A 108,923-nucleotide genomic window follows, 5' to 3' on the forward strand; every position below is an offset into this window, starting at 1 on the left:
ACTGACCCTGGGCGCCAGGAAAAACCGCTTGGCGGCTGAATCCCGACTGATCAGCGCGTAGCTGAGTACCACCACCACCAGGGTGTTGGTCAGCACCGTGAAGAAACTGAAAAAGTTGATCAACCCGCCCAGCAGGCTGGCGCCCGCCGTCCAGCGCGAATCGAAAATCAGGTATTGCTGAATCGCCAACCCTGCCCAGCCGGCCAGTGCCGCAGCCGCGATGAAACGCTTCATGGGCTCAGTCCAGTGGGCGTTTGGTACGCATCAGCTTCACGTACAACCCTTCGACTTTTTCCCGCGCCCATGGGGTTTTGCGCAGGAACGTCAGGCTCGACTTGATGCTCGGATCGCTCTTGAAGCAGCGCACATCAATGCGTTCGGCCAGGCCTGCCCATTCGTAGTGTTCCACCAGAGTGGTGAGGACGTGTTGCAGGGTCACACCGTGGAGCGGGTCGTTGCTTGTCGCGGTCATGCCGGGCCTTTTGCAATAAGAGGAAACACAGCCGCGCACCTTAGCCGACGGGGCGTACAGGTGGAAGCACTGCATTGAATATAGACGTCGGAGAAAAGTTCCCCTTTTCAGCGAAAAAAGAGATGTTATATTGTAACTATAAATATCAAAAGTAACTGACCCGATACCGTTTCAGCCTTCTCTTTTTTGTGCCGTTTTGCCAAGGAATGTTCGATGTCCCTCTCTTCTCTCTGGCGCTTGACCCCGCTTGCCGCCGCTCTGCTGATCTGCTCCGAAGCCCATGCCCTGGAACTGCAACCCCAAGTCATCACCGGCAATCCATTGGGCAGCGAACAGCTCGCCTCACCGACCACCGTGCTGGAAGGTGATGACCTGACCCTGCAACAAAAAGGCAGCCTCGGCGAAACCCTGAACAAGCAGCCGGGCGTGTCCTCGTCCTACTTCGGTCCGGGTGCCAGCCGGCCGATCATTCGTGGCCAGGATGGCGACCGCATTCGCCTCCTGCGCAACGGCGTGGGCGCGCTGGATGCCTCGTCACTGTCCTACGACCACGCCGTGCCGCTGGACCCGGTCAACGTCGAGCGCATTGAAATCGTACGCGGCCCGGCCGCCCTGCTGTACGGCGGCAGCGCCATTGGCGGCGTGGTCAACACCTTCGACAACCGCATCCCCACCGAAGCCATCGAAGGCATCCACGGTGCCGGTGAGTTGCGCTACGGCGGCGCCGACACCACCCGCAGCAGCGCCGGCAAACTGGAGGCCGGCAACGGCACCTTCGCCTTGCACCTGGACGCGAACGCGCGGGAATTCAACGACCTGAAAATTCCCGGTTTTGCGCGCAGCCGCCACGCCCCTGAAACCGAAGATGGCCCCGGCAAAAACGGCCGCCTGGGCAACAGCGACGGGCGCCAGGACGGTGGCGCGGCGGGCGGTTCCTACACCTGGGACGACGGTTACGCCGGCCTGTCCTACAGCAACTACGATGCAAACTACGGCTCACCTGCCGAGCAGGACGTGCGCATCCGCATGAAGCAGGATCACTACGCCTTTGCCTCCGAGATCCGTAACCTGCAGGGCCCGTTCACCTCGGTGAAACTCGACGCGGGCTACACCGACTACCAACACCGCGAAATCGAAGGAGGCGAAACCGGCACGGTGTTCAAGAACAAGGGTTACGAGGCGCGCGTAGAAGCTCGCCATCAGCCGATTGGCCCATTCAATGGCGTGGTCGGCGCGCAGGTGACCCGCAACGAATTCTCGGCCCTGGGCGAAGAGGCCTTCGTGCCGCAGACCGACACCAACGCCGGCGCCCTGTTTATCCTCGAAGAAATGCAGGCCACCGAGCGCCTCAAACTCAGCCTCGGCGCTCGCCTGGAACACACCAGCGTCGACCCGGACGCCAAGGGCAATGCGCGCTTCACCAATGCCGACCAAACCAATGACTTCACCGCCGGCAGCCTGTCGTCCGGCGCGGTGTACAGCCTCACGCCGGTCTGGTCCCTGGCCGCGACCCTGGGCTACACCGAGCGCGCGCCGACCTTCTACGAGCTGTACGCCAACGGTGCCCACGTCGCCACCGGCACTTATGAGTTGGGCGATGCCAACCTGAAGAAAGAAAAAGCCGTGTCCAGCGACTTGGCATTGCGTTTCGACAATGGCACCCACAAGGGCAGCTTCGGGGTGTTCTACAGCCGCTTCTCCAATTACATCGGGTTGTTGGGCACCGGTCGTACGCTGAACGATGACGGCGACGAGGACGCGGGCGGCATCCCTGAGTACAGGTACTCGGGTGTGCGTGCACGTTTCGCCGGCTTCGAAGCCCAGGATCACTGGAAACTCGGCGAAGGTGCCTACGGCAAGTTTGCGCTGGAGCTGTCGGGCGATTACACCCGCGCAACCAACCTGGACACCGGCGAGGCCTTGCCGCGCATCGCGCCGCTGCGCGTGAACAGCGGTTTGCTGTGGGAACTGGACCGCTGGCAGGCGCGAATCGACGTCGAACATGCGGCGGGCCAGGGGCGTGTGCCGAGTAACGAGCGCGGCACCGATGGCTACACCACCCTGGGCGCGAGTGCGGGTTATCACTTCAACGTCGGCGCCAGCCAGTGGCTGGCGTTCGTCAATGGCGAAAACTTGACCAACCAGACCGTGCGGTATGCCAGCTCGATCCTGCGCGATATCGCGCCGGCACCGGGGCGCAGTGTGCAATTGGGTGTGCGTACCACCTTCTAACGCCCCCCTTGGAATCAGTTTTTTGTAGCAAAAGTACTTCCTGTGGCGAGCGGGCTTGCCCCGCGTTGGGCCGCGAAGCGGCCCTAAAATCAGTCAATGAGCTGTACCTGATACACCGCATTTCTCATTGATCAGGGCCGCTTCGCGCCCCAACGCGGGGCAAGCCCGCTCACCCCAACAAACCAGCTCGCCACCACACCCTCAATCCAACCTGGAATCGGGTTCCCACAGACATTTTTGCAGCGACGTTCTGTCACTGTTACCAGAACTGAAATGATGCATCTCTCGATTTAGTCTTTCTCAATACGAGAAGGCGCTTTATCCTTGCCGCAACAAACTGAAACGTTTCATGCCTGCGGTCGATCCCACCTTGCCAAACTTACCCCTCTTCAGAGACAGCGCTGTCTTCTACCTACCTGCGCACGGGAATAAATCGCCCGCCTGTGGATAACCCTCTTATCCCCAGAAAAACCGAATTAACGCTGAACCAAGCCCGCGCCGAATCGTCATCTACAGTGAAGCACGGGGTTACATAATTCCAACGTCACGGAGAAACACACTATGAGCACTGATGGTGCTTCAAGCTCAAGCCGCCTGCTGCCCAGGTTGCTGGGGATCTTGCTGCTGATCATGGGGCTGGCCTTGCTGGCCGGCGGCGTCAAGCTGAGCATGCTCGGCGGGTCGCTGTACTACCTGCTGGCCGGTATTGGCATCGCCCTCACCGGCGTTTTGCTGCTGGCCACCCGCCGCGCCGCGCTGGGTCTGTACGCACTGGTGCTGTTCGCCAGCACCGTGTGGGCACTGTGGGAAGTCGGCCTGGATTGGTGGCAGCTGGTGCCGCGCCTGGCCCTGCTGTTCGCCTTGGGCATCGTCTTGCTGCTGCCGTGGTTTCGCCGTCCGTTATTGCGTGGCCAGCCTGCGCCGCTGGGCACTGGCGCGCTGAGCGTGGCCGTGGTGCTGGCGGGCGCTGCCGCCCTGGCCAGCCAATTCACCAACCCAGGTGAAATGGTCAAGACCGGTCAGCTCGACCGCGACGCCGTGCCTGGCATGGCCAGCGCTGCACCGGCCCAGGCCGATGGCGACTGGAACTCCTACGGTCGTTCGGCCTTCGGTGATCGTTACTCGCCACTGGCGCAGATCACTCCGGAAAACGCCCACAAGCTGGTACCGGCGTGGACCTTCCGCACCGGCGACATTCCTGGCCCAGGCGATCCCGGTGAAACCACCGCGGAAAACACCCCGCTGAAAGTCAACGGCATGCTCTACGTGTGCACGCCGCACAGCCAAGTAATTGCCCTGGACCCGGACACCGGCAAGGAAATCTGGCGTTTCGACCCGAAGATCAGCACCGAAGGTGCGGCGAACTTCAAAGGTTGGGCGCACATGACCTGCCGTGGCGTGTCGTATCACGATGACGCGGTGTACGCTTCCGAGCAAAGCCCTACCGGCAGTGCCAGCACTGCTCCGGTCAGCGCCGTCTGCCCGAAACGCATTTTCGTACCGACTGCCGACACCCGTCTGATCGCCCTGGATGCCGACACCGGCAAAATGTGTGAAGACTTCGGTGACAAAGGCCAGGTCGACCTGCGTGCCAATATCGGCAGCTTCGCCCCAGGCGGCTACTACTCCACCTCGCCACCGGCCGTGACCAAGAACCTGGTCGTGATCGGCGGTCACGTGACCGACAACGTTTCCACCGACGAGCCTAGCGGCGTGATCCGCGCGTTCGACGTGCACACCGGCAAGCTGGTGTGGAACTGGGACAGCGGCAACCCGGACGACACCACCCCGTTGGCCGAGGGCAAGACCTACACCCGCAACTCGCCGAACATGTGGTCCATGTTCAGCGTCGATGAAAAACTCGGCATGCTCTACCTGCCGATGGGCAACCAGATGCCTGACCAATACGGCGGCGACCGTACCGAAGATTCGGAAAAATACAGCGCCGGCCTGACTGCTCTGGACATCGACAGCGGCCACGTGAAGTGGACCTTCCAGTTCACTCACCACGACCTGTGGGACATGGACGTGGGCGGCCAGCCTAGCCTGATCGACATCAAGACCGCACAGGGCGTCAAGCAAGCGGTGATGGCGTCGACCAAGCAAGGCAGCATCTACGTGCTGGACCGCACCAACGGTCAGCCTGTGGTGCCGATCAACGAAATCCCTGTACCGCAAGGCGCAGTGGCCGGTGATCACACCTCCCCTACCCAACCCAAATCCGACCTGAACTTCATGCCGCCGCCGTTGAAAGAACGCGACATGTGGGGCGTGACACCGTTTGACCAGATGCTGTGCCGGATCGATTTCAAATCCATGCGCTACGACGGCCCGTTCACCCCGCCATCGCTGCAAGGTTCGATCGTTTACCCAGGTAACTTCGGCGTGTTCGACTGGGGCGGCATTTCCGTCGACCCGGTTCGCCAGATTGCCTTCGTGAACCCGAGCTACATGGCGTTCAAATCGAAACTGATCCCGGCGGCCGACATTGCCAAGCAAGGTCCGCGCGTCAGCGAAACCGAAGGCGTACAGCCAAACAAAGGCGCGCCGTACGGCGTGATCCTTGAAGCGCTGCTGTCGCCTCTGGGCCTCCCGTGCCAGGCGCCGGCGTGGGGTTATGTGGCGGCGGTCGACCTGACCAACCACCAGACCATCTGGATGCACAAGAACGGCACCGTGCGCGACAGCTCGCCGGTTCCGGTCCCGCTGACCATGGGCGTGCCTAGCCTGGGCGGGACATTCACCACCGCCGGTGGCGTGTCCTTCCTCAGCGGCACCCTCGACCAGTACCTGCGTGCCTATGACGTGAAAAACGGCAAGCAGCTGTGGGAAGGCCGCCTGCCAGCAGGCGCGCAAACCACACCGATGACCTACACCGGCAAGGACGGCAAGCAGTACGTGCTGGTCATGGCTGGCGGTCACGGCTCGCTGGGCACCAAGCAGGGTGACTATGTGATGGCGTTCAAACTGCCGGACTAAGTGTTAACCGGCGGTAAAACAAAGGCGGCTACCTGATGGGTAGCCGCCTTTTTTTGTGCCATGTTCACTCAATGTGGGAGCTGGCTTGCCTGCGAGGGCGGTGCAACAGAAACAGATTCTTTGACGGCCACACGGCCATCGCGGGCAAGCCCGCTCCCACAGGGTTTAGCGGTGTTCAGGCGAGAGGGTTTACAGGGCAACCCGCGCGCGGTGCATCCACATCTCAAACGCCATGGCGTTCAACGGCCGGCTGATCAGGTGACCCTGCGCCGTGTCGCACTTCCATTGCCTGAGCAACTTCAGGCTGGGCTCGAACTCCACACCCTCAGCCACCACCTTGAGCCCCAGGTTGTGGCTCATTTCGATGGTCGAACGCACAATCACGCCGTCTCCACTGGCGCTGTCGAGGTTGCGAATGAACGACTGGTCGATCTTCAATTCCTGCACCGGCAAACGCTGCAACTGCGCCAGGGATGAATAGCCGGTGCCGAAGTCGTCCACCGACAGGCTGATGCCACAGCCGCGCAATTGCTCCAGCACGCTGAGCGCCTGTTGCGGGTTGTGCATGATCGCGCTCTCGGTGATCTCGAAGGTCAGTTGCTGCGCCGCGACAGCGTATTGCATCAGCAAGGCGGTGACGCGAATGGCCAGGTCGTCATCGGCCAGGTCGTCCACCGAAATGTTGACCGACAGTTGAATGTGCAAACCGCGCCCTGCCCACTCGGCGATCTGCCGGATCGCCTCCTCGATCACCCACAGCGTCATGCTGCGCATGCTGCCGGTGCGTTCGGCCAAGGGAATGAATTCGGCGGGCGACACCTGGCCCAGCGTCGGATGCTGCCAACGCAGCAAGGCTTCCGCCTGGCGTACGTGGCCATGCATGAGGTCGAGTTTGGGCTGGTAGCACAGGAACAATTCGCCTTCGACGACCGCGCGGCGCAGGTCGCGAATCAACGTGATCTGGCGCTGGTGCGCGAGGTCGCGGTCTTGCTGGTAGATCTGCAGGTGCCCAGGCAGGCTCGCCGCATCATGCCGGGCGATGGCGGCGCGGCTGATCAGTTCTTCGACCTGCTGGCCGTCGGCCGGGTAGGCGGCAATGCCGATGCTGACTTCATGCCGCACTTCGTCGTTGCCGATGCGCTGGGGCTCGGTGAGCAGCCCATACAGGCGGTCGGCGCGGGCTACCGCGCGGTCGATCTCGGTGTTTTCCAGCAACAGCAAAAACTCGCTGCCGGCGATACGCGCAGCGGTGTCACTGGCCAACAGGCACATGGACAGGCACCGGCTGGCTTCACGCAACATTTCTTCGACGCCCTGTGGCCCGAAGCCTTCGTTGATCACCCGGTAGTTTTCGATCCCCAGGTACAGCAACACCACCGGGCGCTGCGCACTGATCGCACTGCCCAGGCGTTCCATGGCCAACGCGCGATTGGGCAAGCCGGTGAGCGGATCATGCAACGCGTTATGGGCCAGCTGCCGCTCGCGCACGGCGATGCCGCTTTGCATTGCATTAAAGGCCCGGGCCAGCAAGCCGAATTCATCGTGGCTGCGCACCCGCACCGGGGTTCGATAATCACCGGCCCCGATCCGCTCGGCCGCCTCCACCAGGGCGTTGAGCGGGCGTGACACGCGGCGCGCCAGCAACAACGCGGCGGCCAGCGACACCAACAACACCGCCAGGGCGATCCCGAGGAACTGCCGGTCCAGCGGCGCAAAAGACTCAAGCGCATGGTCCAGCGGGCTTTGCAGCAACACGCGCACTTCATTACCCTCGCCGGTGTTGGCCAGCGGCAGCACCTGGCTGAGCACGCGTTGCCCGTAGAACAGGTTGATCTGCGCATCAGGGTTGAGTTGCGCCTGGTGCAGCGTATCAATGATGGTGGCCCGATAGGCTTCAGGCTGGGTGCTGAACAACTCGCCGACCTGGCCGTTCTGCACGCTGAGGAACGACACTTCAAGGTTGCTCATGGAACGCAGTTCGTTGGCGAACTGCCTGTCCATGGGGAAGCCCATCACCACGCGGGCAATGGGCTGCGGGTCGAGGACGACATCCTGCACAAGCAGATAGGGCAGGCTGTCCATCGCGACGATAAGCATCTGCAGCCCGCTGCGTCGCGCATGCCGCAAGGCCTCGTCGTACGGGAAGGGCTGGCCGTGTGTCAGTACCGGCAAGGTACTGACCATCACCTTGCCATCCAGGCCCAGCACGAACACTTCACTGGAACGCAGGCCGGTGCCATGCCGTCGCAGCGCGGCCATTACCGTTTCGGGGTTGCCCTCGGCCACCGCCTGTTTGAAGGGGCCGTCGGCGGTGAGCCAATCCAACCCGTATTGCAGACGACGCCCGCGCAGGTCGAGCAAACGTTCGAACACTTGGCTGCCGGTGCTGAGCTGAACCTGGGCCTGTTTCTCCACGGCGCGGGTGGTGGCGGCCTTGACGGCGAAGTAAGTCGCGGCCACCACCACCAGCAGCAATAGCGCCAACACCCCGGCAATGCGGGTCTGAAATGTGTGGCGCCACTTCATTGCCGTGGCCTCTGGCAGCACGCGCCTCTCTGTGCCGATCCGTCCCTTTGTCATACGCATTCCTGGCGGCTGCTGACCTGGCGTCAAAAAAACATTCGTTTTTAACGAATGGTTGGTTCAACCAGATTAGCTGGGGGCTGGGATATGTACACCCAATAGGGACGGGGATGTGTCTGTCAGTTTATTGGCGGCAAACGCTTGGCTCGGAGGGCTGGTGGGGCATAGCCCCAAGCTGGGTAACGGGGACGTACGCAATCACACGCGCGCGCGCATGAAATCCCCCCACCGCCGCACCAGATAATTGTGCTCATCCATCACCGAGTTCCACACCGCAATGTGGCCCATGCGCTGCTCATAGGAGCCACCATCACGCACCTCGCCGACATCGATCAACGGCAAGCCATCACTGCCGAGCAGCTCTTCACGGGCGGGCTTGCCGGCATACCAGTAATCCCACTCGGCGCTGCTCAAATGATCGCGGGTGCGCGCCGGGTTACCGATGTAATAGCCCTGACGCGCCATCACCGCCCCCGGCCAGCCGGATAACCACCAATTCAGATAAGCATAAGCCGCATCCAGCACCGGCCCCTGGGCATGGCGCGACAGCGACAACCCACCAAACCATCCACGGTACCCTTCACGGGGCACCGCCAGCCGATACTTCACGCCTGCCCGGTGCAAGCGCATCAGGGTCGGCGACCACAGACTCTGGATATCGATGCTGGGGCTCAGCATCAACTGCGCGGCCTCTTCATCATCCGACCAGAACGCCGCAAAGTGCCCCTCCTTCTGCTTGCGCACCAGAATGTCAGCCAGTACATCGATCTCTTCGATGCTCATATTGCCGATGTCTTTGAACTGCGCCAGCCCCGCGCCCTGCACCGCCAACGCGGCATCCAGCGCGCCTATCGCGGCATCGCTTTGCAGCGCAGTGCGCGCGCTCCAGGCCGGGTCGAGCAGCCAGCCCCAGCTTTCATTGCCGTGGCTGAAGCCTTCGGGCAAACGCTCCGGGCGGTAGGCAAAACTGTCGGCGTTATGGGTCAACGGCAGCATGCTGATGCGCTCGGTGACGCTGCTGCCAAGGCTGCCGTCGTGCTGCACGAACAGCCGCTCACTGGGCACGCTGCCGCCACCCAACCGGTCGTTGGCCGACAAGCGACCACGCTTGGGCAAATCATTGATCTCGTGCCACAAGGCGATGCGCCGTGTGTCGATGGGCTGGATCGCCCGCGCCGGCCAGACGAAATCAACGTTGTGAAACCATTGGTCGTAGAGGTCGTAGCTGTCGGGCTGCATCACGGCGATGCGCTGGGCCTGCGCCACGTCGTGCACCTGATAGACCAGGCGAATACCCAACTCTTTTTCGGCGCGAACGCGCAAGCATTCCAGCAGGGTCACGGACGTACCGAGCACACGTAATGTGATCATGCTGCGAAGCGCCGTGAGAACACCTCGAAGGAGCGCCGCAACAGCGCCGGATCGAGGCCGCGCAGGATAAACACCAGGCGCGACTGGCGGTCGGTGCCGGGCCACGCGGGCAAATGCACCGGGGCATGCAGGCAGTGCTGCACGCCATGAATGACGATGGGGGCCGAGCTTGCGTTCACGTTGAGCAGTCCTTTGACGCGAAGGATTCGTTCGCCGTGGCATCTTAACAGCATCGACAACCAGACCCCGAAGCCGACCCAGTCCAGCGGTTGGTCGAAGCTCAGGCAGCATACTTGCGCGGCGCCGTGGGTGGCGGTGGTGGTCTGATGCAGTTGCCAGCGGCTGACTTCAACGGCCGGTTCGGCGCTGCGCACGCCTTCGCCAAGCAGCAACTGATCGCCGCTGTGAACCTCATGGGTATCGAGAATCGGCGTCCCCGCATTGAGTGCCCGCAAGTGCGCGCGCAGCGCTTCACAGTCGCCGACCAAGTCGGTCTTGCTCAGCAGCAAGCGGTCGGCCGCCGCAACCTGGGCCAGCCATTCCGGGTGCAGGCGCTCTTGCAACGTGGCGTGACTGGCATCGACCAGCGTGATCACCAGGCCGATATGAAAACGCCCGCGCAGTTGCACATCGTTGTTCAGCGTGGCCAGGATCGGCGCCGGATCGGCCAGCCCGGTGGTCTCCAGGATCACCCGCTTGAACGCCGGAACTTCACCGCGCTCGCGCCGTTGCAACAGGCCGAGCAACGCCTCCTTGAGCTCGCCGCGAATCGAACAGCACACGCAACCGCTGGGCAGCAGCACGGTGTCCGGCGCAACTTCTTCGACCAGCAGATGATCGATGCCGACATCGCCGAACTCATTGATCAGCAACGCCGTGTCACCCAGGCTTTCACCTTGCAGCAGGCGCGTGAGCAAGGTGGTTTTGCCGCTGCCGAGGAAACCGGTGATGACGTTGAGGGCAATGCTCATGATGACTCCAAGTGATCAAGCAAGCGGGGGTCCAGCGGATCCAGCGGGCGACCGAGCATGTTTTCAGCCGCTTGCCAGAGTTGATCCAGGCCACTTGCCAGGGCCTGTTTGCCGGTGGCGCCCAACAACAGGTAGGACGCGCCCTGGAAGTCTTCGACCTTGAGCCGGAACACCGCCAGCACCTGGTTGATCGCGGCGATCCGGCGCAGGCGTTCGCGGCGCCGGGGCAGCTCATCGCCCAAGGGGTCGCTCCAGTGCAGGTCTTCGCCGAGTAATCCGCAGAGTCCGCACATGGTTACACCTCACTCATGGCATGACATCGCCGGAGTTCGGGCCCAGCGTCTGGCCGACAAACAGGTTGCCACCCGGCTCACTGGCCAGCAGCACGGCGGTGGGCGCGACTTCATCGGCCAGGCCGAAACGGCCCAGGGGCAATTCGGCGGCCTTGGCGCGCTTCCAGTCGTCGCTGATGCCGCCCACCAGCGGCGTTTCGATAGGGCCCGGCGCGATAGCGTTGACCAGCACATTGTCCTTGGCCACTTCCAGCGCCAGGGATTTGGTGAAACCGATCACGCCAGCCTTGGCGGCGGCGTAATGGGTCAGCTCGGCGCCGCCCTTGATGCCCAATTGCGAGGCCACATTGATGATGCGCCCCCAACGTTGCGCCAGCATGTGCGGCAAAGCGCGCTGGCTGGCGACAAACACGCTGGTGAGGTCAACGCGCAACATGTCGTTCCACATGTCGATGGAGAGGTCGACGCAGCGGGCCTGGGTGAGCATGCCGGCATTGTTGACCAGAATGTCGATGCCGCCGAAGTGCTCGACGCAGCGGTCGACACTGGCCTGGGCGCCTTCGACAGTGCCGACGTCAGCCAGGCATTCAAACACTTCGGCGCCGAGGTTGCGGCAGGTGATGGCGGTTTCGGCAAGGCTGGCAGCATTGCGGTCAGCCAGCAGCAGCCGCGCCCCCTCGGCGGCGTAGGCGCGGGCAATGGCGGCACCGATGCCGCTGCCGGCGCCGGTGATGACGGCGCGGCGGTTATTCAGTTGAGGCATACAAAATCTCCTAAAAAAACACGGTCCCTGTGGGAGCTGGCTTGCCTGCGATAGCGGTGGATCAGTCAGTACATGTGGGGCTGAAACTCCGCTATCGCAGGCAAGCCAGCTCCCACATTTTTTAGACCACGTGCGGTCAGTCAGGCCAGCGCACGGTCAAGCCGCCGTCGATGACGATGCTCTGCCCAGTCAGATAACTCGACGCCTCACTGGTCAAAAACTGCACCAACGAGGCCACCTCATCCGCCCGCCCTACCCGGCCCAGCGGAATCGTCCGCGCCGCCTTCGCCAACCCTTCAGGCCCCAGCGAGTTCTTCGCATCCAGCGACTGCGGCGTCTCGATCAAGCCCGGAATCACCGCGTTGCAACGGATGCCCAAGGGCGCCAACTCCACCGCCAGCGACCGGCACAACCCCGGCACGCCGGCCTTGGCCGCCGCGTAATGGCTGTGCTCCTGCCAGCCATACACGCCGCCGGCAATCGACGAAATCGCTACCAGCGCGCCGCCCTCGCCCATATGCCGGGTGGCCGCGCGGAAGGTGCGCATCACCCCCGTCAGGTCGACATTGAGCATCTCGTTCCACAACGCATCGGTCATTTCCAACAACGGTGCGCGACGCAGCAAACCGGCATTGGCCACTGCGTAATCCAGGCGGCCGAAATGCTGCACGGCCTGCGCGGCCAGCGCGTCCACCGAGGCGGTGTCGCCCACGTCCAGCGGTAGCATCAGGCACTCACCACCGGCTTCTTCCACCAGCGCCACGGTGGTGTGCGGGTCGTGCGGATCGGCCGGGTAATACCCGCCCACCACCGCCACGCCATTGCGCGCATAGGCCACGGCCAGGGCTTGGCCGATGCCGCTGGCGGCACCGGTAATCAGGGCAACTTTACGGCTCATCTCACACTCCTCACTGAACGGTTTCCGGGCGCACATGGCGAGCGGCAAACATCAGCGCACCGGACAAAAAGCATGGCAGCGCGCCGAACCACAGCGCGGCGGTCTGCCAGTCGCTGCCGGCGGACAACACTTGGGTGGCGCCAAAACCGGCCACCACCGCCCCAATCGGGCCCATGGCATGAATGATCGCGCCACCGGTGGCGCGGATGCTGGTGGGGAAACTCTCGCTGATAAAAAACAGCGCCGCCGAGTACGGCCCGATCAGGAAGAACAGGCCCAGGCTGTAGAGCCCCACCACCATCGCCATATTGCTTGGCCCAAACAGCATCCCGGCAAACGCCAGGCCGCCGAGCATCCAGCCCAGACCGATGACATTGCGACGGCCGATTTTGTCGCCCATCCAGCCATGAGTCAGGTAACCGCAGTACCCCACCAGGTTCGATAGCACGAGGATGATCAGCGAATTCTCGAACGAGATATGGTGCACGCTGACGATCACCGAAGTCCCCAGCACGCTGAACACCTGGATGGCCGCCCAGTTGAGCAACAGCGCGGCGCCGATCACCAGCGTGGCGCGGCGGGCCGGGCCACGGAAGGCGGCTTTGAGGCCGGCCTTGCTGTGTTCGTCATAGTCCACGCCGTAGGTCACGGCGACGTTCTGCGCCTCTTTCACCGCGCCACTTTTACGCAGTTCGCTGATGCGCTGGTGAATCTGGAACTGCGGGCTCTCCTTGAGCTTGCGCGCCATGATCGCAATCACGATGGCCGGGATTGCGGCAAAGATGAAGCAACCCTGCCAGCCGATGACCGGCAACAGCAGCGCGGTCAACCCGGCGGCGATCAACGCACCGACCGGCCAGCCGCCCTGCACCAGGCTGTAGATAAACCCGCGCCGCTTGGTCAGGCGCGGGTCTTCAGAGGCGCCATACAGCTCGCTCAGATACGTGGCGTTGACAGTTTCCTCGGCGTAGCCCAGGCCACCCAACGAGCGGATCAGAATCAGCGGCGACTTGCCCCACGCCCCGCCAATCGCAGTGAGTGCCGAGCACAGCGCGGAGCCGGCCACGGTAAAAATAATGCCTTTGCGCCGTCCCAATTTATCCACGACCGGGCCAATGGCAAAGGCAACCACTGCCGTGCCCACCGCCACCCAGGTCGCGATTTCAGCTTGCTCCACTTCTCCCCAGCCAAAGTGCCGGCCGATCTCCGGCAGCAAGGTGCCAAAGAGGATGAAGTCATACACCGCAAACACCCAGGCGAAAAACGCGATCCAGGTGGCGAAGCGCACTTCCTGGGACGTCAGTTGCCGGGGTTTCCAGCCAGTCAGGTCAAGCTTGTTGTAGATGGACATAAATCGCGCCTCGGGGGGGTTGGCTAAGGGTCAGGAACGCGGTTGGCGGCGGATAAAGTCGTCGGCGATTTCGTCGAAGGTGACGAAGCGCACGCCGGCATGGCTCTGGATGTGTTCGATCAGGCGCTCAAGCATCAGCAGCACTTGCGGGCGACCGGACACGTCGGGGTGAATGGTCATGGTGAACACCGCGTGTTCGTGTTCGCGGTAAACCCAGTCGAACTGGTCGCGCCACATTTCTTCCAGGTGGCGCGGGTTGACGAAGCCGTGGCTGTTGGGGGCTTTTTTGATGAACATCATTGGCGGCAGGTCGTCGAGGTACCAGTTGGCCGGGATCTCCACCAGGTCGGTTTCCTCGCCGCGCACCAGCGGTTTCATCCAGGTGTCGGGGTGCTGGCTGTAGTCGATCTTGGTCCAGCTGTCGCCCTTGCGTACGTAGTAGGGGTGGAAGTCGTTGTGCATCAGGCTGTGGTCATACTTGATGCCTTTTTTCAGCAGCAGCTCGTTGGTGACCTTGCTGAATTCCCACCACGGCGCGACGTAGCCGGTCGGACGTTTGCCGGTGACCTGGGTGATCAGCTCGATGGATTTATCCAGGACGATTTCTTCCTGTTCGGCCGTCATCGCAATCGGGTTTTCATGGCTGTAGCCGTGCACGCCAATTTCGTGACCGGCGTCGGCCACCGCCTTCATCTGCTCGGGGAAGGTTTCCATTGAGTGGCCGGGAATAAACCAGGTGGTGCGCAGGCCATAGCGTTCGAACAATTTGAGCAAGCGCGGCGCGCCGATTTCACCGGCGAACAGGCCGCGCGAGATGTCGTCCGGCGAGTCTTCACCGCCGTAGGAGCCGAGCCAGCCGGCGACGGCGTCAACGTCGACGCCAAATGCACAGAGAATGTCTTTAGCCATGATGTGTCTCCTTAAATAGTCATTACGGATTCGACGGACAACGCCACGCGTAACAGGCGTGCGTCTTCCCCCGACGGGGCGCTGAGCAGCAGCCCGGTGGGCAGGCCCAGGGCATCGCGGCCGCTGGGCAGGCTGACGCCTGGCATGTCGAGCAGACTGCCGGGCATGGTCAGGCGCAGGGTGGCGAGGTTGGTTTTCACGAACAGCTCGTCGTCGGCCTCCAACGGGGCCAACGGGGGTGCAACATGGGCAACGGTCGGGGTAATCAGCACGGCGCCGTCGAGCTCGTCGACCAGTTGGCACTGCAGGCGACGGCGTGCGTCGATCAGGTGCAGCAACTGACTGGCGGGCAACGAACGTGCAGCTTCCAGGCGGCGGCGTACGCGCGGGTCGAGCAGGTCGGCGTCGCGGCTGTCGAGCAAGGCCTCGTGCAGCGCGAAGGCTTCGAATGAGCCGAGCCAGCCGTCCTGCTTGATCAGGTTGAGCGTGGCCTGGAAGGTGGCAGACGGGCGCACCTCGATCAGCGCGCCTGAGGCCTTGATGAGGTCCATGGCGCGTAGCAGGTTATTGCGTACGGCCGGTTCGATGTCTTCCAGCGCGCCTTGCTCGAGCACAAAGCGTTGCCCCTTGAGGCTGCGGGCAACATGGGTTTGCGTGCGGCCATTGAGCAGGTCGTCGATCACCAGGGCATCGCGCACGCTGCGGGTCAGCGGGCCGAGGCTGTCGAGGGTGTGCGCCAGCGGGAATACCCCGTCGCGGCTGTAGCGTCGGCTGCTGCTGCGGTAGCCCACCACACCGTTGAGCGCGGCCGGAATGCGGATCGAGCCGGCGGTGTCGGTGCCCATGGCGATTGGCACAATGCCGCCGGCCACGGCGACGGCCGAGCCGGATGACGAGCCACCGGGAATACGCGGTTGATCGCTGCCGTTCGGGTTATACGGCGTGCCGAAATGCGGGTTCAGGCCCAAGCCGGAATAGGCCAGTTCGCTGAGGTTGGTCTTGCCGAGACTGACCATCCCGGCGCGGCACAGCAGGCCCACGCTCGGCGCATCGAGCAACGCCGCTGGCGCCTCGCGACGGTAAGCGGCGCCGGCGGTCGTGATGCTGCCGGCGACATCAAACAGGTCCTTCCAGGCCAGCGGCACACCATCGAACACGCTCAACGGTTGCCCGGCACGCCAACGGGCTGCGGCGGCTTCGGCTTCGCGACGGGCGCGCTCGGCCGTCAGGGAAATAAACACGGTGGGCGCCATGCTCGCGTGCAGCAGCGCCTGTTCGAGGACTTGCACCGGGTCGCTGCGACCGCTGGCGAACGCTTCGGCCATTGATGTGGCGTCTGACATCAAGATCCACCTCATAAAACGTACATATTAATAAAATGTACATTTTACAAAGGCAGCTTTCGTGCCAGTCTCTGGTATCGCCATTTTTGCACGAGCGCGTTTCTGCCCTTGAGCTACGGGCTAGATGGTTTTGTAGGAAACAAAAAGATTGGCAAAGGCGTGGGCACAGGCCTTGAATGAAATAATGTATCTTTTATTAATAAGTACATTTTGGTGCAGAAAAGTAACAGGGTGACGGCCAAGGCCCCAAAAAAGTGCCAGCAGCGTGGCGCAGAGTGACAGGGTAACTATGAGAGAATCCCCGACCACTTTCCTACAAGCCCTTCAACTCTTTACCTAGAGAAGCAGATGAAAGCAGTGTCCGCCTCGGCCTCCCGTTACGCGATGATTCACACGCTGTTGCGTGATGCGATCGTCAACGGCACCGCCCGCCACGGGCTGGTCTTGCTGGAAGCGCCGCTGGCCGAGTTGTTCGGCACCAGCCGCGTGCCGGTGCGCAAGGCGCTGGATCTGCTGCACGACGAAGGCCTGATCTGCCGCTTCAATGGCCGCGGGTACCTGATCAACCCCGAAGGCCTGGCCATGGAGCCGCTGCGTCTGCCCTTGAGCCCTGCGCACCTGGGCCTCAACGGCGATGACGAGTTGGTAGACACCCGCCCGCTCGGCGAGCGGATCGTCGAGGAAATCGGCGCGGCGTTGTCCACCTGCATTGCCTTCGGCCATTACCGCCTGGATGAGCAAGCCGCCGCCGACCATTACGGCGTCAGCCGCGCCGTGGTGCGTGAAGCACTGATGCGCTTGCGCGACCGTGGCCTGGTGGAAAAAGAGCCCTATTCCCAATGGCTGGCCGGGCCGCTGACCGCGCGCGAGGTGACCGAAGACTACGAACTGCGGGCCTGCCTGGAACCCGAAGCCCTGCGCCAGAGCGCGCCGAACCTCGACCGCGACATGCTCGAAGCCATGTTGCAGCGCGTGCTGGCGGCTCAAGAAAGCCCACAGTGCAGCCTGCAAGCCATTGAACAGATCGAAGAGGACTTGCACCAGCGCTGCCTTGCCGGCCTGCAAAACCGCAAGATCGCCGCGCTGATTCGCCAGGGCCAGAGCCCGATGATCATCAGCCGGATTTTCTACCGTTTACTGGGGATCGGCGCCGATCCCGCCATGCTCGCCGAACACCGCTTGATTCTGGAGCTGCTGCTGCACGGTGCATATGACGCGGCGGCGCTGAATTTGCGTGAGCATTTGCAGCGGGCACGCCAGCGGATGCTGCAGCGCTTGAAGGTGTTGTCGGTGCTGCCGGAACAGCCATTGCCGGCTTATCTTCACAAAATCAGCTGACGGCGCTCGGTACACAATGCTGGCTTGCCTGCGATAGCGGTGTGTCAGTTGATACATCAGGCAGCTGGGCCACCGCTATCGCAGGCAAGCCAGCTCCCACAGGGGGAAAGCGGTGTTTCGAAAATATTATGCAATTTGTTGCTAACTGCGCCCCGCCATTGAAACCACCGCTGCCCCGCCCCATCTAAGCTGCATACTTCCTTATGCAGGTGCCCCATGAGCGACCAGCAAGAATTCCCGGACATCGACCTGAACGATTACGCCGACCCCGAAAACGCTGAACACCAAGCTTCGTCCAACACCGGCCTGGCCCTGCCTGGGCAAAACCTGCCGGACAAGGTCTACATCATCCCGATCCACAATCGGCCGTTCTTCCCGGCGCAAGTGCTGCCGGTCATCGTCAACGAAGAACCGTGGGCCGAGACCCTGGAGCTGGTGAGCAAATCCGACCACCACTCCCTTGCGCTGTTTTTCATGGACACCCCGCCAGAAGACCCGCGCCATTTCGATACCTCCAGCCTGCCGCTGTACGGCACGCTGGTGAAGGTGCACCACGCCAGCCGCGAAAACGGCAAGCTGCAATTTGTCGCCCAGGGTCTGACCCGCGTGCGCATCAAAACCTGGCTCAAGCACCACCGCCCGCCGTACCTGGTGGAAGTCGAATACCCGCACCAGCCGACCGAGCCGACCGACGAGGTCAAGGCCTACGGCATGGCGCTGATCAATGCGATCAAGGAACTGCTGCCGCTCAACCCGCTGTACAGCGAGGAGTTGAAGAACTACCTCAACCGCTTCAGCCCCAACGACCCGTCGCCGCTCACCGACTTCGCCGCCGCGTTGACCTCGGCCACCGGCAACGAGCTGCAGGAAGTGCTGGACTGTGTGCCCATGCTCAAGCGCATGGAAAAAGTCCTGCCGATGCTGCGCAAGGAAGTTGAAGTCGCGCGCCTGCAAAAGGAAATCTCCGCCGAGGTGAACCGCAAGATCGGCGAGCACCAGCGCGAGTTCTTCCTCAAGGAACAGCTCAAGGTCATCCAGCAGGAGCTGGGTCTGACCAAGGACGACCGCAGCGCGGATGTCGAGCAGTTCGAACAACGCCTGGTGGGCAAAGTACTGCCGACCCAGGCGCAAAAACGCATCAGCGAAGAAATGAACAAACTGTCGATCCTGGAAACGGGTTCGCCGGAATACGCCGTTACGCGCAACTACCTGGACTGGGCCACCTCGGTGCCGTGGGGCGTGTACGGCGAAGACAAGCTCGACCTGAAACACGCCCGCAAGGTGCTGGACAAGCACCATGCGGGCCTGGATGACATCAAGAGCCGCATCCTCGAGTTCCTCGCGGTGGGCGCCTATAAAGGTGAAGTCGCCGGTTCCATCGTGCTGCTGGTCGGCCCGCCGGGCGTGGGCAAGACCAGCGTGGGTAAATCCATCGCCGAGTCCCTGGGCCGGCCGTTCTATCGCTTCAGTGTCGGCGGCATGCGCGACGAGGCCGAGATCAAGGGCCATCGCCGTACCTACATCGGCGCCCTGCCGGGCAAGCTGGTGCAGGCGCTCAAAGATGTGGAGGTGATGAACCCGGTGATCATGCTCGATGAGATCGACAAGATGGGCCAGAGCTTCCAGGGCGACCCGGCGTCGGCCTTGCTGGAAACCCTCGACCCGGAACAGAACGTCGAATTCCTCGATCACTACCTGGACCTGCGCCTGGACCTGTCCAAGGTGTTGTTCGTCTGCACGGCGAACACGCTTGATTCGATCCCGGGCCCATTGCTGGACCGGATGGAAGTGATTCGCCTGTCGGGCTATATCACCGAAGAAAAGGTTGCCATCGCCAAGCGCCACCTGTGGCCAAAACAGTTGGAAAAGGCCGGTGTGTCGAAAAACACCCTGACCATCAGCGACGGCGCACTGCGCGCGCTGATCGACGGCTACGCACGCGAAGCCGGGGTGCGCCAGTTGGAAAAACAGCTGGGCAAACTGGTGCGCAAGGCCGTGGTCAAGCTGCTGGACGAGCCGGACTCGGTGATCAAGATCGGCAACAAGGATTTGGAAAGCTCCTTGGGCATGCCGGTGTTTCGCAATGAGCAAGTGCTGTCCGGTACCGGCGTGATCACAGGCCTGGCCTGGACCAGCATGGGCGGCGCGACCCTGCCGATCGAGGCGACGCGCATCCACACGCTCAATCGTGGCTTCAAGCTCACCGGGCAACTGGGTGAGGTGATGAAAGAGTCCGCCGAGATTGCCTACAGCTACATCAGCTCTAATCTGAAGTCGTTTGGCGGCGATCCGAAGTTCTTCGACGAAGCCTTCGTGCACTTGCACGTGCCGGAAGGTGCTACGCCCAAAGATGGCCCAAGCGCCGGAGTGACCATGGCCAGTGCGTTGCTGTCGCTGGCGCGCAACCAGCCACCGAAAAAAGGCGTGGCGATGACCGGCGAGCTGACGCTGACCGGGCATGTACTGCCGATTGGTGGTGTACGTGAGAAGGTGATTGCGGCGCGGCGCCAGAAGATTCATGAGTTGATCCTGCCGGAGCCCAACCGTGGCAGCTTTGAAGAGCTGCCGGAGTACCTGAAAGAAGGCATGACGGTGCACTTTGCCAAGCGCTTTGCGGATGTGGCGAAGGTGTTGTTCTGACCATTGTGTAGTGCCTGAACTGGCCTCATCGGGGGCAAGCCCCCTCCCACAATTTGACTGCATTCCAAAGGATGTACTCGGTCAACTGTAGGAGGGGGCTTGCCCCCGATCAGGCCAGACCTGCCAACACAAAAGCCCGCCTTGTCACACCTTGTCTCATCTTCGGTTATGCTCGCCCTTCGTCGTCAAACAACGGAGCCCCCATGACCGCTGCCCGCCTGCTTCTCCCCTTGAGCCTTGCCCTGCTGGCCGCCTGCGCCAGTGCCCCCAAGCAAAACGTCACCGTGGAAAACCAGAGCGCCTGCCCGCTCCAGCTTAAAACCGGGCAAAACCTGATCCTCACCTTGCCGAGCAACCCCACCACCGGCTATCGCTGGGCCATCCAGGATTCTGCCGGCGGCGTGCTGCGTGCACTCAGCCCTGAGGTTTACAGCAGCACCGAGTCCGGGGTGATCGGCGGTGGCGGCCAATCCACTTGGCGCTTCCAGGCCTTCGCGGCCGGCCAGGGCCGTTTGCGCCTGACCTCCCAGCAACCTTGGGAACCGGAAGCCGAGCCTGCCGAAACCTTCGACTGCGCCATCACGGTGAACTGATATGCCTTGGCTGATTCTTGCGTTGATGGGCGCCGGCACCTTTGTCTACGGTTTGAGCACCCACGCGGCGTTACTGTGCCTGCTGGTCAAGCCGTTGCCGGTGCTGGCGTTGCTGGGTTGGCTGCATGACGCGCCGCCCACCGACTATCGACGCTGGATCAGCCTGGGGCTGATTTTTTCCCTAGTGGGCGACGTATTGCTCGCGTGGCCAGGCGACCTGTTTATCTTCGGGCTGGGCGCCTTCCTGTTTGCGCATTTGGCGTATCTGAAAGCCTATTTCAGCGATTGCCGGCGCCTGGCGTTGTTGCCGCTGGTATTGGCACTGGGCGTGGGCGCGATTCTGCTGAGCATTCTGATTGCCCATGGCCTGGGCGAGTTGCTGATCCCGGTGGTGGTGTATGCGCTGGTGATCAGCGCCATGCTCTGGCGTGCATTGGCGCGACTGGGCAGTGAGGTGCCCAAGCGCTCGGCCCTGCTGGCGGCGGCGGGCGCGGTGTCGTTTGTGTTTTCCGACACGCTGATTGGTATCAATCGGTTCGTGGTCGCCTTTGAGGCGGCGCCGTATTTATTGATCAGCACGTATTGGCTGGGTCAGTGGGGCATCACCGCCTCGGCTTTCCATCAGACTACCCGCGCACACGAGGGCCAATTTGGCTAAAATGCCGGCCTTTCCCCCCTCGTCGCCGGAACAACCGTGAGCAAAGAACCCGATCGCCTATTCGCCCAGCCCCTGCCCCAGGTGCCGGACTTCGCCTTTAACGAGGACGTGGTGCGGGTGTTCCCGGACATGATCAAGCGCTCGGTGCCCGGTTACCCGACCATCGTCGAGAACCTCGGCGTGCTGGCCGCGCAGTTTGCGCAACCCAACAGCGTGCTCTACGACCTGGGCTCGTCCCTCGGCGCGGTCACCCAGGCGCTGCGCCGCCATGTGCGCACCGACGGTTGCCGGGTAATCGCCGTGGATAACTCGGCGGCGATGGTCGAGCGCTGCCGCGAATACCTCAATGGCCAGGACTCGATGTTCCAGGAGTTGCTGCCGGTTGAGGTGATCGAGGGCGATATCCTCGCGCTGCAATTCCAACCGGCCTCGGTGGTGGCGCTGAATTTCACCCTGCAATTTATCGCCCCCGATCAACGCCTGGCATTGCTCGCGCGTATCCGCCAGTCGCTGCTGCCGGGCGGCGCGTTGATCCTCTCGGAAAAGCTGCGGTTCAACGACCCTGAAGAACACGCATTGCTCACCGACCTGCACATCGCGTTCAAACGCGCCAACGGCTACAGCGAACTGGAAATCGCCCAGAAGCGCAGCGCCATCGAAAACGTCATGAAGCCCGACAGCCTCGAAGAACACCGCGAACGCCTGTTGGCAGCCGGGTTCTCGAAAGTCGTGCCGTGGTTCCAGTGTCTTAACTTTGCCTCGTTGATTGCCTTGCCATGATTGATCTCTCTCCCCTCGCCCGCCACCTGGTCGGTACTCCGTTGGCCGTATGGGCCCAAGGCCTGCAAGCGCAACTCGATAGCAAGATGGAAAAGGGTCATGGCGACCTGGAGCGTTGGCAGAGTGCGCTGGACGCGCTGCCGCAGATCCAGCCCAGCGAAGTCGATTTGCTCAATGGCCTGACCCTTGATACCGATTGCGACGACGCCACCCGCGCACAGATGCGCACCGCGCTGATGGGCCTGAGCCCGTGGCGCAAAGGCCCGTTCAACCTGTTTGGCGTGCATGTGGACACCGAATGGCGTTCGGACTGGAAGTGGTCACGCGTTGCCCCGCACCTGAATTTGAACGGCAAGCGCATCCTCGACGTGGGTTGCGGCAACGGCTACTACATGTGGCGCATGCTCGGCGCGGGTGCCGACAGCGTGATTGGCGTGGACCCGAACTGGCTGTTTTTCTGCCAGTTCCAGGCGGTGCAGCGCTACCTGAACGAGCCAAAGGCCTGGCACTTGCCGTTCCCGTTTGAAGACCTGCCGCCGAACCTGGAAGGCTTCGACACGGTGTTTTCCATGGGCGTGTTCTATCACCGCCGTTCGCCGATCGAGCACTTGCTGGCATTGAAAGACTGCCTGGTCAAAGGCGGCGAGTTGGTGCTGGAAACGCTGGTGGTCGAAGGCGATCAGCAGCAAGTGTTAGTGCCGGAAGACCGCTATGCGCAGATGCGCAATGTGTGGTTCCTGCCTTCGGTACCGGCCTTGATGCTGTGGCTACGGCGCGCCGGGTTCAGCGACGTGCGCTGCGTGGATGTGAGCGTGACCACGGTCGAGGAACAGCGCGGCACGGAGTGGATGAAGTACCAGTCGCTGAGCGACTTCCTGGACCCGGATGATCACAGCAAGACCCTTGAAGGGCTGCCGGCGCCGATGCGGGCGGTGATTATCGCGAAGAAATAACCTGCAATCTCCCAGAATAAATGGAGATCAAACTGTGGGAGCTGGCTTGCCTGCGATAGCAATCTTTCAGTCAGTTGATCAGTGACTGATGCACCGCTATCGCAGGCAAGCCAGCTCCCACATTGGTTTTCAGTGTTCTTTAGAGTGTGGGCTTGGCTCTGCGGGCCTTGAAGAACTCACTCAACACTGTCCCGCATTCCTCAGCCAACACCCCGCCTTCAAACAGCACCCGATGGTTGAGAAACCCTTGGGTAAAAAACTGCCCCTGGCTTTGCACGATCCCCGCCTTGGGCTCCAGCGCGCCGTACACCACCCGCGCGATGCGCGAATGCACAATCAGGCCCGCGCACATGCTGCACGGTTCCAGCGTCACATACAGCGTGCTGCCGACCAGGCGGTAGTTGCTGATCGCCTGCGCGGCGGCGCGGATGGCGACCATTTCGGCATGGGCGCTGGGGTCATTGCCGCTGATCGGGCAATTGAAACCCCGACCGATGATTTCACCGTCCTGCACCAGCACCGCGCCAACGGGCACTTCGCCAAGGGCGGCGCCTTGGGCGGCGAGGGCCAGGGCTTCGCGCATGAAGTCCTGGTCGCGGCTGCGGTCGATAATCGCCGTGGGGCGAATCTGGCGCATCACGCCACCTCGATGGCGGCCATCAGGCCGGTTTCCATGTGATCGATCACGTGGCAATGGAACATCCACACCCCCGGGTTATCCGCCACCAACGCCACGCGCGCGCGCTCGTTCTTGCCCAGCAAGTAAGTGTCGGTGAAGTACGGGATCACCTTGTGGCGGTTCGAGGCGATTACCTTGAAACTCATGCCGTGCAGGTGGATCGGGTGCTGGTACTGGGTCATGTTTTTCAATTCGAAAATGTAGCTTTTGCCCTTCTCAAGCTTGGCAATCGGGCGATCGGCACAGGTCTTGTCGGTGATGTCCCAGGCCTTGCCGTTGATTTGCCACAGGCTCGGCGGTTTGCCGTCATCGACCGACACGGTACCGACCCATTCGAAATTGAAGTTGAGTTTCTCGGCATTCGCCAGGTCCGGCTCGGCGATCGGGTTGGCGGGCAGCGCCGGTGGCCATTCGGTGGGCGCATCGGTATTGGCGACGGAGCGGAAGGTACCCAGGCGCACCGGGCCGTTGCGGATGGAGAGTTCTTCACCGGCAGGCGGTGCCTTGATCGCCAGACAAATACGCATGCCCGGGCCCAGCCAGTATTCCTTGCCCAATGGGCGCGGCTCGACAGGGTTGCCGTCCAGCGCGTAGATCTGCGCATCGACGTCGGGAATGTTGATGCGATAGGTCAGCGTGTTGTCGAGGTTGAGCAGGCGCACGCGGGTGATTTGCCCGGCGGGCAAATCGATCACCGCCTGGGACACGCCATTGATCGTCGACAACCGCCCGGCCGTGCCGCCACGCGCGGCTTCACGGGGTACGCTGAAGGCCACGAAGGCCCCCTCTTCGTCCACGTGCCAGCTTTTCAGGCTCAGGGTGCGCTCGTGTTTGAAACCGGTGGGCTCGCGCTCTTCGATGATCAGCGGGCCCACCAGGCCACGGCCGAGTTCTTCGCTGCTGTTCACGTGCGGGTGATACCAGTAGCTGCCGGCGTCCGGCACACGGAATTTGTAATCGAAGTATTCGCCGGGCAATACCGGCAACTGCGAGACGTAAGGGACGCCGTCCATTTCCAGCGGCAGGCGGATGCCGTGCCAATGAATGGTGGTGGCGACCGGCAAGTGGTTGATAAAGCGCACCCGCAGCCACTCACCCTGGCGCACACGCAACTCGGTGCCCGGCGCCGAGGGGCCAAATGCCCAGGCTTCGGTTTTGTGGCCCGGCACCAGTTCCACGTCCAGCGGCGCGGCGATCAGTTGGTAATCGTGCCCGGCTTCGGCCTCTGCAACTTTTCCCAGCCAGTAGCGATAGCCGCCACCGGCACCGACGCCCACTACGGCCAGGCCTGCGAGACCACCCAGGATTTGTCGACGGGAAAAGGATCGGGACACAACAACCTCACGTATCTGCCACAGGCCAGAGGCCCGCAAAGGGCAGATACGATACACCTGACCCGGCTAAACAGTAAGACTTCGCATTGCCGCATGGCTGAATTCAATGGGTTTGGCTGGGTAACTACACCTCTGGATACACCGAAAATCACTGTGGGAGGGGGCTTGCCCCCGATTGCAGTGGGTCAGCTACAGATAGGCTGACTGACACACCGCTATCGGGGGCAAGCCCCCTCCCACATTTTGATCTTCAGTGATTTTTAGACTGTGCTCACTTGGAGCTGGCAGCCGCCAGGATCAGGGCTTTCATCTCGGCCACCGCGCCTTTGAAACCGACGAACAGCGCGTGCGCCACCAGCGCGTGGCCGATGTTGAGTTCGTTGATGCCCTTGATCGCAGCCACGGCTTCGACGTTGTGGTAGTGCAAACCATGGCCGGCGTTGACGATCAGCCCTTCACTGAGGCCGCACTGTACGCCGTCGATAATGCGCTGCAGTTCGTCAGCGACTTCGGTGGGCGTGGTGGCATCGGCATAGCGGCCAGTGTGCAGTTCGATGGCCGGCGCGCCGACACGGCGCGAGGCTTCAATCTGACGCTCGTCGGCGTCGATAAACAGCGAGACTTCGCTGCCGATCTTCGACAGACGCTCGACCGCAGCCTTGATCCGCGCTTCCTGGCCGGCAACATCGAGGCCGCCTTCGGTGGTGAGCTCCTGGCGCGTTTCCGGCACCAGGCAGATGTGCGCCGGGCGGATGCGTTCAGCGAACGCCATCATTTCTTCGGTGACGCCCATTTCGAAGTTCATGCGGGTTTGCAGCACGTCCGTGAGCAGCAACACGTCGCGCTCCTGGATATGGCGGCGGTCTTCGCGCAGGTGCACGGTGATGCCGTCGGCGCCCGCTTCTTCGGCGTCCAGCGCGGCCTTGACCGGATCAGGGTAACGGGTGCCCCGGGCCTGGCGCAGGGTAGCGACGTGGTCGATGTTGACGCCAAGAAGAATGCGATTGCTGGTGCTCACGGAAGCGCTCCTGAAAAGGGAAAGAAACGCCGCACAGCATACACGGGGTTGTCAGGGCTTTCGAAACAACTCGCGACTGACCAGCGGCCGCCCGCCCAAGTGCACGGCGAGCGCCTGGCGCATCAATCGCTTGGCCGCAGACAAGGCGCCAGGGGCAGTCCAGTCGGCTTCGCTCATGGCCAGCAACTCGGTGCCCTGGAACAGGCCGGGTTGCAGCAGGTAAACGCGTTCCAGGCCAGCGTCGACTTGCAGGCGGTACATGCCGTCTGCGGCGACGGGGTCGCCGTGCAGGTCGTTGCTCAGTTCAAAGCCGTAGCCCAGGTCGTCGAGCAGGCGCCATTCGAAAGCGCGCAGCAGCGGTTCCAGTGGGCGGCCTTCGGCCAGTGCAATGAGCGTCGCGGCGTAGTGATCGAAGACCGCAGGGTGCGGGTCTTCGGCGGGCAGCAGGCGGATCAGCAGCTCGTTGAGGTACAGGCCGCTGAACAGGGCTTCACCGTTGAGCCAGGCGGAATTGCCGACGCTTTCCAGACGGCCGACGTTTTTCAGCTCGCCCTTGCCACGAAACTCCACGTCCAGGGCCACGAACGGCCGGGCCAGCGTGCCGGCCTTGCCTCGGGCGCTGCGCAAGACTGCGCGCAGGCGGCCTTGGGGCGTGAGGAAGTCCACCAGGGCGCTGGTCTCGCGGTAAGCGCGGCTGTGCAGGACGTAGGCGAGTTGGCTGGTGGGTTGGGACATGGATGCTCACTGCTGGAATGCATTTTTGAAAACTGCACAAACCTAACGTGGGAGGGGGCTGGCCCCCGATGGCAGTGTGTCAGTCACTTATCTGTTAACTGACCCACCGCTATCGGGGGCGAGCCCCCTTCCACATTTTCAGCCCTGTGGTGTATTCAAGACCCTACAGGTCGCCGTAGCCCAGGGAGCGCAGTGCGCGCTCGTCATCGGACCAACCACCCTTAACCTTCACCCACAGGTTGAGCATGATCTTGGAATCAAACAGCAATTCCATGTCCTTGCGCGCTTCGGTGCCGATGCGCTTGATGCGCTCGCCCTTGTCGCCAATGATGATTTTCTTCTGGCCGTCACGCTCGACGAGAATCAGCGCATGAATATGCAGGGTTTTGCCCTGCTGCTTGAACTCTTCGATTTCGACGGTGATCTGGTAAGGCAGCTCGGCGCCCATCTGGCGCATGATTTTCTCGCGCACCAGTTCAGCGGCGAGGAAGCGGCTGCTGCGGTCGGTGATCTGATCTTCCGGGAAGAAGTGCTCGTTCTCGGGCAAGTAACCCGCGATCACGCGCTCCAGGGCCTCAAGGTTGTGACCGTGCTGGGCCGAGATCGGCATGATCTGGGCGTTCGGCAGTTGCTCCTGCAGCCAGGTCAGGTGCGGCATCAGCTCGGCTTTGTCTTCGATGCGATCGGTCTTGTTCAGCGCGACGATCAACGGGCCGGTGACGTACTGCACGCGCTCGAGAACCATCTGGTCTTCGTCGGTCCACTTGGTGCGGTCAACCACGAAGATCACCACGTCGACGTCTTTCAACGCCGCCGAAGCGGTTTTGTTCATGTAGCGGTTAAGTGCCTTCTCGCCACCTTTGTGCATGCCCGGGGTGTCGACGTAGACGGCTTGGACGCTGCCTTCGGTCTTGATGCCCAGCATGTTGTGACGGGTGGTCTGCGGCTTGCGCGAGGTGATCGCGAGCTTCTGGCCCAGGATGTGGTTGAGCAGCGTGGACTTGCCCACGTTCGGGCGGCCGACGATGGCAACATAGCCACAGCGTGTTGCGGTTGAATCAGTCATGGCCATTCTCCACGCCCAGGGCAATCAGTGCTGCAGCGGCCGCTACCTGTTCGGCAATACGACGGCTCACACCCTGACCTCGGCTTTTTTCATTCAATAAGGTGATTTCACATTCCACGAAGAACACGCGGCAATGCGGCTCACCCTGGATATCCACCACTTCGTAGCGTGGCAGTTCACAACCGCGCGACTGCAGGAATTCCTGCAGGCGGGTCTTGGGATCTTTGTTGGTGTCGACCAGCGTCAGGCTCTCGATCTCCGAAGCCAGCCAGGCCACCACGCGCTCCTTGGCCGTCTCCATGCCTGCATCCAGGTAGATCGCACCGATCAACGCTTCGAGGGCATCAGCCAGGATCGACTCGCGACGAAAGCCACCGCTTTTCAGTTCACCGGACCCCAGGCGCAAGTATTCGCCCAGGCCGAAACCGCGGGCCAGCACGGCCAGGGTCTCGCCTTTTACCAGCCGTGCACGCAGGCGTGACAGCTGGCCTTCGCGCGCTTGCGGGAAACGCTCGAACAGCGCCTCACCGGCGGCAAAGTTGAGGATGGCGTCACCGAGAAATTCCAGGCGTTCGTTATTACGCCCTGCAAAACTGCGGTGTGTGAGGGCAAGGACCATCAATTCCTGGTCCTTGAAGGTGTAGCCGAGCTGACGCTCGAGACGACTTAGAGAAACGGTCACGGTTTATCCATATCTAGTTGGTGGCACCGGCGGCCATCGACGATTGACGCAGTGTTCAAATTCAAATCCTGGTTGGTGCCGCATGAGGCCGGACTACGCATTGTCCGAACCCCAGAAAAGCATTCGGCGCTGTGTTCACAGCGCCGCCTGTATTACTTGATCAGCCCGACCCGCGAGAAGTTCGGCAGGTGGCTGAGTTTGGGTTCCGGCCAACTCATCCAGACCGCAAAGGCCTTGCCGACGATGTTCTCGTCGGGAACCATGCCCAGCAGGTCCTTGGGAATATTGGGGTCATCCCAGTAACGGCTGTCGTTGGAGTTGTCGCGGTTGTCGCCCATCATGAAGTAGTGCCCGGCAGGCACTTTCCACTCGCCATCAGGCATCGCACGGTAGCGGCTCATTTCCTTACGGATTTCGTGCTCTACCGCGCCGAGTTTTTCCTGATACAGCTCGGCGCTGCCCAAGGTGTTCGGTTCGGCGCCGATCAGTTTCTCGGCCACCGACTCACCATTGATGAACAGACGCTTGTCGCTGGTGTAGCGAATCACATCGCCCGGCAGCCCGACTACGCGCTTGATGTAGTTGACGTTCGGGTCGCTTGGGTAGCGAAACACCATCACATCGCCGCGCTGCGGGTCACCGACCGGGATGACTTTCTTGTCGAGCACCGGCAGGCGGATCCCGTAGGAAAACTTGTTCACCAGGATGAAGTCGCCCACGTCCAGGGTCGGTTTCATCGACCCCGAAGGGATCTGAAACGGCTCCACCAGGAACGAACGCAGCACCAGCACGATGAACAACACCGGGAAGAACGACTTGCCGTATTCAACCAGCAGAGGCTCTTTGTTCAGCTTCTCGACCACCACCGCATCGGGCTGGCTGACGCTGCCCTGATAGGAAGCGATAGCCGCCCGCCGACGCGGGGCGAAGAACACCAGATCGAGCAACGCCAGGAGACCGCAAACGGCAACGGCGATGACCAGCAACAGCGGGAAATTTAGTGACATAGGACCTAACTATCCAACCTGAGCACCGCAAGGAAGGCTTCTTGTGGAATTTCCACGTTGCCCACTTGCTTCATGCGTTTTTTACCGGCCTTTTGCTTCTCAAGCAGCTTGCGCTTACGGCTTACGTCACCGCCGTAGCATTTGGCCAGTACGTTCTTTCTGAGAGCCTTGACGGAGGTCCGTGCAATGATCTGCCCGCCAATGGCGGCCTGGATCGCGACGTCGAACATCTGACGCGGAATCAGTTCTTTCATCTTTTCGGTCAACTGCCGACCTTTGTAGTGCGCGTTGTCCTTGTGCACGATCAGCGCCAGTGCATCTACCTTGTCGCCGTTGATCAGCACATCCAGTTTCACCAGATTAGCCGATTGGTAACGATCGAAATGGTAATCCAGCGAAGCATAGCCGCGGCTGGTGGATTTGAGACGGTCGAAGAAGTCCAGGACCACTTCGTTCATCGGCAAATCGTAGGTCACTTGCACCTGGGTACCGAGGAACAACATGTCGTGTTGTACGCCACGTTTTTCGATACACAGGGTAATGACGTTGCCCAGGTGTTCCTGCGGCACAAGAATATTGGCCCGCACGATCGGCTCGCGCATGTCCTCGATGGAGGACAGATCCGGAAGCTTGGACGGGTTGTCGACGTAAATCGTTTCACCGGTTTTCAGCGCCAGCTCAAAAATAACCGTTGGCGCGGTGGTGATCAGGTCCAGGTCGTATTCGCGCTCAAGGCGCTCCTGGATGATCTCCATGTGCAGCATGCCCAGGAACCCGCAGCGGAAGCCGAAGCCCAGCGCGTCGGAGCTTTCCGGGGTGTACTGCAACGACGAGTCGTTGAGGGTCAGCTTCTGCAAGGCTTCGCGGAAGTCTTCGAAGTCATCGGAGCTGACCGGGAACAGGCCGGCGTAAACCTGCGGCTGGATGCGTTTGAAACCCGGCAGCACGTCTACATCAGGGGTGGAGCTCAAGGTCAGGGTGTCACCGACCGGTGCACCGTGAATGTCTTTGATGCCGGCGATGATGAAGCCCACTTCACCGGCTTTCAGGTCGGTGGTGGCGGTGTGTTTCGGGTTGAACACGCCGACGCTGTCCACCAGGTGGATCTTGCCGGTGGACTTGACCAGGATCTTGTCGCCCTTCTTCACACGGCCGTGGCGTACGCGTACCAGGGAAACAACGCCCAGGTAGTTGTCGAACCAGGAGTCGATGATCAACGCTTGCAGCGGATCTTCGTAGTTGCCGGTAGGTGCGGGGATGGTCTTGACCAGGCGCTCGAGCACTTCGTCGACGCCCAGGCCGGTCTTGGCGCTGCACTCGACGGCGTCTGTGGCGTCAATGCCGATGATCTTCTCGATCTCTTCTTTGACACGGTCCGGATCGGCCTGAGGCAGGTCGATCTTGTTCAGCACCGGCATGACCTCAAGGCCTTGCTCGATGGCGGTGTAGCAGTTGGCCACGGACTGGGCTTCGACGCCCTGGCCCGCGTCCACGACCAGCAACGCACCTTCACAGGCCGCCAGGGAACGGCTGACTTCATAGGTGAAGTCAACGTGGCCCGGGGTGTCAATGAAGTTGAGCTGGTACTTGATACCGTCTTTGGCGGTGTAGTACAGGGTAACGCTGTGGGCCTTGATGGTGATCCCGCGCTCGCGCTCGAGGTCCATGGAGTCCAGTACCTGGGCCTCCATTTCACGCTCGGCAAGGCCGCCGCACATCTGGATGAATCGATCGGCCAGCGTCGACTTACCATGGTCAATGTGGGCGATGATGGAGAAATTGCGGATATGACTCAAATCACTCACGGATCAACACTCAAAAAGGCTGCAGGCAGATTGCCCGCTGAAAAATAGCCGGGAATTGTACCTGATGCTCAGGCCAGACGTCATCTTTGCTGACCAGAACAAAAATGCCCCGTTCTCTCGAACGGGGCATTTTTTGTTCATAAGCGCAGTATCAACCCGCGCGGCGCAACAGCCAGAACCCGGCCAGGGCGCAGATAGTTGTGGGCACCAGCACCGCAAACAGCGGCGAGAAACCGAACACCAGGCTCGACGGACCGAGCAGGTCCTGGGCGATACGGAAGGTAAAGCCCACCAGTACGCCGGTGAACACCCGCTGACCGAGGGTCACGGAACGCAACGGGCCGAAGATAAACGAGATCGCCATCAATACCAGCGCGGCGGTGACCACCGGCTGCAGCACCTTGACCCAGAACGCCAGCCAGTAGCGGCCATTATTCAGGCCCTGATCCTTGAGGTAGTGGATATAGCTCCACAAACCGGTAATCGGCAGGCTCTCCGGGATCATCACCACCGTGTTGAGCAGTTCCGGCTTCAGGGCGATGTCCCATTGTTCGCTCGGCACATTGATCACTTCGGTACTGGCCTTGGTGCCCTGGCCAACATTGCGGAAGTACGTGGTGGTGACGTCACTCAGCGTCCATTTCTCGGCATCGTATTGCGCGCGCCTGGCGAAACTGGAGGTCAGCATGTGCCGTTCCTTGTCGAACGTATAACGCGTCACACCCACCAACAAACCGCCCGGCTGCACGGCGTTGATGTGGATGAACTCATCACCCTGACGGTGCCACAGGCCGTGCTTGGCGCTTTGCGCATCCCCCGAACCCTGGGCCAGGGCGCGATTGGCCTGAGCGGTGGCCTCGGCCGGTGGCGCCACGTACTCGCCGATCAGCACGCTGCACGCCATCAGCAGGAGCATGGGTTTCATTACCGCCCAGACAATGCGCCCGATCGATACACCGGCGGCGCGCATGATGGTCAGTTCGCTGCTGCTGGCCAGGCTGCCCAGCCCGATCAGGCAACCGATCAGCGCGGCCATCGGCATCATGTCGTAGAGCCGGCGCGGTGCGGTCAGCGCCACGTAACTCAACACATCCATGACGGTGTAGGTGTCGGTGACGTTGCCCACTTCGTCAATAAAGGCGAACAACGAGGCCAGGCCGAGAATAATGCCCAATACCGCCAGAATGGCGATCAGTACGCTGCTACCAATGTAGCGATCGAGCTTAGCCACGAGCCAACTCCTTCAGGCCACGACGGCTCTTCATTTTCAAACGGATAGGTTCCCAGTAGAGCAGCCCCAGGCCGATCAACAGGAAGATCCCGTGCACACCCCACAGGCCGAGGACCGGCGACAACTTGCCTTTCTCCATGGAACCACGGGCGGAAATCAGCAGGGTCAGGTAGGCCATGTACAACAGAATTGCCGGCAACAGCTTGAGGAAGCGACCCTGACGCGGGTTGACGCGCGACAGCGGCACGGCCATCAACGTCACGATAAATACCAGCAGCGGCAGCGACAGCCGCCATTGCAGCTCGGCGACGGAGCGCAGTTCCTTATTGTTGAACAGCGACGATGTCGGCAGCGCATCGCGGTCAGTGACCTCTTCGCTGATGTCCGGCTTGGCCAGCATTACGCCATAAGTGTCGTACTTGATCGCCCGATAATCGGCGAGGCCAGGGCTGCCGTCGTAACGGTAGCCATTTTCCAGGATCAGGTAACGGCTGCCATCCGGACGCACTTCCTGGCGACCACTGTTGGCCACCAGAATCGAGATGCCACGGTCTTTCTGGTTCTGCCCGAGATTTTTCTGCGAAATAAACACGCCGCCCAGGTTGGCACGGTCATCCGTCATGGTCTCGGTGTAAGTCACCCGCGTGCCATCGTTCAGCGCTTGAAAGCGCCCAGGCTCAAGGGTGTCGAACTCAGTCATCGCATCCTGCTTGTTCAGCAGCAGCTGGAACTGCATGGCGCCCTGAGGCGCCAGGCTCATGCTCAGCCATGCCACCACCAGGGCAACGCCGGTGGCCGGCACCATGGTCATGGCCAGCAGACGCTGCTGGCTCATGCCGGTGGCCGACAGCACGGTCATTTCACTTTCGAGGTACAGCCGGCCATAGGCCAGCAAAATGCCGAGAAACAGGCCAAGTGGCAGGATCAGTTGCAAAAAGCCTGGCAGGCGAAAGCCCATGATCAGGAACAGCGAGCCCGGATCCAAAGCGCCCGAAGCGGCCTGAGCCAGGAATTTGACGAAACGACCACTCATGGTGATGACCAGCAATACCGCACTCACGGCACTCAGGGTCAACAGGACTTCGCGGGACAGATAACGGAAGACGATCAAACCAGACACTCCAGGGTTGTCAGGCTAAGGCGGCCAAACAAGCAAGCATACCGAGTCGACCCGTTTGCACGGGCCGGCTAAAAAGATGGCGCATTATCCTGTGATTGACCGCGCCTGTCACGGTGCTTGCTCATACGCGTGCACAAAGCATGCGGCAAGGGTTGTCAGGCTCCGCTGGCGAGGTTCAAACTGCGGCCTTTGTCGCTGGCGGTTTACAGAGCTGCCACGCTTTAAAGCCTGGGTACAGACTCAGGCTCACAGACCTTTATAAGGGACCCGAAAATGGAATTGGTTGTAAAAAGCGTTAGCCCCGAAACGTTGAAAACCGCCACCCTCGTGGTCGCTGTCGGCGAAGGCCGCAAGCTCGGCGTCGCCGCCAAGCAACTGGATGAACTCAGCGGTGGTGCCATCAGCGCCGTGCTCAAGCGCGGCGACCTGGCCGGCAAAGTCGGCCAAAGCCTGCTGCTGCAGAGCCTGCCCAACCTTAAAGCCGACCGCGTATTGCTGGTGGGCGTGGGCAAGGACGCCGAACTGGGCGACCGTCCGTTCCGCAAGATCATCAGCGGCATTCTCAACACCCTCAAGGGCCTGGGCGGCAGCGATGCAGCACTGGCCCTGGATGAAATCGTCGTAAAAGGCCGTGACAGCTACGGCAAGACCCGCCTGCTGGCCGAAAGCCTGGTGGATGGCACCTACGTCTTCGACCAGTTCAAGAGCCAGAAAGCCGAACCGCGCGCCCTGAAAAAAATCACCCTGCTGACCATCAAGGCCGCCCAGGCTGAAGTCGAGCGCGCCGTGACCCACGCCCAGGCCATCGCTGCCGGCATGTCGTTCACCCGCGACCTGGGCAACCTGCCGCCGAACATCTGCCACCCGACTTACCTGGGCGAACAAGCCAAGGCGCTGGGCAAAGAATTCAAGGGCCTGAAGGTTGAGGTGCTGGACGAGAAAAAAATCAAGGACCTGGGCATGGGCTCCTTCTATGCCGTGGGCCAGGGCAGCGACCAGCCGCCACGCCTGATCGTGATGCAATACAACGGCGGCAAGAAGTCCGAGAAGCCTTACGCGCTGGTCGGCAAAGGCATCACCTTCGACACCGGCGGCATCAGCCTCAAGCCGGGCGCAGGCATGGATGAGATGAAGTACGACATGGGCGGCGCCGCCAGCGTGTTCGGCACCCTGCGTGCCGTGCTGGAACTCAAGCTGCCGATCAACCTGGTGTGCATCCTGGCGTGTGCCGAGAACATGCCGAGCGGCGGCGCGACCCGTCCGGGCGATATCGTCACTACCCTGAGCGGCCAGACCGTCGAAATCCTCAACACCGACGCCGAAGGCCGTCTGGTGCTGTGCGATGCGCTGACCTACGCCGAACGCTTCAAGCCACAGGCCGTGATCGACATCGCCACCCTGACCGGTGCCTGTGTGGTTGCCCTGGGCGCCCACACGTCGGGCCTGCTGGGCAACAACGACGAGTTGATCGAGCAACTGCTCAGCGCCGGCAAGGCTGCCGACGACCGCGCCTGGCAACTGCCGCTGTTCGATGAATATCAAGAGCAGCTGGACAGCCCGTTCGCCGACATCGCCAATATCGGCGGCCCGAAAGCCGGCACCATCACCGCAGCCTGCTTCCTGTCGCGCTTTGCCAAGAACCTCAACTGGGCTCACCTGGACATCGCCGGCACGGCCTGGACCAGCGGCGGCAAGGACAAGGGCGCCACTGGCCGTCCGGTGCCACTGCTGACCCAGTACCTGCTGGATCGCGCCAAAGCCTGAAACTGAAGATTCCGGGGCGGCCCTCTTGCCGCCCTGGTCTCAGGAACCGCAATGACCCAAGTCGACTTCTATATATTGCCCAGCGCCGATCCTTCCGCGCGCCTGGACTTTGCCTGCAAGCTCACCGAAAAGGCCTGGCGCATGGGCCACCGCATCTACCTGCATTGCAGCGATGGCGCCCAACGTGATGACCTCGACGCGCGCTTATGGCGCTTCAAGGGCGAAAGCTTCGTGCCGCACGGCCCTGCCGAGTCCGAACCCGAAGGCCTGGTTGTGCTGGGCCTGGGTGACAGCTGCGGCGATCACAACGACCTGTTGGTCAACCTGGACCTGAAAGTACCCGCCTTCGCCAAGGCATTTGCCCGTGTGGCAGAAGTGGTGGTGGAAGATCCGGCTATTCGTCAGGCCGCGCGGGAGAGTTTCCGTTTCTACCGCGAACAGGGCTATTCTCTGCAGGATCACCGGCTACAACGACTTTGAGTACATGATGGACACGCCAAACCCTATAAAAAAAGACGACCACCTGCTGGACGACCTCGAGTCGATCCGTCAGTTGCTCGGTGATGATGGCTTGCAACCGCCGCTGCTGACCGAAACGGTCGACGCCGAGGTACAGATTCCGCTGCTGTTCGACATGGTCAGTGGCAAGCCTGTTGCACCCGAGCCTGTCGCTGCCGCTCCCGTGGCAGAAGCCAAGCCCGCCGCAGAAAAAGCGCCCGACGCCCTGCTGCTGCATCTGGACAACGAGTTGCGCGCCGCTGCGCAGTTGATCATGCAGGATGTGATCGACGACTTTGCTCCGCATATCGAAGCCGAAATCAAACGGCGAATGGATGCGCGCATGGAGCGGTTGCTCAGCCAATATCAGTCCTGAGCCACACCTGGATCTACTGTGGGCGGGGGCTTGCCCCCGATAGCGCTGGGTCAGCCAGCTTATCAGTCACTGACCTACTGCTATCGGGGGCAAGCCCCCTCCCACATTTGCACTGCGTACGTCTCTAGCCTGTCTTCGCCTCGCCCTGCGCCCTATCCCCCGTTATACTTGCCGGCTTTCCTGAATTAATGCCAACTAGGGTCCCGCCGCGCATGGATAAGACCTACCAGCCGCACGCTATTGAAACTTCCTGGTACGAGACCTGGGAGTCCGAGAATTATTTCGCTCCGCAAGGCGCGGGTGATGCCTACACCATCATGATTCCGCCACCGAACGTCACTGGCAGCTTGCACATGGGCCATGGCTTCAACAATGCGATCATGGATGCGTTGATCCGTTTCCGCCGCATGCAGGGCCGCAACACCCTGTGGCAACCGGGCACCGACCACGCCGGTATCGCCACCCAGATGCTGGTGGAACGCCAACTCGAAGCCACCGGCCAGAACCGTCATGACCTGGGTCGCGAGAAATTCCTGGAGAAGATCTGGGAATGGAAAGACCAGTCCGGCGGCAACATCAGCCGTCAGATCCGTCGCCTGGGCTCGTCCGTAGACTGGAGCCGTGAGCGCTTCACCATGGACGACGGCCTGTCGGAAGCCGTGAAAGAAGCGTTCGTGCGCCTGCACGAAGACGGCCTGATCTACCGCGGCAAGCGTCTGGTCAACTGGGATACCAAGCTGCACACGGCGATTTCCGACCTCGAAGTGGAAAACCACGACGAGAAAGGCTTCCTGTGGAACCTCAAGTACCCGCTGGCCGACGGCGCCAAGACCGCCGAGGGCAACGACTACCTGATCGTCGCCACGACACGTCCGGAAACCATGCTCGGCGATGCCGCCGTGGCCGTTAACCCGAACGATGAACGCTACCAGGCGCTGATCGGCAAGTTCGTTGAACTGCCGCTGGTTGGCCGTCGTATTCCGATCATCGCTGACGACTACTGCGACCCTGAATTCGGCACCGGCTGCGTGAAAATCACCCCGGCTCACGATTTCAACGACTACGAAGTCGGCAAGCGCCACAATCTGCCGCTGCTGAACATCTTCGACAAGAACGCCGCCGTGCTGCCGGCGTGCCAGGTGTTCAACCTCGACGGTACGCTGAACGAGAGCATCGACGGCAAGATCCCGGCCGAATACGCCGGCCTCGACCGTTTTGAAGCGCGCAAGCAGATCGTGGCGGCGTTCGACGCTGCCGGTTTGCTGGTGAGCGTTGACGACCACGCACTGAAAGTGCCGAAAGGCGACCGCTCCGGCACCGTCATCGAGCCGTGGCTGACCGACCAGTGGTACGTGTCCACCAAGCCGTTGGCTGAACCTGCGATTGCCGCGGTGGAAGACGGCCGCATCCAGTTCGTGCCTAAACAGTACGAAAATATGTACTTCTCGTGGACGCGTGACATTCAGGATTGGTGCATCAGCCGTCAGCTGTGGTGGGGCCACCGGATTCCGGCCTGGTACGACGAGTCGGGCAAAGTCTACGTTGGCCGCGATGAAACCGAAGTACGCGCCAAGCACAACCTCGGCCCGGACGTGGCGCTGCAACAGGACAACGACGTACTGGACACCTGGTTCAGCTCGGGCCTGTGGACATTCTCCACGCTCGGCTGGCCGCAACAGACTGAGTTCCTGAAAAAATTCCACTCCACCGACGTGCTGGTCACCGGCTTCGACATCATTTTCTTCTGGGTTGCCCGGATGATCATGCTCACCATGCATTTGGTGAAGAACGAAGACGGCACGCCGCAAGTGCCGTTCAAGACCGTGTACGTGCACGGCCTGGTGCGTGATGGCCAGGGCCAGAAGATGTCCAAGTCCAAGGGCAACGTCCTGGACCCGCTGGATATCATCGACGGCATCGACCTGGAAACCCTGGTGCACAAACGCACCTCGGGCCTGATGCAGCCGAAACTCGCGAAGAAGATCGAGAAGCAAACCCGCGACGAGTTCGCCGACGGCATTGCCAGCTATGGCACTGACGCCCTGCGCTTCACCTTCTGCTCACTGGCGTCCACCGGCCGCGACATCAAGTTCGACATGGGCCGCGTCGAAGGCTATCGCAACTTCTGCAACAAGATCTGGAACGCTGCGCGCTACGTGCTGGATAAAGGCGAAGACTGCGGCCAGAACGGCGAAGCCTATGAGCTGAGCCTGGCTGATCGCTGGATCATCTCGCAGCTGCAGCGCACTGAAGCCGAAGTGACCCGCCAACTCGACCAGTTCCGTTTCGACCTGGCCGCACAAGCCTTGTACGAGTTCATCTGGAACCAGTATTGCGACTGGTACCTGGAACTGTCCAAGCCTGTGCTGTGGGACGAAAACGCGCCGGTTGAACGTCAGCGTGGCACCCGCCGCACCCTGGTGCGCGTGCTGGAAGTGGCCCTGCGCCTGGCGCACCCGTTCATGCCGTTCATCACCGAAGAAATCTGGCAGCGCCTCGCGCCGCTGGCCGGTATCGAAGGCAAGACCATCATGCTGCAGCCTTGGCCGGTGGCCAACGAAGCGCGCATTGATGAGGCGGCCGAAAGCGATATCGAATGGCTCAAGACCTTGATGCTCGGCACGCGCAACATCCGCGCCGAAATGAACATCGGGCCGGGCAAGCCATTGGCGGTATTCGTGAAGAATGCCAGCGCCGAAGATCAGCGTCGCCTCACCGAGAACGACGCGCTGCTCAAGAAGCTGGCAAAACTGGAGTCGATCACCGTATTGGCTGACGGCGCCGAAGCACCGCTGTCCGCGACTGCTTTGGTCGGCGACATGGAAGTGCTGGTGCCGATGGCTGGCCTGATCGACAAGGGCGCGGAACTGGCCCGTCTCGACAAGGAAATTGCCCGCCTGCAAGGCGAAGTGCAGCGAGTGGGCGGCAAGCTGTCCAACGCGGCGTTCGTCGACAAGGCGCCGGCTGAAGTGATCGACAAAGAACGCGCCAAGCTGGCCGAGGCTGAACAGGCCTTGGGCAAGCTGGCGGAGCAACATGCACGGATTTCCAGCCTGTAAGGTGAACCCCGTGTAAGAAAGAGGCCTTCGGGCCTCTTTTTTTTGCCCTGGAATTTTTCAATCCTTGCTGGCAATCCAGTCAATGTGGCAGGGGGCTTGCCCCCGATGGCGGTGTATTAGTCTGCATATTTTTACCTCTCACACCGCAATCGGGGGCAAGCCACCTCCCACATTTGCCCGAGAGGGTCTCAGGATGTGTGACAATGCCCACCACTTTGAGCCAACACCAGAATCAACATGACCGCCCCCAGCACACCTAAACCTCCGCGCAAGAAGCCTAAATCCGCCCCCCCGGCCAAGCCCGTGGCACCGCGCAAAGAGGCAACCCTGCACCCGCGCAACCGCCACACAGGCCGTTACGACTTCCCGGCGCTGATCAAGACCACGCCGGAACTGGCGCAATTTGTGATCATCAACCCGTACGGCAAGGAGAGCATCGACTTTGCCAGCCCGGACGCAGTGCGGGTGTTCAACCGGGCGCTGTTGAAGGCGTTCTATGGCATCCAGCATTGGGACATTCCGGCGGACTACCTGTGCCCGCCGGTGCCGGGGCGTGCCGATTACGTGCATTTTCTTGCCGACCTGCTGGCCAGCGTCAACGACGGCAAGATCCCGCGCGGTTCAATCGTCAAGGTGCTGGACATCGGCATGGGCGCCAACTGCGTCTACCCGCTGATTGGCTATATGGAGTACCGCTGGAACTTCCTCGGCTCGGAGGTCGACCCTATCGCGGTGTCCGCCGCCAAGGCCATCGTACAGTCCAACGACCTGAGCAAAGTTATCCAACTGCGTCAGCAACCCAACCCCAAGCAGATCCTGCTGGGCCTGCTGGAGCCGGGCGAACGCTTTGACCTGACCATGTGCAACCCGCCGTTCCACGCGTCCATGGAAGAAGCCACCAAGGGCAGCGAGCGTAAGTGGCGCGCCCTGGGCAAGGCCGATCCCAAGCGCAAGTTGCCGGTCCTGAACTTCGGTGGCCAGTCGGCGGAGCTGTGGTGTGAGGGCGGTGAAGCGCGCTTCGTCACGCAGCTTATCGCCGAGAGTGCGCACTTTGCCCACAAGGTGCTGTGGTTCAGCACCCTGGTGTCAAAAGCGTCGAACTTGCCCGCGATCCAGACAGCCCTCAAAAAAGCCGGCGTACTCGAAAGCCAAGTGGTGGAAATGTCCCAGGGGCAGAAGCAAAGCCGCTTCGTGGCCTGGACCTTCCAGACCAAGAACGAGCAGCAGATCTGGCGTCAGCGCTGGGTGCGCGACTGAAACGGTGGCGAGGGCGTTTGCTCCCTCGCCACGGTTGAGCCGCCACTGCAGTCAAATCGCAGGCAACAAAAAACCGTGCCCGGATTGCTCCGGAGCACGGTTTTTTTTGCTGCGTCTTACTTGTTAACAGCGTCGGTCAGGCCTTTGGCCACAACCAGCTTGATAACTTTCTTGGCAGCGATTTCGATGGCAGCGCCAGTCGAAGGGTTACGGCCAGTACGGGCTGGACGCTCAGTCACTTTCAGTTTGCCAACGCCTGGCAGAGTGATTTCGCCGCCGTTTTCCAGCTGATCAGCAACAACTTGGCTCAGTTGGTCCAGCAGAGCGCGCACGGTAGTTTTCGGTGCGTCTACTGCTTCAGCCAGGTCAGCGATCAGTTGGTCTTTAGTAATAGCCATTGTGGTGTTCCTTCCCTATCAAATTCATATGGATTGCAGAGTGCAGTGTCAGCCGTCGAGCCTGACCGTCAAGGCCTGGCACCCCCGGCCATAACCACGGGATCGGGGTTATAGATGCTTGAAACGGGGATTGGTTCGACCTGACAGATGCTGAATGCACGCTTAACGCCGAGTCTTGGCGTAAGACGGGGCAAAACTAGCACAGAGACGGGGAAATATCCGCCTCAACATACCCATTTGGTCAGCTTTATCGCTCTAAACCGTGAAAAAAAGGCATATAGCCCGTGGGAGGTCGCCCAAAACAGCCTTCCAAGCGCGTCATGGCCAATGGGTGCGGTACACTGGCGACTTTTTGGGGAGGCTTACCGCTCCCCTTCAACCAGCCGAGAAGCCTATGCCGATCCGTCACTGCATCGTCCACCTGATCGACAAAAAACCCGACGGCACACCCGCAGTTCTGCATGCGCGCGATTCGGAGCTTGCCGAGTCGGCCGCCATCGAGAACATGCTTGCCGACCTCAACGAGAGCTACAACGCCAAACAAGGCAAGGCCTGGGGTTTCTTCCATGCCGAGTCCGGCGCGCACCCGTTCAGCGGCTGGTTGAAGGAATATTTCGACGGCAGTCAGGATTTCACCCGTTTCAGCCGCACGGCGGTCGAGCACCTGCAAAAGCTGATGGAGGAGTCCAACCTGTCCACCGGCGGCCACGTGTTGTTTGCCCACTACCAGCAAGGCATGACCGACTACCTGGCGATCGCCCTGCTGCACCACAGCGAAGGCGTGGCAGTGACCGATGAGCTGGACGTGACCCCCTCGCGTCACTTGGACCTGGGCCAACTGCACCTGGCGGCGCGGATCAACGTGTCCGAGTGGCAGAACAACAAGCAATCCAAGCAGTACATCTCGTTTATCAAAGGCAAGAACGGCAAGAAGGTCTCGGAATACTTCCGCGACTTTATCGGCTGCCAGGAAGGCGTCGACGGCCCGGGCGAAACCCGTACCCTGCTCAAGGCGTTCAGCGACTTTGTCGAGAGCGAAGACCTGCCCGACGAATCTGCCCGCGAAAAAACCAAAACCCTGGTGGACTACGCCAGCAGCCAGGCCAAACTCGGCGAGCCCATGGGCCTGGAAGAGTTGTCGGGGTTGATCGATGAAGACCGGCCAAAAGCGTTCTACGACCATATCCGCAACAAGGATTACGGCCTGTCGCCGGAAATCCCGGCCGACAAACGCACCCTCAACCAGTTCCGCCGCTTCACCGGTCGCGCCGAAGGCTTGTCCATCAGTTTTGAAGCGCACCTGTTGGGCGACAAGATCGAGTACGACGAAGCCGCTGGCACTTTGATCATCAAAGGCCTGCCGACCCAACTGACTGACCAGCTCAAGCGCCGCAACTGATGCTCGGCGGGGTCTTCAAGAAAGTCCTGTTGGTGTTGCTGGTCGTGGTGGTGATCCAGAACTGGGGCAAGATCGAGCGGCTGTTCAACCCCTCGCAGGTGGTTTCGGAGCAAGTACGCACATCGGCGCGTGTGGTGCTCTATGCCACCGAGTGGTGTGGCTACTGCAAGCAGATCCGACGTTTTCTGGACCAGAAGGGCATTCCGTACCAGGCGCTGGACATTGAGAAGGATGCCCAGGCGCGCAAAGCCTATGAGGCATTGGGCGGCGGCGGGATTCCGTTTGTGGACGTGAACGGCACGCTGATTCGCGATTACAACCCTGAAGCGATCATGGCCGCGTTGAAATAGCTAATCTGCAAAACACTGCAGAACTAATGTGGGAGCGGGCTTGCTCGCGAAAGCGCAGTGTCAGTTGCTACAGGCATTGACTGATCCACCGCCTTCGCGAGCAAGCCCGCTCCCACATTTTGCTCTGCGCCAGCCTTAGTTAGAAGTTGGCTTCCAGCGACACCATCGCCGTGCGCTCTTCCCCCACGTTGTAATACGCCGTACTCGGCGCCAGGCCATTCACCGGTACCGAGTTGAACGCCACAGTGCGGGTCGAGCTCAGGTATTGCTTGTCGAACACGTTAAGCATCGAGAAGCGCAACGCTGCCGACTTGATGACTTTCTTGTCCACCGGCAAGTAAATACCAGCGTTCAGGTCGAATACCGTGCGGCCTTCGATTTTTTCCTTGTTGGTCAAATCGCCATAGAAGCTGCCGACGTACTTGCCCGCGATGTTGCCGTAGAAGCGCGCGTCGTCATACCCGGACACCAGGTTGAACATGTTTTCCGGCACGTTGGCCAGTTGCTTGCCCGCCGTCGGCAACAGCACATTCTTGCTGAGCAAATCGTCTTGCTGCTCGGACTTTGTGTAGGTGTACGAGGCGTAGTAGTTGAAGTGATGCGGCAACAAACCGCTCCACTCCAGTTCCAGGCCTTTGTTATCAACGCTGCCGACGTTGAGCACCATGTAGTCGCCGGCAGAATCGGTGGTCGACACCTGGCGATCCTTGAAGCTGATGTAGAACAGGGTCGCGCTCAACGCCATGTCGTCTTCGGTGTAGCGCCAGCCCAGCTCCTGGTTCCAGCTCAACTCAGACTTCAGGCTGACCGAGTCGCCCTTGTTGTACAGCACATAGTTGGGCGGCGTGCGCATGTTGCGGGTGACGTTGTAGAAGGTCTGGTTGCTTTCGTCGACCTGGTACTTGGCGCTGAAACTCGGCAGGAACTGGTGATAACGGGTGTTACGTTTTTCTGGTTTGTCGTACAGGCTGCCGAGGTTGTTGCCGTCACGCTCGACGTATTGGTACGCCACGCCGCCGACAAAACTCAGGTCCGGCGTGGCCTGCCAGCTGTCCTGCACCCAGAGTTTCTGCGACGGGGTGACGGTGTAGTAGTGGCGGCCCTGGACAGTCGCGCCGTTCTTGTCGACGACCTGCCCGCCGCTGTTGTAATCGCCCCACACATCATCGGGCGCGCCTTCGCCGTTGATGCCGATAAACGGCTGGGTCTGGCGCTGGCGTGCGCGCTCATACCAGTAGCCATAGTCCAGGCTGTGTTCTTCGTTGATGTCCCATTTCATTTTCGCGGTGACGCCAGGGCGCCAGGTTTCGGTCCACGATGGCCGGTAATAGTTGGCCGATTGCAGGTTGCTCAGGTTGTAGTTGCCGGCTTTATCAGACTTCGGCCCCAGGTTCGATGCGGTCTGGCCGCTGAAGCTGCCACCGTTGGCCCAGTAGTAATAGGGCGTGACCGTCAGCGCCAGGTTGTCCTGCAACTGCCAGCGCTGGGTGAGCGTGGCGTTGACGCTTTCGAACGGGTTGCGATTGAGCTTATAGGACGACGACAGCAAACCCGACTTGTACACCGGCGTTTCCGAGTAGTCCTTGCGGCGCCCTTCGGTCTCGAACTGCGACTTGCTCAGGGTGTTGTAGTTGTAGTTTTCCTGGTTGTTGTATTTCACCGTGGCCAGGGTGGAGTTGCCGTTGCCGTCTTCAAACAGGCTGCTCCACTCGACTTTGTCACTGCGCAGCGTGCCTTTGCCGCGCCACTTGTCACCCTCAAGGTGAGAGGCCGACACCCAGCTCTTGAGGCCGCCAAAATCGCCCGTGTTCACCCGCACGAACGTCTTGCGCAGGTCATTGGCACCGACGATCTGTTTGGCGAACAGCCCGGACTCTTTGGTCGGGCGAATCGTGATCATGCCGATGTTGCCGCCGCTGGAACCGATGTGCGGGCCGTCCGCCTCGGAGGAGCCCTGGGTGGCAAACACTTCGGCGAGGTTTTCCGGGTCGCCGAGCTGGTTTGAATACACGCTGTAGTTGCCCGAGTCGTTGATCGGCACGCCGTCGACAGACACCCCGACCTGGTCCGAACTCATGCCCCGCATGGTGAAGTTGGTGCCGCTGGTGCCGCTGGCGTCGTCGCTGGATACGTTGATGCCCGGCGTGTATTTAAGCTTGTCGATGGCGTTGGCGGTCGCGGACATTTCGTCCATGGCTTCCTTGGTTACCGTCGACCGCGCCTTGGCACTTTCTTCGCGAATCATGTGCCCGTTGCCCAGGGTTTGTTTGCCGGCAACATTTACCGAACCGACATCCTGAGTGGTGTCTGCCAAAACCAGCGGCGCAAAGCTACCTAGGCCCGATGCTAAAAGCAGGGCAGAGAGTGTGTTGATCTTCACAAGTAGATCCCTTACGTGCATCTATCTGTTGTTATGGAGGGAGGTACTGGCTGTCAAAACCGGGTGAACGGCGACGCCAATCTTCCTGACCACCTGCTCAGGAATCCGGGGATCATCCTTGGCCCGTGTAACGGTTTGGTGACAGGTTTTGGCAATTGGGATGAAGGTTAAATGAACGCTCTACAGGCACCGGGATACCTGGCCTACAGCGCCATGTAAAAAACCGGCAAGGGGAAATTTTTGAAAGAATCGCCACGCTGAAAGTGACGATCGAAGCATTCGTGTCTAGCGCAATACAATCATGCGACCCAGCACAGCGTGTTGTTCAAAACCCAGAACGGCCTGCAAGGCACTCAAAACTGCCAAGGGATCCTTGCTTGGAAAACTGCCACTGACGCGCTTGGCGCCCATCTCGTCGTTGATCAGCAGGATCCGGCCCGGGTAGTAACGGCCAAGGTCCTTGACCACATCCGCCAACGGCACCTTGTAGTAGTTGAGCCAGCCATCGCGCCATGCCAGACGTGATTCGCTGTCGACCGCGTGCAGGGTATCGGCCACACCGTCGGCGTAGGCCACTTGCTGGCCTGCCGTAAGAATTTGCTGTTGGCCCTGGCGTGACGGCGTGACACCCACGCGGCCGGACAGCACCGTCACCTGAGCGCCGGCCGGTTGCAGGCGCACTTCAAACTGCGTGCCGAGCACTCGCGCTTCGCCACTGCCAGCCGCCACCACAAAGGGCTGGCCGGTGTGGGTCACGCTGAAAAAACCCGCCCCGCGGCGCAACTGAATGTGGCGCTCGCCGTGGCTGAAGTCCACGGCAATGGCGCTGTCGGCATCCAGCGTGACTTGGGATTGATCGGCCAGGGTCACGGTCTGCACTTGCCCGGGCGCCGTCACGTAATCAGCACCGAAGTCATCGACCCAGCGCGATGGCTGCCAGCCGGCGCCCATCGACACCATCACCAGCAGGCACGCGGCCACGGCCAGGGCGCCGGACCAACGCACCGCACGCGAGCGCTTCGAGGTACTCATCGCGTTGAGGTAGCCCTGCAAGGCCAAGGCGTCTTCGTCCGCCAGTTTGCGTGCCGGCACCTCGCTCAATTCCCACAACACCTGGGCCTGAGCATAGGCCTCGACGTGCGCGGGGTCGGCACGCAACCAACGGCTGAACGTGGCCTGGTCACCGCTGCTGGGCTGGTCATGCAACAAGCTCAACCATTCGAGTGCGGCCTGCTCCTGGGCGGGCGTGGGGGTGACGTTCACGGTGCTTTCCCTGGCGTGCGTGGGGACGAGGGTTCGCGAAGGCTGGCTTTGCAGGCTTCGAGGGCACGCATCATATGTTTTTCCACGGCACTTTGGGACAGCCCCATGGCCTGGGCAATTTGCGCATATTTGCGGCCGTGGATGCGGTTGAGCAGGAAAATCTGCCGAGTGCGCTCCGGCAGGCTGCGCAGGGCGGCTTCGACATGGCGCAGGTCATTGCCTGCTTCAAACGCCGCCTGGGGCTCGGAACCCTGGTTGTCTTGCTGCTCCGGCAACCAGCCCTCACTGCTGCGCACCCGGGCGCCTTCGCTGCGCAAGTGATCAATGGCGATGTTGCCGGCGCAGCGCAACAAGTAGGTGCTGAGTTCTTCGACCTGCACCAGCGGCCGGCGCCAGAAGCGCAGGAACAGGTCCTGCACCAGGTCGGCCGCCGTCGCCCGGCAGCCTACGCGCCGGCTGACCAGCGCTTCCATCTGCGAGCGCTGCGACAAAAACACCTGCAGGAAATGCGCACGCCCACCGGCCGCATCGGCGTGCTGGCTGTCCTGGGATTCGGGTGGGGTGCTGATCATCATGGGAAGCTCAGAGTAAGGCGAACGCCGCAACAGGACTGGCCAGCAGGCCGACGCCCGCCAGAATCAAGGCCAGCCTTGGCCGATACGGCAACAGCAACACCAGCAGCAGTGCGCTGAGCATCAATACGGCGCACCACTCCACCAACCCCTGCGCCCAATTCGAGGCCGCCACGGCCGGCCACATCGACAGCACCAGCAGCAGCCAACCGGCCACACGCAACGTGAGGCGTCGCGGTGGTGAGGGTTTGCTGTGCAGCAGTTCACCGTGATGGCGGTCGGTGGACAGGCACAGCGCGGTAAACCCGGCGTAGCACATCAACAGGGCGAGCAGCATTCAGTTCGCCTCCTGCTTGAGCTTCAATGCACGTGCGCGTTCGGCCTTGGGCTGCGGCGCCGCGCGGCGCTGCATCTTCCAGGCCGCCCAGGTCAGGAACAGGCCGCTGGCCAGGCACGTCAGGTCAAAACCGGCCATGGCCCAATCACCGCTGGCCAGTGACACGCCCAAGTGCTGCGAGGTGGTCAATGCGTTGAGCAGTGGAATGGCCACAAACAGCAAGGCGCCGAGGCTCAGTTGCTCAACCCAGCCCTGGCGGCCTCGACGCAGCACGGCATGCAACAGGCTCAGGCTCCAGGCAATGAAGAAGGTTTGCACTTCCCAGTCGGACCGCTCGGCGAAGCTCACCGGCAACAACCGGTTGGCCCAGAAAAATGCCGCGATGGCGATCATCAGCCCGGCCATACTGGCCATGTTCAGCACTTCAACCAGCCGCAATTCAAACGGCATCACAGCAGTTTTGGCGTGCTTGAGCTGGCGCTTGCCGAGCCAAATCACAAGGCCCGTGCCGATCATCGCCGTGCCCGCCAGGCCGCAGATAAAGTACAACCACCGCAGCACCGGGCCGGCGAAATGGCCCATGTGCAAGCCGTAGAAACTGCCGCCAATCGCCGCTGGCAACGACTGTTCACCGCTGACCCGCAACAACTCGCCGGTGGTGCCGTTGAACGACACACTGCTGCCGAAATCGTGCACCACGCGGTCGGCACCTGCGCGGATCACATTGACCGAGGCGTTCACATCGCCAGGGTTGTTGACCACCAGACGGCCAACATGCCCACCCGCCCATTGCTGGCGCGCTTGCTCGTACATCGGCCCTAACGGCAGCAATGCACCCGGCTGGCCGAGCGCCGGCGCGTTATTGGTATTGGGGAACACGTCATTGAAAAACGCACGGCTGTCGTCGCCGTAGGAAGCCACGATCGGCGCGGGCATCACCATGCTCATGAAGATCACCAGACTGCTGTAGGTGATCATCAAGTGAAACGGCAACACCAGCACGCCCACCGCGTTATGCCCGTCGAGCCAGGAGCGCTGGCCTTTGCGTGGGCGGAAGGTGAAGAAGTCCTTGAAGATTTTCTTGTGGGTGATGATGCCGGTGATCAGTGCCACAAACATCACCATCGCGGCGATGGTCGACAGCCAGCGCCCCCACGGGTAAGGCATCTGCAGCTGAAAGTGGAAGCGATAGAAGAACTCGCCGCCCATGCTTTCACGCGCCTGCACGGGCTGGCGGGTGACGGGATCGAGGACTTTCTGGATGAAGTTGCCGCGTTTGCCGGGGTCGACTTTGTCTTGCCACATCACCGACAGGCCGGGATCGCGGCCGTCCGGCAGGGTGATAAACCAGCGCGCGGCGTTGGGCGCCTGTTGCTGCAGATAGGTTTGGGCAGCGGCGAGGCTACGCGCGTCATCCAACGGATAAGCCTGCACTTCGGGCTGCATCCAGTGGGTAATTTCGTCCTTGAAATAGGACAAGGTCCCTGTCAGGAAAATCGCAAACAGCAGCCAGCCAAAGATCAGTCCAGCCCAGGTGTGCAACCAGGCCATTGCCTGGCGAAAGCCCTCTTTCATGTGCGCGTCATCCACAAACCGATGCCCGCCAGCGTGGCAAACATCGCACTCGGCAGCATCACGCCAAACCAGGCTCGCCCTGCCGTACGGCAGGCAAAACACCAGATTACCGCCAACAGGTAGAACACAAACGAACTCATCATCCCGGTGATCACCGCGTCGGCCCGGGACACGGGCATCCACAACGCCAGGCAGACGGCCGCCAGGGACGCCATCAGGTAACCGCCGACCACGGCAGCCAGCACGCGCGAGGTTACGGCGAGGCGATAGGCAACGGGAAGTGAGGGTTTGCTTTTCATACGGGAGGCGCCAGGGTCATCAGCGCGCAATATTAATGATAAATATTCTCATAAGCAAAAGAGAACGGATGAATCACCGGTCCTGGCGGATTGCCGAACCCCGTCACGCGCCCTACAATGCGAACAATTCTTGTTCTCTAAAGCATGCCGATGCTTATGGAGTGATCGCGTTGCAGCCGTCCACCCCCGTTGAAGTTCTGTACAACGACCATCACCACTGGCTCACCGGCTGGTTGCGACGCAAGCTCGGCTGCCCGGAAAGCGCGGCCGACCTGGCCCAAGACACCTTCATCCGTGTGCTCACCGCGCGGGAAGCGCCAACGCTGATCGAACCTCGCGCCTTCCTCACCACCGTGGCCAAGCGCGTGCTGTTCAACTTCTACCGTCGTCAGGACCTGGAACGCGCCTACCTCGACGCACTGGCGCAAATGCCCGAACACGTGGCGCCGTCGGAAGAAGAACGCGCAATCATCCTGCAGACCTTGCTGGAGCTCGACCAACTGCTCGACGGCCTGCCCGTTCAGGTCAAACGCGCCTTCCTGCTGGCCCAGCTCGACGGCCTGACCTACGCGCAAATCGGCGCCGAGCTAGGTATCTCCATCGCCACCGTCAAACGCCATTTGAATAAAGCCGCCATGCGCTGCTACTTCGCCCTATGAACTTCTCCACGCAAGTCGCCGAACAAGCCGTGCACTGGCTGATGGAAATGCAGCAAGGCGCACTCAACCCGCGCCAGCAAGCGGCCTGGCAGCAATGGCTGGACGCCCACAGCGAACATCAGCGCGCGTGGGACCATATCCAGCGCGTCAACCAACGCCTGCGCGGCATGCCCTCGCCCTTGGCGCACGCCGCCTTGAACGCGCCCAAATCCAGCAGCCGGCGCCAGGCCCTCAAGCTGCTGCTGATTCTCGGCGCCGGTTCGGCCGCGGCCTGGAGCCTGCGCCAGCAACATATTCTGCCGCCGCTGAGCGCCGACTACCGCAGCCCCGTGGGCCAACGACGCAAGGTGCAGCTGGCCGATGGCAGCCAGTTGCAGCTCAACACCGGCAGCGCAGTGGATGTGCATTTTGACGGCAGCCAACGGTTGGTGCGCTTGCTCGAAGGCGAGATTTTGCTGACCGCACGCCCCGGCGATACGCCGCTGCACGTGCTGACCGGCCAAGGCCTGCTCAGCAGCCAGGCGGCGCGGCTGAACGTGCGTCAGTTCAACGACCACACGCAACTGGCAGTTTTCGATGGCCATGTCGAGGTAATGCCCAACCACTACAGCGGCCTGCCGCTGACCGTCGAGGCCTCGCGCCAAGTCAATTTCACCCGCAAAGGCTGGGACACCCCGCGCCCGACCGACGCCAACAGCGGCGCCTGGGCCGATGGCATGTTGGTGGCCGCGCACATGCGCCTGGGCGATTTCCTCGCCGAGTTGGGTCGCTATCGCCGAGGCCAGGTCAATTGCGACCCGCAAGTGGCCAACCTGCTGCTGTCCGGCAGTTACCCGCTGGACGACAGCGAACGCATTCTCGACCTGTTGGAAGTCAGCCTGCCGGTGAAAGTACGGCGTTTTACCCGCTACTGGGTGACCGTCCAGGCACGCGCGTAAATTATTTTTAAAAAACATGAGCCGTTTTCCACACCTCGCGTGACAGAGAAGGAAAGCCACCTTGATCCTACCTTCTCAGGACCGCCCTTCATGCCCCAGCAACCGACGCTTCTTGCCCGCACCTTGCGCCAATTCCTACTGGGCGCCAGCCTGAGTCTTACCGTACTCCCGCATGTGTTGGCGGCAGACGCCAAGCCCTATCACATCGCCCCGGCCACCTTGGAAGCCGCGCTGAACCAATTTGGCCGCGAGGCCGGCGTGCTGATTTCGTTCGGCTCCGAGGTCACAGCGGGTATGCAGAGTCGGGGTTTGTCGGGCAACTACAGCGCCGACGAAGGCTTGCAAAAACTCCTGGAAGGCACTGGCCTGCAAGCCCGCGCCGAGGGCGATAACGCCTACAGCCTGCAACCGGCCAGCGCCCCGGCCACTCTCCAATTGCAAACGTCAAACGTGGTCGGCGACTGGCTCGGCGATGCGGCGCAAACCAACGTGTTCGAACATCCCGGCGCGCGTGATGTGATCCGCCGCGAAGAGTTCGAGCGCCAGGGCGCGACACAGGCGCGTGACGTGCTCAACCGCATTCCCGGCGTCAACGCCCCGGAAAACAACGGCACCGGCAGCCACGACATGGCGCTGAACTTCGGCATCCGTGGGCTCAACCCACGCCTCGCCTCGCGCTCCACCGTTTTGATGGATGGCATCCCGGTGCCCTTCGCGCCGTATGGCCAACCGCAGCTGTCCTTCGCCCCGATCAGCATGGGCAACATGGACGCCGTGGACGTGGTACGCGGCGGCGGCGCGGTGCGTTACGGGCCGCAAAACGTCGGTGGCATCGTCAACTTCGTGACCCGCGCAATCCCGGATGCCCCTACCGTCAAAGGCGGCTTGCAGACCGAGACCAGCCCGTCCTCCAGCCATGATGGCTTCAAGACCACCGGCAACCTGCTGGCGGGCGGCACGGCCGATAACGGCCTGGGCGGCGCCATTTTGTATTCCGGCACCCGTGGCGGCGACTGGCGCGAAAACAGCAACACGCGCATTGACGACTTGATCCTCAAAGGCAAATACCAGTTGGACGACGCCAACAGCTTCAACGCCATGGCGCAGTACTACGAAGGCCAGGCCGATATGCCCGGTGGTTTGAACGTCAAGGACTACAAGGCTGATCCGTATCAGTCCACCCGCCCCTACGACAAATTCTGGGGTCGCCGTACGATGTTCAACGCCGGTTACCGCTACCAGGAAGACCGCCGCGAATTCACCGCCAACACCTTCTTCACTACCACATTGCGTAATGGCTACCTGGATCAGGGCAACTTCCTCTCGCTGTCGCCGCGCGAGTATTGGGTACGCGGCCTCGAAACCCGCTTCGCCCAGGGCTTCGACCTTGGCCCCACCAGTCACGAAGTGGGCGTCGGCTACCGCTACATCAACGAAGCCGGGCACGAGTTGCGCTACCGCACGCCGATCAGCGCCAACCAGCAACTGCCCGACACCAACAGCCGCAACGACCGCGACACGCGTGGCGCCACCGAGGCCAACGCGTTTTTTGTCGATGACCGCATCGATATCGGCAAGTGGACCATCACCCCAGGCATCCGCTACGAGATGATCGAGTCCCAGCAGACCAACAACCTGACCAACATCAAATACAAGGGCGACTACAACACCGCGCTGCCGGCGTTGAACGTGCTTTACCACCTGACCGAAGACTGGAATCTTTACGCCAACACCGAAGGCTCGTTCGGCAGCGTGCAGTACAGCCAGATGCCCAACCGCGTGACCAGCGGCGAAGTGAAGCCGGAAAAAGCCCGCACCTGGGAACTCGGCACGCGTTATGACAACGGCACCTTGCGTGCGGAAATCGGCGCGTTCCTGATCAATTTCGACAACCAGTACGACAGCAACCAGACCAACGATTCGGTGATCGCCCGCGGCGAAACGCGCCATCAAGGCATCGAGTCGAGCCTCAACTACGCCCTCGACGGGCTGAGCCCGGCGCTGGCCGGTTTTGATGTGTACGCCACCTACGCCTACGTCGACGCGACCATCCGCGAAGACGGCCCGAACAAGGGTAATCGCGTGCCCTTCTCCTCCAAGCACAAAGGCACCGTGGGCGTCGGTTACACCGAAGGTCGCTGGAAACTTAACCTGGACAGCAGCTACCAGAGCAGCCAGTTCGCCGACAACGCCAACACCCAGGCGGAAAGTGCCGACGGCAGTACCGGACGCATCCCAGGCTACATGCTGTTCAGCAGCCGCGCGGCGTATGACTTCGGCCCACAACTGTCGGATTTGAACGTGGCAGTCGGTGTGAAAAATATCCTCAACAAGCAGTACTACACCCGCTCGTTCGACGATAACAACAAAGGCAAATACGTCGGTGAGCCGCGCACGGTGTATGTGCAGACGTCCATCGCGTTCTGATTGCCTGAGTCATAAAAGCTCCAGCCAAGAACTGGGGTCTTACAAACGATGCAAAACCCTGTGGGAGCTGTCGAGCCCCGGCGAGGCTGCGAAGGCGGCGGCACAGGCGCTATCCAAGGTGCCTGACCCAACGCTTTCGCAGCCTCGCTAAAGCTCGACAGCTCCTACAAGGGATCGGGTTTGTCAGTCAGATCACGGTTCGCAAAAGCATCACGACGAGCACAAATCTCACCCGCACTAGAGATCAACTGTGGGAGCTGTCGAGCCCCAGCGAGGCTGCGAAGGCGGCGGCACAGGCGCTATCCAAGTTGCCTGGACCACCGCTTTCGCAGCCTCGCTAAAGCTCGACAGCTCCCACAGGGTGATCGGGTTTGTTGGTCAGGGTCAGCTACCCGCCAGGCAACTTGGGGTGCCGGCGACCAAGGCATCGATTGCGCAGCGTGTCTTGGCCGGCATGTGTGCGGCCGTGGGCCAAATCACATGGATCGGCGCAGGCTGGTCGCGGTAGCTCGGCAGTACCGCTTCCAGTTGGCCGCGCAGCACATAGTGCGCAATCAACCAGCTCGGCAACCACGCCAGGCCCACGCCCGCAATGGCGGCATCGGCCACGGCCTGGAGGTCGTCCAGCACCAAAGGCGAGGTCATCACCGAGCGATACGAATTGTTGCAACGGTAGGCAATGCCTCGGTGGCTGGCGAGGTCATCAATACACTCAATTGGCCCGACACGTTGCAAGTACGCAGGTGACGCGGCCAACCCCACGGACTGCTCGCCCAAACGGCGTGCGCTCAGGCGGTCGGTGTCCGGCAGCGGGCCAATGCGCACGGCCACGTCGAAGCCTTCCTGTGCCAGGTCTATCAGCCGGTCAGAGAAGGAGATCTCGATCTCCAATTGCGGATAACGGTCCATCAAGCCCCACAAAGCAGGCGCCGCGTAGTGGTGACCGAACGCCAGCGGCAGGCTCGCCCTTAACCGCCCGCGCGGCTGCTGCCGGCCACTCTCCAACACCGACTCGGCGGCCTCCAACTCGGCCAGTGCGCGCAAGCAATGCTCGTAGTACGCCTGCCCGTCCTCGGTCAGACGCTGGCGGCGAGTGGAGCGCTGCAACAGGCAGGTGCCCAGGCGAGCTTCCAGTCGCGCCAAACCTTTACCCACCGCAGAGCGCGTGAGGTTGAGCCGCTCGGCGGCCTCGGTCAGGTTGCCGCTTTCAACGATCTGCAAAAAGAGTTCAACGCCATCAAAACGCGGGTTGGCCATGATTCCATTGTCGCTCTTGATTCCCTTATCAGAGGAAAACTTATCACGAATAAGGAAATCTGTTCCCGCGATAATAGCGTTTCCACTCAACCGTAAGGAACACCCCATGCCGCCCGCCGCCGCTGTATCGGCCGTCAGCGCTCCGCGCACCGCCAGAGATAGCCTTGCCCTCACCGCCGTCTGCCTCGTCGCCCTGATGTTCGGCCTGGAAATCTCCAGCGTGCCGGTGATCCTCCCGACCCTGGAACAGCAACTGGGCACAGGTTTTCAGGATGCCCAATGGATCATGAATGCTTACACCCTGGCCTGTACCAGCGTGTTGATGGCAGCCGGCACACTGGCTGATCGCTTTGGCCGGCGGCGCATGCTGGTGCTGTGCTTATGGCTGTTTGGCTTGGCCTCGCTGGCATGTGGCCTGGCGAACGATGCGCCTACGCTGATCGCAGCGCGTTTTGTTCAGGGCGTGGGCGCGGGCGCGATGATGATCTGCCAGTTCGCGATTCTTTCGCACCAGTTCCGTGAACCAACGACGCGGGCGCGTGCCTTCGCGATTTGGGGCGTGATCGCGGGCGTGGGCCTTGGCTTCGGGCCGATGGTGGGGGCGTTGATTCTGGCAGTCGCGGACTGGCGCTGGGTGTTCCTGGTCCATGCGCCGCTGACCTTGTTGACCTTGGTACTGCTGCGCATCAGCGTGCAGGAGTCGCGCGACCCGGCCGGCCATCGTCTGGATATCGCGGGCATGCTGACCCTGACACTGTCGGTGTTCGCCCTGGTGTACTTCATCACTCAGGGCAGCGAGCACGGCTTCGGCTCAGCGGCCATGCTGGGCTGGGCGGGCTTGTCGCTGATGGCGCTGCTGCTGTTCATCGCTGTCGAGCGCCGCAGCGCTCACCCGATGTTCGATTTCTCGGTGTTTCGTATTCAGCGCTTCAACGGCGCCTTGATGGGTTCGATTGGCATGAACTTCAGCTTCTGGCCGTTCATGATCTACCTGCCGCTCTACTTCCAGGCGGGCCTGGGCTACGACACCATGACCACCGGCGGCGCCCTGCTCGCCTACACCTTGCCCACCTTGCTGGTGCCGCCGCTGGCTGAACGCCTGGCCCTGCGCTATGGCGCCGACCGCATCATTCCGTTGGGCCTGGGCCTGATGGGTACAGGCTTTATGGGTATGGCGGCGGCCAATGGCGCCGAACATCCGAGCGTCGTACTCGTGCTTTTCAGCTGCGTGACGGCAGGCGTGGGGCTGGCACTGACCAACTCACCAACCACCAACACCACCACCGGCTCCGTCTCGGCCGACCGCGCGGGCATGGCCTCGGGCATTGACCTGAGCGCGCGACTGATCACGCTGGCACTCAACATCGCGCTGATGGGCCTGGTGCTGTTGCTCGGCATCGGTCATCACCTCTCTGGCCTGTTGCCCGATACCACCGTCCTGGATTGGCCCGCGATCAGCCAGAACATCGCCGCAGGCAAGTTGGACACGCCGATGCTCGCACCCGCAGATGCCCAGGCGGCCCTGCGCCATGGCGCCGGTTGGGCGATGCTTTTTGCCGGCTTTGGTGCTTGTGGGTTGGCGCTGTTGAGCAGGTATTTCTTTCGACGCGGCAGCTAAACGAAAACGGGCCTGCAGATGCAGGCCCGTTTGATTGGATTGAAAAAACACTCAGCTATCAGCCGTTAAGCGCAGCCTGTTCGTTTTCCAGAAATTCCTCTTCGAGTTCGGCCTCATCGGCCTTGGTATCAGGCAGAGCTTGCCCAGCGGCGCGTGGTTTGCCGCGTAATTTTCCGTACAGATGCTCCAGCGCGTGCTCAAGCTTGGTGGCTGCGCCATCGATTGCCTGTTCCAGGGTGTCGGCCTTGTGCAATACCGACAGTGGTTGATGGCCCTTTGGTCGTGCTTCCAGGCGGCAACTCAAATCGTGGGGACCGGGCTTGTCGCCATTTTCGTCTTTGAGGTAGACCTCGACGCGGGTCAGGTCTTCTTCGTAACGTTCGAGCGTGCTCTCAATGGTAGTACGTACCCACTCCTCCAGTCGGATGCTGCTTTCAATATGGTTATCGCTATTGACTTGGATTTGCATAGTTCTTCCCTTATTTCAGCTAGCTCGCAGGAGGTCACAAACTGCAACACCGGGGTGGTGAAACCATGACCTCTTGTTTACACAATTGAGCACTCAGAAGAACAATTCAACCCCTTTGCAAAGATAAATTCCACATTACAAATTAAGCCTGACGACAAGCAAAAACGCTGTTAGGGTGGGGAGTTAGTTACATCTTCTTACGCTTAGCCAACCCTACAATTGCCCCTCTCCCAACGGGTGCAATCCGCGAAAAATCCCCGCTTCTTCCACCAGCCAGTCATGCACCGCGCGTACGCCCGGATGGCTCAGCGCGCCCGGCGCATACAGCAGCACGTAGCGTTTGTGGTTCGGCACCGCGAGGCCGAACGGCACAATCAAGGTGCCACGTTCCAGCTCGTCGTTGAGCAAGGTGCGCCGCGCAATCGCAACGCCCATGCCGGCAATGGCGGCCTCGATGGTCAAGTGATTGCGGTTGAAGGTGTGCCCGCGCCGTACGTCGGCGTGGTGGTAGCCGATGGCATTCAGGTAAAACTCCCACTCAGCGTATTCATAACTCCCACGCCAGGCGGTGATGTCGTGCAACAGCGGAAAATGCACCAGGTCGGCCGGGCCATGCAACGGCGGACGCCCGCGCAACAAGCTGGGTGCGCACACCGGGAAAATCTGCTCATCGAGCAAGGCTGTGGACAACAGCCCGGGATAGCTGCCGTCGTTCAAGTCGATGGCCAAGTCGAAATCGCCCTCATGCAGGGCGACGCTGCTGTCTTCCGCGACCAAGCGCAGCTGAATATCCGGAAACCGTTGCTGCAGACGCGGCAAACGCGGGGTCAGCCACTTACCGAGAAACGACGGAATGGAGCGCAAGCGCAAGGTGCCGCTGATCATTCCCGCGTCCAGCCGCTGCAACTCAGCATCGATGCTGCCGTAGGCCTCGCCCACCGTCGCCGCCAGCCGCTGCCCCTCGGCGCTCAGTTCTACGCCGCGCGCGCGTCGATGAAACAGGCGAAACCCCAAACGCTCCTCCAGCTGGCGGATTTGCTGACTCACCGCCCCCGGCGTGATGTGCAGTTCTTCGGCGCAGCGGGTAAACGACAAATGCCGCGCGGCACAGGAAAAAACGTGCAGCCAGACATACGTCTGGCCATGAAGGGGCCGGGTCATAGGGTTTAGTCCTGCTAAAGGGTGTCTTAGGATAATTCGTTGGTCAGTGCCGTTCCAGGGGCTCAGTATCGCGCCAATTCCGCTCGTCCTACAAAACATGGCAGCGATTCCTACTCCATTACTTGTAAGGCTTTAGCATGGCTATCAGCGTTTTCGATCTATTCAAGGTAGGCATCGGCCCTTCCAGCTCCCATACCGTGGGCCCGATGCGGGCGGCGGCGACCTTTGCCCAGGCCCTCACCGACCAACAATTGCTGAGCGAAACGTGCCGTGTCGAGGTGCGCCTGTATGGTTCGCTGTCTGCCACCGGTGTCGGCCACGCCACCGACCGCGCATGCGTAATGGGCCTGATGGGCGAATGGCCAGACAAAGTCGACCCGACCTCGATCAACGCCCGTATCCAGCAATTGCGCGAAAGCGGCCAACTGTTGCTCGCAGGCACGCAGGAAATTGCCTTCAACTGGCACACCGACCTCCTGCTGCTGGAGGAAAGCCTGCCCTACCACCCCAATGCCATGTCCCTGCACGCCTATGGCGACAACGGCCTACTGAGCGAACAGACCTATTACTCGGTCGGCGGTGGTTTCATCATCGAAGCGGCCGAAGCCGCTTCCAGCATCTCGCCGACCAGCGATGTTGAATTGCCCTACGACTTTTCCAGCGCCGTCGAACTGCTGGCCTTGTGCAACAAGCACGGTCTGCGGGTTTCCGAGCTGATGATGGCCAACGAACGCGCGTGGCGCAGCGATGAAGACATCCGCAGCGGCCTGCTGCACATCTGGTCAGTCATGCGCGAATGCGTGGAGCAAGGCCTGCGCGATGAAGGCATCTTGCCGGGTGGCCTGGACGTGCCACGCCGCGCGGCGAAATTGCACCGCAGCCTGTTGGAAATCGGCAAGCCGAATGTCATCACTTCAACATTGTCGGCGATGGAATGGGTCAACCTGTTTGCCCTCGCCGTCAATGAAGAAAACGCCGCCGGCGGGCGCATGGTCACTGCGCCAACCAATGGCGCGGCAGGGATCATCCCGGCGGTGCTGCATTACTACATGAAGTTCAACGCTGACGCGTCTGATGACGATGTAGTCAATTTCTTCCTGGCTGCCGCCGCTGTCGGCATCCTCTGCAAGAAAAACGCCTCGATCTCCGGTGCCGAAGTCGGCTGCCAAGGCGAAGTGGGTTCCGCCTGCGCAATGGCCGCTGCAGGCCTGGCCGATATCCTCGGCGCCACCCCGGAGCAGTTGGAAAACGCCGCCGAAATCGGCCTGGAACACAACCTCGGCCTGACCTGCGACCCGGTCGGCGGCCTGGTGCAAGTGCCGTGCATCGAGCGCAATGCCATCGCCGCGGTCAAGGCGATCAACGCCACGCAAATGGCCCTGCGCGGTGACGGCAAACACTTCATTTCCCTCGACCGGGTGATCCGCACCATGCGCGACACCGGCGCCGACATGCATGACAAATACAAAGAAACTTCACGGGGCGGCCTGGCGGTCAGCTGGGTGGAGTGCTGACCGGAGCACTGCAACCCGTCCTGAACGTGAGCCCGCGCAAAAATAATAACGAGGCAATATCGATGACCGATGTACGTACACCTGCTGCTGAAAACCCTGTTTCAGAAAAAACCGTGACCACCGGCTGGACCAAACACGACACCACCTGGATGCTCGGCCTCTACGGCACGGCCATCGGCGCGGGCACCTTGTTTCTGCCGATAAATGCAGGCGTCGGCGGCTTCTGGCCGCTGATCGTGCTGGCGCTGCTGGCTTTTCCGATGACCTTCTTCGCTCACCGTGGGCTGACGCGCTTTGTGCTGTCAGGCAAATCCGGCGACATCACTGACGTAGTCGAAGAACACTTCGGCGTCGGAGCCGGCAAGCTGATCACCTTGCTGTACTTCTTCGCCATCTTCCCGATTTTGCTGGTGTACAGCGTGGCGCTGACCAACACGCTGAGCAGCTTCATGGAACACCAACTGCACATGGCCCCGCCGCCTCGGGCGATCCTCTCGCTGGTGCTGATCCTCGGCCTGATGGCCATTGTGCGCTGCGGCCAAGGCGTGATCGTCAAGGCCATGAGCGTGCTGGTGTACCCCTTCGTCGCTGCCCTGCTGTTGCTGGCCGTGAGCCTGATCCCCAACTGGAACGGCGCGTTCTTCGCCTCCGCCAGCGAAGGCATGCCGCTGCCGGTTTTCTTCAAAACGCTGTGGCTGGCAATCCCGGTGATGGTGTTTTCCTTCAACCACTCGCCGATCATCTCCGCGTTCGCCGTCGACCAAAAGCGCGTGTACGGCGCCCAGGCCGAGCGCAAGAGCAGCGGCATACTCGCCACTGCGCACGGCATGATGGTGCTGACCGTAATGTTCTTCTGCTTCAGTTGCGTGTTGGCCCTGTCGCCGGCTGACCTGGCGGCTGCCAAGGCGCAGAACATTTCGATCCTGTCGTACCTGGCCAACCACTTCCAGACCCCGGTAATCGCCTACGCCGCGCCGTTGATCGCGTTGGTGGCTATTACCAAATCTTTCCTGGGCCATTACATCGGTGCCAGCGAAGGTTTCCAGGGCTTGATCGTCAAATCCCTGCGTGGGCGTAACCGCGCGATGTCGTCCAAAGGGCTGGAACGCTGCACCGCGCTGTTCATGGTGCTCACCTGCTGGGCCGTGGCCACGTTCAACCCAAGCATTTTGGGCATGATCGAAACCCTGGGCGGGCCAATCATCGCGTGCCTGCTGTTCCTGATGCCGATGTACGCGATCCGACGCGTGCAGTCTCTGCGCCAGTATTCGGGCCAGCTGTCGAATGTGTTTGTGGTGGTGATCGGTCTGATTGCGCTGTCTGCGATCGTTTTCTCGGTATTGCCCTGAAATAGCCCACTGACCTCAAGCACAGCACAAAACAAATGTGGGAGCGGGCTTGCCCGCGAATGCAGTCTTTCAGCCGAGTATCTATTGGCTGATACACCGCTTTCGCGAGCAAGCCCGCTCGCACATTCAGACTTCACTGGCGCGAAGATCGCTGTACGGCACGCCCCTTGCTGTACAGCTCTTGAGGAAAACGGACCTTGTGAAAACCTCAGCGACGGAGTGGCCGGTAGTCAGGCAACGCGAACTAATCCAGACGCCGGTCGTCAATGACTGCATGTTCTTATCAGGCGGTAACGCACCATGGACAATCCTTTTCAGATCATCACCGACACCTTTACGCCCAAATACCGCGTCAACCTGAGCATCCAACGGCTGGATGGCAGCATCATGCTCACCCTCTCGAACGAGGATGGCGTGGTCGCCAAACGCATGATCAGCGCCGAACAGCGCAACGACCCGCAACGGCTCAAACGGCTGGTGCAAAGCATTCAGTTCGGCATCGCCATCGAGCAGGGCCACAGCGCCATGGAGATTCTGACGGTGATGACGGACGGCGACCATAAGGTGCTGCAGCAACCGCCCGCTCGCGCCCTGCCCTTCAGCGTCGGGCTTTAAAGCTCGCCCTTCTCGGTTTCCAGGCTCGCCTCGCCTTTGCGACGCGGGCCTTCAACCTTCACCGAAGGAAATGCCGAAGAGGCGTAGCGCACCACCAGGATCGAGAACGCCAGCAGCAGAATCCCGCCGCACAGGTAGATGATGCCGATGTCCGGCGGGTTGTGGTGGGAGACGTTGGAGATCAGCAGGCGCGTCAGCGCGGTGATTGCCACGTAGATCAGAAAACGCACCGGCATGTGGTTTGTCTTGACCGCTACCACCGCACAGCAAGTGCTTTAGCGAGCGTCTATAGGCATATCGCCACCATCTTCATTCGTGTTATTTTCCATCTTACGAACTCGTAAATAATGGAATGGATTCAGATAAAAAATGCGAATAAAAAAACTACGTCTGTTTAACGGTTACAAACGCTTCTATGACTTAACTATAGACCTTGGAGAGTCGCCCTCCCGAATTATTGCTCTAGTAGGGGCTAACGGTAGTGGTAAAAGTAGCGTTCTCGATGGCATGCTTTTCCTAAACAATGCATACGGCCAACTTGGTAACAAATCCGCCAAAAACCATTTATATCACTCTATGAATTCCGATCCCTCCTTCAACTATCAAAGCATTGCAATTGACTTCACTGACGGTGACTACCCTACCATCCGCGGAAAGCGACCCGGCGCAGAAAATACTATTTTTTCATTTAGAAGTCCGTACAGGTACAACAGCAGTCTAAATATAACTGAGACAAGAGCAGTTTCTGAGATACGCCTTAACAACTACGGCGCCACTTCTGCATCAGATCTCGATGATAAGATGGAAGAAAACTATCGCAGATTGAATATCAGATACAATAAATATCTGAACGAAAAAAACTGCCGACCCAGCGAAGCAAAAGAGCAAATAATAGAAGAATTAAACAAATCAATTCGAAACTGTCTTAGCCTTGAAATTGACAATATTGGAAACGTCGAAAGCTCTCAAGGAACGCTGTTTTTTATAAAAAAGGATTCCACAAAGCCTTTTCCGTTTGACGTGCTTTCGTCTGGCGAAAAAGAAGTAATTGATATTCTTCTAGATTTGTATTTGAGGCAAGACGACTACAACGATACTATCTTTCTACTTGATGAACCAGAGCTTCACATAAATACAGCAATACAGAGAAATCTTCTCATTGAGATAAACCGTCTGGTGGGAAAAAACTGTCAAATCTGGATCACGACTCATAGCATAGGTTTTATGCGAGCCCTTCAGGAAGAGATCAAAAGTGAGTGTCAAATAATCTATTTTGATGAAAACGACAATCTCGCATCTCAACCAAAAACTCTCACCCCGGCACCTAAAACTTCGGCGATGTGGCGGAAAATTTTTGGAGTAGCGCTAGATGATCTTACCCACCTTTTAAGCCCCAAACGTATCATTTATTGCGAGGGTCGAGACAGCCCAGGATCCGGCGGCATAGAACGCGGAATGGATGCCCAAGCTTACAACAGTATTTTTAACGAAAAATATCCGGATACATTGTTCATTTCGAGCGGCGGCAACACTGAATTAGATCAACGAAGTGATATAGCTATTGCAATTCTGTCGAAAGCACTTCCAGACCTGGAAATATTATTACTTAAAGATAGAGATTCCGGCTCTGGAAGAGGCGTATCAGCCGAGCAAAGGGAAATATATTTAAGCACCAACGGTGACCACCACCGAATGCTAAATCGCTGGGAGATCGAGAATTATATTTTCAGCAAAGACGTGCTAACACACTATTGCGAAAAAAACAGCCTCCTATTTGATGAAGACTCGTATGACAAGCTTGTATCCAACATACAAGACCAAAGCGTTAAGGACCTCTGGAATCGAATTAAAGCCATTTGCGGTATCAACACCAGCATCAACCCTGAAAAATTCAAACTTGAAGTAGCAAAAGTTTTCCCAACAAACTCAACCTCGTTCTTAGAGCTAGAACATTCCATTTTCGGCGCGCTATAAAAATGATGCGCAACTACTTAACTGGTTGCGCATTAACTACCCCCGGACAACTCTAGCTTTAGGAGTCAAATTTATCTTTGACAGATGAGAGTTTGACGAAGCAAATCGTGCAAGTGGCTTTTATTTGCCAAATATCAACCGGCTCCAATATTCAAAACGGCGAATCTCGCATACCATTCAAAACAACTCATTCAATCTGTTTTTCTTTTACAGAGGGATACTTCGAAGATGAATACCTAACCACCAAAATCGAAATTGCCAGCAGCAACACACCACCGCACACATAAAGAATCCCGGTATCGGGTGCATTATGATGAGAAACATCACTTATCAATAATCGAATCAGTGCCGTAACACCAATATATAAAAGAAAACGTAAGGGCATATGATTTGTTTTAAAATATATACCCGCCATAGCCAAAAGCTCAAGATAGATAAACAACAGTAAAATATCATCAATTGTTATTTTCGGCTGTTGAAGCATACCTATAAATGTAGACACTCCAGCCCAAACTGTAATTAATCCAATTGCGAAAAGCGCTAGGTAGTGGAAGGTTTCTACGAATAAATTGCCAATCGAATCAGCACCGCCATGCAGCTTTTTGCGCAGGCTTTCAGCCCATTTCACTTCTTGCGTCATCGTAACCACCACTGTTCAGAAATTGAGCGAATCAAGCCAACCACACGGCGAATCAGCGGCAGGTCATGCACACCAAGCCCCAACGTTATCAGGGCTTGTAAGAATCTGGCGACCACTACGAGAAATGTTAGTAACGTATACCTTCGTCTTAAAATAAATCCCGACCATCGCACCCAATTCCAGGTAGATGAACAGCAGCAAAATGTCATCGATCTTGATGTGCCCGGTTTCCAGCATCCGCAGAAATTCCATCACCGCCGCCCAGGCGGTCACCGCACCAATGGCGAACAGCGCCAGGTAGTGGAATGTCTCGACAAACAAATTACCCAGCGACTCAGCCAGCCCATGGACGTTCTGGCGCAGTTTTTCGGCCCAGTTGATTTTCACGATGATGCTTCCTTAGGTCGGCTCGACCGGATAATGCGGGTTGGACGTGACGGTTGTTCTGCATGCAGAAAAAAGGCCAGACACTAGAAGTTGAGATGGTGGCCGCGTGATATGAGGCACAAGGTCGTCACAGGTAAGGTGATAACCTCAAACACGAGCGCCTCGCGGCAGTGCTCTATGCCTATTTCCCGGCTACATTAAAAAACTGCTACCCAAACCCCGTGGTTTGGCTTACCCTTTTCGCTGTATATAAATACAGTAGTCGCAAAAGACAACTATCGTGAAGGCATGTGAGGTGGTGAATGGCCGTCGAAGTGGTATACCGCAGCAGCCGAGATCTGGAGCGTTTGTTCATGGATAAAGCCGAAGCTGACCGTCATGACAAAATGCTTGAACTCGCTGAGTTGCTGGCAGAAGTGTTGCAAAAAGCCGTGCCGTCCCTGAGCGAGCAGCAGGTGGAAGAAGCCGGGATCTACATGGCGAAGAACCGCGATGTATTTGCCAAGGCGTTCAAGAGCCAACCGGACGCATTGTCCGAGTTGCTGAACCCAACGGCAGAATAAAGCCCGAATTGAACAGGCCCTGAGTCATTGATTCAGGGCCTTTTTAATGCCCGATTATGGGTACAGCAAGCGTTCGGCCAGCTCATCTGCCACCCGGGCAGGCGAGCGTTTCTCGGCTTGGGCGTGGGCGAAGATTTCCGTCAGGCGCGTGCCGATGTTCGCCAGGTGCGCGGTGATGCCCGGCAACTCGGCGCCGCTATGTTTGAGGGCGACGTAGATCAGGCCGCCGGAATTGATCACGTAGTCCGGCGCGTAAAGGATGCCGCGCCCTTCCAACTGGTCGGCGATGTCCAAGGTGGTCAGCTGCGCGCTGGCCGAACCCGCCACGGCGGCGCAGCGAAGCTGGCCGACGCTGTGTCGATTGAACACGGCGCCGACGCCGCAAGGCGCGAGAATGTCGCACGGCGTGCTGAGCAGGGCGTCATTGGCGATGGGGTGCGCGCCGAGCTGCTCCATCGCCAGTTGCACCTTGCCGTTATCGATATCGCTGACCAGCAATTCGGCGCCGGCCGCGTGCAGTTGCTCGGCCAGGGCGTAACCGACATTGCCCAAGCCCTGGACGGCCACGCGCAAACCTTCCAGGTTGTCACTGCCCAGCCGGGCCATGGCGGCGGCGCGGATGCCGGTGAACACGCCCATGGCCGCATGCGGCGCCGGGTCGCCCGCGGCAGTGGTGCTGGTGACGAAGCGGGTGTGCTGGGCGATGCAATCCATGTCCGCCACCGAAGTGCCGCTGTCGATGGAGGTGATGAAGCGGCCGTCGAGCTTTTCGATGCAACGGCCAAACGCTTCAAACAACGCTGCGCGGCTTTCCACGTGTACGGGGCGGATGATGACTGCCGTGCCGCCGCCCACCGGCAAACCGGCCAGGGCGGCCTTGTAGCTCATGCCTTGGGCCAGGCGCGCGGCATCGGCCACGGCACTTTCATCGTCGGGGTAAGACAGGTAGCGACAACCACCCAAGGCAGGGCCCAGGCGGCTGTTGTGAATGGCTATGATCGCCTTCAGCCCGGTCACCGGATCGACGCTCAGGTGCAGCGATTCAAGGCGGGTGCTGTGCATGAGAGCAAACATCGTCAAGCTCCCGAATCACTTCTGGTAGAGGCCCAAGTATAGGCTGACGGTAGGAAACTGCCGAAGTGCGCTGGAATAAGCCGACTCAATTCACAGATCCCGCGACATAAGCAGGCCGGATATTTCTTAAGTCACTGGACGAAAATTCGCAGCAAGGCTAAAACGGGGGCATCCGCCGGAGAACGCAATGAATCCCCGCACAGCCTTTTTCGCCTGCCTGGACCGTTCACCCCCAGCGCTGTTTGAAGCCGCGCTGTGGATTGCTGCCGAACACGACCCGGCCGTACAGCCGCTGCTGATCCTGCAAGCGCTGACCCTGCTGCAACAACAGGTCAGCGTGGGCATGCCCCTGTTGCCGGCGGATGAACTCGGCCAGCCGCTGCTGCGGCGCATGAATGACCTGGGCTTCGCTCAGGATGACTTCACCCCATTGCGCCCCGCCGCGGCCCTTCTCGATAAGGTGCTGCAGCGTAAACGCGGGCAGCCGTTGGCGATGGGCTTGATCGCGCTGGAGATGGCCCGGCGCCTGGACATTCCGATGGTCGGTGTGAATTTCCCGGGGCATTTCCTGCTGCGCGTGCCCGGTGCCGATCACCTGCTGGACCCATGCGGCGGGCGACGTCTGTACCCCAATGATTGCCGTGAGTTGCTGCACCGCCAGTACGGCCCGAACCTCAAGTTACAGGCCGACCACTTGCTCACCGCCGAGCCGCGCTCGATCCTGCAACGTTTGTCACGCAACCTGCGCCAACTGCACCTCTCCAACGACAACCCGCTGGCCGCCTTAATCGACGCCGAGCGCGTGCTGGAATTGGGCAATGCTAGTGCCGCCGATTACCTGGCCCGGGCCAGCCTGTACCAGCGCCTGGATTGCCCCAGCGCCGAACGCTTCGACCTGGAGCACGCGTTGTTGCTCAGCGAAGACCCGATCCAGCGCCTGCGCCTGACCGAGCGGCTGGGGCACTTGCCGCCCAATTCAGTGGTGCATTGAACGGGTTACTCCGGTTCGTATGGCTTGTCGTGGCGAGCGGGCTTGCCCCGCGTTGGGCTGCGCAGCAGCCCCAATACAGTCACCGCATCTCTCCAGACAAACCGCGGTGGCAGGTTTTTGGGGCCGCTTCGCAGCCCAACGCGGGGCAAGCCCGCTCGCCACGCCAAGCCCGCTCGCAACAACACGCCAGCTCGCTACAAAGTCTGCCAAGCCAACAAGATCAGTGCTTGGCCGGTGCTTTGAGAATATCGCTGTGGAGTGGCCCCTTCGCCGCAGCTGATCCAGGCGAACGCACCTGAATGATCAACAACGCCGCAATCACCGCCGGAATCGCGCAGAAGAAGAAAATCTGCTGCACCGGAATATGCATGGCCAACAGCATGCTGCCAAACAGCGGCCCCAGGATTGACCCAAATCGCCCCACGCCCAATGCCCAGCCGGTGCCCGTGGCGCGCACGTGTGCCGGGTAGAAATTACTGGCGAAAGCATTGAGGGTCAGTTGCCCACCGATAATGCAGAACCCGGCCGCAAACACACAGGCCACCAGATAACGCGGGTTATCGTGATTCAGGCCGAGCAGGATGGTGCACACCGCAGCGGCGGCCAACACGCCGGACAACAGCCGCACTTTGCTCTTCAAGCGATCGGCAAACCAGGCCATGCCGATGGCGCCCAAGGTGCCGGCAAACAGGAACATCGAGGTCACCAGATTGGCTTGCTTCAATTGCAGGCCGCTTTCCAGCAACAACGACGGCAGCCAACTGATCATGAAATACAGCAGGATCAGGCTGACGAAAAAGGTTGCCCAGATCAGCACGGTCGGGCGCGCGTAGCCGTTGCGAAACAGCTCCACCACCGTCAGTTTGCTGCCCTGCTCCTGAAGGTTCTGCGCTTCACTCGCCAGCGGCGGTTGCCACCCCGGCAGCATGCGCGCGGTAACTGTACGCAAGCGCGCATACGGCGGTGCATCGCGTAACAGACGCGGCAGGGATTCCGGCAACAGCCACACCAGGAAAGGAAACAGCAGCAACGGCGTCACGCCGCCCGCCAGGAACACCGCCTGCCAGCCGTAGCCTTCGATAAACCCGGCGGCGACAAAACCACCGGCTGCGCCGCCAAACGAAAAGCCACACGCGGCCAGCGTCACCATCAAGGTGCGCATACGCGGGGGCGAATAGTCCGACATCAGCGCCATGGCACTCGGCATCGCGCCGCCCATGCCGATGCCGCAGATAAACCGCGCGGCCATCAACGTGGTCAGGGAATTGGCAAACACCATCAGCACCGTGAGAGTAGCGTAGATCAGCACACAGCCGAGTAGGATGCGGCGCACGCCGAAGCGGTCCGCCAATGGCGTCACCAACAGCGAGCCGAGCGTCAGGCCCAGCAGGTTGGCGCTGAACACCGGGCCGAACGCGGCTTTTTCCAGGCCCCAATCCTTGGCCAATGCCGGCACCACATAGCCCAGCACCTGGGCATCGTAGCCATCGGTGACCAGCAGCAACGCCAGCAACACGAGGATCAACCACTGATAGCGCGACACCGGACGGGCGTCGAGTGCCGCACGAAAGCTGGCAATCTGATTGTGCATCGCAAGGTACCTATTATTTTTATAAGGGTGACGCTGATCAACCGTGGGCGCTGGCTTGCCTGCGATGACGGCCTGTCATGTGCGCCATCACTGGCTGACACTGCGCTATCGCGGGCAAGCCCGCTCCCACATTGATTTAGGGTGTGTCCGGGGTGTCGGGTTGGTTAGCCGGGTGCGCCTGCACAAATGCCGGATGCTGCGCCGCCAACGCCGCCACGCGCGCAATGCGCGGGTACGCCGCCAGCGGCACTTTGAAACGCTCCGCCGCATACAACTGCGGAATCAGAAACGCATCCGCCATCCCCGGCTGTTCGCCAAAGCAAAAGCCTTTATCGCCAATCAGCTGCTCCACCGCGCCCAGGCCCTGGCTGATCCAATGCCCGATCCACTCCAGCAATTGCGCCTCGTCGTGCCCCCACTTGCGCAACAGGTTCTGGGTACTGGAGTTGTGCAGCGGGTGAATATCGCAGCCGATGATGGACGCCACTGCGCGCTCATGGGCGCGCGTGGCCAGGTCTTTGGAAAGCAGCGGTGCCTGTGGATAACGTTCCTCCAGGTACTCGATGATTGCCGGTGACTGAATCAACAGATCACCTTCGTCCGTACGCAACGCCGGCACGCGGCCCTGCGGGTTGATCGCCAGGTAGTCCGGCTGGCGATTGGCACCGCCCGGCGGCACCAGCAAGTTGACCGGCACTGCGGTGACGTCCAGCCCCTTGAGCGCCAGGGCGATACGCACGCGGTATGACGAAGTGGAGCGGTAGTAAGTGTAGAGTTCCATCGCCCTGCCCTCTTAACGCGCCGCGACGACGGTGCCACGGCATTCGCCGAACCCGATGGAGGCAAACCCTTCGCGGCTGCAACGCGCGCGCAGGATGATTTCGTCGCCGTCTTCGAGAAACTTACGGACCTCGCCCGAGGCCAGTTCAATCGGCTTTTTACCGCCTTCGGTAATCTCCAGCAGGCTGCCGAACTGCCCCGGCTGCGGGCCAGACAAGGTGCCCGAACCAAACAGATCACCAGCCTGCAATTGGCAGCCGTTAACGCTGTGGTGCGCAACCATCTGCGCCACGGTCCAGTACATGTGCTGGGTGTTGCTCAGGGTCAGGCGATGGGCCGGCAGGTTTTGCTCGCGCATCGCGGCGGTGGTCAGCAGCACTTCCAACTCAATGTCGAAACCGCCTGCGGCCTGGTCACGCTTATCCAGCAGGTACGGCAGCGGTTGCGGATCGCCCTCGGGGCGTGCCGGCTGGGCTTTGCGGAACGGCTCCAATGCTTCGGCCGTCACCACCCAGGGCGAAATGCTGGTGATGAAACTTTTCGACAGGAACGGCCCCAGTGGCTGGTATTCCCAGGCCTGGATGTCGCGCGCCGACCAGTCATTGAGCAGGCAGAAACCGGCGATATGCTCGGCCGCATCGCCAATCGCGATCGCGTCGCCCATGGCATTGCCCTGGCCGATCCAGATGCCCAGTTCCAGTTCGTAATCCAGGCGCGCGCAAGGGCCAAACGTTGGCTCGGTCTGGCCGGCCGGCAGCGTCTGGCCTTTAGGGCGGCGCACCTCGGTGCCGGACGGGCGAATGGTCGAGGCACGACCGTGATAACCGATCGGCACGTATTTGTAGTTGGGCAGCAGAGGGTTGTCGGGACGGAACAGCTTGCCGACGTTCTGCGCGTGTTCGATGCCGACGTAGAAGTCGGTGTAGTCATTGATTTTTGCCGGCAAGTGCATCTGGCAATCAGCGGCCAAGTGCAGCACTTGCGCCTCACGGGTTTGCAGTTTGCTGCCTTCGGCAAGCAGTTCCAGCAGGCGTTCGCGCAAGGCCAAACGCGGGCCACGGCCAAGCTCGAAAAACGCATTCAACTGGCCGCCGACAGTCGCCTCCACCGCGCGGCGGGCTTCGCCGTCAAACTCATCCAGGGCCGCGTGCAGGTCGAGAATGCAGTCGCCAATCGCCACGCCACTGCGCGGTGCCGAGCCGTTGGTACTGAACACGCCCAGCGGCAGGTTCTGCAGGGGAAAGTCCTGGTGACCGTTAGCGGAGGCCACCCAGCTGCGGGCTAGCGTTGGTTGAGTCATGGGTTATCTCCGGTTCGGGTTGAAGGTGGCAGGCAGTGAGGCCCAGCACGCGTCGTAAGCGGGTTGCAGTTGCGAGCATTCCAGGGCGAACTGTGTGGGGCGCAGCACTTGGCTGGTCTCGAACATGAAGGCCATGGTGTTATCAATCTTGTGCGGCGCCAGCTCGACATTGATCGCCTTGGTGCAGGTTTCACCGTCCGGGCCGTGGGCGCTCATGCAGCTGTGCAGCGAGGCGCCGCCGGGCAGGAAGCCTTCGGCCTTGGCGTCGTAGGCGCCCTGGATCAGGCCCATGTATTCGTTCATCAGGTTGCGGTGGAACCACGGCGGCCGGAAGGTGTTCTCGGCCACCATCCAGCGCGGCGGGAAGATGACGAAGTCGAGGTTGGCCAGGCCGTGCACGCTGGTGGGCGAGGTCAATACGGTGAAAATCGACGGGTCAGGGTGATCGAAACTCACCGTGCCGATAGTGTTGAACCGGCGCAGGTCGTATTTGTACGGCACGTTATTGCCGTGCCAGGCGACCACGTTGAGCGGTGAGTGATCGAGTTCGCAGGCCCACAGTTCGCCGAGAAATTTCTGCACCAGCGTTGTCGGCTTTTTGAGGTCTTCGTAGTGGGCAACCGGCGCGAGGAAGTCACGCGGGTTGGCCAGGCCGTTGCTGCCGATCGGGCCAAGGTCCGGCAGGCGCAGCGGCGCGCCGTGGTTTTCTGCGATGTAGCCGCGTGCTTGGGCATCCAGCAATTCGACGCGAAATTTCAGGCCACGCGGCAGTACGACAATTTCCAGCGGCTCCACGTCCAGCACACCCAATTCGGTGGCGATGCGCAGGCGGCCCTGCTCGGGGACGATCAACAGTTCACCGTCGGCGTTGAAGAACACGCGCTCCATCGACCGATTGGCGCGGTACGTGTAGATGCTGATGCCAGACGGCTGTTGCGACCCGGCGTTGGCAACCATGCCCACCAGGCCGTCAATGAAATCGGTGGGCTCACTCGGAATATCCAGAGGGTTCCAGCGCAAGCGGTTGGGAGTCACTGCGCCCAACGGCCCACCGGCCAGTTGCCGCTCAAGCTTGACGAACGCCGGGTGATTGGCCGACGGCTGAATGCGGTACAGCCAGGTGCGACGGGCTTCGCTGCGCGCCATGGTAAAGGCCGTGCCGGAGAACAGTTCGGTGTACAGGCCGTACGGGGCTTTTTGCGGGGAGTTCTGGCCAACGGGCAGCGCGCCAGGCAGGGCTTCGCTGGCGAATTGATTGCCAAAGCCCGATTGGTATTCGAGGTTCATGGATCATCCTCTGAGCGGAAGTTGTTTTTATCGTAATCCAGTTACGCATAACGTAATTTGATCACTGTCGACCGTCAAGCTATAAAGACGCCCATTCCCCCTCTCGGATTCTCGCTCCTCCATGGAAAAGCCCCGCGACACCGGTAAACAGAAAGTCCGCTCGGCCGAAGTGGGCACCGATATTCTCAAGGCCCTCGCCGAACTGTCGCCGGCCACGTCGCTGTCGCGCCTGGCCGAGCATGTGCAGATGCCGGCGAGCAAGGTCCACCGCTATTTACAGGCGTTGATCGCCTCGGGCTTTGCTGAACAGAACACCGCCACCAACCACTACGGCCTGGGTCGCGAGGCGCTGCGCGTGGGGCTGGCCGCGCTGGGCAGCATGGATGTGCTGAAAGTCGGCGCCCTGCCCCTGGCGGAACTGCGCGATGAGTTGAATGAAACCTGCTTTCTGGCGGTGTGGGGCAACCAGGGCGCGACCGTGGTGCACATCGAGCCGGCAGTGCGCGCGATCACGGTGGTGACGCAGCTGGGTTCGGTGTTGCCGCTGCTCAGCTCGTCCACCGGGCTGGTGTTCAGCGCTTATCTGCCGTCGCGGGAAACCGTGGAATTGCGCGAGCGCGAGATTCAGGCCGGTGTCGCCCATGCCTTGGCGGACGATCAGGCTTACGCCACCGCCTGCGAGCAGATCCGCAGCCGTGGCCTGCACTTTGTGCACGGCTTGCTGATGCCCGGCGTCGACGCATTGTCGGCGCCGGTATTCAACGCGGTCGGCCAGGTGGCGGCCGTGATGACCGTGGTCGGCCCGACCTCACTGTTCCACGCCGATGAAGATGGCCCGGCGGCGCAGCGCTTGCTGGCGGCGACCCGGGCCGTGAGTTGGCGGATGGGCTATCAACCCTGAATCAATCGTCCCAGCGTGACAGGGCCACGGCCACGCGGTTCTCCAGCGCCTTGACCTGCGCGCCGGCCACCACGTAGTTATTGCTCAGCATCGAGAACACCAACGTGCGCCCATGGGCGTCGGTGATGTAGCCGCTTAATGACGAGACGCCGCCCATGGAGCCGGTTTTGGCATGCAGGTTGTTTTCAGCCGGCGTGCCGCGCAAGCGATAGCTCAGGCTGCCGCCGGTCATGCGGTCAGTGTTGCCGGCAATCGGCAGCGCGTTGTACCAGGCGTTGAACCACGGCTGTTTGCGCGCGGCCAGCAGCAGGTCGGTGAGGGTTTGCGACGACACCAGGTTCTGCCGCGACAGCCCGGAGCCGTCGACTTGGTGCAGCGCCGCGGTATCCAGGCCCTGACGCTTGAGGAAACCGGCGACTGCCACCACACCCGCCGCCGCCGTGCCGCTGTTGGCGGTCTGACGGCCCATGGCCTTGAGCAAGGCTTCAGACATGTTGTTGTTCGAGAGTTTGAGCAGCGGCGTGATCAATTCCTGCAACGGCGCCGATTGATGCTCGGCCAGCACGGTCACGCCGGCAGGGGTTGCAGCCCCCACCATTCGACGCCCGAGTACCGTGATGCCCTGCTGTTTGAGGGCCTGTTCAAACAGATTGGCCACCAGCTGCGTCGGTTCCCACACGCTCACCAGCTGCGGGCTCTGCCTGCCCGGCGCCACCGCACCGCTGAGCTGCAACAGGTTGGTGCCATGGCGGCGGTTGATCCCGTAGGTGTTGCCCGGCCCACTGACCGCGCGGTTGCTCAATTGCAGGTAATCGGTGGGCGGGAAGATCTCGACGCTCACTGGCTGGCCGACACGCGCTGGCGCCTTGGCTGTGACCAGCACGCTGCCCGCATCAAAATCCGCATTGGGTGACACGGTCAGCGCCGAAATCTGCGCGCCATAGTAGGTGGTTTCATCATCGTGGGACCAGTCGACACCGAGCCGCTCGGCGTCAAACCAGGTGTCGTCGAACACGATGTCGCCCTGCACTTGGCGAACACCCTGGCTGGCCAGTTGCGCTGCCAGGGCCTGGTAGTCGGCGAACTGAATCGTCGGGTCGCCGAGGCCACGCAGGTACAAGTTGCCAGTCAGGCGATCGCCCTGGCGTATGCCATTGCTCAGCAGTTGCGTGGAGAACCGGTATTGCGGCCCCAGCACGTCCATCGCCGCCGCCGTGGTCAGCAGCTTGAGATTGGACGCGGGGACCAGGCGCGTGCGCGGGTTGTGCTGATAAAGCGTGGCGCCACTGCGCGCGTCACGCACCGTCAGCGAAACCGTGGCGCCGTGCAGCGTCGGGTCGGCCAGCAGTTGATCAAGGGAGTTGGAAGTCTGCGAAACACTCGCGCAGCCGCCCAGTAAAAAGCTCAAGCCGACCAGCATCGCGCTGGTGTGTATCCATCTGCCCAAGTGCATCAGTAGCGTTTTCCCGCGAAGTCTTCAGTGGCGGCAACGCTACCAGCTCAATGCCGTTGTGGCGAGCGGGCTTGCCACAACAGCAGCCCGTCTGACGCATTAAAACTGAAGCGTACTGGACACCGACACCTGCCGCGCATCGCCTAGCGACACAAACACCCGGCTCGCGGCCGAGGTGTAGTACGTGCGGTCGAACAGGTTCTTCACATTGAGCTGGAACTTGACCTTCTGGCCTTCGATCTTGGTGTCATAGGTGGCAAACGCGTCGGCGACGGTGTAGCCCGGCAGGTTGAAATCGTTGGCGGCATCGCCTGCGCGCTCGCCGACATAACGGGCGCCTGCGCCCAACCGCAATTGATCACCACCAAAAATAGTGCCGAAATCGTAGACCGCCGACAGCGAGCCCGTGTGCTTGGCCACGTTTTGCAGGCGGTTGCCCTCAAGCGTCGGGTCTTTGTCCTTGGTGTCGAGCGCATCGGTGTAGGCGTAGCTGCCGATCACGCTCCATTGGTCGGTCAACTGGCCGGTGGCGTCCAGCTCCAGGCCACGGGAGCGCACCTGGCCGGCAATGCTGTAGACGGTGTTTGCCCCGGATCCCACCGAGACCAGCACGTTGCGTTTATCGATATTGAACAACGCCGCGCTGGCGGTAATACGCCCCGGGATGTCGAGCTTGGCCCCCAGTTCCCACGACTTGGATTCCTCAGGCGTGAGGTCGCCGGTCAAGGTGCTGCCATCGGCCAGGGCGGCGATGGTGGAGTTGGGTTTGAACGACTCGGTGTAGCTGCCGTAGAACGACAACTCATCCGTGTAGCGGTACACCAGGCCGGCGCGCGGCACCCAAGCCTGGCCATTGCCGTTGGTGTTGGCCGTGAACGGCACACCCTTGCCGGCGTACTGGTCATACATCTGATAGCGCACACCGCCCACCAGGATCCACTGATCGGTCAGGTGAATGGCGTCCTGGAAAAACAGTGAGTCGCTGCGCAGCAGGTCCGTCTGGGCGCTGTCCTTGGCACTGACGGTGGTGCCTTGCACGTCCCTGCCGTAGACCGGATCGAGGTAGCTGAAGGCGCTGCGTTGCGCCTGGCGGATCAAGTCGGCGCGGTAGATCTTGCGGTACTCATCGTCCAGGCCGAACACCAGGTCATGCTGCATGCCGCCGACGTTGACGCTGCCTTCCAGACTCATCGTGGCAAAACGATCGGTGGTCAGCGCACCCCGCGTGCCGTCCATGCTGCGGGTCAGGGTGCCGTTGGAATTGACCGAAACCGTGCGCACCTGGCTGGCATCATAGGTCTCGCGGTTCCAGCTGTAGCCCAAGTGCGCCTTCCAGTCGTCGTTCAAGTCGTGGTCGACTTCCAGGCGATACAGGTCGGAGCGGCCTTCCATGTTGTTGAACGGCTCATCCAGGCGCCGGGTCGCGGGGATGTTCAGCGGGTGATTGGTCTTGGGGTCGATGGCGGTGCCACGGTCGAACGGCGAGAGGAATTCGCGGTGCTCGTAAGCGAAGACCACTTTGGTGGTGTCGCCGTACCAGGCCAGGGACGGCGCCACCAGCGTCTCGCGGTGGGTGCCGAAATTGCGCCAGTAATCTTCGTCTTCATGGTCGACGATCAGCCGGTACGCCAGGCCGCTGTCGCCAATCGGGCCAGTGGTATCGAGGTTACCGCCACTGCCGTTCTTGCCATCGCCGAAGGTCGAGCCACGTGCGGTCAGGGAGGTGGATTGGGTCAGTTCCGGCTTTTTGCTGACGATATTGACCACGCCACCCGGGTCCTGAATACCGTACAACAATGACGACGGGCCCTTGAGCACTTCAACGCGCTCGGCAGTGGAGTTCAACGCTCGCCCCTGCACCACGGGCATGCCGTCTTGCATGATCGAGCCATTACGGTTATCGCCAAACCCGCGCAGCATCACCGCGTCCTGGGTACTGGCCAAGGTGTTGGCCTGGGTGATGCCGCTGATATTGGCGAGGGCGTCATCCAGGTTACGCGGGGTCTGGTCGCGCAGCACTTGGGCGGGCACCACGTTGACGGTTTGCGGGGTTTCCAGCAACAGGCCATGGGAGCGCATCACCGAGCTGGTGGGCGGCGGCTGGTAACTGGTGCTGTCCTGGGCCTGGCCGGCGCCGCTGATGGTGGTGGCGCCGAGGTTGACCGCGCCGTCGGTGGGCACAGGTTCAAGGGCCAAGGTGTGGGCGTCGATCTGGCGGAAGGTAAAGCCTGAGTGGCCGAGCAGGCGTTGCAGGGCCTGGGTCGCGCTCATTTGCCCGCTGACGGCAGGAGCACTGAGACCGTAGGGCGCTTCATCAGTATAGATCACGCTGATCCCGGTGACGCGGCTGAAATCACTCAGGGCCTGGGGCAGCGGCTTGGCTGCCAGCGCAAAATTGAACTGGGCGCTTTGCTGCTCCTGCGCCTGCGCCACGGCCAGGGGCAGCAACGCCAGCCCCGACACCGCCAGTACCGAGGCTCCCAGCCACTGTTTTACCCAACCGCCCGCCGTCGATTTCATGCTGTGAGAACCCGTGTAGAAAACGCTGTTAATGCGAATAGATCGCAGTTTCAAGCACTACACGGATGGGCGGTGGATTTACCTCACGTTGTTTTGAAAATAATTTTATTTACTGCGCCTGAATGCGGAACCCCAACCGTGGGAAATGCACATGCACGGTGCCGCCGCGTTCATCGGTACGCCGCAGGATCAACTCCTCACGCCCGGCGAACAGCAACTCGCCGGCCACCAGATCGGTGCCGTAGTCAGTGGCGCAAATGCTCACCTGCTGGCCCGGCTTGAAGCCGTTCAAGTCCTCGAACAGTTCATCCGGCAAGGCCGCAGGCGTCGCGTTACGCGCCACTTCCAAGGCCTGTTCGGCGCTCATCTCGCTGGCAGTGCCATGGCCGAAGCTCAACACACGGTCCAGCCAGGTGGCGACGGCGGGATAGGCATCCACTAAAGGCGCCGTCACCGACGAGCCTTTGAGGAACCACAACGGATGCGCCAGGGCAAAGTCGGCAATCGACGGCTCGCCGAACAGGAAGTCACCTGCCTGGTGCTGCAATTGCTGATCGATGCGGCTGATGATCGTCGGCCATTGGTGCTTGGCCCGATCCAATTGCACGCGGGTGGCAGTGCCGCCGCTGAACAGTTTGGCGCGGTCCGCCACCAGCACGTCAAGCATCTGCGGCGGCACTTTGGCGAACTTGACGGCCAGGGATTCGGGCTGGAACACCAGCGCCACGGCATGCGAGAACACCAACGAATCGGCCCACGCGGCGAAGCTTTGCGTGACCAGCTCCAGGCCTTGGGGAAACAGCGCCGGCGCGGACTTTTCCTGCTCCAGGCGGTGGGCGATCAAGGCGGTGTCGCAGTAGATATCGGCGCCGACTTGCAGCACCGGCGTCTTGCGGTAACCGCCGGTGAGGGCCGTGAGGTCAGGCTTGGGCATCACCGGCGAGATAAACACCGAGCGCCAGGACAAGCCCTTGAAGCCCAGCATCAGGCGGGCTTTTTCAGCAAAGGGGGATTGCGGGTAGTGGTGCAGGATCAACTCAGACATGCCAGGCTCCGCTCAAGTAAGTGAGCCGCTAGCTTAGCCTGCAACGCCCCACATGCGGGCGATGGGAACCCATCAGTCAAATCAATGAACCGCTCGCCGCCAGGCACTCCTTGGCGCTCTTTTTGAGCTTTTTGATCAGCCGCTCCTGGCGCAGCGCCTCGCCCTTGCTCGCGCATTGCTCGGTGTACACCAATGCCACCGCGGGGCTGGACAAAAAGAACCGCGCGCCCTTGCCGCTTTGGTGAGAAGCAAAGCGGCGCACCGGGTCATTGCTGATGCCGCAATACAGCGAGCCATTGGCCGCGCGCACCAGGTAGACAAACCAGGGTTTGGGTTCAGGAAGATCAGTCACAGGTCGTTTCGGCAAACCAGAGGAGCGCCAATCTTATCAACGACCGGCCTGAAATGCCCTCAGGCCTTTAAGCGCCTGGGCGCGCACAGCGTTTTTCAGCGCAGGCGACCAACCCAGCAACAACCCCTTGAGGCCCAGGGCCTGGCGCGACCAGCGCCACAGGTCAAAGTGATCGTGGTGCTCGCAGATCTTGCCATCGCGAAACACAAACCGCGCGCCGATATCGTTGACCACCGTGTTGCCGGTGGCGCTGAACAGGTACGTCGCCACCCAATGCGCGCTGCCGGTGATCTCATCGCTGCGCACGTGGTCGAAGGTCAGGGAAAAATCCTTGGCGCGGGTGGTGAGCATGCGCCACATGTCACCTGCGTCACGGCCACGCAGCTCGCCGAACGCGGGGTCGCTGAACACCACATCGTCGGTGTAGCAGGCGGCCATGGCTTCGGCATCCAGGCGCTGGAAGGCACTGTAGAACTCGGTGATCAGGGCGTTGTGGGCATCACTCATGGGCAGGCTCCGCAGGCATCGAAAAGGTAGGCGCACGATAAGCCGCCAGCGCCGGTAAGGCTACCGACATTCGCCGCGCAAATGACTACGCTTACGGCACCATGCCACTGCTGCGAGCATAGGCGAACAAATCCACGTCGGTGGAGATGCACAACCGGCTCATGGCCGTGCTTTTTTGCTTGCTGATGGTCGAGATGCTGCGATTGACCCGGGCGGCAATCTGGCTGACGGTCATACCGCTGGCGAGCATGCGCACCACTTCACGCTCTTTGCCGGACAACTGCGGCACGGCTTGCTGGTCGCCGGTGCCAGCTTCCACCAACTGCACCCGCAGGCTTTCGCTGACAAAGGTATGGCCTTCGCTCACAGCCTTGATGGCCTGCGGCAACTCCCTGGCTGAGGCACTCTTGGCCACGATGGCCCGCGCGCCTTGTGCGAAGGAAGCGCGCAGCGTGGCGATGTTGGCGAACATGGTCACCAGAATCACTGGCAATCGCGGGTATTGGCGTTGCATCAGGCTCAACAGGCCGTACCCATCAGCCTGCTGATTGCCCGGCATGGCAAAGTCGGTCACCAGCAGGTCACAAGGCGTGCTGTCGAGCACCGCCAGCAGTTGATCGGGGCCGTCGGCCTCGCCGACCACCTTGCATTTTCCACTGGCCTCGATCACGACTTTTTGGCCGATACGCACAATCGGATGATCGTCAGCAATTATTACGCGAAGCATGAGACCCACCATGATGGCAACTTGACCTACGCAAAATAGCGCCGGATGTGGCCGGCAACAACCGCCAAGAAAACCAGCCAGGGCAGCCCGTGCAGCATTCGTGGCTGTCGAGAGTTATACCTACAAAACAAACAGAGCAGGCCGTCAGAAAGAAGCTACAGCTCAGGGCGAAATCTTCCTTCACCCCCGATGAAAGCCTGCGTCTTCAAAGCGCTGACAAGTACGCCAGGTAACGCACCAGGTCCTGGCGCAACCGGATCAAGTCCCGGGCATGCGTGGCCACGCCGTCGCCACTTACCCGCGTCATCAGTTGCAGGCCGCGTTTTTCCAGCGAGGTGACGCCCAGAAAGGCCACGCTGCCAATCAACCGGTGCAGGTGTTGAACGGTTTCGGCGCCATCAAGGCGCATCACCGCGCCCGACAGCGCGCGCAGGTCTTGGCGAGCTTCATGGATCAGGCTGCCAAGCATGCTGTCCACCACTTCGCTGCGGCCAAACATTTGCACCAGCGTCGTACGGGTTGGCCAGCCTTTTTGCCCGACCAATGCCTGTGCCTTTGTGCCCTGCTCGAATGCGCCTACGTGGGCTTGGTCCAGCCAATAGACCAAGACGTGGTGCAGCTGCAAAAAAGTCAGCGGTTTGATCAGCCACGCGTCCATGCCGGCTTCCAGGCACAGGCGGACTTCGTCAGGGCCCAGGTTTGAGGTCAGGCCGATGATGGGCAGTCGCGTCGACAGCGCCTCACGTTCGCGGCGGCGGATTTCGCGCGTCATGGCATAGCCGTCCATGAGCGGCATCTGGCAGTCGGTCAGAATCAGATCAAAGTGCTGCACGTCCAGGGCGGCCAGCGCAGCTCGCCCGTCCCTGCACGCTTGGTGGCCCAGGCCGAGGCGGTCAAGGGTTCCGCTCATCAGCAGGCAGTAGGCTGGATGGTCGTCAACAACCAACACCTTGAGCCGTTGCCAACAGGCAGGCACGGTGATCAACGCCCGCGAGTCATCCCCACCCCTGCTGCCTGGGGGAATGCCTGATGACATGACTACCTCAACTTACCGTATCGACGGACGATGATGGCACGCCATGCGTGCAGGAAACGGCCGCGCTCTGGCCGATCGGGCGCGGCATTCTGAACGATCTTTTTGATTTTTTTATGACGGCTCAGCGGCGCAAAACGTATTCGAATGACTGCGCCTGGACGATACAAAAACTACGAAACTTCACAATTCCTACGTAAACAACAGCCGGTTCTGACATAAGCGAATGCGCCTTTGCGCTATCCGCCTACTCTCGTATTTGTTGTATTTCCCCGCCTCGCCCCCCTCTATAAATTCGCCGCACCCCAACAAGGGGCGCGGCCTGTCCTCCCCACGGTCGCAACACACATGGCTGTTTGCCCTGAGGCACAGTCAGCAATCCTTGCACCGGAACCTCACGACATGAATAAGTCCCTAGCAGCACTCGCCCTCTTTTTAGTGGCCGCTCATCAAGGCCCGGCTGTTGCCGCAAGCTCGGTGGAGTTGATCGTCAAAGGCCTGATCACCCCGAGTGCCTGCACGCCAACCTTGTCCGCCAACGGCATCGTCGATCACGGCAAGATTTCCGCCAAGGACCTCAATCAAGGTACTCCCACTGATCTGCCAGCCGTGACCTTGCAGATGCGTGTGAACTGCGATGCACAGACCTTGTTTGGCTTGAACGGCAACGACAACCGAGCGTCCTCAGCCGTCGTTGCGACGGGCTATGGGCTGGGCTTGATCGATAACACGCAGAAAATCGGCACCTACCACCTTGAGCTGGTGAACCCGGTTGCGGACAACGTCGGCGTCATACCCCTGGAGTCCAACAACGGCGGGCAAACCTGGAGCGCGATTGATGGTGAATATTGGTACAGCGGCAACCTGGCCGGTTTCGGCGGTGTTTCCGGTGGCCTGTATGTCCCCGTGCCTATTCAGGACCTGATCACTGACTTGGCCGTCATGACCCAGATCGTGCCTGCGCAAGACCTGAACCTAAGCAATGAAGTGCCCCTCGACGGCTCCGCCACGATCGAAGTGAAGTACCTGTAAACAAGGCTCGCTGACCCGATGCCATGACGCATCGGATCAGCCTCGCGCGCATCGCCCTACTTGGAGGTTTTACATGAACCATCGCACCCTCGCCCCAGTGTTCACGGCGCTGATGGCCGTCATTCCCCAGGCATTTGCCTCCAGCGCCACTGACCTTAGGATCACCGGCCTGATCACGCCCAGCGCCTGCTTGCCCAACCTGTCCAGTGGTGGCGTCGTCGATCATGGCAGGTTGACGGTGAAGGACCTCGATCCCCAACTGCCTACCCGCCTGGAGACCGTCAACCTGCAATTGGAGGTCACCTGCGAGGCAGAAACCCTGTTCACCCTGACCACCGTCGACAACCGCTCCGGCACATCGGCCATCCACCCGGCGAGCCATGGCCTGGGCAGGGTCAATGACGACCAGATGCTGGGCAGTGTGGCGTTCAGCGTACTGGATGCGGTCGCCGACAACGTGCCGGTGCGCACCCTCTTATCCAGCAACGGCGGTGCCGACTGGCGTCCTTCGACGTACCTGGGCCATGCCGGGCTGACCGCTTTCGCCGCCGCCGACAACCTCAACGCCCCGATCGCCGTGAAGGTGTTGACCGCCCGACTCAGCGCCTTCACCACCCTGGTAAAAGGCACCGACCTGAACCTGGTGGATGAAATGCCCATCGATGGTCATGCCACGCTGCAAGTGAAGTACTGGTAAGCCCGACCTTGCGTGGGCGGCGTGATTGCCCCCACCAGCAGGATGACGTTACCCACGAAGTGGCCATCGATGGCGATGCCACCGTTGAAGTGCTGCACCTGTAACTGGCGGCACCCACCCCCCACTGTGATAACGACGCAATGAACCCATCGACCATCACCCGGGCGCTCACGCTGTTCGCCTTGCACCTGACGCCGGCCTTCGCCGCCTCAACCGTGGACCTGAGCGTTACCGGCCGGATCACACCCCAGGCCTGCACCGTGTCGCTGTCCGACAGCGGCCTGATCGATTACGGCAAGATCCCGGCGCGCACCTTGAGACCGAGTGAATTCACCTCACTGCCCAGCCGGCAAATGGGCCTGAGCATCAACTGTGAAGGGCCGACGCTGTTTGCACTGGTGGGTATCGACAATCAGCCGGACTCCTCTGTGAAACCCGACGTTCTGTACGGCTTGGGCATGAACGTTCATGCGCCGAGCGAACGCCTGGGGTCGGTGGGTTTGTCATTGCGCGGGCCGGTGGGCGACGGCGGCGCCCTGCAGGTGATCAGCTCCGCGGACGGCGGGAGCACCTGGCACCCCGAGCCCAATGCACATCCCAGGCACACCATGGGTTTTGCCCACCTCGACACGCTGGTGCCCATCCCCATCAGGCAACTGGTCGCCAGCCTGCGGGTGGACACCGCCATCAGCCCGGCCAATAGCCTGACGCTGAAGCAAGAAGTGCCTTTGCAAGGTTCGATCACCCTGGACCTCAAGTACCTGTAACCCTTAGTGAATGAGTCCTCAGATGACGATGCATGTTTCCTGGATACGCGCCGGTTGTGCCGGCCTCGCTTTATGGTGCTCTGCCGCGGCGCTGGCCGACGGTATGGTGCCGGACACCTCGGTGGTCATCGTGCACGAGGCGGACGGCGAAGCGGCCGTGTCCGTGACCAATACCGACAGCAAACTGGCCCTGTTGCACGTGACCCTCGAAGACATCCCCGAAGACCAGGCCACCTTGCTGTTCGTCACTCCGCCGCTGTCGCGGGTGGAGCCCGGCAAGCGTCAGCTGGTGCGGTTCATCCTGCAAGCGGACGAGCCGCTTAAAACCCAACGGCTCAAACGGGTGGTGTTCGAAGGCATGCCCCAGCAACGTGCCGGCGCCGAGGCCGCGCGCGCCCAAGTGGGCGTCACGGTGCGCCAGAACCTGCCGGTGATCCTGCATCCCAAGGGGCTGGCACCCAACCGTGAGCCGTGGCTGGGCCTGACCTGGCACCTGGACGGCGACCGACTCAGCGTGCGCAACCCCACACCGTACGTGGTGCGCCTTGCGCAGGCGGTGCGGCTGTTGCCCGGCAACGGCTCGACCTTGCTGCCGCGCACGTACGTACTGCCGGGAGAAACCCTGACGGTCGCGGCCCAAGGTACGGGGGCGACGTCAGTACGCCTGCAACCGGCCACGGTGTATGGCTTTGCTGTCGCGCCCTACGAGGCGCCCATCACGCCTTGATCCCACCGCGTCGACCCGCGGCGACGCCTCTATAAAACGAAGTGACCCCCTGCGAAGGTCACCGGGAAGACCGCCTGGCGCGTCCGAAAACCTCGCCTCGGGCTTCCATCAAACGAGTGTAATTGTGTGAACACAGTCATGAATTACCGTGACGGCGAAGCCCTGTCCGGCGTTATGCCGCGCCCGTCACTCGTGCAACTGGGCGGCATCGCATGGGCGCTCAGCCATCTGCTGCTGGCCGAACAGGCCTGGGCAGGCGACGCGCCGTCAACCGGTTCGTTCGACCACCAGACCCTGCACCAGCGTGGCATCGACCCGCAACTGGCCAGCCTGCTGCTGGACACGCCGCGCTTTACCCGCGGCCGCCACGCCGTCAACCTGGAGGTCAACGGCCAACGGCGCGGTCGGGTCGACGTCAGCTTCGATGACCACGGCGCATTGTGCTTTGACGCCGCCTTGTTGCAAGCCGGTCAGTTGGTCGCGCCGCCACGCCGCGTTGACGCCTGCCACGCCTTTGTCGAGCACTACCCCCAGACGGTGATCGAATCCGACCCGGCCAGCCTGGCTCTGTCACTGGTAGTGCCCACGCAGGCGTTGCGCGTTGCGCCACAGGACGTTTCCGGCTACAGCACCGGCGGTTTCGCAGCCTTGCTCAACTACGATGTGACCGGCCTGCACAACGAGTTCGGCGACAGCAGCAGCCGGTTCGGCTCGGCCAACACCGAAGTCGGCTTTAACGCCGGCGACTGGATCGTGCGCAGCCGCCAGGTACAGACCTGGCAGGACGGCGTCTCGCGCAGCAACCACCTGGACGCCTACGCCCAACGGACCTTTGCCCGCCAGCAGGCGGTGTTGCAGGCCGGGCAGATCAACCTCTACAACCCGGTGCTGGCGGGAGCCCCGATCACCGGCGTGCAAGTGCTCACCGAGCAGGCGCTGCAAGACCAGGATCAGGGCGCGACGATCGATGGCATCGCCAACGGCCCGGCCCAGGTAGAGGTGCGGCAAAACGGTGCGTTGGTTCACTCCACAGTGGTTCCCGCGGGGCCGTTTTCCCTGAGCCATGTGCCGCGCCTGAACGGGCGCTCCGATGTGGAAGTGACGGTCAAGGAAGCCTCCGGCGAAGAACGGCGCTTCAGCGTGCCGGCGGCGATGCTGGGCCTGGGTCTGCCGGCACCGGGTTACGCCGTGGCCGCAGGCACGGTGCGCAACCTCGGCGACAGCAATGGCGCCGAACCCTGGGTGGTCAGCGCCGGGTGGACGGCTGCAGTCCACCCACTGATCACCCTGGGCAGCGGCCTGCTGGCGGCCGAAGACTATCGCTCGGCCGGTGCCAACCTGGGTGTGCTGCCCTGGCAGAACAGCCAGTTGCAAGGGGCTGTGGTGGTCGCCGAGGCAACTCGCCAGGCGCAAGCGCGCGGCGTGCAGGTGGACCTCTCGTGGTCTCAGCAAGTGGGTGAACGCTGGGCCATCAGCGCCGCCAATGCCTGGCGCAGCGAGGGCTATCGCGACCTCACCGAATCGACCTACGCCGCCCATACCCGCGAGCAGCAGCGCTCACGCTACCGCGATCAGCAAAGCGCCACGGTCTCCTGGGCGCATCCATGGCTGGGAGCATTCAGCCTCGGCGTGTCGCGCGCCGCCTCGTTTGCCGGCGACAGCAGCAGCCGGGCACTGGCGTCGTGGGGCACGCAAGTGGGCGGCGTCTCGCTGTCCGCCACCGCCGAATGGCAGATGGGCGGCCGCCGTTACAACGATGACAGCCTGTACCTGAACCTCAGCCTGCCCTTGGGCGAGAACCGTCGAGGCCGCACCTGGGTGCGTAACTCCGGGGGCGAGCACCGCATCGGTATCGGCGTCAACGAACCGCTCAACGACCAACTGGCCTATCGGGTGGGCGTTGAACATGACAGCCGCGACCGCGAGGTCGAGTCGTCCCTCGGGGTTTCCGCCCTGCCGTTCTACAGCCAGCTGGACTTCAACTACAGCCGCTCCAGCGACGCGCGTTCCAGCTACCAGGGCGGCGCGCGCGGCGGCGTGGTGGTGCATGGCGACGGCGTGACCTTGTCGCCCTACCCGGTGCGCGACACGTTTGCGCTGCTGTCGGTGGGCCAGATGTCCGGCATCAAAGTCAGTACGCCAAGTGGTCCGGTGTGGACCGACTGGCAAGGCCAGGCCGTGGTGCCGCAGATCAGCGCCTATGGCCGTAGCCCGGTGGAAGTGCAGACGCGCTCGTTGCCGCGCAATGCCGACATCAGCAATGGCCTGGCCGTGGTGTCGGCAGGGCGCGGCGCCGTCGACCGGCTTGAGTTCGGCGTCGCCCTGACACGTCGGGCCTTGCTGACCCTTGACCGGCCGGTGCCACGTGGCGCGACGGTCACCACCGACGGCGGCGAGTTCGTCACGCTGGTGCAGGAGGGCAACCAGGTATTCCTGCCCAATGTGCTCGACCCTCGCCCGCTATGGATCAAGGGCCCTGGGCAGCCGCGTTGCGCCCTGCGTTTTGAGCTGCCGCAAAAGGCCGACCCCGACGTGTATTTCGAAACCGCACCCGCCCGTTGCCTGACCCTGTGAGGACTCTCGTGAAACGTCATTACTGCCTCGCCGCCCTGCTACTGACGGGCACCGCCCAGGCCCAGAACGATTGCCGACTGGACGTGAGTGAGTCGCTGCTGGATTTTGGCTCGATTCGTCGCACCATTGACCCGGCACACGGCCCTGAACGACTGCTGGGTGAACGGCGCCTGAGCATGACCCTGGACTGCCCGCAGACCAGCGACCTCAGCGTGTTCTACCGCGGCCTGGCCGCCAGCGCCGAGCGTTTGCGCTTCACCCAGGGCGGCAGCTACCGCGTGCACGTACACGGTGGCCTGCTGGACGGCCGCGCTGTAGCGCTGGGTTTGCTGGCGGCCAGCGGCCAGCCGCCGATTGCCAGCGCCCAGTCCCTGGACTGGCGCCCCGAGCATGGCATGGTACCGATGCTCAACGGCCTGCCCGCGCATGGCCGCAGTTTCTCCCTGCAACTGGCAGTCAGTGCCTATGCCGAGGAGCGCGCGACGCCTGTGCGCGATGCTGTCACCTGGGACACCACCGGACGGATCGAGGCTGCCGCCTCCGGGCGCTCGCAGGCGCTGCGCCTGCAAGCGCACTTTGCGCCGGCGGCCTGCACGCCCGGGCTGTCCAACGGGGGGACGGTGAGCTTTGGCAAGCTGTCGATCAACGACTTGAGCCACGATCAGGACACACGCCTGCCGGCCCGGCCGCTGACGCTCACGGTGGCCTGTGACGGGCCGACCCCGTTTGCCCTGGTCATGAAAGACAACCGCGACGGCTCCGCCACCGGCGGCCTGGATGAAACCGCCTATGGCTTGGGCGTGGATACACGCGGGCAGAAAATCGGGCGCTACTACCTGACGGTCGACCCTGCCCAGGTCAGCGCCGACAGCTTCTCCCAGGTGTATCGCACCGACTCCACCACGGGCGGCTCGGCCTGGAGCATTGCCAACAGCAGTCCCATCGACGTTGGCGCACGCAGCCTTCTGGGGTTTACCCCGGCGGCCGGCAGCACCCAGGGCCCCGAGGCCCTGCAAAACCTGAGCGCTTTACTGAGCCTGCAGGCATTTGTTGCACCACTCGACAGCCTGGACCTGAGCACTGAGGTTCGGCTCGACGGTTCGGCCACGCTCGAAATCACCTACCTGTAAGCGCTCCCGGACCCCTCATGACCCTTCGATATCTGATTCTCGCGCCCTTTATCTTCTTCAACCCGCTGAGCCTCGCCGCTTCCAGCGTAGAGCTGAGGGTCGATGGGCTGATTACGCCGATGGCCTGCACGCCAACCCTGTCAGCCGCAGGGTTGGTCGACTTCGGCAAAATCTCCCAGCAAGACCTTAACCTCACAACCGGCACACGGCTGCCGCTCAAGTCCCTGAACCTGACCGTCACGTGCAACGGCGCCGCCCGCTACGCCTTGCGCATGCGCGACAACCGCGACGGCACGGCGCACGTCAACAGCGAGATTTACTATGGGTTGGGCCTGGACGGCAGCGGCAACAAGGTCGGTGTGTACTCGGTCAAGTTCGACCCCAAGCAGACCGTGGCCGATGCCGTGCCGTACATCTACGGCACCGAGTCCACCACCGGCGGCGTGGCCTGGCGCACCTCCAACCGCAACCCAATCGACATCGGCGCCAAAAGCCTGCTGGGTTTTACCGATTTGGAAGGCAGCACCGCGGGCCCCTCCGGCATCCAGACCCTGAACAGCACACTGACCCTGGAAGCAGTGATCAACGCCAAGCAGAACCTGGACTTGAGCACCGACATTCGCATGGATGGCTCCGCCACCCTGGAAGTGACTTATCTGTAACACCACCTTTTTCAACCCTAGGAGTACCCGCTAAATGAACAAGCTTTTCCCTGTCTTGACCACTGCGCTATTACTGGCCACTTCCACAGGCGCTTCGGCGGCATCCACTGCCGAGCTGACCGTCAAGGGCCTGATCACGCCCAGCGCGTGCACGCCGAGCCTGTCCAATGGTGGGGTGATCGACCACGGCAAGATTTCCGCCAAGGACCTGAACCCGGCCAAATACACCATCATCGGCAACCATACGCTGAGCCTGACCGTCACCTGTGAGGCCGCAACGGCATTCGCCCTGTATGGCGTGGATAACCGCGTCGGCTCAACCGACAACCCCAGCGACTACGGCCTGGGCTTGATCAATGGCGATCAGAAGCTTGGGCATTACGTTTTGATGCTGAGTAACCCGCTCGCCGACAATGTGCCGGTGCAGACCATTGGCTCCACTGACCAGGGAAGTTCGTGGAACAAGGAAAGGTTCCTCGATCCGGGCCTGTACATGTCCATCGCCGCCATGAACGACGCCAGCCAACCGCTGCCGACCAAAGACCTGGTCGCCGACCTGGAGGTGCAAACCCTCATCAACCGCACCGACGGGATGGACCTGAGTAACGAAGTGCCCATCGACGGTTCGGCCACCCTGGAAATGCGGTACCTGTAACGCCTGAAAAGCGCAGGGCTTGGGGTGGCGCCCAAGCTTGCCTGGCACGGGAGCAGGTTTACTGCTCCTCACAGGCTATCTCGCTATACCTTCTCGCTGCGCACGCCCACGTACACCGCACGGCCCGCGCCCAACCCGGCGACGATGGCGCCCACGCCGATCACGGCAAAGATCCAGCCTACGGCTGTCCAGCCGCCCGTCCAGTCATGCACCAGCCCAACCGCGAACGGCCCGAGGGATGCCAGGGTGTAGCCAAAGCCCTGGGCCATGCTCGACAGGTTGGCCGCGACATGTGAGTCGCGCGAGCGCAGCACGATCAAGGTCAGCGCCAGGCTGAAAGTGCCTCCCTGGCCGAGGCCCAACAGGATCGCCCAGCCCCACAGGCCATCAAGGGGCGCGTACAGGCAGCCGAACAAGCCGCCGAGGGTCAACAGCATCACCACCACAATCGCCAGCCGCTGGTCCTTGCCGCGCGTGGCCAGCCAAGGTGCGGCGAGGGAACTGGCCAACTGCACGATGACCGAGCCGGACAGCACCAGGCCCGCCTGGGTCGCGCTAAGGCCGCGGCCGATCAGAATCGATGGCAACCAACCGAACACGATATAGGCCAGCGACGATTGCAGGCCCATGTACACCGTTACCTGCCAGGCCAGCGGATCCCGCAGCAGCCCCTTCACGCGATACGCAACTTGATGGGCACCGTGTTTTTGCCCGACCTGTGGCAACCAGAACGCCGCCGCCACCAGCGCTGGCAGAATCCAGAAGCCCAGGCCGATGCTCCAGCTGTCACCGAAATGCTTGCTCAGCGGCACCGTCGAGCCGGCAGCCAATGCGGCGCCCAGGCACAGCGCCATGGTGTACACGCCGGTCATGGTGCCGGCCTGTTTGGCGAAATCACGCTTGACGATGCCCGGCAGCAGCACGCCGATGATGCCAATACTTGCACCGGCAATCAGGCTACCGGCGAACAGCCCGACCTCGCCGAAGGCACTGCGCAAAATGATCCCGGCAGCCAACGTCAACAGAATCCCCAGCACCACGCGCTCGGCACCGAAGCGCCGCGCCAGGATCGGCGCCATCGGTGCGAACAGGCCCAGGCACAGCACCGGCAAGGTGGTCAGCAAACCGGCCTTGGCTGCCGACAACCCCAGGCTCTGGGAGACGTCAGCCAGCAGCGGCGACATGCTCGACAATGCCGGGCGCAGGTTCAGTGCCACCAGAATCAGGCCCAGCAGTAACAGCCACGGCCGCGCGACGACCGGCGGGGTGTGCTGCACCACGTCGTCATCGGCTTCGGCGTCGATTAATAATTCTTCGAGTTCAGTCGGGCGTTTGGTTTCAAGGTTCATTGATCAACTGCCGGCAGATAGATTTGGCGCGTTCCGGATCTTGCTGTTCCACGGCGTCGAGCAAGGCGATATGCAGGTCAAACACGGCCTGACGACGCGGTGAGATGTTCAGGGTCTGGCGTAACTGGGCGGCGACGATGGCAGAGAAGTACTGGTACAGCTCGCTCAGCGCCGGGTTGTGCGCCGCGTCCACCAAGTGTTTGTGGAACACCAGATCGGCGCTGATATAAGCCTCCAGGTCGCCGTGGTACAGCTCGGCGCTGGCCTTGAGTGCGTCGCGCAACGCACTCAGATCAGCCTCGGTACGGCGCAACGCCGCAAGCCCGATGGCCTCCACTTCGAGAATCTGCCGGGTCTCCTGCGCCTGCTCCAGGGTGCAATGGGACAACGCCCGCATTGCGCCCAGCGGGTCGGTCATCGAGCGCAAATAACTGCCGTCGCCCTGGCGAATTTCGATCAAGCCGCAAAACGCCAATACACGCATGGCCTCGCGCACGGTATTGCGGCTGATGCCCAGCTCGGCGGACAGCTCAGGCTCGGTGGGCAGGCGCTCGCCGATGGCCCATTTGCCTTCAGTGATGCGTCGACGCAGTTGCTCCAGGGCTTGGTCAACCAGGGAACGTTTGATCAGAGGGGCGATGTCTGTCATGGATTTTGCGCTTTCGTCCAATCATAGGATGAATTTTCCTACAGCCTATTCAGACTTGCCTACAAAGGCAACGCACTAGGGTTCGTAAGCGGCAAAAAGAACTGAATTTTCGATTAGTAAAATTACCCATATAGGGTAATTATTGGACTCAGGTGTCTTATGGAAAAGTACACACCTCATTACGATCTGGCGGTGATAAAGGCGGATGTGAGGCGGCTTGGTGCCAAGGCTTTCACACGGGCGGCAAAGAGAACCGCAGAGGCTCTCGACCTTGATCTCACTGAGATGCAAGCGATCGTTTTCAAACTGCACAACAGGATGTTGTACAAATCGATGACCACCTATGCCGATCACCGCGTCTGGCATGACGTCTACCACATCCATTCACATGGTCTGGAGATTTACATCAAGGTCACTTACTGCTCCGGCAGTAACCCACCGGTGATCTCCTTCAAAGGGATGAACCCATGAACACCCAACATTGCTATATCTGTGGCGCCCCCGACGCCATGACACGCTTTGAAGGCCGCAGCGAAACCCTGTGCATAAAAGGTATGGAGCGGCGCATTGATGATCTCTCGGGCTGGGAATGCCAGGTGTGCGAAGACGGCATGTATGACCCCGATAGCTGCGAACGCCATGCCAAGGCCGGTGATGATCTGCTCCACGCCGCCCGGCGCATGATGGGCGCCGAATTAAAGCGTATCCGCCGCAAGCTGCACCTCACGCAAAAACAAACCGTAGCGGTGCTTTCCGGTGGCGGGCACAACGCACTCTCACGCTACGAACGCGGCGAAATTACGCCGCCAAAACCGTTGATGGTACTGATGCGCCTGCTGGATCGTTACCCCCACTTGCTCACCGACGCCACCGAACTGGCCGAAGGCGCAGACCTGCGCAACGCCTTCACTTACAGCCTCAACAACGAAACGCGGGAAGCCCTCAAGGCCTCCTAGACAGGCAAAAATAAACCCGGCACCAGGCCGGGTTTATCGTTTCAAGCAGCGATCAATGCAAAATCTGGCTCAAGAACAACTTGGTCCGATCATTCTGCGGGTTGTCGAAGAAGTCATTCGGCGCCGCCTGTTCGACGATCTCGCCCTTGTCCATGAAGATCACGCGATTGGCCACGGTGCGCGCAAAACCCATTTCGTGGGTTACGCACAACATGGTCATGCCGTCTTCGGCCAGGCCGATCATGGTGTCCAGCACCTCTTTCACCATTTCCGGATCCAGTGCCGACGTTGGCTCATCGAACAGCATGATTTTCGGCTTCATGCACAGCGCACGGGCAATCGCCACGCGCTGTTGCTGGCCGCCGGACAGTTGCCCCGGAAACTTGTGGGCCTGCTCCGGAATGCGTACGCGCTCCAGGTAGTGCATGGCAATTTCTTCGGCCTTGCGCTTGGGCATCTTGCGCACCCACATCGGCGCCAGCGTGCAGTTCTGCAGGATGGTCAGGTGCGGGAACAGGTTGAAGTGCTGGAACACCATGCCGACTTCGCGGCGGATCGCTTCGATCTGCTTGAGGTCGTTGGTCAGTTCCACGCCATCGACCACGATGCGCCCTTGCTGATGCTCTTCCAGACGGTTGAGGCAGCGGATGGTGGTGGACTTGCCCGAACCCGACGGGCCGCACAGCACGATACGCTCGCCCTGCTTGACGTTGAGGTTGATGTCTTTCAACACATGGAACTGGCCGTACCACTTGTTGACGCCCTGCATCTGGATAATGCCTTCAGGGCTCACAGGCTGTTTGATCGCTTCGCTCATAACAACAACTCCTAACGCTTGTGGCCTGTGTCGAGCTTGTGTTCCAAATGAATGGAATAGCGCGACATACCAAAACAGAAAATCCAGAACACCAGGGCGGCGAACACGTAGCCTTCAGTGGCCATGCCCAACCATTTCGGGTCGGCGGCGGCTTGCTTGACGCTGTTGAGCAGGTCGAACAGGCCGATGATGATCACAAGGCTGGTGTCCTTGAACAGCGCAATAAACGTGTTGACGATACCGGGAATCACCAGCTTCAAGGCCTGCGGCAAAATCACCAGGCCCATGCTGCGCCAGTAACCCAGGCCCATCGCCGCAGCGGCTTCGTACTGCCCCTTGGGAATCGCCTGCAAACCACCCCGCACCACTTCCGCCACGTAGGCCGACTGGAACAGGATCACGCCGATCAGCGCCCGCAGCAGTTTGTCGATGCCCATGCCTTCAGGCAGGAACAGCGGCAGCATCACCGAGGACATGAACAGCACGGTGATCAACGGCACGCCGCGCCAGAACTCGATGAAGGTCACGCAGACCACTCGAATCGCCGGCATGTTCGAACGCCGCCCCAACGCCAGCACAATGCCTAGCGGCAAGGCGCCGGCAATACCGACCGTGGCGATGACCAGGGTCAGCATCAGGCCGCCCCACTGGCTGGTGGCTACGTTGGTCAGGCCGAAGACGCCGCCGTGCAGCAGGAAGTACGCAATGATCGGGTACAGCACCAGAAAGCTCAGGCCGTAGACCGCCTTGCGTTGAAAACGCGAGATGAACAACGGCGCCACGCCTACGATGGCCAGCCACACGGTCAGGTCCACGCGCCAGCGCAGGTCGCCGGGGTAGTAGCCGTACATGAACTGCCCGAAGCGCTGTTGGATAAACACCCAGCAGGCGCCCTCTTTGGTGCAGTCGGCGCGCGTGGTCCCGACCCAGTTCGCGTCAAGAATGGCCCAGTGCAGGATCGGCGGCACGATCAGGTAGATCAGGTAAAACGCCAACAAGGTCAGCAAGGTGTTCAGCCAGCTGGAAAACAGGTTGGCGCGCATCCATGCCATCGGCCCGAAGACTTTGTTCGGCGGCGGCATATCAGGTTTGAAAGTATGCGAAGTCATGTGCGTTTCCTCACCGCTCGATCAGCGCAATGCGCTTGTTGTACCAGTTCATCAGCAGGGAAATGCTGATGCTGATCGCCAGGTACACGCTCATGGTGATGGCAATAACCTCGATGGCCTGGCCGGTCTGGTTGAGCACCGTACCGGCAAACAGCGACACCATTTCCGGGTAGCCGATACCGGCGGCCAACGACGAGTTCTTCGCCAGGTTCAGGTATTGGCTGGTCAGCGGCGGAATGATCACCCGCAGGGCTTGCGGAATGATGACCTTGCGCAGCGTCGGCCCAGGGCGCAGGCCCAGGGAGCGCGCGGCTTCGGTCTGGCCGTGGCTGACGGACTTGATGCCCGAACGCACGATCTCGGCAATAAACGCCGCCGTGTAGACGGTAAGCGCCAGGGTCAATGCCAGCAGTTCGGGGATCAGTACCCAGCCGCCCACGAAGTTGAAGCCTTGCAGCTTGGGCATTTCCCAGTGCAGTGGCGCGCCGAAGATCAGGGCGCACAGCGTCGGGATCAGAATGAACAACGCCAGACCCGCCCAGAACTTATGGAAGGGAACGCCGGTGGCTTCAAAGCGCTTGTTGGCCCAGCGAGCCATCAGCACGATTGCCACAATGGCGACAACGACGCTGACCACAAACGGCCAGAAACCGTCGGCGGCAATCGCTGCCGGCATGTTCAGGCCACGGCTGCTGACAAAGAACGTGTCACCAAAGTTATGGCTGTTGCGCGGCCCCGGCATGGTCAGGAACACCGCGAAGTACCAGAACAGGATCTGCAGCAGCGGTGGGATGTTGCGGAATACTTCCACATACACCGTCGCCAGTTTGTTGATCATCCAGTTGGGCGACAAACGCGCCACGCCGATGATAAAGCCGAGCAGGGTCGCCAGGACCACACCGATCACGGTCACCAGCAAGGTGTTGAGCAGGCCGATCACAAAGACGCGGGCATAGCTGTCCGATTCGGTGTAGTCGATCAAGTGCTGAGCGATGCCGAAGCCGGCACTGCGCTCAAGAAAGTCGAACCCCGAGGTAATGCCCCGGTGTTGAAGGTTGGTCTGCGTATTGTTGAAGAGGTACCAGCCCAGCGCGACGACCGCCACAATCGTGATGATCTGGAAGAGCCACGCACGCACTTTAGGGTCGCTGAAGCTGAGCTTCTGCTTGGGTGCGCCGATTTGATTTTGCATGAAGTGCCCCGCAAATAATGGAACAGAACATCACCCGGTGGTTGGCCCACCGGGTGATAGAACCATCAACGATCAGCGCACAGGGGGTGCGTATTGAATGCCACCGTTGGTCCACAGTGCGTTCAAGCCACGGTCGATTTCCAGTGGTGTGCTTTTGCCGAGGTTTTTCTCGAACACTTCACCGTAGTTACCGACCTGCTTGACGATCTGTACAACCCAATCTTTCTTCACTTTCAGGTCTTTGCCGTATTCGCCGTCAGCACCCAGCAGACGGGCAACGTCCGGGTTCTTGGTGGACTTGGCTTCAGCTTCGACGTTTTTCGAGGTGATACCGGCTTCTTCAGCGTTGAGCATGGCGTAGCCAACCCAGCGCACGATGGCCAGCCACTCGTCGTCGCCGTTACGCACGACAGGGCCCAGTGGTTCTTTGGAAATGGTTTCCGGCAGCACCACGTAGTCTTTCGGCGAGGCCAGCTTGCTGCGCTGTGCGTAGAGCTGGGACTTGTCGGAGGTCAGCACGTCGCAACGACCGGATTCCAGCGACTTGGCGCTTTCATCGGAGGTGTCGAAGGTGATCGGGGTGTACTTGAGGTTGTTGGCGCGGAAGTAGTCGGACACGTTCAGCTCAGTGGTGGTACCGGCCTGGATGCAGATGGTTGCACCGTCCAGTTCCTTGGCACTTTTCACGCCGAGCTTGTTGTTAACCAGGAAGCCAACACCGTCGTAGTAGGTGATGAAGCCCGGGAATTTCAGGCCCATGCCGGCATCGCGAGAGCTGGTCATGGTGGTGTTGCGCGACAGGATGTCGACTTCGCCGGATTGAAGCGCGGTGAAACGCTCCTTGGCGTTCAACTGGCTGAATTTGACCTTGGTCGCATCACCGAAAACGGCAGCTGCCACAGCGCGGCACACGTCAGCGTCGATCCCCAGGATCTTGCCGCTGGCATCCGGCACCGAGAAACCCGGCAGGCCGTCACTCACGCCACATTGCACGAAGCCTTTCTTCTGCACAGCGTCCAGGGTTGCGCCGGCTTGGGCGAAACCACTGACACCCAATACGGCGGCCGCGCACACGATGGCCAGGGTGGATTTCAATACCTTCATTCAAACCTCCAGTTTTGCTCTTGTTGTGTCGGAGCTCGAACCTCAGCGCACCCTTATGAGGCGATATCGACCCGTGTTGGCTTTTTTTAGGGTCAAGCGGCATGAAGTTGTCGCAGTAATTCCAGTTGCTATCCCACAAGCGGCAGTCACTGATAGTGTTACCGTCGTGAGTTAGTCCTGACATCGACCTACACATAGCAAGGCCCGTACCAGAGTGATGGCTGAGTCGTTTCAGCCCATGGTCAATAGGAAAAGATTCAACCTTGCGACATTCTCTTAACAGATCAACCCATCACGCACCGTTCCGACGCACCCAATCGGAGCGCACGCACATTAATGGAGCAGACATGACCGAACCCTTGATTCTTCAGCCCGCCAAGCCCGCAGACGCCTGCGTAATCTGGTTGCATGGCCTGGGTGCCGATCGCTACGACTTCCTGCCGGTGGCCGAGGCGCTGCAGGAAACATTGTTGACCACGCGCTTTGTATTGCCTCAGGCGCCGACGCGTGCGGTGACCATCAATGGCGGCTACGAGATGCCCAGTTGGTACGACATCAAGGCCATGAGCCCGGCCCGTTCGATCAGCCTGCAAGAGCTGGAAGCATCCACCACCATGGTCACGGACCTGATCGAGGAGCAGAAGAGAACCGGAATAGACGCCTCGCGTATTTTCCTTGCCGGGTTTTCCCAGGGTGGCGCCGTGGTATTCCACACCGCCTTCCTTAGATGGCAGGGCCCGCTGGGCGGCGTCATTGCCCTCTCCACCTACGCCCCCACCTTTGGCGATGAGCTGCAATTGTCCGCCAGCCAACAACGCATTCCCGCGCTGTGCCTGCACGGCCAGTACGATGATGTGGTGCAGAACGCCATGGGCCGCAGCGCCTACGAGCATTTGAAGAGCCGTGGTGTCACCGTGACATGGCAGGAATACCCAATGGGGCACGAAGTGTTACCCCAGGAGATACACGACATCGGAACCTGGCTGACCGCTCGCCTGGGCTGAAAACCGCACATTATGTAGCCGTGTGACCAACGCACTACGCCGCGCCCGATTCTTGCATTACACTGGCCGGCGTACATTCCTTAACCAATTAATGAGATGACCGTGCTCAAAGCACTTAAGAAGATGTTCGGCAAAAGCGAGGCTGAGCCGCTCGCGCCTGTTCCCAGTGCTCCTGTCCCCTCATCCGGCAGCCGCAATGACGGTAAACAGCCAGACCGGACCGCACCTGTTGCCTCACCGAAGAAGCCACCGGTGATCGCGCCTGAACTGGCAAAATCCGCCGAGGCCGAGCCTGCACCTGCGCCCAAGGCACCCCGCCGCGAACGCGCGCCCAAAGCGCCTGTGATCCCGTGGAAACTTGAAGACTTCGTCGTCGAGCCGCAGGAAGGCAAAACCCGCTTCCACGATTTCAAACTGGCTCCGGAACTGATGCACGCCATCCAGGACCTGGGTTTCCCGTACTGCACGCCGATCCAGGCCCAAGTGCTGGGTTTCACCCTCGCCGGCAAAGACGCCATCGGCCGTGCACAGACCGGCACCGGCAAGACCGCCGCGTTCCTGATCTCGATCATCACCCAGTTGCTGCAGACGCCGCCGCCCAAAGAGCGCTACATGGGTGAACCGCGCGCACTGATCATCGCGCCGACCCGCGAGCTGGTGGTACAGATCGCCAAGGACGCCGCCGACCTGACCAAGTACACCGGCCTCAACGTCATGACGTTTGTGGGCGGCATGGACTTCGACAAGCAGCTCAAGCACCTCGAAGCCCGCCATTGCGACATCCTGGTTGCCACCCCGGGCCGCCTGCTCGACTTCAACCAGCGTGGCGATGTGCACCTGGACATGGTCGAAGTGATGGTGCTGGACGAAGCTGACCGCATGCTCGACATGGGCTTCATCCCGCAAGTGCGTCAGATCATTCGTCAGACCCCGCCGAAAAACGAGCGCCAGACGCTGCTGTTCTCCGCGACCTTCACCGAAGACGTGATGAACCTCGCCAAGCAGTGGACCACCGACCCGTCCATCGTCGAGATCGAGGCGCTGAACGTTGCCAGCGAAAACGTCGAACAGCACATCTACGCCGTGGCCGGCGCCGACAAGTACAAACTGCTTTACAACCTGATCAATGACAACGGTTGGGAGCGCGTGATGGTGTTTGCCAACCGCAAGGACGAAGTGCGCCGCATCGAAGAACGCCTGGTACGCGATGGCGTCAACGCCGCGCAACTGTCGGGCGACGTGCCGCAGCACAAGCGCATCAAGACCCTGGAAGGCTTTCGCGAAGGCAAGATTCGCGTGCTGGTGGCCACCGACGTGGCCGGGCGCGGGATTCACATCGACGGCATCAGCCATGTGATCAACTTCACCCTGCCGGAAGTGCCGGACGACTACGTGCACCGTATCGGCCGTACCGGGCGTGCCGGCGCTGCGGGTGTGTCGATCAGTTTTGCGGGCGAGGATGACTCGTATCAGCTGCCTTCGATCGAGACGTTGCTGGGCCGCAAGATCAGCTGCGAAACGCCGCCGACGCATTTGCTACGCGCTGTAGAACGCAAACGCCCGTAAGCCGAATGCGATTAAACATGTGGGAGCTGGCTTGCCTGCGATGCAGACACCTCGGTGAGTCAGTCACACCGCGGTGATGCTTTCGCAGGCAAGCCAGCTCCCACACAAGACCGCTCCCACATTCAGATCTCCCTACACCTTTATGTCAGGTGTTTACTTCCAGCGATCCGCCGCCGCGTGATCGCTGCCCCGCCCTTCCACCCAGCGCGGCCCTTCAGGGGTGTTTTCCTTCTTCCAGAACGGCGCCCGGGTCTTCAGGTAGTCCATCACAAACGCACAGGCATCAAACGCGGCCTGGCGATGCGCGCTGGCGGCTGCCACGAACACAATCGGCTCGCCCGGCTCAAGCGCGCCAATCCGGTGCAATATCTCAAGTTTGAGCAACGGCCAGCGCTGTTCGGCTTCGACCGCGATCTTGGCCAAGGCTTTTTCGGTCATGCCCGGATAGTGCTCAAGGAACATCCCCGACACCTCGCGACCGTCATTGAAGTCGCGCACATAGCCGACAAAACTCACCACCGCGCCCACGCCGACATTGGCTGCGTGCATCGCATTGACTTCCAAGCCCGGATCAAACGCCTCGGCCTGTACGCGAATGGCCATGTTCAGCCTCCGGTCACGGGCGGGAAAAACGCCACTTCGTCACCCTCGACGAGCGGCTCATCCAGCGAACACAGCTCTTCGTTACGCGCACACATCAGGCTGGACTCATTGAGCACGGCAAACGCCGGGTCATTGGCCAACGCGAGGCGCACGGCATCGACGGTGGCGAAATCGCCCTCCATCTCCAGCGAATCAAAGCCCACCGCCTCGGCGTAGCGGGCAAAAAACAATACGTTGATGCTCATGCCTGGTCCGCCTTGAAATGCCCGCTTTTGCCGCCAAGCTTTTCCAGCAGGCGAATACTTTCGATGGTCATGCCGCGGTCCACTGCCTTGCACATGTCGTAGATCGTCAGCGCCGCGACGCTGGCGGCGGTCAGCGCCTCCATCTCTACGCCGGTCTGGCCGCTGAGCTTGCAGCGCGCAAGGATATGCACGGCGTCCACGCCGTCGGCGCGCAGCTCAACCTTTACACCGGTCAGCATCAGCGGGTGGCACAGCGGAATCAGATCACTGGTTTTTTTCGCCGCCTGGATCCCGGCAATACGGGCCACGGCAAACACGTCGCCCTTGGGGTGGGCGCCGTCGACAATCATTTTCAGGGTGTTGGGCAGCATGCGCACCCGCGCTTCGGCCACGGCCTCGCGGAACGTCACGGCTTTGTCGGTGACGTCGACCATGTGGGCGCGACCTTGGGAATCGAGATGAGTCAGCACAGGGATACTCCTGATCAGGAGCGGCAATTGTAAACCCGTGAGTCAAATTTGCGCAGGGCTGTTTATCCCATGAATAAAGGGGCGCAGTGCGCCCCTCCATGCATGACAACACCGGGTTAGAAGCGGAAGGTGAATCCGGCATTGATCCCGTTGTTGTTACCGCGGTTGGACAGCAAACCGCTGTAGTTCAAGGACACCAGCGTGTCCTTGGTCAAAGCCATTTCCGCGCTGGCCTTGATCACCGCGCCATCACGCGCCACGGGCACGCTGTTGACGGCGAAGGCGGCGTCGCTGCCGGCAAACTTCAGCGAGGCGTCACGATCGGTATCGCCAAACTGATGCTCCCAACCCAGCTCGCCGCGCAAGGTGACGGCCGAGGTCGAGCTGATCGGCAATTGGGTATGCGCGCGCAGGCCCAGGGTGGACAGCGTGGCGTCCTGGCTTTGCTTGCTGGCATGCAAAGCGGCGGCGCCGCCCTTCTCCTTGAACGAATCACTCTGGTAGTTCAGGTACGTCAGGTTAGCGAAGGGTTCGAACAGGTTCCATTGGGTGTAGCCGATCTCGGCAAACACCTGGTCGGTCCGCGCGTTGTAGTCGGCCTTGTCGTAGTCCGACTGGTTGGCGTAAGCCACGCGGCGCGAAGTGTCCAGACGATGCCAGGTGGTGGCGCCGCCCAAGCGCAACGCTATCGCGTCGAAGCGTTTGCCGCCGTACACCGACAGGTGATAGTTGTCGCTGTCCGCCGAAGCCGACTCGCCATTGAGGTGGCTCTGGGTGTAGCCGGTCGCTGCGCCCAGACGCCAGCCGTCGCCAACCTCGGTGTCCAGCCCCAGCAGCACGCCGCTGGTGGACGAAGAGTAGCCACTGGCATTGTTGTCGCCGCTGACGTTATTGCGACCGCCCAGCAGTTGCACCCAGCCGCCGTTGTCGCGGGCGTCGATCTGCGCGCTGGAGTCGAGTGACTGAGCCTGTTGCAGACGGCCGTTGACCGCCTCACGAAGGTAGCGGCTGTCAGCCATGTGCGCTGCCGCCACATCCGAGTGCAGTTGCCCCGACAGTTGCTTGAACGCAGCCTGCGCCTGGGCGGCCGAGTCTGAAGCGAGCAGGCTTTCATACACTGGGCTACCCGCGCCCAATGCCTCGGCCGCCGTCGCCACGGCGCGCTCGTTACGGGTTTGCGCAACGCTGGCAAAGGTCGTCTGGTTGCGTTCTACGGCCAGGGTCAGCGCGTTAGGCTGGTAATTCAGCTGAGTCCCGATGAACAGATAATTGGGCGAGATCGCCGCAAACTGTCCGTTGATACCCTGGGTGGCGGTGAGGATGTTGAACGGCTGGCCCAACAGGCTGCGCGCCTCGGTGGCGGACAACAGGTTAGGGCTGTTCTCCAAAGACACGGTCACCACACCGCCATTGAGGGTGGCGACGCCGCTGCTCTGGATCTGGTCGCTTCGCCCGTTGGGGCCGACTTCGACGGCATACACCGAGCCCGGGTTGAAGGTTACGTCGCCCGTGTGCAGCGTGCCAATCGAGTGACCCGGTGCCACACGGCCACCGCTGTTGACGGTCAAGGCACCCACCGTGCCGTTGCCGGCCAGTGTGCCGCCCAGCGTGGTCATCACGCCGTTATCGGCGTTGACTGTGCCCACGGCGCTGCCATCCACCGTCACGGCCGAGGTCAACGCGCCGTCCACCGACAGCTTGCCGCCGCGCACCCAAGTGCTGCCGGAGTAAGTGTTCTGGCCTTCCAGCACCAGTTCGCCGTCGCCGGACTTGGCCAGACTGCCGACATAGGTATTGCCGGTGAGCAAGTCTTTGCCGCGTGCCAGCGTTGCCTGTTCGCGCGCATGGCCGATTTCGTATTCAAACTGATCATCGTCAGAGGCATTCGCCGGCAAACCGTTGAGCCAACCCTTTTGTTGCTGGGTGGCCGTCCAGGTCGCCTGCTCGGTGGCGTCTTCCACACGGCGGGCACGAATGGCTTCATCGGAAATCGGGTTGGCCCAGATATCGCGAGTACCGGTGGGCAATGCTACCGACACCGAACCAAGGAACTGCCCCGGCCCTTGCATGGCCTTTTGCAAGTTGGGCAAGCCCCAACCGCTGACGACGCCCGGTACTTGCGGGGTGCCAGGCGCGGCATCGTGCACCGGCTGCAGGTTGTCGTAGGTGCGGCCACCCGTGAGGTCACCCACCGGGGTGTCCGGGCCGTCCGGCGCTTGCAGGCTGGAGGTGGTCAGCAGCACATCCCGGGCCTGGCTGGCGGTCATGTAGGGAAAGCGCTGAATCACCAACGCCAAGGCCCCGGACACGCTCGGCGCGGCGGCCGAGGTGCCGTTGGCATTCGGGATGATTTCCCCTTCTGGCCCGGTGGACGGAATCCCCGAGACGCCCATCACGCACCACCACTTGGAGGTGCCGCATCGGTTGTAGACCTGCGCGCTGGTCTCATCGTAACCGGTGATCGAGAGGAATTTGCCTTCGATGTCCGGCTTGAAATACGGCAGGTTGGCGTTGGTGTCCGGGTTGGCGCCGTGGCTGTCGTTACCTGCCGAGATGATCTGGATAAAGGTGTTTTGCCGCGCCGCGTCGGCCATGGCGTCCATCCAGGTTTTCTGCCCGGCGTGGGCCTTGTCCCAGAACGGGCGATAGGCCGCCTTCATGTCGCGCAAGTTGTCCGCCGCACTGTCGCCGACATTGCCGAAGTGGTTTTCAACGTCGTTGCGCGAGTTTTGCCCCCAGCTCTGGTTGACGATCGACACATTCTTCGCGGCCAGCGCGTTGTAGCTGGCCATGAACGCGTTGTAGTCCAGATCGTTGGAGCCCTGGAAGCGGTTGTCGTCGGTGCCGCCGGTATTGGCGACAAAAATGTTCGCGTCAAACGCGATGCCATGCATGCCGGTGCCGTTGCGGCTGGCGCCGAGTACACCGGACATTTCCGTACCGTGGCCGTCGTTGATGGTCGGGTCGTACTCACCGGAAATACTGAAGTGCTCGCCTTTTTGAAACTCGCCGTCCGGGGTGTCGTGGAGGTAGCGCGGATGTGTGGCGTAGTACTCGCCGGTGGACGTCACCGCCTGCACGCGATCCTGGCCCTCGGCATTCTTGCCCTGGAACTCGAAGTGCTCGGTGAGAATGCCCGAGTCCAGCACGCCCACATTCACGCCTTTGCCGGTCATGCCCAAGGCATAGGCGTAGTACGCGTTGGTGCGGTCCAGGCCGGAGTTGACCTGGGCTTCGGGGGTTTTCCAGGTTTGCGCGTTGGCGCTCCAGTCACGGGTAGCGGCGGCCCAGGACTGGCCGGCGTTCAGTTGCGCGTTGAGGTTGCTGCTGACGCCCGGCTCTACGTAGGTGTAGGGCTTGGCAGCCGGCAGATTGGCGAGGATGGCCTTGGAAAAATCGAGAATATTGGTGGTGTAACGTCCGCTGTTGCTGAAGAGCCGGCTGCGGTAGTAATCCAACCGCGAGGCGTAATCCAGCGGGCGCTTGGTGTCGCCGAGCATGGCGCCGATGGTCAGGTTTTCGGGCTGCAGCTCGTAGTTTTGCTTGAGGGCTGAATCGAACTTGCCGGACTGTGCGGCGAAGTCCTTGGCGGCCAGATCGACGATGTCTGCGTAAGCAAAGCGCAGGTTCTTGTAGACATCGGTGTTGGGGCCAAACGATGCCACGGCTTTCCTGAAGGCCGACTCCAACACCTGGGCGGTGTAAGGGTTGCTGTCATCTGCCCAGGCCATTGGGCCCTGCCCCAGCCACAAGGCCAGGCCGAGTGCGATGGGCGTGAGAGGTATCGACCTGAAACCTGAGGCGCGTTTACGTTGAGACAAAGTGGAGCCATTACCTGCTACTTCCATGTTCCTTTCCCTTTGGATATGTGCGTCGTCAATGAGCGATGTATCGGGCTTTTTGTAATAGGCAGGGTCACGCAGAAAACCCACACGGGTCTTCAAAACGTCGTCGAATCAATGAGGTGGATTTCCGACGGGGGTCACGCAGTGTTCTTATGGTTTTTGCGGCGAGAAAAAATGTAACAAAATAATTACAAAGTCCACAAGCACCCACGGCGCTAAATCGCAGGCAAATGTCGCACATAACAAAAACCCCGGACTTCGTGAGAAATCCGGGGCGGTTCGTGGCATTTAGCCACCAACTACGACAGGGTTATGTTTTTACAGGTGGGACTCGGCGTACTCGGCCAGGATCGAACGAGGCACCCCTTGCAGCGCGATATGCACGCCGTTCGGGAAGTCCTTGAAGCGTTCCGTCAGGTAAGTCAGCCCGGAGCTGGTCGCGGACAGGTAAGGGGTGTCGATCTGTGCCAGGTTGCCCAGGCACACCACTTTGGAGCCGGCGCCGGCACGGGTGATGATGGTTTTCATCTGGTGCGGCGTGAGGTTCTGGCATTCATCGATCAAAATCAGGCTTTGCTGGAAGCTGCGACCTCGGATGTAGTTGAGGGATTTGAACTGCAACGGCACTTTGCTGAGGATGTAATCGACGCTGCCATGGGTGTTTTCGTCATCCATGTGCAAGGCTTCGAGGTTGTCGGTGATCGCGCCCAGCCACGGCTCCATTTTTTCTGCTTCGGTGCCGGGCAGGAAGCCAATTTCCTGGTCCAGGCCCTGCACACTGCGGGTGGCGATGATGCGGCGATAGCGCTTGGTCACCATGGTCTGCTCGATGGCGGCGGCCAGGGCGAGGATGGTTTTCCCCGAACCTGCGGCGCCGGTCAGGTTGACCAGGTGAATGTCCGGGTCGAGCAGCGCATACAGCGCCAGGCTCTGGTAGATGTCACGCGGTTTCAGGCCCCAGGCTTCCTGGTGCAACAGGGGTTCCTGATGCAGGTCGAGGATCAGCAGTTTGTCGACCTGGATTTCTTTGATCCAGCCCACAAACCCCTGTTCGTCGATGATGAATTCATTGATATGCACGGCCGGCAGGTTATCGGTCAGCTGTACCTGGTGCCAGGTGCGGCCGTGGTCCTGACGGGTTTCAACCTTGCTGACGCGGTCCCAGAACGAGCCGGTCATGGTGTGATAACCGCGCGACAGCATCGACACGTCGTCGACGAGCTGGTCGGTACTGTAGTCCTCGGCAGCGATCCCACACGCTCGTGCCTTGAGGCGCATATTGATGTCTTTGGTCACCAGCACCAGGCGCAAGTCCTTGTCACGCGCGTGCAGGTCGATCAATTGGTTGATGATTTTATTGTCGTTCAGGTTTTCCGGCAGCAGGCTGTTGGGCTCGCTGCGCTTGTTCATCAGAATCGACAACAAGCCCTTGGGCCCGCTTTTGCCACGCTGGATCGGCACGCCGACTTCAACGTCCTCAGGCGAGGCTTCACCCAGGGTTTTGTCGATCAGGCGAATGGCCTGGCGGCATTCAGCGGCAACGCTGTGGTGGCCACTTTTGAGTTTGTCGAGCTCCTCAAGCACGATCATGGGAATGGCGACGTGGTGTTCTTCGAAGTTGAGCAGTGCGTTTGGATCGTGAATCAATACGTTGGTATCAAGCACATAAAGGATTGGCTGGTCGGAAGAAGGGTTACGTCCATGATCATCCATACTCGGTCACCTTTGTGGGAGCCAGTCGACGCAATACCACAACAGTGCTGCGCCTCGATTCGACCACCGACTGCACCGCAGTGACGTCAAGTGCAGTGCCCACATGAGGAGTCTTGGAAGACGCCACCTGTGTTGCAGGTTTCGGCGATCTGACTTCGTAATACCGCAAAAACGATGACAGGAAAAAGCACTTTGACGCTTTTTTGAAGTTTATTTTTCAGGATGACGAATAGCACTAGCCGAGTGCCAGCCACCCCGTTAAAGTCGGAAGTCCGCCTGCATCGAAATGTCGCACAAAATCAGCCCCAAAATGCCTCATCCCCAACAGGGCCGGGCACTTGCGCTTTTTCAGCGAAACGCCTCCCGGCAGTCCTGCCAACCCAGCCCACTTTGCGCCGTTGCCTGCAGCAACATCGGCAAAGCGACCCGTGCCTTGTCCTGGGTGTCATGAAACACAATCACGCCTTTGCGCCACAGCAACATCAATGTCAGCACTCGCTGCGCGGACTCGTCAGCCTTGAGCTTGCCCGGTTCGTCCTGGGAATCGATGTCCCACAACGCCACCTGTAAACCTTGCGCCTGGAAGAAGCCCTGGCTGTCGGCGCGACGCTGGCCATAGGGCGGGCGAAACAGCGGCACGTAGTTTTCCGGCATCAGGTTCTGCGCCAGCGCGGCACTGCGGGTGATCGAGGTTTGCCAGTCGACCCAATGGCTGTGGGACCGGTACTGCCAACCCTGGGTGCCTACGCACTGGCCTTGGTACAGCGCCTGCACATCGGCGGCGGAACTGCGCTCCACGCGGGTTTGCAGGCTGCTGCCGAGGGCGAAGAAGGTGGCGTTCATCTTTTGCTTGCGCAGGTAGTCGGTGAGCCAGTCGGTATTGCCGTTGACCGGCGCAGGGCCGCCGTCGAAGGTCAGCAGGAACAGGCGGTCGTTGAGTTCATCGCCATTGCGTTCGTGGTCGCCGAAACGCAGGACTTCACTGCTGATTTGTGGGAACAGCGCGGCTTTGCGCAGCAGTTCGTCGAGGTAGCGTTCGTGGAAATTGTGGCTGGGGTTGGCCCAGCCTATATAGAAGGAGTTGTCGCTGACCTGGAATTTGCCGGCTTGCTCGCGCAGGTCGTCCATGCTTTCGACCAGGTAGCAGAATGAGGCGTCTTCTTCGCAGCTTTGTTGGGCGAAGGTGTAGTTTTCCAGCAGGCGCTGCCAGAGCTGGCGGCGCAGGTCGTCGATGGCGGCCAGGTTGATGATCTTCAGGCCCAGGCGTTGTTTGAGCGCGGCTTCGTCCTGAGCTTCGCTGGCGATTAAGCTGTGGGCGAACATCAGGATTTCGGCGCGTGAGGCGACATCGAACAGCGCGGGGCTGCTGAGTTTTTCGGGCCAGGTGGTGCGGTCCAGGCTGGCTACGTCAACCGGCGCCGCCTGGGCGCCCAGGCACAGCAAACAAGCTGACAGTAAAAACGCAATTCGCACACGGGGTCTCCCTTTCCAGAGTCGTCGGGCACTATAGCCGATCAGGCACTCGCCCAAGGCACTGCAAGAACCTGAGCAAAGCTATCGTTTAAATGGCGCAGACTCTCAGTCGCCCGGTAAAGTCCATTGACTGCTGGTTTGTGTTCTAGCTTGCGCATCGAATCAAACCTGCTCACTCAAACGCCAAAAGGATTATTGAATATGCATGAACAGGCAAGGCTGACCAAGAGCCATGAAAAGCTGGGGCAAGCAGGAGATCTGGTTTCAATTGAGGACATCGAAAAGATCTACTCGACATCCGCAAAAGCGAACAGCGCGATAAAGGTTGAGTGCGCCAACCCTCGCTGCAGAGTGAACGTTCGGATTACCATCATTTCACGCACTAAGCTTGACAGGAAAATAACGCCCTCCTCCTATTTTCGTGGAAAACACATTACAGGTTGTGATCGCAAACCCAAACAACCAACTGTTGCCCCTACGAACATTTCACCGACGCTGGGCGCCAACCCTAATAAGAGCAACATACCGGCAGTATGGGTCGATCCCATCGGAACCCCACCCGCTACAGGGGGTTCAAAGCCTCCCTCCCCAAACCAGACGAACACGCCAGGTACCGCTACCCAGGGACACTCCCGAACCGGTGCGGGCACCAGCAAAAGTCAGTCTCAGCGGGTTGAAAAGTTCGCTAAAGAGTGGCTCAAACTCACTCAGCAAACCCGAAAAGCTCAACCACTGGAAGCCGGCTGGAACCCCGGAGGAACTTATGCTTCCGCTTTTTACCCCTTCGACTATCTAAACACGCAAACAATGGTTCCAGTGGGAACCAGGATACACACAGCCTCTGTCGCGTCGGGGATGCTATCCAATGGCGATTTTCATATCCGCTTGAGAGAGCAAACCCCGCACGCTACCCCCAAAGTAGTCATTATCAATTCGGCCATCCTCAATGCCAGCAATGCTGGCCAAGCGCTAGCAACAAAGATTACCAATCAAACATTAGCGACAAGCAAAATCTACGTCTTTTTCCTTGGCGCTTTTCAAATGAACCAATCGACAGGTCAGGAAGAATTGATTGTCCCTCACCGTTATTACTTTTACGTGCAGAGTTAAAGATGCGTAACACGTCCTTGGACTGCGTGCCTCCCAGACCATAAGCATCACAAGCAATGCCTATCACCATCATAGGTGGAGTCAAACCCCGCGACCCCCTAGAATCCCCCCACGATTACAGGAGCCAACTTCATGCTGATGGTGATTTCCCCCGCCAAAACCCTCGACTTCGAGTCCAAGCCGGTCACCCCGCGCTTCACCCAGCCGCAATACCTGGACCACTCCCAGGCGCTGATCGAACAACTGCGTGAACTGAGCCCTGCCCAAATCAGCGACCTGATGCACGTCTCCGACAAGATCGGCGGCCTCAACGCGGCGCGCTTCGGCAGCTGGACCCCAGCCTTCACGCCGGAAAACGCCAAGCAGGCCCTGCTGGCTTTCAAGGGCGACGTTTACACCGGCCTCAACGCCGAAACCTTCAGCGACGCCGACTTCAGCTACGCCCAGGACCACCTGCGCATGCTCTCGGGCCTGTACGGTCTGCTGCGCCCGCTGGACCTGATGATGCCGTACCGCCTCGAGATGGGCACCAAACTGGCCAACGCCCGCGGCAAGGACCTCTACGCCTTCTGGGGCACCCGCATCAGCGAGTGGCTCAACGAAGCCCTTGCCGAACAAGGCGATGACGTGCTGCTCAACCTGGCCTCCAACGAGTACTTCTCGGCGGTCAAGCGCACGGCCCTGAACGCGCGGATCATCAACACCGAGTTCAAGGACCTGAAAAACGGCCAGTACAAGATCATCAGCTTCTATGCCAAAAAAGCCCGGGGCCTGATGAGCCGTTTTGTGATCCAAGAGCGCATCAACGATCCGGCCAAGCTCAAGCAGTTCGATCTGCAGGGCTATCGCTTCAATGCCGAGCAGTCCAAGCCGGACAACCTGGTGTTCCTGCGCGATCACGCACCGGAATAAGGCCCTGCACAGCCCTCACAATCGCTAAAAAACCAATGTGGGAGCTGGGGTGGCGGGGGGGGGGGGTTTTTTTTTAGTGTATAATGTTAAGTTAATAAG

At 60.9% G+C, this 108,923-nt stretch carries 96 protein-coding genes and 2 pseudogenes (1 of these 98 only partly in view); 40 read left to right on the plus strand and 58 right to left on the minus strand.

All coding sequences use genetic code 11. The features are described from left to right. Positions 1 to 234, minus strand: the 5' portion of a protein-coding gene (locus NTD89_RS26790) for a Pr6Pr family membrane protein (RefSeq protein WP_262210554.1). It extends 393 nt beyond the left edge of the window; the window shows 234 of its 627 coding nt (coding positions 1-234); the start codon lies at positions 232 to 234; the stop codon falls past the left edge of the window. 4 nt (positions 235 to 238) lie between these two features. Further along, complete coding sequence (locus NTD89_RS26795) at positions 239 to 472, minus strand: VF530 family DNA-binding protein (protein WP_048720273.1); 234 nt, start codon at positions 470 to 472, stop codon at positions 239 to 241. 213 nt (positions 473 to 685) lie between these two features. Between NTD89_RS26795 and NTD89_RS26800 the strand changes: the two genes are divergently transcribed. Together NTD89_RS26800 and NTD89_RS26805 are read left to right on the plus strand one after the other, a co-directional pair. After that, positions 686 to 2,704 (plus strand): TonB-dependent receptor, encoded by a 2,019-nt coding sequence (locus NTD89_RS26800; protein WP_262210555.1) that lies wholly within the window; start codon positions 686 to 688, stop codon positions 2,702 to 2,704. 561 nt (positions 2,705 to 3,265) lie between these two features. Beyond that, on the plus strand, positions 3,266 to 5,683 hold the full coding sequence (locus NTD89_RS26805) for a glucose/quinate/shikimate family membrane-bound PQQ-dependent dehydrogenase (protein WP_262210557.1): 2,418 nt from the start codon (positions 3,266 to 3,268) through the stop codon (positions 5,681 to 5,683). Between the two features lie 189 nt (positions 5,684 to 5,872). Here the strand turns inward: NTD89_RS26805 and NTD89_RS26810 are convergent, their stop codons facing one another. From NTD89_RS26810 to NTD89_RS26850, 9 genes are all read right to left on the minus strand, one after another. After that, complete coding sequence (locus tag NTD89_RS26810) at positions 5,873 to 8,209, minus strand: putative bifunctional diguanylate cyclase/phosphodiesterase (RefSeq protein ID WP_262210558.1); 2,337 nt, start codon at positions 8,207 to 8,209, stop codon at positions 5,873 to 5,875. A gap of 255 nt (positions 8,210 to 8,464) precedes the next feature. Further along, positions 8,465 to 9,637: a PotD/PotF family extracellular solute-binding protein gene (locus tag NTD89_RS26815; protein WP_145161435.1), complete on the minus strand. Its 1,173-nt coding sequence runs from the start codon at positions 9,635 to 9,637 to the stop codon at positions 8,465 to 8,467. Continuing rightward, the gene (locus NTD89_RS26820) at positions 9,634 to 10,608 is read right to left on the minus strand and encodes a CobW family GTP-binding protein (protein WP_262210560.1); all 975 of its coding nucleotides are present in this window, start codon (positions 10,606 to 10,608) and stop codon (positions 9,634 to 9,636) included. Before NTD89_RS26820 ends, NTD89_RS26815 begins: the two co-directional genes overlap by 4 nt. Then, a complete protein-coding gene (locus NTD89_RS26825) occupies positions 10,605 to 10,901 on the minus strand; it encodes a hypothetical protein (RefSeq protein ID WP_145161429.1) in 297 nt (98 codons plus the stop codon). Before NTD89_RS26825 ends, NTD89_RS26820 begins: the two co-directional genes overlap by 4 nt. Before the next feature lie 13 nt (positions 10,902 to 10,914). Further along, the gene (locus NTD89_RS26830) at positions 10,915 to 11,664 is read right to left on the minus strand and encodes an SDR family NAD(P)-dependent oxidoreductase (protein ID WP_242194485.1); all 750 of its coding nucleotides are present in this window, start codon (positions 11,662 to 11,664) and stop codon (positions 10,915 to 10,917) included. Positions 11,665 to 11,800: 136 nt separating this feature from the next. Then, the gene (locus tag NTD89_RS26835; RefSeq protein ID WP_262210561.1) at positions 11,801 to 12,562 is read right to left on the minus strand and encodes an SDR family NAD(P)-dependent oxidoreductase; all 762 of its coding nucleotides are present in this window, start codon (positions 12,560 to 12,562) and stop codon (positions 11,801 to 11,803) included. Positions 12,563 to 12,572: 10 nt separating this feature from the next. Further along, on the minus strand, positions 12,573 to 13,913 hold the full coding sequence (locus NTD89_RS26840) for an MFS transporter (protein WP_145161421.1): 1,341 nt from the start codon (positions 13,911 to 13,913) through the stop codon (positions 12,573 to 12,575). Positions 13,914 to 13,943: 30 nt separating this feature from the next. Next, the gene (locus NTD89_RS26845; RefSeq protein WP_053254585.1) at positions 13,944 to 14,822 is read right to left on the minus strand and encodes a polysaccharide deacetylase family protein; all 879 of its coding nucleotides are present in this window, start codon (positions 14,820 to 14,822) and stop codon (positions 13,944 to 13,946) included. Positions 14,823 to 14,833: 11 nt separating this feature from the next. Then, positions 14,834 to 16,165: an amidase gene (locus tag NTD89_RS26850; RefSeq protein ID WP_262210564.1), complete on the minus strand. Its 1,332-nt coding sequence runs from the start codon at positions 16,163 to 16,165 to the stop codon at positions 14,834 to 14,836. A 348-nt stretch (positions 16,166 to 16,513) separates the two neighbouring features. Between NTD89_RS26850 and NTD89_RS26855 the strand changes: the two genes are divergently transcribed. The 6 genes from NTD89_RS26855 (at position 16,514) to cmoB (ending at position 23,127) form a co-directional block, all read left to right on the plus strand. Beyond that, a complete protein-coding gene (locus tag NTD89_RS26855; protein ID WP_145161414.1) occupies positions 16,514 to 17,503 on the plus strand; it encodes a GntR family transcriptional regulator in 990 nt (329 codons plus the stop codon). A gap of 216 nt (positions 17,504 to 17,719) precedes the next feature. Next, entirely contained in the window at positions 17,720 to 20,143 is a 2,424-nt protein-coding gene (gene lon / locus NTD89_RS26860; RefSeq protein WP_145161411.1) for an endopeptidase La, read from the plus strand. Between the two features lie 203 nt (positions 20,144 to 20,346). Then, complete coding sequence (locus tag NTD89_RS26865) at positions 20,347 to 20,736, plus strand: protease inhibitor I42 family protein (RefSeq protein ID WP_106579457.1); 390 nt, start codon at positions 20,347 to 20,349, stop codon at positions 20,734 to 20,736. 1 nt (position 20,737) lies between these two features. Next, the gene (locus NTD89_RS26870; protein ID WP_262210568.1) at positions 20,738 to 21,394 is read left to right on the plus strand and encodes a lysoplasmalogenase; all 657 of its coding nucleotides are present in this window, start codon (positions 20,738 to 20,740) and stop codon (positions 21,392 to 21,394) included. Between the two features lie 36 nt (positions 21,395 to 21,430). Beyond that, positions 21,431 to 22,174 carry a carboxy-S-adenosyl-L-methionine synthase CmoA gene (gene cmoA / locus NTD89_RS26875; protein WP_242194499.1) on the plus strand — a complete coding sequence of 248 codons (744 nt, stop codon included), beginning with the start codon at positions 21,431 to 21,433 and terminating at the stop codon, positions 22,172 to 22,174. After that, positions 22,171 to 23,127 carry a tRNA 5-methoxyuridine(34)/uridine 5-oxyacetic acid(34) synthase CmoB gene (gene cmoB / locus NTD89_RS26880; protein ID WP_242194502.1) on the plus strand — a complete coding sequence of 319 codons (957 nt, stop codon included), beginning with the start codon at positions 22,171 to 22,173 and terminating at the stop codon, positions 23,125 to 23,127. Before cmoA ends, cmoB begins: the two co-directional genes overlap by 4 nt. A 139-nt stretch (positions 23,128 to 23,266) precedes the next feature. Here cmoB and tadA read toward each other — a convergent pair whose 3' ends face one another. The 10 genes from tadA to lptF form a co-directional block, all read right to left on the minus strand. Next, entirely contained in the window at positions 23,267 to 23,764 is a 498-nt protein-coding gene (tadA, locus tag NTD89_RS26885; protein WP_145161398.1) for a tRNA adenosine(34) deaminase TadA, read from the minus strand. Then, the gene (locus tag NTD89_RS26890; protein ID WP_145161395.1) at positions 23,764 to 25,140 is read right to left on the minus strand and encodes a multicopper oxidase family protein; all 1,377 of its coding nucleotides are present in this window, start codon (positions 25,138 to 25,140) and stop codon (positions 23,764 to 23,766) included. Before NTD89_RS26890 ends, tadA begins: the two co-directional genes overlap by 1 nt. A 271-nt stretch (positions 25,141 to 25,411) precedes the next feature. Beyond that, positions 25,412 to 26,158: a pyridoxine 5'-phosphate synthase gene (gene pdxJ / locus NTD89_RS26895; protein ID WP_262210570.1), complete on the minus strand. Its 747-nt coding sequence runs from the start codon at positions 26,156 to 26,158 to the stop codon at positions 25,412 to 25,414. Positions 26,159 to 26,209: 51 nt separating this feature from the next. After that, positions 26,210 to 26,893, minus strand: a complete 684-nt coding sequence (gene recO / locus NTD89_RS26900; RefSeq protein WP_145161389.1) for a DNA repair protein RecO — start codon at positions 26,891 to 26,893, stop codon at positions 26,210 to 26,212. 163 nt (positions 26,894 to 27,056) lie between these two features. Continuing rightward, positions 27,057 to 27,959, minus strand: a complete 903-nt coding sequence (gene era, locus NTD89_RS26905) for a GTPase Era (RefSeq protein ID WP_003234112.1) — start codon at positions 27,957 to 27,959, stop codon at positions 27,057 to 27,059. Further along, complete coding sequence (gene rnc, locus NTD89_RS26910) at positions 27,952 to 28,641, minus strand: ribonuclease III (RefSeq protein WP_094951369.1); 690 nt, start codon at positions 28,639 to 28,641, stop codon at positions 27,952 to 27,954. The genes era and rnc overlap by 8 nt, the downstream gene beginning before the upstream one ends. 152 nt (positions 28,642 to 28,793) lie before the next feature. Further along, complete coding sequence (gene lepB, locus NTD89_RS26915; RefSeq protein ID WP_106579465.1) at positions 28,794 to 29,648, minus strand: signal peptidase I; 855 nt, start codon at positions 29,646 to 29,648, stop codon at positions 28,794 to 28,796. Positions 29,649 to 29,653: 5 nt separating this feature from the next. Further along, complete coding sequence (gene lepA, locus NTD89_RS26920; protein WP_003210439.1) at positions 29,654 to 31,453, minus strand: translation elongation factor 4; 1,800 nt, start codon at positions 31,451 to 31,453, stop codon at positions 29,654 to 29,656. 151 nt (positions 31,454 to 31,604) lie between these two features. Then, positions 31,605 to 32,684, minus strand: coding sequence for an LPS export ABC transporter permease LptG (gene lptG, locus NTD89_RS26925; protein ID WP_214248028.1), 1,080 nt, complete (start codon positions 32,682 to 32,684; stop codon positions 31,605 to 31,607). Then, complete coding sequence (lptF, locus tag NTD89_RS26930; protein WP_145161384.1) at positions 32,677 to 33,795, minus strand: LPS export ABC transporter permease LptF; 1,119 nt, start codon at positions 33,793 to 33,795, stop codon at positions 32,677 to 32,679. Before lptF ends, lptG begins: the two co-directional genes overlap by 8 nt. A 282-nt stretch (positions 33,796 to 34,077) precedes the next feature. Between lptF and NTD89_RS26935 the strand changes: the two genes are divergently transcribed. The 5 genes from NTD89_RS26935 to rlmF all read left to right on the plus strand — a co-directional run bounded on the left by NTD89_RS26935 (position 34,078) and on the right by rlmF (position 40,758). Then, a complete protein-coding gene (locus tag NTD89_RS26935) occupies positions 34,078 to 35,568 on the plus strand; it encodes a leucyl aminopeptidase (protein ID WP_145161381.1) in 1,491 nt (496 codons plus the stop codon). A 51-nt stretch (positions 35,569 to 35,619) separates the two neighbouring features. After that, positions 35,620 to 36,048, plus strand: a complete 429-nt coding sequence (locus tag NTD89_RS26940; protein WP_145161378.1) for a DNA polymerase III subunit chi — start codon at positions 35,620 to 35,622, stop codon at positions 36,046 to 36,048. Between the two features lie 7 nt (positions 36,049 to 36,055). Then, positions 36,056 to 36,442: a DNA polymerase III subunit chi gene (locus NTD89_RS26945; RefSeq protein WP_145161375.1), complete on the plus strand. Its 387-nt coding sequence runs from the start codon at positions 36,056 to 36,058 to the stop codon at positions 36,440 to 36,442. Between the two features lie 212 nt (positions 36,443 to 36,654). Continuing rightward, positions 36,655 to 39,501 (plus strand): valine--tRNA ligase, encoded by a 2,847-nt coding sequence (locus tag NTD89_RS26950; protein ID WP_262210574.1) that lies wholly within the window; start codon positions 36,655 to 36,657, stop codon positions 39,499 to 39,501. Between the two features lie 237 nt (positions 39,502 to 39,738). Further along, positions 39,739 to 40,758 carry a 23S rRNA (adenine(1618)-N(6))-methyltransferase RlmF gene (rlmF, locus tag NTD89_RS26955; RefSeq protein ID WP_262210575.1) on the plus strand — a complete coding sequence of 340 codons (1,020 nt, stop codon included), beginning with the start codon at positions 39,739 to 39,741 and terminating at the stop codon, positions 40,756 to 40,758. A 116-nt stretch (positions 40,759 to 40,874) separates the two neighbouring features. On the opposite strand, the gene NTD89_RS26960 is transcribed toward rlmF, so the two are convergent. Then, positions 40,875 to 41,156, minus strand: coding sequence for an HU family DNA-binding protein (locus tag NTD89_RS26960; protein ID WP_003188840.1), 282 nt, complete (start codon positions 41,154 to 41,156; stop codon positions 40,875 to 40,877). A gap of 394 nt (positions 41,157 to 41,550) precedes the next feature. Here NTD89_RS26960 and yejK point away from each other — a divergent pair, with 394 nt between their 5' ends. Together yejK and NTD89_RS26970 are read left to right on the plus strand one after the other, a co-directional pair. Beyond that, positions 41,551 to 42,555, plus strand: a complete 1,005-nt coding sequence (gene yejK / locus NTD89_RS26965) for a nucleoid-associated protein YejK (RefSeq protein ID WP_106579474.1) — start codon at positions 41,551 to 41,553, stop codon at positions 42,553 to 42,555. Next, a complete protein-coding gene (locus NTD89_RS26970; protein ID WP_145161369.1) occupies positions 42,555 to 42,905 on the plus strand; it encodes a glutaredoxin family protein in 351 nt (116 codons plus the stop codon). Before yejK ends, NTD89_RS26970 begins: the two co-directional genes overlap by 1 nt. A gap of 139 nt (positions 42,906 to 43,044) precedes the next feature. On the opposite strand, the gene NTD89_RS26975 is transcribed toward NTD89_RS26970, so the two are convergent. From NTD89_RS26975 to NTD89_RS27000, 6 genes are all read right to left on the minus strand, one after another. Further along, the gene (locus NTD89_RS26975; protein ID WP_262210577.1) at positions 43,045 to 45,285 is read right to left on the minus strand and encodes a TonB-dependent receptor; all 2,241 of its coding nucleotides are present in this window, start codon (positions 45,283 to 45,285) and stop codon (positions 43,045 to 43,047) included. 285 nt (positions 45,286 to 45,570) lie between these two features. After that, positions 45,571 to 46,548 (minus strand): FecR family protein, encoded by a 978-nt coding sequence (locus NTD89_RS26980; RefSeq protein WP_262210579.1) that lies wholly within the window; start codon positions 46,546 to 46,548, stop codon positions 45,571 to 45,573. Next, the gene (locus NTD89_RS26985; protein WP_242194526.1) at positions 46,545 to 47,123 is read right to left on the minus strand and encodes an RNA polymerase sigma factor; all 579 of its coding nucleotides are present in this window, start codon (positions 47,121 to 47,123) and stop codon (positions 46,545 to 46,547) included. Before NTD89_RS26985 ends, NTD89_RS26980 begins: the two co-directional genes overlap by 4 nt. Positions 47,124 to 47,130: 7 nt before the next feature. After that, complete coding sequence (locus NTD89_RS26990; protein ID WP_242194527.1) at positions 47,131 to 47,457, minus strand: DUF3325 domain-containing protein; 327 nt, start codon at positions 47,455 to 47,457, stop codon at positions 47,131 to 47,133. Next, positions 47,458 to 49,032: a PepSY-associated TM helix domain-containing protein gene (locus NTD89_RS26995; RefSeq protein WP_262210580.1), complete on the minus strand. Its 1,575-nt coding sequence runs from the start codon at positions 49,030 to 49,032 to the stop codon at positions 47,458 to 47,460. Then, positions 49,029 to 49,331 carry a DUF3649 domain-containing protein gene (locus NTD89_RS27000; RefSeq protein ID WP_145161357.1) on the minus strand — a complete coding sequence of 101 codons (303 nt, stop codon included), beginning with the start codon at positions 49,329 to 49,331 and terminating at the stop codon, positions 49,029 to 49,031. Before NTD89_RS27000 ends, NTD89_RS26995 begins: the two co-directional genes overlap by 4 nt. 170 nt (positions 49,332 to 49,501) lie before the next feature. Between NTD89_RS27000 and NTD89_RS27005 the strand changes: the two genes are divergently transcribed. The 3 genes from NTD89_RS27005 (at position 49,502) to fecA (ending at position 53,355) form a co-directional block, all read left to right on the plus strand. After that, the gene (locus NTD89_RS27005; RefSeq protein ID WP_145161355.1) at positions 49,502 to 49,990 is read left to right on the plus strand and encodes a sigma-70 family RNA polymerase sigma factor; all 489 of its coding nucleotides are present in this window, start codon (positions 49,502 to 49,504) and stop codon (positions 49,988 to 49,990) included. Continuing rightward, on the plus strand, positions 49,987 to 50,928 hold the full coding sequence (locus tag NTD89_RS27010) for a FecR domain-containing protein (RefSeq protein WP_145161353.1): 942 nt from the start codon (positions 49,987 to 49,989) through the stop codon (positions 50,926 to 50,928). Before NTD89_RS27005 ends, NTD89_RS27010 begins: the two co-directional genes overlap by 4 nt. A gap of 90 nt (positions 50,929 to 51,018) precedes the next feature. Further along, on the plus strand, positions 51,019 to 53,355 hold the full coding sequence (fecA, locus tag NTD89_RS27015) for a TonB-dependent Fe(3+) dicitrate receptor FecA (RefSeq protein WP_262210583.1): 2,337 nt from the start codon (positions 51,019 to 51,021) through the stop codon (positions 53,353 to 53,355). Positions 53,356 to 53,739: 384 nt separating this feature from the next. Here fecA and NTD89_RS27020 read toward each other — a convergent pair whose 3' ends face one another. After that, on the minus strand, positions 53,740 to 54,612 hold the full coding sequence (locus tag NTD89_RS27020; protein WP_262210584.1) for a LysR family transcriptional regulator: 873 nt from the start codon (positions 54,610 to 54,612) through the stop codon (positions 53,740 to 53,742). A gap of 106 nt (positions 54,613 to 54,718) precedes the next feature. Between NTD89_RS27020 and NTD89_RS27025 the strand changes: the two genes are divergently transcribed. Further along, positions 54,719 to 56,230 (plus strand): MFS transporter, encoded by a 1,512-nt coding sequence (locus tag NTD89_RS27025; protein ID WP_262210586.1) that lies wholly within the window; start codon positions 54,719 to 54,721, stop codon positions 56,228 to 56,230. 58 nt (positions 56,231 to 56,288) lie between these two features. Here NTD89_RS27025 and NTD89_RS27030 read toward each other — a convergent pair whose 3' ends face one another. Both NTD89_RS27030 and NTD89_RS27035 read right to left on the minus strand, forming a co-directional pair. Beyond that, positions 56,289 to 56,699: an HPF/RaiA family ribosome-associated protein gene (locus NTD89_RS27030; RefSeq protein ID WP_106579487.1), complete on the minus strand. Its 411-nt coding sequence runs from the start codon at positions 56,697 to 56,699 to the stop codon at positions 56,289 to 56,291. A 213-nt stretch (positions 56,700 to 56,912) separates the two neighbouring features. Next, positions 56,913 to 57,860, minus strand: a complete 948-nt coding sequence (locus tag NTD89_RS27035; protein ID WP_145161345.1) for a LysR substrate-binding domain-containing protein — start codon at positions 57,858 to 57,860, stop codon at positions 56,913 to 56,915. A gap of 137 nt (positions 57,861 to 57,997) precedes the next feature. On the opposite strand from NTD89_RS27035, the gene NTD89_RS27040 reads away from it, so the two are divergent. The 3 genes from NTD89_RS27040 (at position 57,998) to NTD89_RS27050 (ending at position 61,338) form a co-directional block, all read left to right on the plus strand. Then, a complete protein-coding gene (locus tag NTD89_RS27040) occupies positions 57,998 to 59,374 on the plus strand; it encodes an L-serine ammonia-lyase (RefSeq protein ID WP_262210588.1) in 1,377 nt (458 codons plus the stop codon). A gap of 62 nt (positions 59,375 to 59,436) precedes the next feature. Next, a complete protein-coding gene (locus tag NTD89_RS27045; protein ID WP_262210590.1) occupies positions 59,437 to 60,723 on the plus strand; it encodes a serine/threonine transporter in 1,287 nt (428 codons plus the stop codon). Positions 60,724 to 61,023: 300 nt separating this feature from the next. Then, positions 61,024 to 61,338: a DUF3509 domain-containing protein gene (locus NTD89_RS27050; protein ID WP_242194545.1), complete on the plus strand. Its 315-nt coding sequence runs from the start codon at positions 61,024 to 61,026 to the stop codon at positions 61,336 to 61,338. Here NTD89_RS27050 and NTD89_RS27055 read toward each other — a convergent pair. Continuing rightward, positions 61,335 to 61,586: pseudogene (locus tag NTD89_RS27055) on the minus strand (phosphate-starvation-inducible PsiE family protein); the annotation flags it as partial. The gene NTD89_RS27050 and the pseudogene NTD89_RS27055 overlap by 4 nt on opposite strands. A gap of 121 nt (positions 61,587 to 61,707) precedes the next feature. Between NTD89_RS27055 and NTD89_RS27060 the strand changes: the two are divergent. Then, positions 61,708 to 63,312 (plus strand): AAA family ATPase, encoded by a 1,605-nt coding sequence (locus NTD89_RS27060; protein ID WP_262210592.1) that lies wholly within the window; start codon positions 61,708 to 61,710, stop codon positions 63,310 to 63,312. Between the two features lie 187 nt (positions 63,313 to 63,499). Here the strand turns inward: NTD89_RS27060 and NTD89_RS27065 are convergent, their stop codons facing one another. Both NTD89_RS27065 and NTD89_RS27070 read right to left on the minus strand, forming a co-directional pair. After that, complete coding sequence (locus tag NTD89_RS27065) at positions 63,500 to 63,952, minus strand: phosphate-starvation-inducible protein PsiE (RefSeq protein ID WP_262210593.1); 453 nt, start codon at positions 63,950 to 63,952, stop codon at positions 63,500 to 63,502. Positions 63,953 to 64,096: 144 nt separating this feature from the next. Further along, positions 64,097 to 64,339 (minus strand): annotated as a pseudogene (locus tag NTD89_RS27070) (phosphate-starvation-inducible PsiE family protein); the annotation flags it as partial. Between the two features lie 302 nt (positions 64,340 to 64,641). Between NTD89_RS27070 and NTD89_RS27075 the strand changes: the two are divergent. Next, positions 64,642 to 64,902: a YebG family protein gene (locus NTD89_RS27075; protein ID WP_016974596.1), complete on the plus strand. Its 261-nt coding sequence runs from the start codon at positions 64,642 to 64,644 to the stop codon at positions 64,900 to 64,902. 54 nt (positions 64,903 to 64,956) lie between these two features. On the opposite strand, the gene NTD89_RS27080 is transcribed toward NTD89_RS27075, so the two are convergent. Next, complete coding sequence (locus NTD89_RS27080) at positions 64,957 to 65,976, minus strand: Glu/Leu/Phe/Val dehydrogenase family protein (RefSeq protein WP_145161336.1); 1,020 nt, start codon at positions 65,974 to 65,976, stop codon at positions 64,957 to 64,959. A gap of 187 nt (positions 65,977 to 66,163) precedes the next feature. Between NTD89_RS27080 and NTD89_RS27085 the strand changes: the two genes are divergently transcribed. Beyond that, positions 66,164 to 66,967: a SirB1 family protein gene (locus NTD89_RS27085; protein ID WP_262210595.1), complete on the plus strand. Its 804-nt coding sequence runs from the start codon at positions 66,164 to 66,166 to the stop codon at positions 66,965 to 66,967. Between the two features lie 220 nt (positions 66,968 to 67,187). Here NTD89_RS27085 and NTD89_RS27090 read toward each other — a convergent pair whose 3' ends face one another. The 4 genes from NTD89_RS27090 to hmgA all read right to left on the minus strand — a co-directional run bounded on the left by NTD89_RS27090 (position 67,188) and on the right by hmgA (position 71,925). Then, on the minus strand, positions 67,188 to 68,558 hold the full coding sequence (locus NTD89_RS27090; protein WP_262210597.1) for an MFS transporter: 1,371 nt from the start codon (positions 68,556 to 68,558) through the stop codon (positions 67,188 to 67,190). Between the two features lie 136 nt (positions 68,559 to 68,694). Beyond that, positions 68,695 to 69,339, minus strand: a complete 645-nt coding sequence (maiA, locus tag NTD89_RS27095; protein WP_242194552.1) for a maleylacetoacetate isomerase — start codon at positions 69,337 to 69,339, stop codon at positions 68,695 to 68,697. Between the two features lie 12 nt (positions 69,340 to 69,351). After that, on the minus strand, positions 69,352 to 70,638 hold the full coding sequence (gene fahA, locus NTD89_RS27100; RefSeq protein ID WP_262210599.1) for a fumarylacetoacetase: 1,287 nt from the start codon (positions 70,636 to 70,638) through the stop codon (positions 69,352 to 69,354). Between the two features lie 3 nt (positions 70,639 to 70,641). Beyond that, complete coding sequence (gene hmgA / locus NTD89_RS27105) at positions 70,642 to 71,925, minus strand: homogentisate 1,2-dioxygenase (RefSeq protein ID WP_262210601.1); 1,284 nt, start codon at positions 71,923 to 71,925, stop codon at positions 70,642 to 70,644. 121 nt (positions 71,926 to 72,046) lie between these two features. Between hmgA and NTD89_RS27110 the strand changes: the two genes are divergently transcribed. After that, complete coding sequence (locus NTD89_RS27110; protein ID WP_242194558.1) at positions 72,047 to 72,826, plus strand: IclR family transcriptional regulator; 780 nt, start codon at positions 72,047 to 72,049, stop codon at positions 72,824 to 72,826. Between the two features lies 1 nt (position 72,827). On the opposite strand, the gene dacB is transcribed toward NTD89_RS27110, so the two are convergent. The 7 genes from dacB to NTD89_RS27145 all read right to left on the minus strand — a co-directional run bounded on the left by dacB (position 72,828) and on the right by NTD89_RS27145 (position 80,466). Next, positions 72,828 to 74,279: a D-alanyl-D-alanine carboxypeptidase/D-alanyl-D-alanine-endopeptidase gene (gene dacB / locus NTD89_RS27115; RefSeq protein ID WP_262210604.1), complete on the minus strand. Its 1,452-nt coding sequence runs from the start codon at positions 74,277 to 74,279 to the stop codon at positions 72,828 to 72,830. Positions 74,280 to 74,378: 99 nt separating this feature from the next. Beyond that, the gene (locus tag NTD89_RS27120) at positions 74,379 to 76,799 is read right to left on the minus strand and encodes a TonB-dependent siderophore receptor (RefSeq protein WP_262210605.1); all 2,421 of its coding nucleotides are present in this window, start codon (positions 76,797 to 76,799) and stop codon (positions 74,379 to 74,381) included. A gap of 109 nt (positions 76,800 to 76,908) precedes the next feature. Further along, on the minus strand, positions 76,909 to 77,844 hold the full coding sequence (locus NTD89_RS27125; RefSeq protein ID WP_262210606.1) for a glutathione S-transferase family protein: 936 nt from the start codon (positions 77,842 to 77,844) through the stop codon (positions 76,909 to 76,911). Positions 77,845 to 77,920: 76 nt separating this feature from the next. Continuing rightward, positions 77,921 to 78,196 carry a GIY-YIG nuclease family protein gene (locus tag NTD89_RS27130; RefSeq protein WP_025855645.1) on the minus strand — a complete coding sequence of 92 codons (276 nt, stop codon included), beginning with the start codon at positions 78,194 to 78,196 and terminating at the stop codon, positions 77,921 to 77,923. 36 nt (positions 78,197 to 78,232) lie between these two features. Then, positions 78,233 to 78,703 carry a nuclear transport factor 2 family protein gene (locus NTD89_RS27135; RefSeq protein ID WP_262210608.1) on the minus strand — a complete coding sequence of 157 codons (471 nt, stop codon included), beginning with the start codon at positions 78,701 to 78,703 and terminating at the stop codon, positions 78,233 to 78,235. A 91-nt stretch (positions 78,704 to 78,794) separates the two neighbouring features. Next, positions 78,795 to 79,430: a response regulator transcription factor gene (locus NTD89_RS27140; RefSeq protein WP_145161315.1), complete on the minus strand. Its 636-nt coding sequence runs from the start codon at positions 79,428 to 79,430 to the stop codon at positions 78,795 to 78,797. 205 nt (positions 79,431 to 79,635) lie between these two features. Continuing rightward, positions 79,636 to 80,466 (minus strand): response regulator, encoded by an 831-nt coding sequence (locus NTD89_RS27145; RefSeq protein WP_262210610.1) that lies wholly within the window; start codon positions 80,464 to 80,466, stop codon positions 79,636 to 79,638. Between the two features lie 399 nt (positions 80,467 to 80,865). Here NTD89_RS27145 and NTD89_RS27150 point away from each other — a divergent pair, with 399 nt between their 5' ends. The 8 genes from NTD89_RS27150 to NTD89_RS27185 all read left to right on the plus strand — a co-directional run bounded on the left by NTD89_RS27150 (position 80,866) and on the right by NTD89_RS27185 (position 88,707). After that, positions 80,866 to 81,495, plus strand: coding sequence for a DUF1120 domain-containing protein (locus NTD89_RS27150; protein WP_145161312.1), 630 nt, complete (start codon positions 80,866 to 80,868; stop codon positions 81,493 to 81,495). 73 nt (positions 81,496 to 81,568) lie between these two features. After that, positions 81,569 to 82,192, plus strand: coding sequence for a DUF1120 domain-containing protein (locus NTD89_RS27155; RefSeq protein WP_145161310.1), 624 nt, complete (start codon positions 81,569 to 81,571; stop codon positions 82,190 to 82,192). A gap of 140 nt (positions 82,193 to 82,332) precedes the next feature. Beyond that, positions 82,333 to 82,959: a DUF1120 domain-containing protein gene (locus tag NTD89_RS27160; protein WP_262210612.1), complete on the plus strand. Its 627-nt coding sequence runs from the start codon at positions 82,333 to 82,335 to the stop codon at positions 82,957 to 82,959. Between the two features lie 28 nt (positions 82,960 to 82,987). Further along, complete coding sequence (locus tag NTD89_RS27165) at positions 82,988 to 83,686, plus strand: fimbria/pilus chaperone family protein (protein WP_370004730.1); 699 nt, start codon at positions 82,988 to 82,990, stop codon at positions 83,684 to 83,686. Positions 83,687 to 83,824: 138 nt separating this feature from the next. Then, positions 83,825 to 86,260, plus strand: a complete 2,436-nt coding sequence (locus tag NTD89_RS27170; protein WP_262210614.1) for a fimbria/pilus outer membrane usher protein — start codon at positions 83,825 to 83,827, stop codon at positions 86,258 to 86,260. Positions 86,261 to 86,268: 8 nt separating this feature from the next. Further along, the gene (locus NTD89_RS27175; RefSeq protein WP_262210616.1) at positions 86,269 to 87,390 is read left to right on the plus strand and encodes a DUF1120 domain-containing protein; all 1,122 of its coding nucleotides are present in this window, start codon (positions 86,269 to 86,271) and stop codon (positions 87,388 to 87,390) included. Positions 87,391 to 87,407: 17 nt separating this feature from the next. Further along, a complete protein-coding gene (locus NTD89_RS27180; protein WP_262210618.1) occupies positions 87,408 to 88,052 on the plus strand; it encodes a DUF1120 domain-containing protein in 645 nt (214 codons plus the stop codon). 34 nt (positions 88,053 to 88,086) lie between these two features. Next, entirely contained in the window at positions 88,087 to 88,707 is a 621-nt protein-coding gene (locus NTD89_RS27185; RefSeq protein WP_145161300.1) for a DUF1120 domain-containing protein, read from the plus strand. Between the two features lie 83 nt (positions 88,708 to 88,790). Here the strand turns inward: NTD89_RS27185 and NTD89_RS27190 are convergent, their stop codons facing one another. After that, positions 88,791 to 90,056, minus strand: a complete 1,266-nt coding sequence (locus NTD89_RS27190; RefSeq protein ID WP_262210620.1) for a CynX/NimT family MFS transporter — start codon at positions 90,054 to 90,056, stop codon at positions 88,791 to 88,793. After that, on the minus strand, positions 90,046 to 90,705 hold the full coding sequence (locus NTD89_RS27195) for a FadR/GntR family transcriptional regulator (protein WP_262210621.1): 660 nt from the start codon (positions 90,703 to 90,705) through the stop codon (positions 90,046 to 90,048). The genes NTD89_RS27190 and NTD89_RS27195 overlap by 11 nt, the downstream gene beginning before the upstream one ends. Positions 90,706 to 90,864: 159 nt before the next feature. On the opposite strand from NTD89_RS27195, the gene NTD89_RS27200 reads away from it, so the two are divergent. After that, positions 90,865 to 91,176 (plus strand): type II toxin-antitoxin system MqsR family toxin, encoded by a 312-nt coding sequence (locus NTD89_RS27200; RefSeq protein WP_145161294.1) that lies wholly within the window; start codon positions 90,865 to 90,867, stop codon positions 91,174 to 91,176. Then, positions 91,173 to 91,661, plus strand: a complete 489-nt coding sequence (locus NTD89_RS27205) for a type II toxin-antitoxin system MqsA family antitoxin (protein ID WP_262210622.1) — start codon at positions 91,173 to 91,175, stop codon at positions 91,659 to 91,661. Before NTD89_RS27200 ends, NTD89_RS27205 begins: the two co-directional genes overlap by 4 nt. A 52-nt stretch (positions 91,662 to 91,713) precedes the next feature. Here the strand turns inward: NTD89_RS27205 and NTD89_RS27210 are convergent, their stop codons facing one another. From NTD89_RS27210 to NTD89_RS27225, 4 genes are all read right to left on the minus strand, one after another. Further along, a complete protein-coding gene (locus NTD89_RS27210; RefSeq protein ID WP_003171943.1) occupies positions 91,714 to 92,478 on the minus strand; it encodes an amino acid ABC transporter ATP-binding protein in 765 nt (254 codons plus the stop codon). A gap of 11 nt (positions 92,479 to 92,489) precedes the next feature. After that, entirely contained in the window at positions 92,490 to 93,587 is a 1,098-nt protein-coding gene (locus NTD89_RS27215) for an amino acid ABC transporter permease (protein WP_145161290.1), read from the minus strand. A 10-nt stretch (positions 93,588 to 93,597) separates the two neighbouring features. Further along, complete coding sequence (locus NTD89_RS27220; RefSeq protein ID WP_145161289.1) at positions 93,598 to 94,779, minus strand: amino acid ABC transporter permease; 1,182 nt, start codon at positions 94,777 to 94,779, stop codon at positions 93,598 to 93,600. A 72-nt stretch (positions 94,780 to 94,851) separates the two neighbouring features. After that, on the minus strand, positions 94,852 to 95,883 hold the full coding sequence (locus NTD89_RS27225; RefSeq protein WP_106579519.1) for an amino acid ABC transporter substrate-binding protein: 1,032 nt from the start codon (positions 95,881 to 95,883) through the stop codon (positions 94,852 to 94,854). Positions 95,884 to 96,230: 347 nt separating this feature from the next. On the opposite strand from NTD89_RS27225, the gene NTD89_RS27230 reads away from it, so the two are divergent. Then, positions 96,231 to 96,887, plus strand: coding sequence for an alpha/beta hydrolase (locus NTD89_RS27230; RefSeq protein ID WP_145161287.1), 657 nt, complete (start codon positions 96,231 to 96,233; stop codon positions 96,885 to 96,887). A 96-nt stretch (positions 96,888 to 96,983) separates the two neighbouring features. Next, positions 96,984 to 98,453 (plus strand): ATP-dependent RNA helicase RhlB, encoded by a 1,470-nt coding sequence (gene rhlB / locus NTD89_RS27235; RefSeq protein WP_262210623.1) that lies wholly within the window; start codon positions 96,984 to 96,986, stop codon positions 98,451 to 98,453. A 153-nt stretch (positions 98,454 to 98,606) separates the two neighbouring features. Here rhlB and moaE read toward each other — a convergent pair whose 3' ends face one another. The 6 genes from moaE to NTD89_RS27265 all read right to left on the minus strand — a co-directional run bounded on the left by moaE (position 98,607) and on the right by NTD89_RS27265 (position 106,802). Beyond that, positions 98,607 to 99,056, minus strand: a complete 450-nt coding sequence (gene moaE / locus NTD89_RS27240; protein ID WP_262210624.1) for a molybdopterin synthase catalytic subunit MoaE — start codon at positions 99,054 to 99,056, stop codon at positions 98,607 to 98,609. 2 nt (positions 99,057 to 99,058) lie between these two features. Continuing rightward, a complete protein-coding gene (gene moaD / locus NTD89_RS27245; protein ID WP_145161281.1) occupies positions 99,059 to 99,301 on the minus strand; it encodes a molybdopterin converting factor subunit 1 in 243 nt (80 codons plus the stop codon). Continuing rightward, on the minus strand, positions 99,298 to 99,771 hold the full coding sequence (moaC, locus tag NTD89_RS27250; protein ID WP_262210625.1) for a cyclic pyranopterin monophosphate synthase MoaC: 474 nt from the start codon (positions 99,769 to 99,771) through the stop codon (positions 99,298 to 99,300). Before moaC ends, moaD begins: the two co-directional genes overlap by 4 nt. A 116-nt stretch (positions 99,772 to 99,887) precedes the next feature. Beyond that, positions 99,888 to 103,619: an autotransporter domain-containing protein gene (locus NTD89_RS27255; protein WP_262210626.1), complete on the minus strand. Its 3,732-nt coding sequence runs from the start codon at positions 103,617 to 103,619 to the stop codon at positions 99,888 to 99,890. Positions 103,620 to 103,934: 315 nt separating this feature from the next. Then, on the minus strand, positions 103,935 to 105,329 hold the full coding sequence (locus NTD89_RS27260) for a PhoH family protein (RefSeq protein WP_053254513.1): 1,395 nt from the start codon (positions 105,327 to 105,329) through the stop codon (positions 103,935 to 103,937). Positions 105,330 to 105,677: 348 nt separating this feature from the next. Next, a complete protein-coding gene (locus NTD89_RS27265) occupies positions 105,678 to 106,802 on the minus strand; it encodes a polysaccharide deacetylase family protein (RefSeq protein WP_262210627.1) in 1,125 nt (374 codons plus the stop codon). A gap of 150 nt (positions 106,803 to 106,952) precedes the next feature. On the opposite strand from NTD89_RS27265, the gene NTD89_RS27270 reads away from it, so the two are divergent. Together NTD89_RS27270 and yaaA are read left to right on the plus strand one after the other, a co-directional pair. After that, positions 106,953 to 107,912, plus strand: a complete 960-nt coding sequence (locus NTD89_RS27270; protein ID WP_262210629.1) for a hypothetical protein — start codon at positions 106,953 to 106,955, stop codon at positions 107,910 to 107,912. Positions 107,913 to 108,044: 132 nt separating this feature from the next. Further along, positions 108,045 to 108,824, plus strand: a complete 780-nt coding sequence (gene yaaA, locus NTD89_RS27275) for a peroxide stress protein YaaA (protein WP_145161274.1) — start codon at positions 108,045 to 108,047, stop codon at positions 108,822 to 108,824. The last annotated feature ends 99 nt before the right edge of the window (positions 108,825 to 108,923 follow it).

The sequence above is a fragment of the Pseudomonas sp. 14P_5.3_Bac1 genome (assembly GCF_025466135.1).
Lineage (GTDB): Bacteria > Pseudomonadota > Gammaproteobacteria > Pseudomonadales > Pseudomonadaceae > Aquipseudomonas.

Excerpts from the sequence above, each read along its gene's own strand:
- NTD89_RS26795 (WP_048720273.1), bottom strand. The coding sequence starts at position 472 with ATGACCGCGACAAGCAACGACCCGCTCCACGGTGTGACCCTGCAACAC.
- NTD89_RS26800 (WP_262210555.1), top strand. The coding sequence starts at position 686 with ATGTCCCTCTCTTCTCTCTGGCGCTTGACCCCGCTTGCCGCCGCTCTG.
- NTD89_RS26805 (WP_262210557.1), top strand. The coding sequence starts at position 3,266 with ATGAGCACTGATGGTGCTTCAAGCTCAAGCCGCCTGCTGCCCAGGTTG.
- NTD89_RS26810 (WP_262210558.1), bottom strand. The coding sequence starts at position 8,209 with ATGAAGTGGCGCCACACATTTCAGACCCGCATTGCCGGGGTGTTGGCG.
- NTD89_RS26815 (WP_145161435.1), bottom strand. The coding sequence starts at position 9,637 with ATGATCACATTACGTGTGCTCGGTACGTCCGTGACCCTGCTGGAATGC.
- NTD89_RS26820 (WP_262210560.1), bottom strand. The coding sequence starts at position 10,608 with ATGAGCATTGCCCTCAACGTCATCACCGGTTTCCTCGGCAGCGGCAAA.
- NTD89_RS26825 (WP_145161429.1), bottom strand. The coding sequence starts at position 10,901 with ATGTGCGGACTCTGCGGATTACTCGGCGAAGACCTGCACTGGAGCGAC.
- NTD89_RS26830 (WP_242194485.1), bottom strand. The coding sequence starts at position 11,664 with ATGCCTCAACTGAATAACCGCCGCGCCGTCATCACCGGCGCCGGCAGC.
- NTD89_RS26835 (WP_262210561.1), bottom strand. The coding sequence starts at position 12,562 with ATGAGCCGTAAAGTTGCCCTGATTACCGGTGCCGCCAGCGGCATCGGC.
- NTD89_RS26840 (WP_145161421.1), bottom strand. The coding sequence starts at position 13,913 with ATGTCCATCTACAACAAGCTTGACCTGACTGGCTGGAAACCCCGGCAA.
- NTD89_RS26845 (WP_053254585.1), bottom strand. The coding sequence starts at position 14,822 with ATGGCTAAAGACATTCTCTGTGCATTTGGCGTCGACGTTGACGCCGTC.
- NTD89_RS26850 (WP_262210564.1), bottom strand. The coding sequence starts at position 16,165 with ATGTCAGACGCCACATCAATGGCCGAAGCGTTCGCCAGCGGTCGCAGC.
- NTD89_RS26855 (WP_145161414.1), top strand. The coding sequence starts at position 16,514 with ATGAAAGCAGTGTCCGCCTCGGCCTCCCGTTACGCGATGATTCACACG.
- lon (WP_145161411.1), top strand. The coding sequence starts at position 17,720 with ATGAGCGACCAGCAAGAATTCCCGGACATCGACCTGAACGATTACGCC.
- NTD89_RS26865 (WP_106579457.1), top strand. The coding sequence starts at position 20,347 with ATGACCGCTGCCCGCCTGCTTCTCCCCTTGAGCCTTGCCCTGCTGGCC.
- NTD89_RS26870 (WP_262210568.1), top strand. The coding sequence starts at position 20,738 with ATGCCTTGGCTGATTCTTGCGTTGATGGGCGCCGGCACCTTTGTCTAC.
- cmoB (WP_242194502.1), top strand. The coding sequence starts at position 22,171 with ATGATTGATCTCTCTCCCCTCGCCCGCCACCTGGTCGGTACTCCGTTG.
- tadA (WP_145161398.1), bottom strand. The coding sequence starts at position 23,764 with ATGCGCCAGATTCGCCCCACGGCGATTATCGACCGCAGCCGCGACCAG.
- recO (WP_145161389.1), bottom strand. The coding sequence starts at position 26,893 with ATGTCCCAACCCACCAGCCAACTCGCCTACGTCCTGCACAGCCGCGCT.
- era (WP_003234112.1), bottom strand. The coding sequence starts at position 27,959 with ATGACTGATTCAACCGCAACACGCTGTGGCTATGTTGCCATCGTCGGC.
- lepB (WP_106579465.1), bottom strand. The coding sequence starts at position 29,648 with ATGTCACTAAATTTCCCGCTGTTGCTGGTCATCGCCGTTGCCGTTTGC.
- NTD89_RS26935 (WP_145161381.1), top strand. The coding sequence starts at position 34,078 with ATGGAATTGGTTGTAAAAAGCGTTAGCCCCGAAACGTTGAAAACCGCC.
- NTD89_RS26940 (WP_145161378.1), top strand. The coding sequence starts at position 35,620 with ATGACCCAAGTCGACTTCTATATATTGCCCAGCGCCGATCCTTCCGCG.
- NTD89_RS26945 (WP_145161375.1), top strand. The coding sequence starts at position 36,056 with ATGGACACGCCAAACCCTATAAAAAAAGACGACCACCTGCTGGACGAC.
- NTD89_RS26950 (WP_262210574.1), top strand. The coding sequence starts at position 36,655 with ATGGATAAGACCTACCAGCCGCACGCTATTGAAACTTCCTGGTACGAG.
- rlmF (WP_262210575.1), top strand. The coding sequence starts at position 39,739 with ATGACCGCCCCCAGCACACCTAAACCTCCGCGCAAGAAGCCTAAATCC.
- NTD89_RS26960 (WP_003188840.1), bottom strand. The coding sequence starts at position 41,156 with ATGGCTATTACTAAAGACCAACTGATCGCTGACCTGGCTGAAGCAGTA.
- yejK (WP_106579474.1), top strand. The coding sequence starts at position 41,551 with ATGCCGATCCGTCACTGCATCGTCCACCTGATCGACAAAAAACCCGAC.
- NTD89_RS26970 (WP_145161369.1), top strand. The coding sequence starts at position 42,555 with ATGCTCGGCGGGGTCTTCAAGAAAGTCCTGTTGGTGTTGCTGGTCGTG.
- NTD89_RS26985 (WP_242194526.1), bottom strand. The coding sequence starts at position 47,123 with ATGATGATCAGCACCCCACCCGAATCCCAGGACAGCCAGCACGCCGAT.
- NTD89_RS26990 (WP_242194527.1), bottom strand. The coding sequence starts at position 47,457 with ATGCTGCTCGCCCTGTTGATGTGCTACGCCGGGTTTACCGCGCTGTGC.
- NTD89_RS26995 (WP_262210580.1), bottom strand. The coding sequence starts at position 49,032 with ATGAAAGAGGGCTTTCGCCAGGCAATGGCCTGGTTGCACACCTGGGCT.
- NTD89_RS27000 (WP_145161357.1), bottom strand. The coding sequence starts at position 49,331 with ATGAAAAGCAAACCCTCACTTCCCGTTGCCTATCGCCTCGCCGTAACC.
- NTD89_RS27010 (WP_145161353.1), top strand. The coding sequence starts at position 49,987 with ATGAACTTCTCCACGCAAGTCGCCGAACAAGCCGTGCACTGGCTGATG.
- fecA (WP_262210583.1), top strand. The coding sequence starts at position 51,019 with ATGCCCCAGCAACCGACGCTTCTTGCCCGCACCTTGCGCCAATTCCTA.
- NTD89_RS27020 (WP_262210584.1), bottom strand. The coding sequence starts at position 54,612 with ATGGCCAACCCGCGTTTTGATGGCGTTGAACTCTTTTTGCAGATCGTT.
- NTD89_RS27025 (WP_262210586.1), top strand. The coding sequence starts at position 54,719 with ATGCCGCCCGCCGCCGCTGTATCGGCCGTCAGCGCTCCGCGCACCGCC.
- NTD89_RS27030 (WP_106579487.1), bottom strand. The coding sequence starts at position 56,699 with ATGCAAATCCAAGTCAATAGCGATAACCATATTGAAAGCAGCATCCGA.
- NTD89_RS27035 (WP_145161345.1), bottom strand. The coding sequence starts at position 57,860 with ATGACCCGGCCCCTTCATGGCCAGACGTATGTCTGGCTGCACGTTTTT.
- NTD89_RS27040 (WP_262210588.1), top strand. The coding sequence starts at position 57,998 with ATGGCTATCAGCGTTTTCGATCTATTCAAGGTAGGCATCGGCCCTTCC.
- NTD89_RS27045 (WP_262210590.1), top strand. The coding sequence starts at position 59,437 with ATGACCGATGTACGTACACCTGCTGCTGAAAACCCTGTTTCAGAAAAA.
- NTD89_RS27050 (WP_242194545.1), top strand. The coding sequence starts at position 61,024 with ATGGACAATCCTTTTCAGATCATCACCGACACCTTTACGCCCAAATAC.
- NTD89_RS27060 (WP_262210592.1), top strand. The coding sequence starts at position 61,708 with ATGCGAATAAAAAAACTACGTCTGTTTAACGGTTACAAACGCTTCTAT.
- NTD89_RS27065 (WP_262210593.1), bottom strand. The coding sequence starts at position 63,952 with ATGACGCAAGAAGTGAAATGGGCTGAAAGCCTGCGCAAAAAGCTGCAT.
- NTD89_RS27075 (WP_016974596.1), top strand. The coding sequence starts at position 64,642 with ATGGCCGTCGAAGTGGTATACCGCAGCAGCCGAGATCTGGAGCGTTTG.
- NTD89_RS27080 (WP_145161336.1), bottom strand. The coding sequence starts at position 65,976 with ATGTTTGCTCTCATGCACAGCACCCGCCTTGAATCGCTGCACCTGAGC.
- NTD89_RS27085 (WP_262210595.1), top strand. The coding sequence starts at position 66,164 with ATGAATCCCCGCACAGCCTTTTTCGCCTGCCTGGACCGTTCACCCCCA.
- NTD89_RS27090 (WP_262210597.1), bottom strand. The coding sequence starts at position 68,558 with ATGCACAATCAGATTGCCAGCTTTCGTGCGGCACTCGACGCCCGTCCG.
- maiA (WP_242194552.1), bottom strand. The coding sequence starts at position 69,339 with ATGGAACTCTACACTTACTACCGCTCCACTTCGTCATACCGCGTGCGT.
- fahA (WP_262210599.1), bottom strand. The coding sequence starts at position 70,638 with ATGACTCAACCAACGCTAGCCCGCAGCTGGGTGGCCTCCGCTAACGGT.
- hmgA (WP_262210601.1), bottom strand. The coding sequence starts at position 71,925 with ATGAACCTCGAATACCAATCGGGCTTTGGCAATCAATTCGCCAGCGAA.
- NTD89_RS27110 (WP_242194558.1), top strand. The coding sequence starts at position 72,047 with ATGGAAAAGCCCCGCGACACCGGTAAACAGAAAGTCCGCTCGGCCGAA.
- dacB (WP_262210604.1), bottom strand. The coding sequence starts at position 74,279 with ATGCACTTGGGCAGATGGATACACACCAGCGCGATGCTGGTCGGCTTG.
- NTD89_RS27120 (WP_262210605.1), bottom strand. The coding sequence starts at position 76,799 with ATGAAATCGACGGCGGGCGGTTGGGTAAAACAGTGGCTGGGAGCCTCG.
- NTD89_RS27125 (WP_262210606.1), bottom strand. The coding sequence starts at position 77,844 with ATGTCTGAGTTGATCCTGCACCACTACCCGCAATCCCCCTTTGCTGAA.
- NTD89_RS27135 (WP_262210608.1), bottom strand. The coding sequence starts at position 78,703 with ATGAGTGATGCCCACAACGCCCTGATCACCGAGTTCTACAGTGCCTTC.
- NTD89_RS27140 (WP_145161315.1), bottom strand. The coding sequence starts at position 79,430 with ATGCTTCGCGTAATAATTGCTGACGATCATCCGATTGTGCGTATCGGC.
- NTD89_RS27145 (WP_262210610.1), bottom strand. The coding sequence starts at position 80,466 with ATGTCATCAGGCATTCCCCCAGGCAGCAGGGGTGGGGATGACTCGCGG.
- NTD89_RS27150 (WP_145161312.1), top strand. The coding sequence starts at position 80,866 with ATGAATAAGTCCCTAGCAGCACTCGCCCTCTTTTTAGTGGCCGCTCAT.
- NTD89_RS27155 (WP_145161310.1), top strand. The coding sequence starts at position 81,569 with ATGAACCATCGCACCCTCGCCCCAGTGTTCACGGCGCTGATGGCCGTC.
- NTD89_RS27160 (WP_262210612.1), top strand. The coding sequence starts at position 82,333 with ATGAACCCATCGACCATCACCCGGGCGCTCACGCTGTTCGCCTTGCAC.
- NTD89_RS27165 (WP_370004730.1), top strand. The coding sequence starts at position 82,988 with ATGCATGTTTCCTGGATACGCGCCGGTTGTGCCGGCCTCGCTTTATGG.
- NTD89_RS27170 (WP_262210614.1), top strand. The coding sequence starts at position 83,825 with ATGAATTACCGTGACGGCGAAGCCCTGTCCGGCGTTATGCCGCGCCCG.
- NTD89_RS27180 (WP_262210618.1), top strand. The coding sequence starts at position 87,408 with ATGACCCTTCGATATCTGATTCTCGCGCCCTTTATCTTCTTCAACCCG.
- NTD89_RS27185 (WP_145161300.1), top strand. The coding sequence starts at position 88,087 with ATGAACAAGCTTTTCCCTGTCTTGACCACTGCGCTATTACTGGCCACT.
- NTD89_RS27190 (WP_262210620.1), bottom strand. The coding sequence starts at position 90,056 with ATGAACCTTGAAACCAAACGCCCGACTGAACTCGAAGAATTATTAATC.
- NTD89_RS27195 (WP_262210621.1), bottom strand. The coding sequence starts at position 90,705 with ATGACAGACATCGCCCCTCTGATCAAACGTTCCCTGGTTGACCAAGCC.
- NTD89_RS27200 (WP_145161294.1), top strand. The coding sequence starts at position 90,865 with ATGGAAAAGTACACACCTCATTACGATCTGGCGGTGATAAAGGCGGAT.
- NTD89_RS27205 (WP_262210622.1), top strand. The coding sequence starts at position 91,173 with ATGAACACCCAACATTGCTATATCTGTGGCGCCCCCGACGCCATGACA.
- NTD89_RS27210 (WP_003171943.1), bottom strand. The coding sequence starts at position 92,478 with ATGAGCGAAGCGATCAAACAGCCTGTGAGCCCTGAAGGCATTATCCAG.
- NTD89_RS27215 (WP_145161290.1), bottom strand. The coding sequence starts at position 93,587 with ATGACTTCGCATACTTTCAAACCTGATATGCCGCCGCCGAACAAAGTC.
- NTD89_RS27220 (WP_145161289.1), bottom strand. The coding sequence starts at position 94,779 with ATGCAAAATCAAATCGGCGCACCCAAGCAGAAGCTCAGCTTCAGCGAC.
- NTD89_RS27225 (WP_106579519.1), bottom strand. The coding sequence starts at position 95,883 with ATGAAGGTATTGAAATCCACCCTGGCCATCGTGTGCGCGGCCGCCGTA.
- NTD89_RS27230 (WP_145161287.1), top strand. The coding sequence starts at position 96,231 with ATGACCGAACCCTTGATTCTTCAGCCCGCCAAGCCCGCAGACGCCTGC.
- rhlB (WP_262210623.1), top strand. The coding sequence starts at position 96,984 with ATGACCGTGCTCAAAGCACTTAAGAAGATGTTCGGCAAAAGCGAGGCT.
- moaE (WP_262210624.1), bottom strand. The coding sequence starts at position 99,056 with ATGGCCATTCGCGTACAGGCCGAGGCGTTTGATCCGGGCTTGGAAGTC.
- moaD (WP_145161281.1), bottom strand. The coding sequence starts at position 99,301 with ATGAGCATCAACGTATTGTTTTTTGCCCGCTACGCCGAGGCGGTGGGC.
- NTD89_RS27255 (WP_262210626.1), bottom strand. The coding sequence starts at position 103,619 with ATGGAAGTAGCAGGTAATGGCTCCACTTTGTCTCAACGTAAACGCGCC.
- NTD89_RS27260 (WP_053254513.1), bottom strand. The coding sequence starts at position 105,329 with ATGGATGATCATGGACGTAACCCTTCTTCCGACCAGCCAATCCTTTAT.
- yaaA (WP_145161274.1), top strand. The coding sequence starts at position 108,045 with ATGCTGATGGTGATTTCCCCCGCCAAAACCCTCGACTTCGAGTCCAAG.